This is a genomic window from Pseudovibrio sp. JE062, assembly GCF_000156235.1.
Lineage (GTDB): Bacteria > Pseudomonadota > Alphaproteobacteria > Rhizobiales > Stappiaceae > Pseudovibrio.
This window is the reverse complement of record NZ_DS996805.1, coordinates 817,583-932,925: the sequence shown is the minus strand read 5'-3', so window position 1 is coordinate 932,925 and position 115,343 is coordinate 817,583. Positions and strand designations below refer to the sequence as shown.

Here is a 115,343-nt window from a genome sequence, read left to right as displayed (position 1 = left end):
GCCGCCGATGAAATCACCATGACCTACAGCCACGTGGACCGCATCATTGTGGGCGGAGTCATGCCGGTGAACACGGAAGTCGTGCTGGAAGCAGACTACGGCAAGAAGCTGGGTGTTTCCTACTTCCTGGAACGCCGCGAAATCGGCTTCATCAACGTGGGTGGCCCGGCCGTCATCATCGTTGATGGTGAAAGCTATGAAGTCGCACAGGAAGAAGCGCTTTACGTCGGCATGGGCGCTAAAGACGTCTCCTTTAAGAGCGTCGATAAGCAGAACCCGGCCAAGCTTTACTACAACTGCGCTCCGGCGCACAAAACCTACCCGAACAAGAAGGTGACACTGGCAGAAGCTTCTCCGGTCACTTTGGGTGATGCTGAAAACTGCAATGAGCGCACCATCAACAAGTACTTCGTGCCGGATGTACTGCCAACCTGCCAGCTGCTCATGGGCATGACCAAACTGCATCAGGGTTCCATCTGGAACACCATGCCAGCGCACACCCATGATCGTCGTATGGAAGTGTATTTCTACTTCAACATGAACGACGACGCTGCCGTTGTGCACCTGATGGGGGAACCGCAGGAAACCCGCCATCTGTTCGTTCACAATGAGCAGGCCGTGATCTCACCAAGCTGGTCCATCCATAGCGGTGTTGGCACCCAGTCCTACACCTTCATCTGGGGCATGACCGGTGAAAATCAGGAGTTCACCGACATGGATCACATCGCGGTTCCTGACCTGAAATAGTCATCAGTAGATCCGATGAAAACCAATGAGCCTCGCTTCGAAAGAAGTGGGGCTTTTTGCTGTGTGGGCAGGCGAGGGACCACATATCCCCAAAAACTCAGAGTGATAAAACAGGCGCAAATTGTCTCAGTGGTACATCTGAGAGCTGCCGCCAGCGTTATCTGCAGACCGAAATCTGATCTGCAATAAATCCATATAACCTCTGATATTTTTGCCAATCCAATTGAACGTGCAGAGCACCCATGCATTCAGTATGCCTGAAATGAGCTGGAATAATTCCAGAAAATGACTCACGCAAACGTTTGCGCAAACGGTTGCGTAACTCATGCGCGCCTGTTAACGTCTCTTCAATCGAGACAACGCGGAGGACTTGCTGCCATGAAGAAGGGCGTACTTTTAAACGCTCCGGTCTCTAGCATTATCTCTCATATGGGTCATGGGGATGGTCTTTGTGTTGGAGATGCCGGGCTCCCAATTTCTAAGGATGTTGAGCGCATCGACCTTGCAATTACAAAGGGCCTGCCGGGCATGCTGGAAACAGCAAGCGCGATCACAGCTGAAATGCAGGTGGAGCGGGTTGTTATTGCTGAAGAGCTGATCGAACAACAGCCAGCCTATCATTTGCGTTTGCGCTCACTGATTGCCGAAATCGCAAAATGTCAGGGCACCAACGTAGAGACCACAACTGTCTCTCATGAGGAATTTAAGGCATTAACGGGCAAATGCCGGGCCGTGGTGCGCACGGGAGAATGCACACCCTACGCCAATGTGATTTTCTATTCAGGCGTGACGTTCTGAGGAAAGTCTACAAAACCATTCGGGCTTTGGGAGAGGACACCCAGTGACAACCCTTCTTCAACTTCAGGGAATTGAAAAATCCTTCTCCGGGATCAACGTGCTCAAATCCGTTGATCTGACCATCCGTGCCGGGCGTGTTGTGGCTCTGGCCGGTGAAAACGGAGCCGGTAAATCAACCCTGATGAAAATCATATCGGGCATCTATCAGCGCGATGCGGGTAAAGTGGTCTACAAGGGCAAGGAAGTAGAGTTCACCACCGCGCGTCAGTCCATGGATGCCGGAATTGGCATTATCCACCAAGAACTTAATCTGCTTCCTGAACTCTCCGTCGCAGAGAACATCTATCTGGGCCGCGAACCGACCAAACTGGGCAAGATCCAGTGGGATGTGATTGAACGGGAAAGCAAAAAATACCTCGCACAGCTGAAGCAGGATATTGATCCCAAAACCCCATTGGGCAGGCTTTCCATCGCGCAGCAGCAAATGGTTGAGATCGCAAAAGCGCTCTCACTGAATGCTGAAGTGATCATCATGGATGAGCCAACCGATGCGCTCACCGATATTGAGACAGCAATCTTGTTCGAAGTTGTCGACGAGTTGCGTGCACAAGGCAAAGGCCTCGTCTTCATCTCACACCGTTTGGGCGAAATCTTCCAGATGTGCGACGACATTGCCATCCTGCGTGACGGTGAGATGGTCCATCAGGGCCCGGTTTCTGAAATCACCGAGGACGACCTGATCCGCCACATGGTGGGCCGTGAACTTTCTGATCAGTATCCATTCGTGCCAGCTGTTCCGGGCGATGTCCGCATTGAAGTTGAAAAGCTCACCGCACACGGCGCCAAGGAAATCTCCTTCACAGCCCATGCTGGTGAAGTCGTTGGTTTTGCAGGCCTCGTTGGGGCAGGGCGAACCGAACTGGCAAAGGCTATCTTTGGCGCCAACCCAATCAAAAGCGGTGCAGTCAAAATCGACGGCAAAGAGATCCGCCTCAGATCTCCGCAGGACGGTGTGAAAGCACAGATCGGTTACGTCACCGAAGACCGCAAGCAGGAAGGCCTCGTGCAGTCTCAGGAGCTGGGCACCAACATGTCCCTCACAGGACTGGACCGTTTCTGTAACGCGTTCGGTTTCGTCAACAAAGCCTCCGAAGCGGTCACCATCAGCGAGTACATCGAAGCCTTCGCCATCAAGACCAGAGATGCAAACACCATCATCTCCAACCTGTCCGGTGGCAACCAGCAGAAGGTCTCCATCGCCAAATCACTGGTGCCGGAGCCAAAGGTTCTCATCCTCGATGAACCAACACGCGGGGTGGATGTTGGCGCAAAACGCGAAATCTACACGCTGATCAACAAGCTGAAGGCAGAGGGCCTTTGCATCCTGCTGATCTCCTCCGACATGCCAGAGCTTCTGGGCATCTCTGATCGCATCCTCGTCTTGTCCAGTGGCAAGCTGACCGGATCGTTCGACAGAGACGAAGCCACTCAAGAAAACATTATGCGCTGCGCCGTTGCTGGCCAAACAAACGGGTAAAACAGATGAAGCTCAACGACTTTATCAGTGAAAATAAGTCTCTGATTGGCCTGATTATCCTGATGGCCGCAGTGTCCTTCGCCAACGCCAACTTCCTCGGCGTTGACAACATGCTCAACATCCTGCGTCAAACCTCGATCAACGCCGTCATCGCCATGGGCATGACCTTCGTGATCCTGACAGCAGGCATCGATCTGGCGGTCGGCTCCATTCTGGCCTTTGCGGGCGCCATCTGCGCAAGCCTTATCGGTATGGATACACCACTTGTCATCGCGCTGTTCATCACCATCATGGTGGGTGCAGGCCTCGGTGCCACCAGCGGTGTGATCATCAGCTACTTCAACGTCCAGCCATTCATCGCAACTCTGGTCGGCATGACCATGATCCGCGGTGCAACGCTGGTCTACACACAAGGTCGCCCAATCTCTACCGGCTACTTTGATGTGGCTGAAAGCTTCTACCAGTTCGGTGGTGGTTACATCTTCGGCATTCCGAACCCGGTGATCCTGATGGTCGTCATCTTCGCGATCTGCTGGTTCATCCTTAGTCAGACCCGTTTCGGCCGTTACGTTTATGCCATTGGCGGCAATGAGAACGTGGCGCGCCTGTCTGGCATCAACGTCAAAAAAGTCAAAATTCTTGTCTACGCCCTCAGCGGTGCGCTCGCAGCACTGGCAGGCATCATCCTGACAGCACGTCTTGAATCTGCACAGCCAACAGCTGGTCTTGGTTACGAGCTCGACGCGATTGCAGCCGTGGTTCTTGGTGGCACCAGCCTCGCTGGCGGCAAAGGCCGGATCTTCGGCACCATTATTGGTGCCCTTATCATCGGTGTGTTGAATAACGCACTGAATATTATGGATGTTTCATCCTACTACCAGATGATCGCAAAAGGTGCGGTTATCCTTCTGGCGGTTGTCGTCGACAGCCGTGGCAAATCAAACGCGTGAGCAAACAAACTGAACCTCGGGAGGTTTCTATGAAAAAACTAGTGAGTTTGGCAGCAGGTGCTGCTCTTCTTCTCGGCTCCACAGCAGTTTCCATGGCACAGGACACATTGGCTCTGGTCGTGTCCACACTGAACAATCCGTTCTTTGTGACCCTGAAAGAAGGTGCAGAAGCTCGCGCAAATGAGCTTGGCTACAAAATCGTTGTTCTCGACAGCCAGAACGATCCAGCTAAAGAGCTGGCAAACGTGGAAGACGTTCTCAGCAAAAACGTTGCTTTGCTGATGATCAACCCAACTGACTCTGACGCAGTTTCCAGCTCCATCCGCGCTGCAAACCGCAAGGACGTTCCGGTTGTTACTCTCGACCGTGGCGCAGCACGCGGCAAAGTGGTTTCCCACGTTGCGTCTGACAACATCCTCGGCGGTGAAATGGCTGGTGAGCTGATCGTTGAAACCCTGCGCGGCAGCGGCAAAATTGTTGAGCTGGAAGGTGTTCCAGGTACTTCTGCAGCACGTGACCGTGGCACAGGCTTCAAAAAAGCAATGCACGGCGCATCCGGCATCGAACTGGTTGCAGTTCAGCCAGCTGACTTTGACCGCACTAAAGGCCTGAACGTGATGGAAAACATCCTGCAGGCACAGCCAGAAATCGATGCAGTGTTCGCACACAACGATGAAATGGCTCTGGGCGCAATCAAGGCAATTGAAGCTGCTAACCGCGACATCATCGTCGTTGGCTTCGACGGCACCGATGACGGCGTAAAAGCTGTTGAAGAAGGCGCAATGCTGGCAACTGTTGCTCAGCAGGCTGGCATGATCGGTTCCATCGGCGTAGACACTGCGGATAAAGTCCTTAAAGGTGAAAAAGTCGACGCGTACACTCCAGTTGCGCTGAAACTTGTAACCAAGTAAGTGCAAGTAATCTGAATAAAATCGGGTTTGGCGTAAGCGCCAGACCCGACTCTTTAAACCGGAGCGGAAATGGTCAGTATCAAGGATGTTGCACAGGCTGCGGGGGTCTCCGCATCTACAGTGTCTCACGTGATCAACGAGACACGCTATGTTGCTCCCCTGACCAAGCAAAAAGTGGAGGAAGCCATCCAGTCCCTTGGTTTCCAGCCAAGTATGATGGCCCGCGCGCTCAAGGTTAAACGAACTAACATCATCGGCATGTTGGTCTCCAGCAGCTCCAACCCATTCTTCGCAGACGTTGTTCGCGGTGTGGAAGAGGGCTGCTACCAACACAATTTCAGTCTCATCCTGTGTAACTCAGGGCATCAGTCCGACAGGCAGCTGGCAAATCTCAACACATTGCTTCAGCGCCGCATTGATGCCCTCATGGTGATGACCACCAAAACAGATCCGGCTCTTTACGAGCAGCTCAGCAAACTGGGCAAACTGCCAAAAGCCATTCTGGATTCCGCCCCGCACCCAAACGCCTGCACCCTGCAGGATGACTCCGTTTTGGGTGGCAGACTGGCAACAGAACACCTGATCAAACGCGGCCTGACCAAAATCGGCTGCCTCATGGGCCCACAGGATCACCCGCGCTCTATTGAACGTTACAAAGGCTACAAAACCGCCATGGAAGCAGCGGGCTTGCCCGTGGAAGAAAAGTGGCAATCTGCCGGTCTTCTCACCGCATCCGGCGGTTATGAAGGCATGAAGCAAATTCTGGAAGCGGACAGCCAGCCAGAAGCCATCTTCGCCTTCAACGACCTCATGGCCATGGGCGCCTACCGGGCCATTCAGGAGCGCGGTTTGCGCATTCCTGAAGACATCTCCGTCATCGGATACGATGACGTGGAGTATGCCTCCTACATGGCGCCAACGCTAACCACCATCAAACAGCCCAGCTTCGAGCTCGGGCTAAGCGCTGCAGAAGCGCTGATCAATCATCTGGAAGAGAAGACAGAGATGCCACCCGTGATCAAACTGGTGCCAGAACTCGTCGTCCGCAGCTCCGTTATTAACTAGGAATAACTCATGTCCATCGCCATTGTCGGTTCCATCAATGTTGATATCACAACCCGTTCTGATCGCTTGCCTCAGCCGGGCGAAACGCTGCATGGACACAGCTACGCCATCAACCTGGGCGGCAAGGGCTGCAATCAGGCCGTTGCCGCATCAAAACTAGGTGGCGACGCAAAGCTCGTAGGTCGCATCGGCAAGGATGGCTTCGGTGACATCGCAGCCCAGCATCTGGCTGAAATGGGCGTTTCAACCGAGCATGTGCATCTGGATGAAACCCACGGCACCGGCATCGCAGTCATCGGCGTAGACGCAAACTCTGAAAACAGCATCATCGTCATTGGCGGCGCAAATCTGGCCGTTGATGAAAGTGATCTGGAACGCTCTGCAGAAGTGCTGGAAACCGCTAAGATTATGCTCATGCAGCTGGAAATCCCGGTCGAAACCTGCCTGAGCGCGGCAAAGAAAGTTCGCGCCTCTGGCGGTAAGGTGATCTTTGATCCAGCTCCGGCACCTGTTCATGGCCTGCCGGAAGGCTTCCTGCAAAACGTGGATGTTGTGACGCCAAACGAGACTGAAACTGAAATCCTCACCGGCTTCCGCCCAACCAACGCAGAAGAAGCAGCCCATGCAGCGAACCTGCTACGCGAACAGGGCGTTGCTGCTGCCGTTGTGAAACTGGGTGCACGCGGCGTCTACTTCAAGGATGAGACAAGCGAAGGGTTTGTGGAGCCGTTCAAGGTAAATGCAATCGACACAGTGGCAGCCGGAGATTGCTTCAACGGCGGTCTGGCCTATGCACTGGCAGGCGGTAAAACTCTGGCAGAAGCTGTCCGCTTCGCTGCGGCTTGCGGCGCACTCTCCACCACCAAACACGGCGCAGCCACATCTGCACCAACACTGGCTGAAGTTGACGCCCTGATGGGCGCTTAAGGCTGATCAATAAAAGCAAAGTTGGGGTTGGCAGCCTTTTCGCAACCCCAACTGATACTGCATGCGGCTTATCATCGGATAAGAACAGGCCGCAAAATAATGCTTAGCCGCGACCGCGATAAGTCGGCACGCCTTGTTCTGGAATCCAGACACCTTTTGGCTCTTCACCGGTCTGGTAGAACACATCAATCGGAATACCACCACGCGGATACCAATAACCGCCAATGCGCAGCCAGATCGGGTTCAGCGTGTCCACCAGACGTTTGCCGATGGATACAGTGCAGTCTTCGTGGAACGCACCGTGGTTGCGGAAGGATGTCAGGAACAGTTTCAGAGACTTGCTCTCAACCAGCCACTGGTCCGGCACATAATCAATCACCAGATGCGCAAAGTCAGGCTGGTTGGTGATCGGGCACAGGGAGGTGAACTCCGGCGCAGTAAAGCGGATCGCATAAGGTGTACCCTGTTGAGGGTTCGGAACCTTTTCCAGAACAGCTTCTTCAGGGGACTGCGGCTGAACAGTGTCACCGCCCAGCATAGTCAGATTTTTATAGATATCGTCTTTGCTCATTGCTCTCTCGAACTCATTTGTCGGTTCAAAGGATTATTGCGTTAAACGCCGCGCTTGTTGCCCCACAGCAGCACATGCAGCTGCGGCAGAATGCGTGGCTTGAACCATTGATCGGAAACAGTTTTGTCCACCAGCCAGTGCATACGGTCCATGATGCCGTCCATATCAATCTGGGCGTCATCATCCTCAGGCGGAGGAGGGGTATGGTTGCCCGGCTGCAGGTACATCGGCAGATAAGGGTAGCGCTCGCTTACCTCTTTGGCCCAGTCGTAGTCCACATCATCAAACACCACCACTTTGATCACACAGGTGGCAGTGTTGAGTGCAGCATCCAGACAAGCGTCGAACTTGTCCCAGTTCACGACCTCACCAGAAGAAGGTGGCTTAGGGCTCAGCACCAGCGTATCCAGATCCGCAAACCAGTCCCGCGCAACAGACCCTTGCGTCTCAATCGCGAACTTGTAGCCTTTGGCTTTGCCAAGCGCGATTAGCTTTGAGAAGTCCTGAATGGCAGGATTGCCGCCGGAAAGGGAAACGGTGATCGGCTGCCCACAGGAAAGCTCCTCAACCTTCTTCCAAACGTCCTCACTGTCCATCTGGTCCCAGGTATGACGATAGGCACTGTCCACCGCATGCAAGGTGTCACACCAGCTGCACCGGTAGTCACAGCCACCAGCCCGCACAAAAACGGTCGGCTCGCCAATCAACGCGCCTTCGCCCTGAATGGTTGGCCCAAAGATCTCGCTGATACTGAGTTTGCTCATGGTCGGTATTCCGCCCACGTTTTTGGAGTTTCACTCACACGGACCGCGCAGGTCTCCGTCCAGTGGCCTTTACAGAACTCATAAATGGTCTTGGCCAGAAACTCGGAAGTCACCTGATCATGTCCGAACACCTCGTTCAGGTGCCGGTGGTCCAGCTCATCATCAATGAAACGCTTGAGCGGTTTCAGCTCAGTAAAGTCCACCACGAAGCCGTATTCATTGAGAAACTCGCTGGCGAGCTCAACCACCACAATGTAGTTGTGCCCATGCAGACGCGCGCAAGGATGTCCCTCCGGCATTTCGCAGAGTTGGTGCGAAGCCGAGAAGTGAAATTCCTTTGTGATTTTGTACATTATGGTTCCGCTCGTTCCACCGCGGATTTCCAGTAGTCTGGATCCGCGTATTCCGTTGGGTCCTCAACACCCGCAATGTCAAAGGCTTCGCGCCGTTCAACACAGGTGCCGCACCGCCCGCAGTGTTTCTCTCCGCCTTTGTAGCAAGACCACGTGTCCTCAAACGGAACGTTGATCCGGGCACCTTCTGCAACGATGGCACCTTTGGAAATTTCTACAAATGGCGTGTAAAGGCTCACATTGGCATAGCCGTCCAAAGCCAGCTTCTGCATGCTTTCAAAGCTTTTGATAAAGCCAGGGCGACAGTCCGGATAGATGAAGTGATCACCCCCGTGCACCGCCGCAGCCACAGCATCGGCCTGCTGCGCAGCCGCAATGCCAAAGCCGATGGACAGCATGATTGCGTTTCGGTTGGGAACCACAGTGACCTTCATGTTCTCTTCGGCATAGTGCCCGTCAGGAACATCAACATCATCTGTAAGAGCGGAGCCGCTCAAATGCGCTCCAATCTGGCTCATGTCCAGAATATGATGCGGCACGCCCAGCTGTTTTGCAGCATGCGCCGCATAATCCAGCTCTTTCTTGTGCCGCTGACCATAGTCAAAAGAGACGAGGCCGAGCAATTCGTGTTCACGCGCAACCTTGTAGGCAAGCGTGACCGAATCCAATCCGCCGGAGCTGATTACGATAGTCTTCATAAGGTTTAGTCCTTGTTTTCGCTGTTGCCGGGTAGGCTGCGACCGGCACTCATTGCTGAGCAAGCCGGTACCTAGCAGACTAAATGGGCAAGGAAAAGGACTATTTCGCACTCTGCATATATCTCATGGATAACCTGCTGAGTATAAATGTAAATAACACTTCAGGGTTGTGGTGGCGTGCTTCTGCGACCTCATTCAAAGGCCGCAAAAGCAGTGCGTGTCTACGCTGCCAGCGTCAGCAGTTTAACTTCCAGCTGCACCAGAACAGGCCTCAGGACATTGACGTCATTATCCAAACCGAATGGATGTCGGCGGTACAATTTGATCGCCTTGTCCCCATCCAGACGCGCCAGCAAAGGCCGCACAATGCGCAAAGCTTCTTCGCGTGCCTTCTTGCGTTCCTCAAGCGACTTCTTTTTATCGCCGATGATCTGCGCTTGAGCCCGCAGATCACCAGGTATGATCGGCTTGGTAACGCACGCAGCGAACCGCTTCAAAGTGCTGGTATCAACGATATTCTCACCTGCGTCCTGCTTGCCAGCCACACCGGTGATAAAACCACCTTCAGCAAAGGTCTTTGCAGTCTCCATGCGGGCAATGGCCTTCTCGGTGGCTTTCACAACGTCCTTGGCGATGTCTTCCCTGAAGCCGGTCAGCTCACCGCGCATGGCATCATACATACCTTTCAGCTCGTTCAGCCGGCCCATGTTCTCTTCATAGGATGAGTTCACCGCGCATTCCTGTTCCAGCAGTTTCACTTCCGCCAGCAGATCCTTGAAACGGGTCGGGTCATAGTTGGCAGTATCAATGCGTGGGAAACCTTTTAAAGCAGCCTTGGCACCTTTCCAGCTCTTGGCCTTCGCCGTGAGCATCTCCAGCTCATTCTTCATAGGACCAGACGTTTCATTAAACTTGCCTTTGGCGAGCTTTCGGTCAATCTCCAGTTGAACACCTTCTTTATAGTCCGCCTCGATCTTAGCGAAGAACTCATCCTGGTCAGGTGTGGTGTGAGGTCCATCTGTTTCTTCTGCAAATATATGAGCGCGGGCTTTGAGCTCCTCCAGATACTTGTCAGCCTTTACTTTGACTTCATTCACCTGAGAAATTGCTTCTTTCAGGTCTTCAACGGTCGCAGCGTTATGGGCCGTAACTTTGGCTTGTTTCAGCTCCATTTCCAGCTGACCGTGATAGACCTTCTCCTGCTTGGGCTGCAAAAGACGCTTGAACTTTTTGGCAAGCTCAGGACGGGCTGCACCCAGCTTGGCGAGCAGTGGTGGAATCTGCTTGAAAATCTTTTCGATCGGTTCAAGCTTCATGTCAAAGACTGTTCTGAAACCAACAGCCTCATCAAGCTGTCTCAACAGAGGCTGCAGCCGTGCGCCATCCAGCTTGCTGCACCGGCCTAAAGCCTTGTTGATGTTCATCTCCGGTGCCTGCTCGCGCAAAAGACGAACATCTTCTTCAAGGTTCATCTTGGCTTCAACGTAGTAGATCGCCTTCTTACCTGACTTGGTGTCAGCCACCTTATCAAGAATCTTCTGAGTGCGTGTCTGAAGGTCATCATATCCAGTTGGGTTGGTGTTGATGCCTTCCAGAATGTCTTCCGTCTTGATGAACTCCTCAAGGGCAATGGATTCCATACCGGTGACGCCAGAAGAGCGCAACTCGTCCAAAAATTCCAAGGACTCCAAAAGCTTGTTGATCGTTGCACGAGGAACGGCTTTCACATCCTTACCACCGGGGCGCTTCGGAATCTGAGCCATCACATCTTTGTCCAGCCCTGCAGTATCAACGGCACGAGCACGCGCTTCAGACTTACTCTCTTTGGTCACTACCTGATGGTCAGCGTCGAACACAACAAACTTTTCAAGCTGCTTTCGATAGTCCTGAGTACGCGAGTCCAGATTTTTGCTCGCCCATTCGTCTTGCTTGATCCACCGTTCACGGCGTTCAGCCTTCGCACTCAAACTGGCGATAGCGCGCTTGGTGGCAGTAAGATCGCGTGAGCTGTCACTTTGGTAATCACGAAGTTCGTCAAGGGTGTCTGAAGCTGCGGTTGTAGGCCCTGCCGTAGTCATACTCTCGCACAGGGTTTCAATATACTTGGCTGATTTGCTCAGGTCAGGAATAGCTTTTTTGTAAGCGTTCGCATCGGATAAAACTTCAGTCCAGCGAGGATCATCTGCACGTGAAATGACATCCTGATACTGGTTCATTTCAAAAAGCAAACCATTACCCAGGCCGGAGTAACCGGCATCCTGCAGCTCAAAGATAATTTCCTTGATCTTCTTGATATCCTGAGCGATCAGGACCTGCTCTTCGCTGATGACATAGGTCGCTGGATGGATTTGCGCGTCCATCAGCAGTTTTTTCATGTCTTTGAGCTTGTTGTCCACTTCATCAAGTGTCACTTCGCAAGCAGCAAAGTTGTACACGTTGCTTTGGGTATGCGCTTTGTCTAAAAGCAGCCCCACCAACTCGTTGGCATTTGTGAAAGCTTGTTTCTCATCTTCAAGGCCGGAAAGCAGGCGCACGTCCAGGAAAAGCTGTTCTTTTCTCAGTTTCAAGGCGGCGATTTGCTCGGAGATTACCTGGCTGTATCCGGGTTCAGGTGCATCTGGCATATCAATCGCTTCAAGAGGATTATCCTCCAGCAACTTCAGCTCATCCTGAAGCTCATACAACCGCTCGCTGTCGTAAAAGAACATCGTTTGGGCTGCGTCGCGGCGGGCTTCTTTTTCTGCCTGAACACGATCATGTTCACTCATGCGCGCAGTGGCTTCTGCAAGCTCAGTCCGTTCTCGTTCCCGTTCCGCTTCATAAAGTACGGTGAAAGCCTGTTCCATACTGGGAACCGTTTGACCGAGCAGCTTATACATCTGCTGAAGCCAGGTTTCCTCCGTCGGGGTCGTTTGGGTTTCAGTCGTTATAACAGTGGTTTCAGTCGGTGTACTGGTGGTTTCTGGTTCAGGCATCGGAGTTTCACTCAGCTATCGTATGTGAGACATCAAACAGGAAAACCCACGTTCAGACGCATCCGACATCTCCGCGGGGCTCCACTCCAACAAACATCGCGCACACGCGCACCAGACCGTTATGACGGACCTTCATGAAATATGCGTTGTGATAAATGGTTCGGTTTTCTCTTATTATTGATCTATTTTCGACCGTCTCGGCACGCCAAAAGTAACCCCACTCAGATCGCAGGATTTTCATGGGCCAAGACCGTGTAATCTGTTCTCAAACTTCGCCGTATGCGAAAAGGAGAATGCCGCGTGAAAGCCATGGTCCTGACCGAGATCGGAAAACCGCTCACCCTGCAGCAGCGCGATGCTCCACCCACACCGCAAGTTGGCGAAATCCTCGTTGAGATAGAAGCCTGCGCCGTATGCCGGACGGACCTGCATGTGGTTGAAGGTGATCTCAAACACCCCAAGCTCCCGCTGATCCCCGGCCACGAAATCGTCGGCAGAGTGAAAGCCTGTGGGGCAGGTGTCAGTGATCTGAAACCGGGAGTGAGAGTAGGCATTCCGTGGCTCGGGCACACCTGTGGCTGCTGCTCGTTCTGTCAGAACCATCAGGAAAACCTTTGCGATCATCCGATCTTCACCGGCTACACCCGAGACGGAGGCTTTGCCACGCACACCATTGCTGATCGTCATTATGCATTTGAACTGGATGAGGACGCCGACCCGGTCGCGCTCGCACCTTTGTTATGTGCCGGACTGATCGGCTGGAGATCACTGAAGAAAGCAGGCGAGGGCAGAAAGATCGGCATCTACGGCTTTGGTGCCGCCGCCCACATCATCGCGCAAATCTGCATCTGGCAGGGCCGGGAGGTCTACGCCTTTACCAGAAGCGGTGACACACAAGCGCAGGATTTCGCCCGGGAACTGGGCGCCACATGGGCCGGAAGTTCTGAAGAGGACCCACCCACAAAGCTGGACGCCGCCATCATCTTCGCCCCGGTCGGAGCGCTCGTTCCAGCGGCACTCAAAGCGCTGCGTAAAGGTGGACGCATCGTCTGTGGTGGCATTCACATGAGCGACATCCCGCAAATGCCATACTCATTGCTATGGGAAGAACGCGAAGTTGTCTCTGTTGCCAACCTCACCAGAGACGATGCACTGGAGTTCTTTCCCATCGCCAAACAAGCAGGCGTGAAAACCCACTGCATTCCTTACAGGTTGGAGGACGCCAACACGGCTCTGGAAGATCTGCGCCTCGGCAGGTTATCCGGTGCAGCTGTCCTCATTCCATGAGCACTAGACTGCACCAGTCTCGTCAGGTTCGGTTAGGCCTTGTGCCCACCCGCATATCCGCTGCGTTTGGCAGGTGACCAACCTTTCAGTGAGCCTTCTGCTGGCTTGAAAATCTCCACCAGAAGTGGGTAGCACGGCGTCTTGTCATCGGAATGACTGCTGCCACAGTCCCCACCCGGGCAGGTGGAAAGCGCACCCAACAGGTCGATCTCGGCAAAGAACTCGATGAAGTCTCCCGGACGCACCGGGCTCGCCTTCATGAAATACTGGTGCGTGTCACGGGTGAAGCCGGTGCACATGAACACGTTCATCACATCATGCACATGCGGCTCAGCCCCATCCAGTGACAACCCGCGCGCATCGGCCAGAGCGCGGGTCAGATTGGAATGGCAACAATGGTTATAATCCACGTGCTTGAGCATGTGGTTGGTATAAGGATCACAGCGCGTACCAATCACATCATGAACGCCAGCGCCATCCTCATCCCAGCCATACCAGTCCAGCGTATCCTGCGTGATCGTCGCCATCGGGCGTAGATAAGGCATGTTGCTCCAAAGGCGGTCACCGGTGGAAAGGTGAGAGGCATGCAGTTGGCGTGTTTTGCCGCTGAAGAAGCGCTCGTTCAGGTCATTGGCGTTCCAGAGGTTCAGATCTCCCACCTGCGGACCTTCAACACTCACAATGCGGAAAAAATGCCCGGCTGGCACATGGAAATGCCCCCCATCACGCGGTGGCACAACAACCTCATCCACCTTTTCCAGGCTCTCCTTAGCCTGCTGATAAAGCTCGGCATCAAAAGCAGGCAGGTGGTCCACCTCGTAACAGACAATCGGATTTTTTGACCGGCGGTCATCAGAAGGGGCAGGAATATCTGTAGAGATTGAGCGGGAGGCGAGTTTTGTCATAAGCCAATGTCCTAAAAACCAGTAGGAATTATTGGTCTGATTGAACCCTCCGGAGCTCAATTAATATATTGATTTAATTTCATTGATCCCTTCAGTCCTAAACCTTTCGAAGGGGGCAGGCGCCACAAAAAAAGATAGCTGCACCGGCAGACAGTGCAGCTATCCTCTAGGATGGCCAAGGTTACTTGGCCGGGGCGAACTTTCCAGAATACTGATTGAGGCGCTCAAACAGAAATCTGAAAAGCTTTCTAAAACCAAGGCCGGAGCGCATCTGAAACTCCTCGTAATGGAATTGGCGTAACGGGTACTTCAGCGCTTTCAGATCGCGCATCAGGGTCTTGCGCATCACTTCCGGGCCACAGAACGCGATCGGCATCACATCGAAGTAACTACCCTGCAGAATTTTCAGTAACCGCCCGTCGATGTACTCACCCATGTCCGACTCAAACCACTGAATGTGCAGATTGGGCAGACGATTTTGCAGCTCTTCCAGTTCTTCCTCAAACGGGCTCTCGAGTCGGTTGCGCACGCCGTAGTAAAGGTAGATCTGGCCGGTTTCTTCACCTGTCAGCGTCTGCGCCCAGGCAAGGAAGGGAGTGATACCCACACCACCAGCAATCCAGATCTGATCCCGGTTTGATGCCATCTTACGGAACCCGCCATAGCCTTTGCTGAGCTGCGCTTTGGTGCCAACCTGAAGCTGGTGAACACGGGAGGTGTAATCGCCCAGCGCGGAGATACAGAACCGGATCTTGCCATCTTCGCGCGGTGCTGAGGCAATTGTGTAAGGGTGCACTTCGCCCATGCCAGCCTGATCAAAAGAAACGTAGGCAAACTGTCCGGCATCGTGAGAAATCGGCTTGCCTTCCGGCTTCAGGGTCACACTGGTGATGCGCCCGTAAATCTGCACGTCTTCCACCTCATAGGTCTTGGTGCGACCGACCATGCCTTTGTAGGTCAGGTAAGCGAAGGACGCGATACCGGCAAAACAGAAGCCAGCCACATAAAGTCCAACCGGATCACTCCACGAAAATACATTCGGGATCATCAGGTAGTGCGCGGCAGCAAGGGCAAAGAAGATGCCGATCAAACGGTGAGTCCAGCGCCAGATGTTATAGGGAATAAACGTCGCCAGAGAACCAAGCCCAAGGATCAGAATGCCGTAAAAGCCAATCTCACCCAGCTCTTTGGCCAATCCATCCGTCTCACCACCCTTGGAAATCGCATCTGCATCAATGCTGTCATGAAGAAAAGCAGCAGCAATTGCCAGAATGGCCAGCCATTTGTGCAGCACATAGACCCGATCGAGCGGCCCAAACACAGCCTCAACACCTTTCATGCGTGTGGCCATCACCTGCAAAAGCCCCATGAAAATCAGGGAGACCATGCCAAGGTACTGGCTCAGCAAAACACCATACTCAACCTGTCCGCCAAACTGAGAGAAGATCATCAGGGGAGGCAGGATACTGGCAAAGATGAAGAAGAGGCCAAAGGGTTTCATTCGGGTACGCTCGATCTGAATTGACGATGCGCACTCAGAAGAAACGAGCTATGAAAGATGACTGATATCGTTGGGGGACATCACGCACCTTTCATAGCCCAAAAACTCCGCCGTTGTTTGTAAACGCAGCCTCGGAGTAGGTTTCTTTCTGAGTGCATCCCCTAAAATCACTAGGAAGCTGAAACCTACCTGAAGTTTGCGACACTACTTTTTCAGCTTGAGCACAAAACGTGCTCCGCCAAGGCGTTCACTCTTGCCAAGGGAAATCTCGATCCCATTGCGACGACACAGAGTTTGCGTAATAGAAAGGCCAAGACCGGCCCCGGAGCTGGATTGCCCCGGCATGCGGAAGAACCGCTCAAACACCTTCTCACGATAGTCTTCAGGAACGCCCGGTCCACTGTCTTCCACGCTCAGCTGAATATGGTCTTCAGTGCGGTCCAGCACCACAATCACTTGCCCGTCACTTGGCGTATGGCGGATGGCATTGCCGATCAGGTTGTTCAGCACAGCCGCCAGATCTTCAGGATCGACCACTGCCTCCACATGTTCAGACTGAAGCAGCTGAAGCTCCACGTTCTTGTCATGGGCGGCATGAGCCTGCTGGGCCAGACTTTCCTGAAGCACCGGCAGCAGATCCTGTTCTTTCAGCTCTTTTACGTCCTGTCCTGCGCGAGCATGCTCCAGTAGCTTGGCCGCCAGATGGGTGGCGCGGTCAACACCCTCAATGATGTTGTCAAAACGCAGCTTGGTCGGTTCATCCAGCTTGTCCCGCTCAATCACCTGACACTGTGCTTTCACCACCGTCAGCGGTGTTCGGATCTCATGGGCCGCATCATCAATGAACCGCTGTTCACGGGCCAGATACTCTTCAATCCGGTCAAACAGCATGTTCAGGGAATCCACAATCGGCACAAGCTCATCCGCTTGCTTCTCTGTGGTGATTTTGCCAAGGTTCTCCGGCTCACGTTCCGCCAGAGTTTCGGAGAGTGCGGTGAGGGGGCGTAGACCCCGTTTGACGATAAACACCGTCGCAATAATGGAAAAAACCAGCACCAGTGCCAGCGGAATGGAAACGGTGGCCACCGTCTGATCTGCAAGCTCAAGAGCCTCATCAAACACGACGCCGATAATGTACTGCTTGTCGGTCTTTAGTCCCGGAAAACTCCAGACCACCCAGCTGTCACCATCGTACTCGATTTCCTGCCCACCGGGCCTCAGGTACTTGGGCAACTCTACTTTGTCGGATGACCTGTAAATGTCGTTGCCATCCCCATCGCGGATGATCACGAAGTAATCATTCAGTTCATGATGATCATCCAGAAGATTGGGAGAAATGGCGTCCCCCTCCAGCTGCGCAATCGCGCTGACAAGCTGAAAGGCCTGCGCATCATGGGTCTCGTAAAGCTCTTCCTCTGTCAAATTATAGACAATGGCAGAAAAGACGCCCCAGACCACAAACAAAAGCGGGATCAGAAAGACGAGGATGCGACTGCGGATGGAGGAAAGTTTCATGCCGGTATGTCCTCATCAACGATATAACCCACACCGCGGATGGTCCGGATCAGCTTGGACGTGGTTTTGCGGCGGATCTGCGAGACATAAACCTCAAGCACATTGCTTTCCGCATTCTCTTCCCAGCCATAAAGCTTTTCCATGAGATCAGACTTGGAAACCACACGGCCCCGCCGCTCCAAAAGGATGGTCAGCAGGCGGAAGGCAAGGGGCTGCAGCACCACCTCAGCCCCGTTGTAGCAGGCTTTCTTCTGGTCCAGATCCAGCGTCAACGCACCATGCTGCAACAACATACGCGTACGCCCCACAGAACGGCGCACCAGTGCACGGCAGCGGGCCAGCAGCTCTTCCATGTCAAAAGGCTTGGTCAGATAATCATCGGCACCCAGATTGAGGCCATCAATGCGGTTTTTGGTGGTCTCCCGCGCAGACAGGATCAAAATCGGCACGTCTGCCTTGTCATCGCGCACAGCGCGCAAAAACTCCAATCCATCCTGACCGGGCAATCCCAGATCCAGAATAACTAGGTCGAACTTTCCGGTTCTCAGAGCGTCTTCTGCCAAAAGACCATCATCGACCCAGTCAACTATAAATTCATGACGTTCCAGAAACGCTTTGATTGCGTCGGCGATCAGCCGCTCATCCTCAACCAGCAATACGCGCATGTGTTCCTTCCAGCACGGTAATGTGCACCCTGTAATTGCCTCAACTCTTTCACATCTACAAAAAACATGAAACTGAATTGTGCCTGAAGAAACCGCATAGGCTGTTACAATGCCAAGGCAAATGGAGAAGTGCCGCTGAGCAGACTTGAGTTAGACGCTAAACACTCAAAGCCGCCTGCGCGCACAACACCTCCCGTATAAACCGGTCAATGCTCCGCGGCGGGTGTCCGCACATCTGCTCTACCGTGTCCGTGGTAAAATCACCCCAGCCAGTGCGATAGGCCTGCGCATAATCCCGCGAGATCCCGGCGATCCATTCATCCCACCCAGCACCAACGATACCCTCATAAACATCCTGCGGTGAAACCGGAACATAAGAAATGGAGCGGCTCAGCTCAGCACTTAACGCCTGCGCCACATCAAAGTAGGAGAGGCTTTGAGGGCCCGTCACTTCATAGATGTTCCCATCAAACTGATCACTGAGCACACATTGTGCCGCACATTCGGCCACATCGCGGGTATCAACCATCCCCATCTGAGCGTCTCCCGTTCCAAAGAAGAAACTGTCTTGCTCGGATATGGTTTGCGCGGCCAGAAACATGTTTTGCATGAAAAGGTTAGGGCGCAGGATCACATAGTCCAGACCAGAACTGATGATCTCCTGTTCTGTTTGCCCGTGAAGCACAGTGTTGGCCGTCGGTCCATCAGGAGCCGCTTTGATTGCCGAAACACGCACCACCTTGCGCACACCGCAGTCCTTGGCAACCCGCAACGCATTGGATGCCTGTTGTGCTGCATCTGGATTGGCCGAGGTGATCAGCACCAGCGTATCTAAACCCGCCATCGCCTCGCCAAGCGAAGCCTGATCCATAAAGTCACCATAATAGGCCTGCGCGCCCAGCGAGGTGACCAACCGTTCATTCTCAGCATTGCGAATGAGCGCCCGCACGTCCCATGGCGTGGGCCGCAACACTCTGAGCAGATGTGTGCCTATGGTGCCATTGGCGCCTGTGACTAAAACGCTGTTGCTCATGACGATGCCTCCGTCCAAACGGCCAGTTCATTGCCATTGGGGTCAGCAAAGTGAAAGCGCTGCCCACCGGGGAAGGAATAGATCTCTTGTAAGATCTTTCCGCCAGCCTCGCGTACCGTTGCCAAAGTGCCAGCAAGATCCTTTGCATAGAGCACCACAAGCACACCGGGCGCTTGAACCGGAGTGCCGCTTTCGCCATTAAACCCGCCTTCAACACCAGCACCTGAAAAGCTGATGTAGTTCGGCCCCCAATCCTCAAAGAGCCAGCCAAACACCGAACCATAAAAGCTCTTGGTCTCCTCATTCTTGAGCAGAGGAAACTCAATGTAATTGATGGATTTATCCTGATGTTCCATCTCATAAGTCCTTTCATCCTGTGAGTGGACCTATTCTATTATTCTTGGTTATTTGGTAGTATCGCTTCAATTGGAAAGCATATTTTCAAATATGGGAATATAATGCAGGATCTGAACGCCATCGCCATCTTTGCAGAAGTTGCCAAGGCAGGCAGCTTTTCTGCCGCTGCAAAGAACTTGCACGTGCCTCTTTCTACGGTCAGTCGCAAAGTCTCAGAGCTGGAAGCGCAGCTTGGCACCAAACTGCTGGAACGCACCACGCGCCGCATGCGCCTGACCGAGATTGGCGAGCAGTTCTACAAAACCTGCCTGCCGGGTCTGGAGGCTTTCAGGGCTGCTGACAGAGTGGTCGAACAGCGCCAGTCGGCGTTATCCGGCGACCTCAAAGTGACGATCCCGCCCAATTTGGCCGAAGCACTCTTCATTCCCGTCATCGGCCAGTTCCGCCTGCAATACCCTGAAGTCCGGGTGCAGATGATTGTTTCAGAACGCAATCTCGATTTCATTGAGGATGATGTGGATCTGTCGTTCCGTGTTGGTCCCAAACCGGATTCTGGCCTGACCCTCACCAAACTGGCCACCTACTGCCATGTGCTGGTGGCATCACCTACCTACATCGCTGAGCACGGCGTGCCGGATCATCCCGATAAGCTGCCGGAACACGCGCTGATCGGGTTCGGCTTCTGGCAAAAGCCTGAAGTATCCTGGAGCCTGAGCCGCAAGAATGACGAACGGGTTATCAGGTTCACACCGCAAATCGGCATCAACGATTACGCAGCCATGCAATCTGCTATCAAGGCAGGTTTGGGCATAGGGGAGCTGCCGTCCATCCTCTGTCAGGACGCCTTGGCAAAACGCGCTTTGGTGGAAGTTCTGCCGGACTGGACATTCCCGGAAATTGACCTACACGCCATGCACACCGGTAAAGAAAACCAGTCCCGCATCGCACGGTTGTTTCTGGAGGCCTGTATCAACAGGATCCGGCCCCAACTCCGGCAGTTCTCTTAGGAGCAATCCCTAGTAAGAGCCGTAACGCACCAGTTGGCTGAAGGCTTCGACAATTTCGTCAACGCTGTCGTCGACTGGTTTTTCGAAGGTATCAATCACAAGCCGGTGTTTCTTCCATGGCTCATAGCGTCGCCGCTTCACCGCATCCCAGGTGGGCAAAGTCATGGCGGAAATGTCGTTGGGCCGGTTCTCCACGCGCTTCTTGTGTTCTGCCTCATCAGAGCAGATCACCTCGATGTTCATGGCTTTCACTCTGGCGCCCAGTGCAGCTTCCATCCAGATGTTGCGAGTGATCTCAATCGGGTTCACCGCGTCTGCAATCACGTTACTGCCAAGGAGCAGATTGTCTTTGGCAATGGCCGCAGCCACCACATACCCAGCGTCTTCCGCAGGTGAAATGGCGAGAACCGAGGTCTTGAGCGCAGCCTCAATGGAATCGATACGAAGATGAACAGCCTGCAGGCGAGGTGCCAGAGCCTTTGCCAGTGTTGTCTTTCCAACGCCCGGCAGCCCTGAAAATACGAATAAGATAGCCATGGCAGGCTCTTAACAGCGTAAGGTTTCACGAGGCTTTCCTCACAACCCCTGTGCGGATTGGCCTCAGGCGATCCCGCGCACCTCCATCGGTGTCTTGCCCGTCCAGCTCTGAAACGCCCGGAAAAACGAGCCTGTATCCTTGTATCCCAGCAGATAGGAGATCTCCGGAATACTCAGATCACTGCGCACCAGATAGTGCTGGGAAAGCTCAGAGCGGGTCTCGCTCAGGATATCCTGAAAGCTCTTGCCTTCTTCCTTCAGCTTGCGCTGCAACGTCCGCTTGCTGGCATTCAGGCGCTGGCTGATCACTTCAATGGTGTTCTGACCCGCAGGCAGACTTTCCAGCAGGGCGTTCTTCACACGGCGGGACATTTCATCGGAAGCACCTGAGCTTTTCAGCTTCTGGCGCAAGCCATCCTCAAACGTATCCCACATGCCTTCCATCTGTGTGATCAGCGGGCGGGTCGCGTCCTCCAGTGAAAGGGTAATGTGCGCCACGGGAGCAGGGGTGGCTTTCACGCCGCACTCCGCCTCAACCGCAGACCAGTCCAGCTTACCTACCGGACCGCCCACACTCAGCGGCACAATCGGCTCGCCAGTAAAGGTGCGGCTGCAATTGGTGAAATAGATAATCTCAAACTGCGCCAGAATTTCAGGAAATGGCTCGCTCGGATCGCTGGAGGTGAACAGGATGGAGACCGTACTGTCCGTCCGCTCCACCTCCAATCGGATAGGCGCAATCAGCGGTTTGAACAGCGCCAGACGCTTCACGCCTTCCTCAATGTTGGGGCTGCAGGAAAACGCAAACAGGTGCGGCACAAACGAGCCTTGCTTGACCGTGCTGCCCAGCTTTACTGCAAGATCATTGCCGCCATACTCCTGATAAAGAGCCTCCCAAAGTGCGAAATACTGCGCCTGCGTGATGCCCTTGGCCGTCGGGCCAAGCTGCTCAATGGAAACGCCGGCACGACGCATCACCCGGTCCACAGGCAGATCAAGATATTGGATCACTTGCGCCATCATGGCAGCGCCAGGGTAAAGGTGTGCGTGTTTCGTCATGTTCGGCTCGGTCTTATTGATTGTTGCCACTCTTTCATCTCGAAATTTTGCTAGCTAGGCCAGTGCTAAATTCAATAGTGGCGCGAAATGGCAGTACTTTGGCGTGATTTGGCACTATTTTGGCGTGATCCGCTAATGAAAGCCAGCAGAGCCGATGCTAGGGATTAATACCGATCATTCGTTTCAGGCGTAAAAAGCAGAAAAAGCGCACGCGCACATAACACTGCCCCATTCAAAAGTGCCTGAGATTATTGCTGAACCCAGCCAACCGCTACGGATCAAAAAAGGAAATTTTTTGATGGCAATTTCTTTAAAACTCAATGGCCAGACTCATAGTGTTGAAGCCGAACCGGGCACCCCGCTTCTGTGGGTGATCCGCGACGAACTCAAGCTCACCGGCACAAAATTCGGGTGTGGTGTTGCCTCCTGCGGGGCGTGCACCGTTCACATGGATGGCGAACCGGTTCGCTCCTGCCAAACCTTTATTGAAGATGTTGAAGACGCAGAGATCACCACAATCGAGGGCCTGAAGTCCACCCCGGCTCAGGCAGTTCAGCAGGCCTGGACGGAACTTGATGTGGTTCAGTGCGGTTACTGCCAGTCCGGCCAGATCATGTCCGCCGTTGGTCTTCTCAGCGAAAACGCCAAGCCAACACTGGAAGAAATTGACGATTACATGGATGGCAACGCCTGTCGCTGCGCTACTTACCAGCGCATCCGTGCTGCCATCGTTCGTGCATCAGAAATCATGGAGGCTTGATATGAGCGTTTTGACCTCTCGTCGTGGCTTCCTCAAAGGCGCAGCAGCGTCTACCGCAGCCGTTCTCGTCATCGGTGTTGCACCATCCGGCGCCATGGCCGCTGGCAGTGCAGCTGACACCACCATGCTCAACCCGTTCGTGAAGATTGCAGCTGACGGTACCGTCACCGCCATCGTCAAGCACTTCGAAAAAGGGCAGGGACCGGCAACCGGCCTCACCACCCTGATTGCCGAAGAGCTGGGCGTCAGCATGGATGCGATTGAGTATGAGTTCGCGCCGTCCAACCCGAAGCTTTACAACAACACCGCATTTGGTCCTATTCAGGGCACTGGCGGCTCCACCGCCATGTTCAACAGCTTCCAGCAGTACCGCAAAGCGGGCGCTGCAGCCCGTGAAGTTCTGCTTCAGGCCGCTTCTCATGCGTGGGATGTGCCGGTCGCACAGCTCAAGCTGGAAGATGGCGTGATCTCTGGGGCAGGCAACAAAGCGCCAATTGGCGAGTTCGTTGCAGCCGCAAGCACGCTGACAGCCCCTGAAGAACCACGCCTGAAAGATCCATCCGAGTTCAAGCTGATCGGCAACGCCAATGTCCGGCGCAAGGATACGCCGCCAAAGATCAACGGCACCGCCATGTACGCCATGGACATGCAGCTCGACAATCAGATGGTCGTGGTCATCAAGCGCCCAACCCGCCGCGGTGGTACGGTCGCTTCCTTTGATGACAGCGCAGCCAAGGACGTCAAAGGCTTCATCCGCGCAGCCACTCTGCCAAACAAGGCAGGTGTAGCGGTTTATGCTGAAAACACATGGGCAGCTCTGCAGGCCCGCGAAGCACTCGACGTCACCTTCGACAACGCCGCCGCTGAACGCCGCAGTTCTGAAGATGTCTATAAAGAGCTGATGGCCGCAGTAAACACGGCGCCGGAATACAACCTGACCAAAAATGATCAGGCTGAAATTGCCGGTGCCATCGATAAAGCCGACAAGGTGGTGGAAGAGACCTTCTACTTCCCACTTCTGGCTCATGCTCCAATGGAACCGCTGACCTGTACCATTGAAGCGACAGAAGAGGGCGGCGTGATCCTGCATGATGGCGCGCAGATGCCAACGTCTCCGCATGCAGCTCTGGCCCAGATCTTCCAGCTGCCAATGGAAAAAGTGCAGATCAAAACCATGTTTGCAGGTGGCTCCTTCGGTCGCCGCGCAACACCAACGGTTGATTATCAGGTGGAAGCCGCACTGGCCTTCGTCATGACCGATCGCACCCGTCCGGTGAAACTGGTCTGGTCTCGCGAAGATGACATCACCGGTGGCTACTACCGCCCGGCCTTCGCACACAAAGTCCGCGTTGGTCTGGATGCTGACGGCAACATCGTCGGCTGGGATCACCGCGTCGCAGGCCAATCCATCTCCAAAGGCACACCGTTTGAGGCGTTCTCCGTTCATGATGGTGTAGATCACCTCTCTGTAGAGGGTGTCACACCAACGCCGTACTCCATCCCAGGCATGTTCGCCGGTCTGACAGACATCAAACCTGCAACAACCGTGCTCTGGTGGCGCTCAGTGGGCCACACCCACACCGCCTATGTGATGGAAAGCATGATGGACGCTGCAGCCGTTGCCGCTGGCCGTGATCCAGTCGAGTTCCGCCTCGCACATCTGGCTGGCGACACGGCAGACCAAAAACGCCTGACCGGTGTTCTGAAACTGGCTGCTGAAAAAGCGGGCTGGGGCAAGGCAGCAGATGGACGCGCTCAGGGCGTCGCAGTCCACAAGTCCTTTAACAGCTATGTCGCAGAAGTGGTCGAGATTTCCGGTGACACTGAAAACGGCGTGAAGATCGAAAAAGTCACCTGCGCTGTCGATTGTGGCATCCCGGTCAACCCGGACGTGATCAAGGCACAGATGGAAGGTGGCATCGGCTACGGCCTCGGCCACGCCATGCGCGATGAGATTACGCTGGAGGACGGAGAAGTTATCCAACAAAACTTCCCGGACTACGAGCCACTCCGCATCGGAGATATCGGTGAGATCGAAACGCACATTGTTCTCTCTATTGAGGCCCCAACCGGCGTCGGTGAACCGGGTACACCACCATCCGCTCCGGCACTGGCAAATGCCATCGCCGCAAAGGGCCCACGTGTGACCGAGTTACCAATGAACAAGGCTGGCGTCACCTTCGCGTAAAGCTTAAACAATCAGGAAAGGCGGGCTCAAAGTGTTTGGGCCCGCTTTTGCATTTCAGCGCAGAAAAAACGTAAAAAACGCAGATCAACGCAAGTTGCGCACATAGCAACGCAAACGCCAGCCTGATCATTCTTCACCTCACAAAATCAAAAATGTGAGCTGCGCATCTGTTGATCCAGTTTCTTGAAATAAATCAGTGCCCTTTCATTTTGTGAGAAATGATTCCACCCAACCCATGAAACCTCTTCAGCTCACATTGTGAACCATCAATTGTCCCAGTTTGAAAGCTGACCGCGCTCCATGTTCCCCTTAAACGCGTGGGGCAATGCTCCCGATTTCTGTCCTTAACATCGTAATGGACAAGGCTTTTGGGAGCTGCGCAATGGACTTTGAACAACAGGCCTGCAAAGGCCTCTATCTGGCGCCAAATACGGGCGATAATGCCGGTGGTTTCGCTTTTGTCGTCAGTAAGATAGCTTTGCGCAAAGTGAAACTTCCCAAACGCATCTCGCTAAAAGACGCACTCACCAACAAAGCTTATTCAGGTTCATTCATCTACTGCCCGGATCCATTGGACTGCGATCATAAAAAAGATCAGCAGCAAACATTGGTTTCCGGTTTGCATGAATACCTTGAAGCCATACGCGTCCCACGCGGTTTCATGTGGCTGCCCAGAGCCTCCACATCGCTCCCTATTCCAGAAGACGACCAGCACCAACGCCCAGCGTTTTTCTCCATCAACACCACTGGTACCGAGACAACAAGCAGCCTCTCTTACCCGCTCGCCCCAAACCTCACCATCGAGTTCTACTCCGCCGCCTATATCAAGGTCTCCGAGGATGAAGAGAACTTGCAGCTCTCAGAAGCCGCCATTCAGTTGGGGGGATATCTAAGCCCCGACACAGGGTCCGTAAGCAAGGCCGACATCCGCTGCTCCGGTCCGGATCGCGGGGCCATCGTCTTTGATGCTGATTTTGATCGCGATGCGCTGCACGACCAATGGAACTTTGGATTCCAATGGGTTGCAAGCGATCCCAACACAAAAACCGGAGTCAATGGCCAGCGCTTTGCCTTGGGAACAGGCGACAACGGCGCGCGCGAGCCACTGCCCATGCGGCTGGTGGTGGACGTCACCGATGCGTTGAATATCTATCCCACCCATAACCGCAGCGATCCCAACCGCTGCGCTTTCTACTTCCGCCCGGAAGCAGAAACGGGCCACGGTCCAGCCCTCAACAGCTTCTACCGAACCACCTATGGCACCACTGTTGCCTTGATAGCCATCACCGGGGATAGCTTTGAAAGCACAGGCAATCCGGCAGGTATTATCCTCACACCCAGCTATGAAGATCCTTCGACACTTCATAGCTTTATCGCCAGTCCGCTCGGAGATTTCCTCATCTGCGCCCCAGCTGGAGAGGGAACAACCAAGGCCCGCATCATGTGCGGCCTTGGCGGAACCGAGTTTCTGGAGGTACCGGGGAATGATGAAGGCCTTGCATCTGGTGCTCGGCTGCGTTTCATCCCAAACCAGCCCGCTTATGCCCCCGTCTTCCCCTTGCCCAAATCCTCCCCAACAGGCCGCCCAGCCCCCAAAGGGGCTCCTTTGAAGGGAAACTACAAAACGTCCTATGTGGAGATCTTTCCAGCTGGGGCTGATGCAGAGAGTACAGGGGATCCAATCACATACGTCGCCCAGCCCCATGGCAGCGCGCTACATGGATACGATGATAAAATATGGCAGGAAAACAAAAGCTTGCTGGGCACTGTCAGCCCAGCCTACACCTTGCCTCAGGATGATACGCAAGCGTTCCCCATGTTCCCGTATAGCGGTACGGATGAGGGCGATCCCACGTATTCTCAATGCGATGTGGCACTCTTTGAAAAGAGCATCATTGCCCCCACACGGCGAAAGGTGATCGCCGAACTTACCAACGGCCAATCCAACACCAACGCATCTGAGGTGCAAGACACAGAAGCTGAAGCCACTTTAACGACCCCGCTCGGCGTTATTGCAACGCTGCAATCACCAACAGATGCAAACCACTGGAAAGAGGTCAAACTCGCCCAGATCAAAACACCGACAAGTTCTGAGTTCGCCTTTAAAGAGCTCTCTCCAAAGCTGATAGAAGCCTTTCAAACCAATCAGCTTTTTTTGGTTGCAGCAAATCCGTCAGAGTTGGGAGAGGCGGGGACAACGTTCCTCAACACCCTCAACATCGAAGACTGGCAGATCGAAGCTGATGTCGGCAACTCTCCTGACTTTGGCGACTACGCCAACATACTGATCATTAAAGGCATTCGCGGATCGCTCTACGATCCAAAGGGTGATCCCAAAGACAACCTGATCTCCAACCCGCAAAAATGGACCCAAAAGGAAACCTTCGCCGCCCCAACCACAAACCGAGACGCTACAGCTAACCCGGCCCAGCTGGTCAACGTCTCCTCCTGGCTGCAGGACTACTTCAAAGCCGCACAGGATAATCCCGCGACGGAGTACTTCGAAGACTTCAACCAACTTGCTGCTGATCCCAACTGGACCGGCGTACTTATGCTACGCGCGCGTATCAAATCACTGCCTGAGCAGCTCGCTGGTATCGTCGCTGGTGTGCGAGATCCGGCAAAGTTTTATGCCCACCATCTCGCCATCCGCATCAATCAGATCAAAGCTGGGATAAACGGTGAAAAGATCGCAATAAAGAAGCAAAGCTCGGTGTTTGGCTTGATTTACTATGAGGACCCAGACCTCTTGGTGCCAAAGGGGGCGGCAAGTCCGGAGCCAGTTGTTCCCTCAGCAACACGCACCTACGATTTCATCCTGCTCTCGCTGAAAGTGCTCTTTGAGAACTCCGCCATCAAAAAGTTCTCCTCCTTCGCTCAGCTCTCCCTGAACAAGGTCTTCGGCAGTGAGGTCATCAGCTCGCATCCGATTATCCCCGCAGGCAAAGCCAAGCCCAAGGGCAGCCAGTACAAATCCCTGATCATGAAAGCCAGCTATCAGGACAACAACGGCCACCCATCCTACACCATGGCTGCCCCGCAGCCTTACCTCTTCAAAGTCGACAACAATATCCTCCAGCAAACCGAGTTCACTTCCGCCAGAATGAACACCATCACTGGTCACGATAAGGAGCAGGAAACCCAAACCGAACCACTTATCCGCTTCGCATTTACTGGTTTTCTCGATTTTGCAATCCTGAAAGCGGATAAAGATCAAATGGTTGACCTGTTCTCCTATGGAACGGAGAAGGGGCAGATATCAACGCAAACAGGTCTCGGCTTTGGCAATCTGGCCCTTCAAATGAGCTTTGCACAAACCAATCCCTATGAAAGCCAAAAGATCATCTGGGGCAGTGATCAGCTGACCTTCGACACCAAGAACAGCACCCCGCGCAGCGGCAGTCTGGTCGATACTATGCCCTTGCAATTGAAAGGTTTTGTCAGTTCAACCAGTTCAGACAAAACGCCCGCCTCTCTTGGCTATCTGGACGTGATCACCAACGCAAACCAGCAAGGCCTCTCAAAAGACTGGAACGCTTTGCAGTTCGAAGTCAGCCTCGGTACCGCAGGCGACCTTGCAGGCAAACTGGGCCTTTCCGCAGACTTCCTGCTCGCATGGTCTCCAGACTCCACTGGCGAAACCTACAAATCCCAGAGCGCCATTCATATGCCGGGCTCTTCCAACGGTGCGTCGCTCATCAGTCTGCAGAACGTTCTGTCCATGTCCTATGGCCCAATCCAGCTGCTCTATACGAGCAAACCCAAGGAGCATGAGAGCGATACGAACAAGCAATATATGTTTGTTCTCAATGAGATCGCCCTGAAGTTCCTCGGCCTCGCCAAGATCCCACCAAGCGGTGCCACGTCCTTCTATCTGTTCTCTGAGGCCGATGAGAACAGAAAGAGCTCTGAGGAGACCACAGGTCTGGCCTGGTACGCGGTCTACAACAACGAGCCACCCGAAAACTGCAAAACACCCGCAAAGAAGTAGCCTGAAACGTCAATCATCAGTGGTGCAGGAAGATGAACGAGCACAGCCCAATCGAACCCTTCGAGCCCACCGTCCTGCCGCAGGACGAAGCCCTGTCTTCCGATCTCACCAGCCTGATCCAGCAGTTCATGTCCGCTGCCGATGACCTGAACACTTCATTCTCCAGCAGTATCATCGCTAAACTCACAGGAGTTCTGAAGGGCAAGAAGCTACGGTATTTCGTTTGGCAGGATGAGAGATCCGGCAGTGTTGCAAACACAATCAACATGCTCCGCTCAATGATTTCTCTTGGATTTCAAGTAGATGTAGAGCTGATTTACAACAGCGCCCAGAAAACACTGCTGCAAGAACTGGCCGAGCTACTCCCCGGTTTTGACCCGGTAGCCCGCGCCCCATACACATTAAACGGCATCACAATCACATTCTTCGCCTATGAAGAAACAACCGTCGGCGAGATCACCCATCGCCAGGTGCGCGGCCTGAAAAGCAAAATGCCTCTCTGCCTGTGCGGCGGCGGTGACATTCCCAACATCGACAACACAAGCATCGCAACAGCCGTAAAGTGCGATTACTTCGTCCTGCTGCAACCCTATCTCTGGTCAGCAGAAAACAGCGCAAGCAACTCCAAAATCATCCTTCCGGGTCTGAAACGCTCCATAAATCTGGATGACCAGCTCGTCCTGCAAGGCGATCAGTTCGCCTATCGCAGCTTCAAACAGGATCTGTCTGCCAAACCCAATTGGACAGCGCTTCAGAAAATCCCGAATGCCAACAAAAAGGCGCTAAGTGCTGCTCAGAACATCACAAATGCCATTGGGAAGTCAGCACAAAGCGGCATTGAGTTTTTCCCGGTCGCAAGCCTGCCCAGCTCCTCAAGAGACAAAACCTCTCTGGTAGGCAGTGCAGAAGGGATCGCGCTCGAGCTGATCGCCGCTGCAACTCTGCTGCAAAAGCAAAAGGCATTTTCCAAAAAGCCAGTTGTCATCGCCATTCTGGATGATCTCTCCAGCTCCACATGGCAAACACTGGAGCACTATTTCCCAGAAAAAAACGCGTCTAATCAAAGCACAACGAGCGGTCAGGATGAGCTGACAAAGAATGTGAGTGCTTACTGCAAAGCGCAGCAACTTTTCCGAAATACCTCAGGCTCAGGCATCGGGATCTACTTGAACAAGGATCTATCCGGAGCGGCTGGTAAAGCGTTCCTGAGCAAGCTGAAGCCCGGCTCAACTGTCGTCACCACACTACAAGGCTTGCCGCCGGAGGCGATCAATCATTTGTATGCCGTAGCCACCTTGCCCGGCGTTCTGCAGGGCACCAAGACCTCCAACCTCGCGGTAAATCTGGGCAAGCCATTCTTCAAGCTGACGGATTTCACAGTAAACCCATACCCCAGCACATTTGGAAACGGCAGCGGAAAGGCAGCCAGCAGCACATCACCAACAACCGCAGCGCTGCTCGATATTTCCAAGAACCAGATTGCGCTGGGTCTTTCTGCGTTTCAGGAGGGCTTCAAGGCCTCAATGCCGCCAAACGAGCTCGCCCAATCGATCTCCGAGATCACCACACAGGTCAGATCCGGAAAAGGCGAGTATTTCGAATACTATAACGGTCTCAAGCAATACTTTACCGCGCCGCAAAACGATAAACTCCTGCAAGCTCTAGGCTTTCTTGCTGCAAGATTTGCTCTCGTCAAAATGACAGAGAGCATCTTCTCCGATCTGAGCCGGCTAAAAGAAACTCTTCAGGAGGCTATGAAGGACGGCAAGCTATCGCTCATCCCTGACGTTTTGAAAGATGGCCTATTTCACCAGTTCCTCACGAGCATTCTAAGGGGCGGCACTCTCAATATAGGCTCTGCAAAAGATCCGGTCTCCATCAAGTCTGTCTATAGGGCGAAGAAGCTCAGCCAAATCATCGTTAAGGGCAAAACCTCTGATTTTCTCGGCACAGAACTCACTGTCACGCTCACTGTCTCCAATGTAGGCCGCGCCACGAAGAAAAACGGACAGAATTACAAGGTCCGCTTGGAAGTTGACCTGCAAAAACTCTCGCTGCCCGGTGTGGAATGGTTCGCGCTGGAAAATACAGGCTTATTCGCGGAGTTCTCAAGCAACGGCGCAAGACTGACGGGCGGCGTGCAAACCTCTGTAGAACTTGGCGAAACGCTGGTGCCGTTCCAGATGAACTTCCCAAGCTCGGCCAGCAACAAAATGGTGGTGCAGGGGGCATTCGCCAATGAAGCAGCACCATCACTGAATGCGGTATTCACTCTCATCGGCGGCATGAACTTCGCCAACTCAATCCCATCAGAACTCGCTGATCTGAACGAGCTAAACATCGACGGACTGCGGTTCAATTACGATTCAACCAAGAAGACCATCGAGAGTTTCCAGATCTCTCTGAAAGATAACAAGGAATGGGACTTGTTTGGCGGGCTGAGCATCAAAGACCTGAGCTTTGATGTGACAGCACAGCAGCCGACAGGAAGTCGAAAGGTCAGCTGGGTCACCTCGACAAAAGCAGTAATCGGCACGAGTGACAACCCACCAACGCTTAATGTTTCCGCGACCTATCCGCAAACAACAGTCACTGCAACGCTGAACCCGGATGGGCCAAACTTACCGGTCGACGATCTCGTCGATGCATTGCTGCCAAAAGGCTATCACCTCAACGTGGGCGCTGATATCGCGAACCTGTCTCTGGAGTACACTCCAGGACAGAGTAAAAACAACAGCACATACGCTGTACAAGCTGGGGTGGATCTGGAAGGCTGGACGATCTCCTTGGCCCCGGCAAGCTTTGAGCTGAAGGACATCTACATCGATGTCAAAGGCATCGGAAGCAACTCCACTGGCACCATAAAAGCCTCCACAATGCTGTTTGAGGGGCTACCGCGTGTAAAGGCGGAGCCTGTGAATGTCTCAGCAACCTTCGACACACAAAACCATCTCTGGACCTTTACAGGAGAGCAGGGCGACACACCGATAAAGGTCAGCCAGATCATTGCAGCCTATCTCGGCAGTGGCTGGGCAACCGACAAGTTCGATCTGGATGTTACAGGCCTGAATGTTACGTTCTCAACGGGTAGCGGAAAAACCGCTTCCAGCTACGAGTTTGGCGGCACAGTCGACTTTTCAAATAAAGGCAAGAAAAAAGTCAGCTGGCTGCCTGAAAACGTCACTTTCACCGCAAAGATCGGCAACTCTGGTGGCAACGAGCTGTGGCTACCCACCAACAACGCCCGCATTCCCGTGTTGATCGAACAGGATGAGATTGTTTTTCTGGAATCGGATCACTCACTTCCTCGCTTCGAAAAATCCTCCAACGACAACCAGTATGCCTTGCTGACCGCTGATATTGTCTGGAATAAAATCGGCCTGACAGCCTTCTATCAATACGGAAAAAAGAAGTCCGCCTTTGGCATTCAGTGGGGTGCTTTGAGTGCTGAGGTCAACGAGCAACAGATCGCCAAGATTAAGTTCACGGAGGCAACCACTCTTGGTGGCATTATTGAAACCTTTGTCGAATGGATGACAGGCGCCAGATTTGGCCTTGCCGCACCGTTTGATTTGCTCAACGATGTGAAACTCTCCGACCTTGAACTCACCTGGGATCTCAAGAACGAAACGGTGAGTTTCGGGATTGATATCGGTCCCATCGATTTACTGATCGCCTCAGTCAATAAGATTGACGTCAGCTACAACAAAACAACTGGGGTATCTGTTTGTGTGGGGGGACATTTTCCATGGCCGGAAAACGGAGAAGAAGCAACCAGTCTAAAGCCTTGGCGCGCCGATAAACCCTCAACAACCCCAAGCCCTGGTGGAGCAGGAAACAAGTATCTGGACCTGAGGCTCCTGGCAGGTGGTCAGCATGTGAATGTCAAAGGGCTGCAGCAGGTCAATACGGTGCAGCAAGCCGTTGATATTCTTAGCTGCCTTCCTGAACCATCAGCGGACAAAATCCCAAGCATTGGCTTCGACGGAAACATCAACTGGCTGTTCGCCACGGATTTTGGTGTTTTGCGTATCGACTCCAGTAAAGAACTTGGACAGGAGCATTGGGGAGAGTTGGAGAAGAGCGGTGCCCAGTATGCGTTCACGCTGCAAGTCGTTCTGACGGACCCCAGTCTCTACGCCTTGCGTATCGCGTGCAGCGGCAAAGCAGCCAAAGTGTTCTCTGGCCTCGACTTTCAGGTGATCTACAAGAAGGTCTCAGAAGGGCTTGGCAAGTTCTCTGCCTCTATCCAACTGCCGGAGATTATGCGCCGCATTGATGTGGGAGCCGTCACAATCACGCTGCCTACGTTCGGTATTGAGGTCTATACCAATGGAGACTTCCAAATCGATGTGGGCTTTCCATGGAACAACAACTTCTCCCAATCCTTTTCCGTTGAAGCCATCGTGCTTCCGGGCATCCCTGTTAAGGGCGGTGGCGGGTTCTATTTCGGTAAGCTACCTGCTGCTTCCGTGAAGGGCCTACCTGTATCGAAGTATGGCTTCTTCAATCCCAATCTGGTATTCGGGTTTGGGGCGCAACTGGGGCTCGGAAAGTCCTTCGAAATGGGCATCCTGAAAGCAGGTTTCAGCCTCACTGCTTTTGGCATCTTGCAAGGCATTCTGGCCAAATGGAATGCGTATCATAACAAACACACCGACAGCAGCAACGCCTTGTCCTTGCAGGGGGAATACTTCTTCTCGCTCACCGGCACCTTTGGCATCATCGGAAAACTCTATGGTTCCATTGATTTCGCCATCATCAAAGCCTCTGTAAACATCAGGATCGAAGTCAGCGCCCAGATCAAGCTTGCGTCCTATGAACCAATTCCGATCACCATCGCAGCAAAAGTGGACGTCAGTGCCTCTGCAAGCATCGATCTTGGTCTGTTCACTATCAAAGTAAGCTTCAGTTTCTCCGCCCATGTGCACACCACCTTCACATTGGGTGCGCTCCAGGATCCGAAACATGCACCTTGGCTGGATCACTCAGAAAGTCATGAAGGTCTGTTGGCGTCACCATTGGCAGAGCGTCTGGCTCTTTACAGCCGCGTCCCGATGCTGCCAGCAGGGTATGAAGCGGAGCCCATAGAGTTCAACTGGGGTAATCTAAGGGCGGCCTCAGATCCATCAAAGAACCGCTTGGAGATCCATTTGGGCTATGGCTTGACACTGGCCAAAGATGAAAACTGGTCGCCAGCAGCGCAAGGACGCCCGCCACAACTGCCGTGTTACGTGGCGAACCTGTTCATTGAAGCTCCTGAACCCGCAAAGCCGCAGGGCACCGAGCTCTTTGAGAAAGCCTCTGTAGGGCAGCCGGACACCGCCTTTGAAGCTCTGGCAAAGATGACCACGCGGTGGCTGATCGCGGCGACGATGGGTGATGAAGAGGTGACGGCTAAAGAAGTCGATCGTCACTCCATCAGCGCGGTTGAGATTAACTCTATTTTGGACACTCTGAGCACTCTGGAAACCTCACCTGATGCGCTCACCGAAAGCGATATCTCGCAGTTCCTTCAGCAACAGTTCCAGCTGGATATTGCAGTGCCAGCAAGGAAGGGTGAGGCACAGGCCACTTACTTCCCGATGGTGCCGGACCTCAGCCTCGCGTTGAAAGTGGGAGATCAAACCACGCTCTCCTACAGCTTTGGCGAGTTCAACAAAATCAGCTCCAACTATCTGCAGGACTTAACAAATTACTTTAACCAGTTAGCCGTTCAAGTGGAAAAAGAAAGCGGCAAAACCTCTTCTGAAACTACATCGAAAAACGCACAAACATCAATTGCATCATATATTTATCAGAATTACTTCATGCTGATCATGAAGCAGATGATGCAAAGCCTTCTGGATGGTCTGCGCGACTTCAACTATCCGCTTGTTTCAGGCGAAACACCAAATGGCATCGTGGCTTGGGTGATTAAAAATGGCGGAACTGGCTATACCCTGGCGGATCTTTTCAAGACCAACGGAGCCCACCCGCTGACTAGCAATATTGATCTTACAATCCCAACCGCATCACTGGTGGTGCCTGCAGGCAAAACCCTCAAGCAGCTTGCTGAGAAGAACCAGCTCAACGCGACGGTCAAAGTCGCCGACCTCATCTGCAAGAACAAAGGAGTTGCTGGTCTTCTGCAAAATGGTACTAAGATCACCTACACAGCATCTGATGGCACCAAAACTACCCACATAACGTCAGGCAGTGAAACCTTCTGTTCAGTTGCCAAGGCTCTGGGTGTTTCACTGGAAGAACTAAGCACCAACAGCTCAATCCCCACCCAGCAAAACCTGCTCGTGGCTGGCACAACATTGCAACTGCCTCAGTTCAAACATAAGACAGGCGAAACAGATACGCTCTCTTCAGTTGCGCAGAAGTTTGAGACAAAGGCAGAAGCGCTTGCTCTGTCTGCGAATGGAAACATCACGGACCTGTTTGTTGTGCCTTCCAGCGGCTCTTCAAACGGCCTCAGCATCGCGCATCTGCCGCAGTTCTGTGTGGGTGAACTCATCAAGGAGGTGCAGCGCACGGGCGGTATAACCCATCTGTCCGGTATGGCCTCTCGCTACTATTTCCACGGCATGCGCCTGCCCACAAAAGACATCACACCGCTGACAGAAGGTATGTGGGTTCAAAAGGATAAGGTCGGAAAGCTCACGTTGCCTGAAGAAGCTGGCCTGTTTGCACTTTCTGGGCAGCAGATTCCCATCCCAACACCGCTCACCACCTCTTTCTCCATGCTGCTAGGCAAGCCCAAAGATGCCGATTGGATCACACTCGGTAACGATACAAACCCGCTGCCATATCCGGTGGTGGTGCCGAAGGATGACGAGAAGTCCAGCAAAGACTATGAGCGCATTGAAGCGATTATCAAATGCGGTGCAAAAGGGTATCTGCCAGCAGGGCCCTGCCAACTTTCACTGCTTGCAAGCGTCAACCAGCAGCCAAGCGCATTCCCGATCCCGCATTACATCAACTGGCAGAGCGCAAAGTCCATCCCGGTTCCATCAAGCTCAAGCACACCGAAATCCAACTCGCAGTACCTCCGCCTTTGGACACTTTCAGGAGCTTTGACGGCACTGGGTGCAATGGATGGTGAAGCGCTACCACCGCACATGATCGTTGAGCAGGCCGCTCAGGATGCCGCCACCGGCAAAACCATCAAAACACCACTGGTAAACTTTGGCTGGACGTCAACCGTCGAGTTCTCAATCAAAAAGCTGCCTCAACAGCACAAGAAAACGAGCAATGAGACCACAGGAGCATCAGATAGTGCTCTGAAAACCACCTATGAGCTGAACGGTGTCAGCTCATCCGGCTCTGTGGTGCTGGAGCGCATGCTGCAATCACTGCCTGAAGACCACAGCTTCGCCTCCATCACCCTAGGCTACACCAAAGGCTCGCAAAGCAGCGGAACCCATTTTGTAGGTGAGGGCGGGAGCAACGTCACTTTCGGCATCTCGCAGACGAACTTGTCTACCGTCACAAATCCGGGTGGTGAGCTTTTCCTTCATGAAAGCAGCCAAATTACAGGTCCAACGCTGCTCAATACGCCGATGAACCTTGTGAAGCTGCTGTGGGAAGCAGGTATCACCAACTCAGGTGGGTTCTACCTCTACTACACCGCTGATGATGGACAATCAGGCCTTCCCTCAAGCATCTTCAACGAAAAGGGCGAGGCCACGCTCACGCTCGTTATCATTCACGAGGACCAACAGCTCCTGCATCCTTACATCAACGGCCTTGCAACAGCGCAGCCGCTGGCAAGTTCTGAGGCATCACTGACAGCTTCGGCTAAAGGTGAGTTGGTGGAGCACACCGTGCAACAGGGCGATACACTAGCAAGCATCGCACGGCTCTATCACTCCAACCTCAACTCACTCATCGCGAATACTTTGTCGCCGGAAGGTGCTGAGATCGAGCTGGCTAAAGGCAAAACAATCCTCATAGAGCAGGGCACCTACATGGTTCCGCAAAGCACCAGTGCGCCCGGAGCCTCCTTTGCCAGCATTGCCCTGCGCTTTGGCACGACGGTCGATAAACTCAAGCAAATCAATCCGGGCCTGAAAGACGAAAACCTGCCCGCAGGCACGCCTTTGCGGTTGCCTGCAGTTGAACTGACCATTGCCGCAAAAACCCTCAGTAACGACCTGATCAAACTGACGGGCCTGAAGAAAATCGCAGGGTACTTCAGCACCGAGCCAATTGTGATTGCCACCAGCAATGCGGCACAGGAAGGCCTTCTGGAAACAGGTCAGACACTTACCACCCGTGCAGGCCCACTGTCCTTTCAGCCGGGCGAACACCCCGGAGTTCAGTCCCTCAACGCAAAGCGAGCCAAACCGCAGCCGATCCCATCAAGCGGCACCGGCACAGATTACGCCAAGGCTCTGCTCCTCAACAACTACAGTCTGCTGGCCTATCAGGTGACAGAAAATCAGGACTTCAAATCGAGCAATATGGGGCTGCCCATCGGCGCTTCTGGTAAGTCCACATCACCTGATGAAAACAAAGTCAGGTATGTGCTGGAAGCATCAGCTGGCGATGCAGAACAGTATCATGGAGCTATTTCTTATCTGGGTCTTGTGAAAGACAATGGAAAGGACAAGCCCCTCAATCCTTACATAGCAAATGGCAGACTGCTGCAAACCAAACTTGGCTGGAACGACTATTACGGCAACACCATCCTTTCCACTCTGGATGATTACGCCGATCCAGCCGGAAAGCTCAGCAACAAGCCCGCTCTACAAGGATACACCGACCAGATCATCCCGCTCTCCCAATGGCCTTCCACATCCGCCAGTTGGACTGTTGCTATGAGCAAAGATCCTGAAAAGACCTTTACGCTCTTGGTCTCTTTCAGCTTCGATACCAGCCCCTTCCTTCCGCAAAAGGGTCAGAACCCTTCCATTGCACAGCAACGTGCACGTTCAGCTCTGGTCATCGTGGAAGACATGCTGGCTCAGTTTGAAGACCCCAACGGGTTTGCTGTGGAGGTCGACACGTCACTGGTGAGCGATACCTACGCGCTAACAGCTGGTGAATTGAAACAGCTCATAGGCTGGTGGCAGCACATTCAAAAGTTCCTTCAAAAACACAGTGCTGCGGGAGGGAACGAAACAGACCCAAAATTCACCATTCCATCCCTGAAACTTCCAGTCACAATAGCGCTTGCGGATGTCCGTACTGATCAGGTCTTCGAGCTGGTGACAAAGCTCATCTTCAAACGCACTCATGGCATCGCGGTTGGAGACTATGCTGCGGACCCGCTGGCGCGTTCAGTGGCTAACACAATCGCCATTAAAACCAATGTCTCCGCGCCCAAACGGTCTGATACAGAGCCGAAGAAACCCAAACCGGATATCCTTGCAGAGTTTGCAGAATGCGTTGCAAAAGCCATTCAGGGACCGGATTTTCAGATGATGGTCGCGTCCGGCATCAACCGTTACGCCCCATCTGCGGGGCTATCGTCTAACGCCACATGGGCGGTCAGAGTAGGGCGTCAGGACGGTGATCCAATCTCGTTCCGGATCACAGATGAATGCCAGCCCGAACTCTACGCGCCATTACCAGTCAGCAACACACTGATCTCCCGAAGTGCCTCCGTCTATCCATACACCAGCCTTGATGACTTCGACCCTCAAACGGGTAAGTTCACGGGTACGCCAGTCAAAAGCACATTCTCCAACGTGGAAATGGATGTGTGGCTCAAGCAATACTTCGAGTTTTTCGATGGTCTGCTCTCGCCAAAGTATTCATCCTCCATCCTGTTCATCGACCATCATCTGCAGTCGCAGGCAGCAAAAGATGGAACGCCGAAAACCACCGGCTTTATGGAGCAACTGGCAGATCAGAAAGAAAGCCTTGCCGGGATCACGGCTAACATGCTCGCACCGATCTATCAGGATGGGGCGAGTACCCGCTTAGCCTCAGCGCAGGAAACCTTCCGCCAGTCACTGCTGAATGAGCTCTCCAACCTCTACACCACACAAGCAGCCATCTCCTTTGGTGTCGATGTGACTGCTAGCATTCCACTGCTAGGAAACGAGGAAACACCGCAGCTTTACGGCAACATAAGCCACAACAGTATCGAAAATTGCTTGCCGCAAACTGAGGAAAAATCAAGCCCTGCAACCAGCAAGACACACTCCAGCTTGATCTCCATGACCTCGCCAAAACTGAAGCTTCAGCAGGACGAGGAACAGCCACTCACATTCCTGCTGGAGGCCTCAGAGAAACTGGGTGAGACCACAGAGTGTCTCTGTCTGGATCTTTGCTACAAGGTCACGGCTCTGGAACACCAGATCAGCCCAGTTAAAAACATCGAGGGCTATAAGGCCTCTAGCTGGTTGTCGCCAATCACAGCCGAAGACACGCCGGTGCTGGAAAAGTCTCTGGGTTCCTTCAAACTGCCAATCCTGCTGCGCAGCTTCCCCGAAACTCCGAGGATGGTCTCCCAAGCTGGCCCGGCCTTTGATAAGACGGCCACGCAGCTGAGCAAAATCACCCGATGGGATTATGAATACACCTACGGCCTGAACTTCCACTATTTGCAGGACAAAGCCCATGGCCAGATTGAGTTCAACATCAAGGATAAACCTGCAAATGAACTCGCAGGCTTCCTTGATGCCTTCGCTGAGCTCGCCCAGTTCATTTCCGTTGCAAATAATCTCTCCGCCATTCTGGACCAATACGTGCCCGTCATCAGCGCGGCAAAGCAGGACGACGCGGCTATAGAAGATGCTGCCAGTGTCCTATCTGCGATCATCAAGATCAACGAGGACATCATAGAGGCAGCCTCAGCGGCCGGAAGCCTGAGTATGCTGACAACCTCGGCAACAAAGGAAGGGTCTGAGAGCTATAAGTTCAGCATTCTGGAGGAAAATCAGGCCTACACCTTAAACAACGAAGACACAGCAGATCGATGGGTGGTCAAACTCATTTTGGAAGACTGCAACAATCTTAAAGGCCTCACCGGAGAGCCCGCCGTCGAAATCCCCGAGTGGACCAGCCATCTGGCCTCAAAAGCCTGCGAAAAGGGCAAGAAAACCTACACCTACTATTACACGCAGGAGAAAAAGAAGAAGATCACGTACCTGAAGCAGGACATCGCGCAGTCGATCAGTGATCGGCAGGTGATCCTACCGGGGATGCAGGTGCTGGCCCGACAGGATGCCATCGCTTCCATGTATATGACCCGAAACAACAACATCTTCGGCAAGATCAATGAGGGCTTTGTCTTCAGAACGCCGACAGCCACCTTCAAAACCCCGTTCCACCCAACTCTCTCCAGCTATCAGCCGCTTAACATCGCGTGGCTGGATGAACCGAAGGGAGAGCCAGGCAAATGCAGCCTGACAGAGCATCTGAACAATCTGTTCTGCAAGCTGTTCAAGAATGAGTTTGTCGGGGACGTCACTCTCCAGCTCAACATCGGCTATGCCTATCACCTGGCTGAGGGACTGACTGAAGAGCCGATTGATCTGCCAATCGCACTCCTGCCACCAACCCCGATCACCATAACCACGAAAGGCAAGCCCAAGGGAGACATCATCAAGAACCTTGCGAAATCCATCACAGACTGGGCAGCGATGCACAAGCCGTCCTGCAACAATGCCAGACTGAACTTCGCACTCAACATCATGTCCAACCTGACGGAAAACCCGATGCCCTTGCTCAACCTGCAGGATCTCTACCTCTGCACCGATGACATCGAACCGCCACTCCCGTCCTATGAAGGGCAGTTTGAAGAGGCTAGATGAAGCCGGGGAAGGCCATGCGATGGGAGGAGGCGTGCACCATGCTCGCAAGGGTGATGATGTCAAACACGGGCCGATTGACTTTCGCTTGCAGTTGATGCGCATACGGCGGCAGGTCAGTGCATTCCAAAACGATCGCACCAATCTCCGGAGAGCGCTCCACCATGCTTTCTGCCGCAGCCAACAGCTCACTCGTCACTTTGCCCAAATCCATCTGCGTACGCTCACCGTGCAGGATCACAGAGGAGAACTCCGGGGCTTCATCCAGACCTTGCACTACAATTGGCACGTCAGAGGCACCAACACCTTCCAGATGCTTGTCTGTCAAAGAAGACGCCGAGGCCGTGATGACGCCAACAGGAGCTTTGGTCATGTGATAGGCCAGCGGCACCTGAATGAGAGACGACACAAACACAGGGATGGAAACGGCTTCAGCAATCTCCTTTTGAAAGATCGCCAGAAACCCGCAGGAGCCGGTGATTGCGTGCACGCCCTGATCCTCTAACCGCTTTGCCGCGCTGATAATCGGCTCCAGCAGCTCAGGAGAGGGATCAGCCAGCAGCTTTTGCACGGTCAGACCATGAAGGATTTCGTAGGTCGTCGTAAACGGCAGGCTGGAGGGGTTCTTGATGTGTCCCGGAGGCTTCGGGAAATAGCTCTCTAGAGAAAGAACGCCTATTGAAACGCCGCAGATGTTTTGGCCGCCACTATGAATGGTCATGGTTTTTCCTTCAGTAGCGCGTCACGCGATAAGGTGACATGTCGATGTTTGGAGTAAGTCCGGCAACAAGGTCTGCAACCAGACGGCCGGTTTTTGGGGCCATCATCAGGCCATAATGGCTGTGTCCAAAGGCGCCGATAAGGTTTTGAAAACCATCGATCTGCCCAATGCATGGCAAACTGTCTGGCAGGCTGGGCCGTTGACCGGACCATGTGCTGATTTGTGATGTGTTCAGATCAGCAGCAGCTTGCTCGCCAGGGCAACCAAGCATCCAGCCGTTTCTGATTAATCGGCGCATCCAGCCCGGCAAACTCAGCCGTTCCCGCAACTCGGATGGCCTCTTCCATGGATGAGGCGACGAATTTCATGTCCATGTCCATCACGGAATGGCTTAGAGAAACGCCAGGATTATCGAATGAAACGTGATACCCGCGTTCCGCTTCCATTGGAATCTTGATCCCAAGAGGCTTCAAAAGCTCCGCAGACCAAACTCCCATGGAAAGCACAAGCTTGGGCGTGGAATGCTCACCTTGCTCAGTCACATAGGTCCAGTTACCGTCTTCCTTGGGGCTTATCTTGACCACTTTGGCCCGCTCAATGGTTCCGCCCATGGCCAAAAGCTTTTCTGCAAGTACTTCGCCGATCTTGCCGGGAGAAACGGCCCGCGCTTGTCCTTTGATCAAAACCGCAGCCTCAAAGTCGTTGGTGAGGGCTGGTTCCAGCTCACGCAGTTCAGAGGCGCCAATCTGCTCAATCTCCGCCCCAACAGCCTTGCGCATGGCATAATCAGGCGACGACAGATTAACCTGAGAAGCATCGCGGAAGGCATGCACATACCAGCTGTCTTGCAGCAGATGCTCATGGCCGGTGCCCGCCAGATGATGCCGGTAGAGTTCAACACAGTCATGATTGAGCGCATACATGGCATCGCTGATGGGCTGAATGCGCTCCTGCCGTCCCTCATAAAGAAACCGCAGCCCCCAGGTTGCCACTCGGGGCAGATAGCTGGGTTTGATGCTCACCGGTCCTTGTGGGTCCAGCAACCAGCCCGGCACCTTCTTCCAGATCCCCGGCATGGATTGAGGCACCACAGACCATGGCGAGATGATGCCCGCATTCCCCGCAGAGGTGGCCTGACCGGGAGCGTCCCGGTCAACCATATGCACGCGAAAGCCTTTTTCAGCCAGCGACAATGCAGAGCAGATTCCGACGAGGCCGGCACCCAGAACAGTTACATCAGAGGCTGTCATTGCGTAGCTTCCTGCAAGGTGCGCTGGCTGGCGAATTGCTGGATCAGCACAGGCGCGATCACCAGAAGGGAGGCCATATCAGAGCCCAGGCTCGGCGCTACCAGCATCAGACCACCAATCGCCATCAGAACACGCCAGATGCCATTAAGGGGCGCAATGAAGTAACCTGAAACCGCTGTGGCAATGGCAAACACACCCAGCGCACAGGTCAGCGTCACCTGTAGGAACGACATCAACGTGAAGTACTCTGGTAGCACGATGAGCATGGTCGGCGCATAGACAAACACCATCGGCACCATCAGCTTGCCCAGCCCCAGCGTAAACGCATTCACGCCGGTCCGGAACGGATTAGCGCCCGCAATCCCCGCCGCTGCATAGGCCGAGGCACACACTGGTGGGGTGATCTCCGAGATAACGCCGTAATAGAGCACGAACATATGGGTGGCGAGGGCAGGTACGCCCAGTTGTGCCAGCGCAGGCTGCGCCACAGCCACCAGCATGATGTAAAGCGCTGTTGTTGGCAGGCCAGCCCCCATCAGGATACAGGCAATGGCAATCAGCACCAGAGACAGGAACTGCTGAATGGAAGACTGCTCAAACACCTCAAGAGAGGTCCAGTCCAGCAGGGGAGCCAGAGAAGCCGCCATGTCAGCAGCCCCATTGGTGACCATGAAGCCCAGACGGAACCCAACGCCGGTGGTGTTGATCACACCAACCACAATACCAACCGCCGCAGAAGCAGCGCCAACGGCCAAGGCATACTGAACCCCTACGTGGCAGCTGTCGAACAGGTCTTTGAAGCTCTGCCGCTCATTGCGATGCAGACATCCCAGCAGGGTCAGAGCACCCAAAACACCAGCCATGGTTGGAGAAAACCCTTCACCGGAGTAAGGCGAGGCCTTCCAAAAGATAAACCCAAGCAGCATCAACGGCACAGCCAGAGAAAGCGGCTTGTCGATGGCGCAAAAGCCCACCACGATACACAGCGAGATACCGATAAATGCTGCCATGTTGGGTGAGTAACCTGAGAACAGCACCACCAGAAGCCCGATCAACGGCAGAACCGTGAACCACCCCTCACGCCAGACCTGCACAAACTGCGGGATCTGATCCTTAGGATAAGCTTCCAGCCCAAGGCGTTTTGCAGTGAAGTGCACGATGGAAATGACGCCGATATAGTGCATCAGGGCGGGGACAATCGCAGCAATCACGATGGTGGTGTAAGGAACTTCCAGATACTCCGCCATCAGAAAGCTCGCAGCGCCCATAATCGGAGGTGTGATCTGCCCGCCCGCACTGGCCGCCGCTTCCACACCACCCGCAAAGTGGCCCGGATAGCCCAGCTTTTTCATGTTTGGGATGGTGAGAGAGCCGGTAGAGACCGTGTTGGCAATGGAAGAGCCCGAAATCGTACCGAAGAAGGCGGAGGAAACAACGGAAACCTTCGCCGGACCGCCGGTATAACGGCCAGCAAGGATCATGGCGTTGTCGACAAAGAACTGCCCCAGCCCCATGCGCTGCGCCACCACACCAAACAGAACGAAGTGGAACACAACAGTGGAGACGACCCAGAGCGTCACCCCAAAGATGCCTTCAAACGGGAAGTACATGTTGTTGACGAACTGACGCCAATCCACGCCCGGATGTTTCAGGATCTGGATAGGAATGTAAGGCCCGAGCAGTGCGTAGCCAATGAACACCAAAATGATCAGCGGCAACACAATGCCGATGGTCCGCCGTGCAATCTCCAGCACCGACAGGATTATGATCGTTCCGAAGAAGATGTCTGGCCCGGCAGGATTGCCCTGTCGCAAAGCCTGCTCAGACACATTGAAGCCAAACAAGTCAAATCCGCGCCAGCTGAACCACAGATAGAGCGATCCCATCATGGCCAGAACCATGATCACCCAATCAAACAGCGGCACATTGCCAAAGCTCAGAAACTTGCCAGGCGTATTGGCATAGGCCCCATCTGTTTTGAGAAACGGAAAGGCGAGGAAGATAAAGAAGTAGAGCCCGGCAAGGTGAATGCCCATGTGAACGTAGTCAACCGGCGTGCCAAACCCCGCAGTCCAGAAGTGGTAGAGCGCATACGCAATGGTCGCCCAGTAAACCACTTTGGTCAGGAAAGGTCCGTTGTCACGGGTGTGCAGAGCCGTGTCGTACTTTTTCTCCAGCTCTTCCAGAGCCTTGTTATCAAGGTGCGATTGCAGGGGCATGAAACCCTCCGGGATATGGGGATGTGTCATGCGGTGGCACATGGCAGGCAGCACTCAACTGCTCCAAAGCAAAAGGCGCGCATCAAAACCATAGGAAGACCCACCGGTGGCAAAAAACAACAGCGGAAGAGAGCTCCCGCTGCTGCTCAGAGTATTGCTGCTGTTAATCGAGCAGACCAACTTCCTTGTAGAAGCGCTCAGCGCCCGGATGCAGCGGCACACCAATGCCATCAATGCCGTCCAGAGCGGTCTTCATGGTGATCACTTTGCCCTTTGGATGACCGTTATCCAGCAGCTTGCGCGCTGTCTTGGACCATAGCGCCTTGGTGATCTCGTAGACCAGCTCCTCATCAATATTGGCATTGGTCACAAACATGCCGCTCACTGCCACCGTGTTGGTGTCATGCGTCACGCCCGGATAGGTGCCTGCCGGAATGGTGGATGGAATGTAGTAGGGTACAGTCTTGTTGGCCTGCGCGACCTCTTCATCGGTAAAGGAATAAAGATCCATGCCCTTGGTGTTGTCCAACTGGATCATCGCTGCAACCGGAGTACCCGCTGCATAGAAATAAGCATCCAGCTGACCATCTGCCGTCCGTTCTGCACTTTGTGCATTGTTCAGTTCGGCTTCATCAATGTTGTCGCGGTTAACGCCGTGGTCCGCAAGGATCAGCTCAACAGCAATCTGAGTGCCAGACCCAGCCTGCGCAATGCCAACACGTTTGCCCTTCAGGTCAGCAAGACTTGCCAGCTCACCACCTTTTGGCAGCACAAGATGCAGATCTTCAGGATAAAGGTTTGCAATCACGCGCAGGTCCGGCTTGGCATTGCCCTCATATTTGCCACTGCCGTGATAAGCAAAGTGCAGGGTCGCAGCACCCGTCAGACCAGCTTCCATCTGACCAGCCTGAATTGCATTCACATTGTGCGCGGATGCGTTGGTGGACTGAGCAATCGCCACCAGATTTGGCACACCGCAGTTGCCGCCCTGATCACACGGACGCGAACCCGGTGGGTTGGAAATAGCGTTGGCAATGATGCCGCCAATCGGGAAGTAGGTGCCGCCTGCGCCACCAGTGCCGATGCGGAAAAACTTGATGTCCTGCGCAACCGCAGCACCACTCATCATTGTGCAGGCCAGTGCTACGCCCGCGAACTTACTGAAAAATCCCATGATATCCCCCCTCTAACAAATGTAGATGTTCCCAAATAAAGATGATCCGTATTTCTGATTATTTGTGTCATGGTGGGGTAGCCTTATGCATAAAAGCAAATTCGAAATATTATGGTTATGATAGATTTTGTTTATGTATTGAGGGGCGCATGAATCTGCAGCAGTTGGCGGTTTTCCGCGAGATTATGAAAACAGGCTCCGTCAGCCATGCCGCGCGCAATCTGCACCGCACCCAGCCCGCAGTGAGCGCCTCGCTCAAAGCGCTGGAAGATGATCTGGATATGCCGCTGTTCATCCGCGAAGGCCGGCGACTGATTCCTGTGCCCGAAGCTCACTATCTACTCTCGGAAGCCTCAGGCATTCTCGACCGCCTCAAGACAGTTGAGCAGAACCTCGGCAATATGCGTGATCAGGTGCAGGGCTCATTGGGTATCGTCGCCATGCCGGGTCCATCCTCTTATCTGCTGCCGGAGTTCATCAGCCAGTTCACAGCAGACAAACCGCAGGTGAAAGTCACCCTCGCAACCCGCAGCTCACCGCAGATCCTTAACCTCATCGCCGCCCAAAGTTTTCAGGTTGGCTTCTGCGATGCCGCTGTCGGCTCAGAGCAGGAAAAGCTGTTCCACAACACCACAATCCCGTGTACCTGCGTCTGCGCCGTTCCCAAATCATCTCCATTGGCAGAGAAAAAAGTCATTCAGGCCAAGGATCTGGACGGCATGCCCATGGGTGTGCTGCAGCCAAGCCATTCCACTTATGAAGCCACAAAGGCAGCGTTTCAGGCGCAGGGCGCACGCCTCAACATCCGCATCGACACCCAATACTTCTTGCCACTCTTCCATTTTGTCGAGGCAGGACAGATCTGCTCCATCGTCGATGTGCTCAGCGCCGTCAGCTACCAGCGCAGCCGGGGAGATGCCTCAAAGATCGTCTTCCTGCCGTTTGAGCCCGCAGTCCCGTTCGGATACTCGATCGTGGTGCCACATCAGCGCCCACTCTCACGCCTTGCCAGCTCCTTTGTCAGTTCCTGGCAAAGCTGGGTAGAAGAGACCATCGCTCAGCCCATCAAGTAGCCGAGAAATCACCCAGTTAGCGCTCGGACAAGGAAGACAGCTGCAAATCATTCTAAGCTGCAGAAAACTGGAATTTCCGCTGGAAGGGTGTAATGGACGAGATCTGCCAGAATGAAGAAGAGAGCACGGAGCGGGTCTACCGCCAGCCAGTCTCTCCATGGGCACTAGAAAATCTGCCAGGCGATCCCATGATGTGGATCCTGATTGTCAGCGAAATCCTCGTATTCGGCGGTGCGCTTTGGGCGTTCGCGGGCAATGAACTGCTCAATGTCGAGATTTATCGCGAGGCCCGTACCCACCTGAATGTGCCTCTGGCGACACTCAACACCATCATCCTGCTCACCTCTGGCCTGTTCGCAGCCATTGCAGTTCGCTTTGGCAAGGTCAAAGAGGTGGCAAAGGCACGACTGTCCTTGCTAGGTGCAGGGGCTTTGGGTGTCGTGTTCATGGCACTCAAGATCTATGAGTATAAAGAAAAGCTCGCCCTCGGCCTCAATGTCGAGACCAACACATTCTATACGCTCTACTATCTGGTCACGGGGTTCCACTTGGCCCACGTCATCTTCGGCCTGATCATCCTTGGCATTATTGCGTTGTGGCCCACGGAGGACAATCTGGAATCCGGCACAGCCTTCTGGCACATGGTGGATCTGATCTGGGTGATCATCTTCCCAATCTTCTATCTCATGGGGCAGGGAGTGTAGTCATGCAGAACGAGAAAACCACATCCCGCAGTGTTCCCATGAATGACCTCTTCAAAGCATGGGTCGTGCTGGTCGCACTCACAGTGCTGGGATATGCCCTGAGCCTGATCAACAGCGACCTGCTGGTTTATGTTGGCCCACTTATCATCGCAGCCCTGATCCTGTTCAAAGCTCGCATTATCCTGACCCAGTATCTGGGCCTGAACAGATGCCCCGCATGGCTTTCCATGCTCTCCAGCATGATCGTTGCTATCACAGTAATCTGCGCCGGGCTGCTCACCTTTGTTTCAGCTGGCCTGATGCAATAGAGCGTATCTCCGAAAAGTGGGAACCGGTTTTCGGATAAAGATACGCATAAATAAGAGCTCATAGGCATATAAAAAAGAAAACCCTCACGGCCTGAGCGGGCAGCGAGGGTTTCTTTCAAAGCCTCTCTCCAAACCGTGGGTTCTGGTTCTAGGAAAGAGAGAGGCCTCGGGGGTAATCGTTAGCTCGGCAGGAACTCCTTGCCCCAGCCGGTGCCCGCAATGCGGCGCTCGATCATGTCGCTCACCTGCTCATCACTGTAACCAACGCTGGTCAGCACTTCGCGGGTGGAGTTGCCGTAAGCCTCTGTGCTTGGCAATGCCTTGATCGCTGCTTCTTCCGGACGGATGGAGTAGTGATCAATCAGCGTCACACGGTGCCCGCTTGGATGGTCTTCATAGGTGGAGAACGCATAGCTGCCGCGGTCAATACCAACAGTGCCATCGGCGGTGCGTGTGTAAGAATCACGCAAATGTTCGATGCCAAGTGGCTGGGCCGCTGCAATATCCGCTGCTCTCAGTTTCTCACACCAGCTCTCTGCGGTGTCCTGTGCAAAGGCAACGCGGAGGAACTCAGCGGTATCATTGGCTTCATCAACACCAGCAAGACCTTCCACACCTGCCAGCATGGCAAGCTCATGCTCTTCAGCATCCATGAACAGCCAGCCATCAGAGGCTTTGTAGAAGTGAGAAAGCGCGTGGTTGCCAAGTGCATCACGGCCAGAGGCTTCGTCAAACGCCGCGCGACCTTCATAATCAAACGCAAACTTCACCTGCGCCAGATTGGTCACTGCAGACAGAGACGTGCGGGCACGGGAGGTCTCACCGGTCTTGTGCTTGTGATAAAGCGCCAGCGCCATACCCAGACCAGCTGCAAAGCCACAGTTCACGTCCAGCGTACCAAGGTGTGCGTGCTCTTCTGGTGTATCCGGACCACCAAAACGGCTCATGATACCGCTGTTCGCCTGAATGATGTCATCATAACCAATGTAATTGGTCTTTGGACCCGGCTTAGGGCCACCCAGACAGTCAAGGCGGCAGAACAGAACGCCCGGATTGATCGCCTGCAGGCTGTCATGATCCAGCCCAAGCGGCTTCATCTGACGGTCCGGCGCGTTGATCACAACAAGGTCTACCGACTTCACGAGACGCTCAAACGCTTCACGGCCTTCGCCCGTGGTGATGTCCACCAGCGCGCTCTTCTTGCCGATGTTGGTCTGGAAGGTGAAGAGCGTACCGATGAGCGGGTCATAAAGCGGTGTCACAGGATCCAGCTTTACCACCTCAGCACCAAAACGGCCAAGGAACGCAGTGGAATGCGGGCCTGCAATCACGTTGGTCAGGTCCAGAATGCGCAGGTCTTTCAACCAACCAGCTTTATCAGCAGACTGTGCGGAAGGAGCTGGCAGATTATCATTGTTGCCAACGGCTTTCAGCGCAGCAAGCGCCTCATCATAGCTCACGTTCTCACGGGCTTTTGGGGTGAGGAGATAATCAGCAATCTCTTCAAACCAAACGACTGGACCTGGCTGTTTCATCACGCCGAATTCCGGATCGTTCACTTCCACGATCAGACCGGAGGTATTGGTGTGCTCGCTGTTCACCCATTCCTGAGTGGTGCGATGTGGTGCACCTGGAATCTGGCCTTCACCAAAGATCACGCCCCATTCCTCTGAGGTCTTGGTCAGGAACACCTTCTTCATCTTGGCTGAGATGATATCCGCCCACTTCTTCGGCAGCGGATAAACGCCAATGGAGGTTTCACCATCCCACTCTTTGATTGGCAGGTGCAGGTCGTTCACCTCAGGCAGGCCTTCCGCCAGCAGCTCCTCATAGATGCCAAGCGCCTGCAGACAGCGGCGGGCATGGTTTCTGTGAGACGGGCAAACCGCATAGAAGTAACGGCCATCCGCACACTCATAGGTGCGGTAGAACGGATCGAGATACTCCTGCAGATCCTCATAGGACAGGTCCATCTCGATGTTGTTGTCGCGGCGATGGGAAATTTCGTGCTCGCGCATGGTCATATAGCGCTCTGGCATGCCTTCAATCACAACAGAGTTGTAAGAAAGGCCTTCCATCAGAGCAGCAGCAATCGGCACCTCAATGGTGTCACCACGGCCAGTCTTTTCGCGGGCAAGCAGTGCCATAACCACAGAGCTCGCGGCCATAGTGGTGGCGTAGGAAGAACCGAGCGGGAGCGGGGAGAAGCTAGGGTTCAGCCCCATCAGTACACGGTTGAAGCCCATATCGGTAAACGCACCGGATGTGGCTGCGACAATCGCTTCAGTTGCTTTCCATTCACGGCGCAGTTCGTCATTGCTGGCAAAACCTGGCACAGAAAGGGTCACCAGTTCAGGGCGCTCAGCACGCAGCGCAGCAAAATCAACGCCAAGTGCTTTCATTTTGCCTGGACGGAAACTTTCAACCACTACATCAGCGTTGGCGATCAGCTCAAACGCCTGCTGCAAACCATCCTCAGACTTCAGGTCCAGCCGGATGCATTTCTTATTGCGGTTCAAATCGCATTAGCTGGATGATCCCATTGTGGCCCCTGAGGCGGATCAACGTGAATAACGGTTGCGCCCATATCCGCAAGGATCATGGCAACAGCCGGACCTGCAATTTGCTGACCGAAGTCGACAACTCTGACACCTTCAAGGGGAAGTCTTTTTTCCATGCAACATCATCCTCAGAAACCGTCCATCAACGGATCTCAGTTTATTCCAGACATAATTCGTCTTTTATTTCAGATTGTTATGAGTGAAATGGTTCGCAGCTGCGGGTCATTTCATTGAAAAAACAATAGGCAGGCACATACGTAGAAACCAGCAATTTAAATTTCGGTGCAGACATAAAATTATTTGTAGCTCGACTAATTCTGAACTGATTGCACGGGTCTCTGAAGGGCTGGTGGAAGATGAATTTCCTTCCACCATTCCCGAAAATTGATCTTTGGATTGAAATAGACTGCTACCGGCAAAAAGGCTGCTTAGCCTTCATGTATTTCGTTCAAAATCCAGTTTCTGAAAGCAACCGCATGGGGGTGCTCAAGACTGTTATTGGAGTAAACGAGGTAAAACGCTTCTTCTGTCGGAACCTTTTGTTCCAACGGCGCAACCAACTGTCCGGACTTGATTGCATTTTCCACAAGGCTGGTTCTCCCCAACGCAACGCCTTCTCCCAGAGCCGCCATTTCCAATGCAGTTACAAGGGTATCAAACTGATAGCTCTGGCCCAACTCCAGATCACTATGCTTGGTCTGCTTCAGCCAGTAGCCCCAACCTTCCTGATAGCCGATCACATGCAAAATCGTGTGGCCTGGCAGATCCTTAGGTGAAGTGAGTGGCCCGTTCTCCTCCAGGTAGCACGGGCTGCAGACTGGAAACAGCTCATCCCGTGTCAGCCGATCACACTGCAGGGACGGCCACTTGCCCCGGCCATACCGCACTTCCATATCGCAATCGCCAGAGCTTTCCTTGTTGTCCAGCCAGATGTTGGAGGTGATGCGCAGATTGATCTTAGGATGCAAACGGCGGAACTCCTTCATGCGCGGTGCAAGCCAGCGCATGAAGAACACCATGTTGATCTTCACTGTCAGCAGATTGTTTTGCCCCTGACCGAAGATTTCTTCGGTCGCCGCCTTCAAGCGCTCAACGGACTCATGAACCGCAGGAAGATAAGCAGCCCCGGCGTCTGTCAACTCCAACCCACGTGGCAGACGCTTAAACAATACACACCCCAGCTGACACTCCAGTCCCTTGATCTGGTGACTGATCGCAGCCTGCGTAAGGTTGAGCTCGGTTGAGGCATGCGTGAAGCTCAAATGTCGCGCGGACGCTTCAAATGCCCTGAGCCAATTGAGCGGGGGTAAATTCTTCTTCATTTGGTTCTCCCATTCGTATGGGTAGAATTCCATATTCTACGTAAAACTATTCATAAATATTTTTATATCATTGGGTCTTTTTTTGTTGATTGATAACAATTTAACCCTCCGGCAAAAATTCAAGCTTCAATCAGGACAGCAAAAATAAAGCTTGAGGGGGACAAATGTATAATAACAGCAATACTGGAAGAAGGACGGGGGAGGGCCTGTTTACAGGTGTTAATCCTGTTATGGCCGTCGGGTCTACTGTACTCGTTGTTGCGTTTGTTTTGTTTACTGTAATGGTTCCTGAGACCGCTAGCTCAATTTACAATTCAGCTAAAGGTTTCATCGCAAATAATCTATCATGGTACTATATCGGTCTGGTCAGCTTTTTCCTGTTCCTAGCCTTTGCAATGACCATGAGCCGCTATGGCAACATCCGCTTGGGGAAGGATGACGAGAAGCCGGAATACAGCTTCTTTTCTTGGTTTTCGATGCTTTTTGGAGCAGGCATCGGCATCGGTATCCTGTTCTGGAGTATCGCAGAACCAATTTACCACTTCCAAAGTAATCCGTTCATTGCAGAAGGGCAGGAGAGTTCCGTAGAGGCAGCCCAGATTGCAATGCGTATTAGTATTTTCCACTGGGGATTGCACGGTTGGGCGCTGTTTGCACTCTCTGGTCTGGGTCTCGCTTATTTCCACTATCGCAAGGGCCTGCCGCTGTCCGTTCGTTCAGGGCTCTACCCGATTTTTGGTGATAAGATTTATGGCCCAATCGGTCATGCTGCTGACCTGCTTGCAGTTTTCGGCACTGTCTTCGGTATTGCAACATCTCTTGGTTTGGGAGCCCAGCAGATGAATACCGGCCTGAACTACCTGTTCGGCTTTGAAGTCAGCATCATGAACAATATCATCATCATTGTGATTGTTTCCGTACTGGCAACCATGTCCGTGCTGAGTGGCGTGAACAAGGGTATTAAGATCCTGAGTGAGTTCAACATGCACCTGACAATGGTCATGCTTGTTTTCTTCCTCATCTTTGGCCCAACCGTTTACGTTCTCGGGTCTTTCGCAACCAACCTGGGTGATTACCTGACGAACGCCATTCCGCTTGGCTTCTGGGTGGAAACCGATCCAAATAACAGCTGGCAGGGTGGCTGGACCATCTTCTACTGGGGCTGGTGGATTGCATGGGCACCATTCGTTGGCATCTTCATTGCCCGCATCTCCAGAGGCCGCACCGTAAAAGAGTTCCTGCTCGGCGTTCTTCTGGCACCAACACTGCTCTCCACTTTCTGGATCACAACTTTCGGCAACACCGCAATGTTCCTTGAACTGTTCGGCGTTGGCGGCGTGACAGAGGCAGTGAATGCAGACATGACCTCGGCTCTGTACAAAACAATCGAGCTGTTGGATCTCGGCTCAACGCTCACCATCCTTGGTGCAGCTATGTGTACCGTCCTGTTGGTGACCTACTTCGTCACCTCTGCAGACTCCGCAACACTCGTCATCTGCACCATCCTGTCCATGGGTGATGAGAACCCTGCAAACCGCTACCGCATCTTCTGGGGCCTTTCCATTGGCGCAGTTTCCGCGGTGCTGTTGTTCGCAGGTGGCCTGCGAGCCCTGCAGACAGCCTCGATCGTCGCAGCTCTTCCGTACTCCTTCGTGTTGATCCTCACCACGTGGGGCCTGCTGAAGTCACTGCACCTTGAGGTCTCTGAAATCATCTCCACCGTCGATGATGAAGAGCATTCCTACTCCGCAGACGGCGCAGCCTCCGCTGCAACTCCGGCAGAGTAAGAAGCTCGCCCCCTAAGTCATCTGGGATGTTCCCGGCATCCCAGATGACCACCACAACTAAAGGTTCATTCTAATGACATCTCAGATCATTCTGCCGCGCATCATGCAAGTTGGTGCGGGAGCCAGCCTCCAATTGCCTGCAGTTCTGGCAAAAATCGGCTGCAAAAAGCCTCTCATCGTCACAGACCCAATGATGGTTCAGCTGGGATACTCCGAATCTATTCAGGACAGCCTCAAGGCTGAGGGCATCGAAAGCGATGTTTTTGCTGATACCCTGCCTGAACCAACCGTTGCCTCCATCCTTCCGGGTGTGGAAAAGGCAACAGCTGACAGTTATGACTGCATCGTGGCCCTCGGCGGTGGCAGCCCGATCGACAGTGCAAAGGCAATTTCGATTCTGGCAAAGTTCGGCGGCGAAATGCGGGACTATCGTTTCCCAAGAGACGTCACGGAGCAGGGTCTGCCAGTTATCGCAGTGCCAACCACAGCCGGTACCGGTACAGAAGTGACCCGCTTCACCATCATCACCGATGAAGAGCGCGGCGAGAAGATGCTGTGCGTTGGCATCGGCTTCATGCCTGTTGCAGCGCTGGTGGACTACAAACTCACCATGAGCCTGCCACCACGCATCACCGCAGACACCGGCATCGATGCCATGACCCACGCGTTGGAAGCCTACGTCAGCAAGAAGGCAAATCCATACAGCGACAGTCAGGCTCTGGCAGCGCTCAAGCTGATCGGCCCGAACCTGCGTGAGGTCTACCATAACGGCAAAAACGAAAAGGCCCGTGAGGAAATGATGCTCGGCTCAACATTGGCCGGTGTCGCATTCTCCGCCGCTTCTGTTGCACTCGTTCATGGCATGAGCCGCCCGATTGGCGCGTTCTTCCATGTGCCGCATGGCCTCTCCAACGCCATGCTGCTGCCAGATGTAACTGCATTCTCAATTCCAGCAGCACCTGAACGCTACGCACAAGCGGCTCGTGCTCTTGGTTTCGCTTCTGAGCAGGATGATGATGCCATGGCAAACCGCAAGCTCCTGATCGAGCTGCGCGCACTCAATGATGAGCTCTCCGTTCCAACACCGGAAGAGTTTGGCATTGAACGTCAGGTCTTCATGGATCGTTGTGAGACTATGGCAGAGCAGGCGCTGGCCTCTGGGTCTCCGGGCAACAACCCGATCACCCCAACCATTGCGGAAATGGTCGAAATCTATCAGGGCTTATGGGATGCCCGTGGCTCTGACAGCGAGTCAGTTGCAGCTGAATAAGCTGAAATTCCCGCTCTCCCGAAAGGCCAGCTCACGACCAATGCCGTGAGCTGGCTTTTTTGTTGGATAAATAGGTTAGGGAGTGGGCTAGTCGCCCAGCTCCAGCACAAAACGGGCGCAGAAATCACCTTCCCACCACATCGGGAAGTTGGTGCCCCACTTGTTGTTGTAGATGTTAAACCGCAGACCCTCACCATAAGCCGGTGCCTGATGCTGGAACGGCATAAACGGCAGCTCAGCAGGTGCCACAAGCGGCGTATCCAGCGGTGCAATGCGGATCTCCTGACCGGCATCAGCTTTCGCGCCAAAGATCGCCTGCAGCTGACCACCGCTCATATCCGGCACGTCATGGGCATCCACCCAGAAACCGGTCTTGTTGAACTGCCAGCTCTTGGCGCCATCCGGTGCAAACCGCAGGAAACCAGCCTCCGGCATCCGGTTGGCAATCTTGCCGTAAAGCCGAAGCGTAATCTCCAGCTTGTCGCTTTCCCCATTCAGCACCAGCTGAATGTTATGGATCGCGCCGGGAATGTCAGAGGCCATCACATAAGACAGAATGGCCCGGTCATCTGCAATCGCCAGCCCTTCAAACATCGGGCGATGGCTCTTGGAAACAGCTGTCGCTGCCTTATTCAGCCCCGGCTTGATGTGATCCAGAATGGCCCACTCTTCCTCATGGGTGAGGTAGGCATCCATATGCGCCTTCACATCCGCCGCATTATAGGTCTCATGGGCAAATGAGATCAGATTGTCATCCAGCCCAAACAGCTCTTTGCCATTTGGTGATTTAAGGTGCTTGATCGCGCCGCTGTCCCGGTCAATCTTGATGGACCAACCGCCAAACTCAGCTTCGCTGTCGATCTCAAACGGGCCCACATGCGGCAGCGGACAGCAGATTTCAGAAAGCGCCGCTTTGGCAACAGCCTGATCATCCGCATCAAGAGCTGTAACCGCATCATCACAATAAGCGCGCTGCTCCTGCCAGGAGGCTTCTGCATATTGGAAGCGCGGATCGTTCTCCCGCGCCGCTTCAAAGTCATCCCGGTTCCACGCCTGCTCATCGCGCAAGTATGTTTTGATATCCACTCCGCACGTATGCTCAGCCACCATGGAAAGCTTGCGGCCAAAGGAAAGGCGGGACGGCGTGATTTTATCTTCAGTGAAACGATCATAAACCCGCTGCAAAGCACGATATCGCGCGGACTTTACTGGATCCGTCGCAGAACCATGGATCCAGCTGTCGCCAATCTCCTGCGTCACAATCGGGAAGCTCTCGCGATGTGGCCACAGCACCTCAGCAAACTCATCCAGTGTTGCTGCCTTGATCCGATAATCCGGATACTGCCGCTCCATGGCGCGGTAGACGTTTACGGTCTGGCCGGTGTTCTGCGGGCCAATATTGTCTTCCGTATGCGCAAAGCTCAGGCCATCCGCCACACCCGGAATGAACTGCGTCGCACCATAGGAGTTCTGATAGAGCACCAGAATCTCTTCACCTGTTGGCGCCTGCCAGCGGAACACCTCCGGCAGCTTCGGCGTTGGAGAGGCGGTGTTCACACCAAGATGCAGGAACTTGATGCCCGCTTTCGCCATCAACGGCACGATGCCCAAAGTGTGACCTGGAACATCCGTCATCTTGGCTGCAACAGTCTGCACCCCAAACCGCTCATCCAGCTCTTTGGAATAGGAAAGCCCCGCCTCAAACAGCGCCGGAGACATCAACTCAGAATGCGTGGTGAACGGCAGGCCATGCCAGCGGATCAGGCCCTTATCAATAGCAGCTTCCAGTCGTTTGACGTCGTCTGCACCAGCCTCATTCAGATAGTCCCAGATCAACCATGCACCGGTGGTCCAGCGAAACTTGGGATCGTGCGGATTTTCAAAGTAGAAATGCTCTGCCGTATCAAGTGCCTGTGGCAGGAAGTACTTGTGATAGCGCTGGCGAACCTTCTCTGCATGATCAGTGAAACCGATATCCAGATGGGTTTTGAAAATCAGGTGAATAGTATTGGGGACATATTTCTTTGCTTATTTATGAGCCCACAGTACCGCGCACAATCAGGCGGGTCTGCAGTGTCTCGATCATGGCAGGGGCATTGGGGTCTTTCAGGCGCCGCAAAATCAGGCGCACAAGCGCACGCACACGGTCTTCCAGATCAATCTTCACGGTGGTGAGGTTGTAGCTCAGCCATCCGGACTGAGCGATGTCATCGAAGCCGACCACTTTCACATCTTCCGGCACCCGCAGGCCCAGCTTGAAGCGAAGTGCATCAATCACCCCGAAGGCGCCAACGTCGTTGGCTGAAAAGATGCCGTCAACACCTTCACCAACCTGAAACAGATCAAGCGTGGAGGCGAGGGCGCTCTCATAGGTATAATCGCCTTGCAGCACCAGCGGTTCAGGCAGGCCGCGCTCGTTCATCACGCATTTGAAGGCGCGCTCACGCTCTGTGTTTGCAAGCGAGGTTGTCGTGCCGCCCAGATAGGCAAATCGTTTGCAGCCATAGGCTTGCATCAAAGCAACCGCCTGATCGATCCCGTTTTTCTGATCCACGATCAACCGATCAAACACAGAAGTGGACTTCGGCTGGTTCGGCAGGCTGCCGTCTTCAGAATAGCTCACATAGATCGGTACCGCACGGCCAAGAGAATGGGCAAGGGTGTCCGGTGTCACGTTCTCCGCAAAGGCGATGATGCTGTCCAGATTGAAGCCCTTCATATAGGTCAGCAACCGCTCATCCATGCTCTGATCAGTACGGGTCTTGAAGAGCAGTGTCGCAAACCCTTCTGCCTGAAGGGCAGTGGTCAGCGCATCAATCTCCTGTGATTCCCAGGGGCTGCACACATCCGGCACGATCACGCCCACCAGATGCGAGCGCCGTGTCACCAGAGCGCGGGCCGCCATGTCCGGCGTGTAGCCCACATCCTTCGCGATTTTGAGAATCAGTTCGCGCTTTTCCTTTTTCAAAGAGGCATGCGGATTGAAGGCGCGTGAAACAGCGACTCGCGAAACGCCGGCAAGCTTGGCAACTGTATCTGCCGTAGCGCGTTCCGGGCGTTTGACCTCTTGGATGCTTGATTGATCAGACACTCAAAATTACTCGATAAGTGAAAACGTGTTCACTATTAATGCCGTATCTAACCCTAGGATGTCAATCGAACAATCTTTATGCACGACGAAAATATGACAGTTTTGTGCCGTTTATATAATATATCTGCTCTCAGGCATTTTCAGAATCCTCTTGATTTTTTCAATAGTATTGACGGATAGTGAAAACGTGTTCATTCTAATTTCACTGATCGATTTCTCGTGATTAGTGACAAGGCACACCAACACAGGATGCCCTGGGGGGATTTTTTAGATGAGTAAATTGCGTAGTTATGCATTGGGTCTTGCAGCTGCCACAGCGCTTGCTGGGCCAGCGATGGCAACCGACGTAACCATCACTTGCCGTTGTGTGGAAGGCGGCGTGAACAGTGCAGCCGCTGTCTGGCTGAAAACAAGCGTCATTCCTGGCTTCGAAAAGATGATGAAAGCCACCGGCAAGGACGTAACAGTGAACTTCAAGGAGTTCGCAGGCAAAGATGAGCAGCTGACCCAGCAGCTCGCATTGGACTTCTCAACCGGGGCAGGTGCAGACGTTTCCTCGTTTGATGGCTTCCTCATTCCAAACTTCGTGGACGCAGGTCTTCTGAAGCCACTGGAAGATGTTGCAGGCGCAGAAGTGAACACTTGGGAAGGGTGGTCCCACATTTCTGAGGGCTCCAAGGAGCTGATGTCCTACGGCGGTAAAGCCTACGGCATCGCACTGGGCACCGACAGCCGCATGATCTTCGTGCGCAAAGACATCTTCGCGCAGGCCGGTCTTGATGCAGATACATGGCAGCCAACGTCATGGGAAGACGTTCTGGATGCCGCGCGTACCATCAAAAAGGCGATGCCAAAGTCCGCGCCACTTCAGCTGAATGCTGGTGTGTCCATGGGTGAAGCAACCACCATGCAGGGCTACTGGATGGCAATCCTCGGCACCGGCGAAGGCATGCTGGATGAGAGCGGCAAGTGGATCGTGTCTTCACAAGGCATTCTGGATACGCTGAACCTGTACAAGACCATTTATGTTGACGAAAAGCTTGGCGACAAACGCGCGCAGCTGCTCGGCGATGGCCGCAACCGCACCTTTGCGAACTTCCGTGATGGCAAAACAGCCATGTTGGTGGAAGGCGACTGGTTCTATCGCTCAGTCACCAAGCCGGGCGCAGAGTTTGAGGTCAAAGACCGTGACGTCAATATGACATGGAAGAAGATGCCAGCTCAGGAACCGGGCAAAGGCTTCCGCGGTCAGGACTTCGTGACCATGTCTGGTGGTACTGGTTTTGTGATCAATCCAAACACCAAAGCTCCTAAAGAGTCCTGGGCACTTCTGTCCTACATGAACTCCAAAGAGCAGCTGGATGCCTTCCAGGCGATCAACCCACGCGTTCGTATCCGTGATGATGTCTGGATTCCAAACTCTGACTTCCTGACAGAGACCTCACAGACACTTCTGCCTCTGACCACAGCGCGTCCAAACAACGCTCACTACAACAAAGTCTCTGTTGCAGTTCAGCGTATGACCGAAGCGGTTGTTTCTGGTGAACAGACACCTGAAGAAGCAATGGCACAGTACAAGTCTGACGTGACCGCCATCGTTGGCGAAGAAAACACAGTCAGCAAGCTGTAATCAGCCGAAAAAAGGACAACAGAGCATCCATCGCTCTGTTGTATCCGGGAGGGCGCGCTCCTGCGCCCTCTGATCTTCCAATAAGAAGAATGTTTCCCTCCCGGGAAGGTGTAATTTGAAGAACTTCTCATTGTTGTCTGCGCGCGCGGGAGCGCTGTTTTTCTCCCCTGCAGCAGCCCTTGTCGGAGCGTTTGTGATTGTCCCGTTTTTCTGGGTCATCTTTGTCTCCTTCACCAACAGAACTCTGCTCGGAAAAACGGCTCTCAATCCTGAATTCGTCGGGTTTGATAACTACATAGCCCTGTTCAACATGAGCACGTTCTTCACCCGTGGTCAGTTCGGCTTCTCTCTCATCCTGACCATCCAGTTCGTGCTGCTCTCCGCTCTTGTCGGTCAGGCACTGCTCGGCATGGTGCTCGCATGGCTGCTCCAGTCCACGCCTAAATATGTGAAGGTCTTCTCAGAATCTGCCGTTATCGTTGCATGGATCCTGCCCGAAGTGGTCATCGGCTTTGCATGGTTCGCCTTCCTTGATTATGACAATGGCACGCTCAATATGCTGGTCACGTCGCTGGGGCTGGAACCCGGAGACTGGCTGCTGGAAAATCCGTTCTGGGTGATCGTCTTCTTCAACACCTGGCGCGGTGCAGCGTTCTCCATGATGCTGTTCAACTCCGCGTTCTCCTCCATTCCGCCAAGCTATTTCCAGGCCGCAGACGTTGCAGGCGCAACCTCCTTCCAGAAGTTCAAGGACATCGCGCTGCCGCTGATCAAAGGCCATGTGGTCACTGATCTGATCCTTATCACTATGTGGACCTTCAACGTGTTCACGCCGTTCCTGCTCACCAACGGTGGCCCGTCCTACCGCACAGAGCTGCTCTCCATCTACACCTACCGCGTGGCCTTCAAGGACTTCGAGTTCGGGAAAGGCGCTGCTGTGGGCGTGGTGATCATGCTGATCAATCTGGCCTTCGCGCTTGTTTATCTGCGCATCGCCAAGCAGAAGAACAAAGGAACAGCATAATGACACTCTCATTCCATCAAATGCTGTCCCGCATCAGCTTCTCTGTTCTCACCGCCATCATCGGCATCGCATTTGCCTTGCCACTGCTGTGGTTCCTGTTCGCACCATTCAATGCGCGTGCAGAGCTTGGTCTTGAGATCCCGGCGGTCTTCACGCTGCAGAATTTCTACACGGTGTTTGAAAACAAGTTCGCCATGCGCGGACTGCTGAACTCTTTCATTCAGAGTGTGGGCGGCGTGGTTCTTGTCGGCATCTCCGCAACACTGGCCGCGTACGCGCTGTCTCGTTCTGACGTGCCGGGCAAAAAGAGCATCACCTACATCCTGCTGCTGTTCTCCTCCGTGGTGTCCGGCAGTGCGGCCATGGTGCCGATCTTCCTGATCATCTCCAGCCTCGGCCTGATCGATACCCACATCGCCGTCATTCTGGTGTTTGCTGGTGGTCTGCTGCCAACCGCCATGTTCATCCTGCGCGATTTCATCGATGGTATCCCGAAATCCTACGAGGAAAGCGCCATGGTCGCCGGAGCCTCCTCCATGCAGGCCTTCCGTGATGTGGCCTTGCCAGTCATCCGTCCGGGCATCGTGGTTGTGGTGGTCTGGGCCTTTGTGAACATCTGGGGCAGCTTCCTGATCCCGTTCATCCTGCTGCGCTCTGACGAGCTGATGCCAGCCTCTGTGGCCATCTACTCCTTCTACTCAGAAGCAGGCACCCCAATCGTCACGCTGCTTGCAGCTTATGCACTGATCTACTCGTTCCCGGTCATCTCTCTCTATCTGTTCGTAAACTGGAAGTTCGGTTTCCGGTTCTTTGGCGGCATCAAGGCATAATCGAAAGAATAAAAATGGCTTCTATTTCATTCCAAAACGTCACCAAATCTTTCGGCGACTTCAATGCTGTCTCAAACGCGACTTTTGAGATCAACGATGGCGAGTTCATCTGCCTGCTCGGCCCATCCGGTTGCGGCAAAACCACCAGCCTGCGCATGATCGCCGGTCTGGAAACCCCAACCTCAGGCCGCATCTACATTGGCGACAGAGACGTCACAGCCTTGCATCCACGTGATCGTAAGATCTCCATGGTGTTTCAGGACTACGCCCTTTATCCGCACATGAACATCTCCGACAACATCTCGTACCCACTCAAGGTGCGCGGTGAGAACGAGGCAACACGTGGTGAGCGCGCACAGGAAGTGGCTGATGTGCTGAAAATCGGCCATTTGCTGGACCGCCTGCCAGCCCAAATCTCCGGTGGTCAGCAGCAGCGTACCTCTCTGGCGCGCGCACTGGTCAACCCAAGCCAGGTCTACCTGTTTGACGAGCCACTCTCCAACCTGGATGCCAAACTGCGTCTGGAGGCCCGCGGCTTCCTACATCACCTGCAGCACAGCATGGGCATGACCTCCGTCTACGTGACTCACGATCAGGCTGAAGCCATGGCGCTGGCAACCCGTGTGGCCGTGATGGATCAAGGTCGCATCGTGCAGTTTGCCACCCCGATGGAGATTTACCGCAAACCAGCAACCACCTTCGTGGCAAACTTCGTCGGCAACCCGCCCATGAACCTGCTGCCAGTGGAAGCAATGGTTTCTGACAATGTGCTCAAAGTCCGCGCAGACGGGCTGGAAGTCGCGGATATCCCGATGCAGCGCTCCTTCGCAGAAGCCGTCGCAGCCAACCCGAAAATTACCATGGGTGTGCGTCCAGAACACCTGCGCGCAACCGCAGAAGCGGAAAACGTGGTGCGCGGCAAACTGTTTGCCAACGAGAACATGGGTGCTGAAAAGCTCGTCACCATCGAACGCCCAGATGCGGCCCGCTTCACCGCGCGCATCTTCACCGATGACGACATCATTCTGACCGAAGACGTGGCGCTTGGCTTCTTAAGCAAGCACATCACCCTGTTTGATGCAGACGGAAACAGACTGGCGCTTGATGATGAGTGAAACGCTGGACCACCTCAAGCTCCACAAGCACATCATGAAGGCGGATCAGGCAGCTGATCCGTACTTCTATCTGGAATTTGAGGTGCCCGAAGGCACGACACGCTTTGAAGTGTCACTGGAATATCCCAAGGCTGAAGATTGCATCATTGATCTTGGATGCCTTGACCCTGACATTACGCCGTTTCCGGCAAGCTCAGGGTTTCGTGGCTGGAGCGGGGGCGCCCGCGACAGCTTCTTTATTGCGCTGGATGACGCCACACCAGGTTATGTGCATGGCAAGATAGAGCCGGGCACCTGGCAAATCATCTTGGGCCTCTACAAACTGCCGGAAACCGGCGCGGATGTAGACCTCACCATTTCCTTTGATCAGACACCCAGAAAGATTGCACCACAGCCCGTCACGCCAAATCCGGTGCGACAAGGGGCAGGGTGGTACAAGGGAGATCTGCACTGCCATACATTCCATTCCGATGCACGCGGCGGACCTGAGCTGCTCCATGCAGCCGCAAAACAGGCGGGATTGGATTTTCTGGCAGTTGCAGATCACAACACCACCACCCAGCGCAGATACTTCCATCCGCACTCCTCTGAGGATCTGGTGTTCGTGCGCGGCATGGAAGTCACCACCGCTGTTGGCCACGCCAATGTGTTCGGCATGGATGACTGGCTCGACTTCCGCATGACCCAGCCAGACCACGCTCATATCGTTGCCAAAGCGGCCCATGATCGTGGTGGTCTGTTCTCCATCAATCATGACAAACCGCCTATCGACTGGACCTATGAGCTGCCGGAAACCGACTGCATGGAAGTCTGGCAATCTGCATGGCTCATGTACAACTGGGTCTCTCTGGCCCGCTACCAAAAACGCCTGAGCGATGGCCACCACATCTCGCTGATTGGTGGCAGTGACTTCCATCAACCAGACAGGCTACTGCCGGAAGGCCCGCTGGTGCTGGCCCGCCCAACGACAGTGCTCTGGCTGGAAGAACTCAGCGAACAAGCCGTTCTGGATGCCATGAAAGCTGGCCTTGGTTACGTGACAGAAGGACCAGATGGCCCGCATCTGTCTCTCACCTCCGGCTTAGCCCGTATGGGTGAGGAAGTTTTGGCAGACACAGCAAGCTTCTCCGTTCATGTGGAAGGCGCTAACGGTGATCTGCTGCGTTGGATAGATGCAAGCGGGTGCCGTCAGGAAGTGCCAATTTCTGGCGACACAGTGCAGCTCTCCTTCAATGAGCCGGTAACTGGTTTCCTGCGCGCGGAGATCGTCGCGAGGGCGAACTATCAGGATTTACTCGACGAATTTCTGGGAGCCTTCAAAGGCAAGAAACTTCCTCTGGGATTGTCTGAGGAAGAGATACGGGAACAGCCCATCATCCGGGCTCTTTCCAATCCAATATATATAAAAACCGAATAGGACTGCACGGCATGTTGATTGGGAATGCACCGTGTTCATGGGGAATTTGCTACCCGACTGGCAACGCATACACGCCAGATGAATATTTAGATCAGGTCGCAAGCGCAGGTTACCGAGGGACCGAGCTCGGGCCATTGGGATACTTGCCCAAGGACGCAGACCAGCTGAAGGCCATGCTGGCAAAGCGTAATCTGACCCTGATCGGTGCCACCCACGTGCATACGTTCTCTAAAAAAGAGACCAGCGATAAGTTCCATGCAGATATGAAGGCACAGGGCGAGCTTCTGGCATCACTGGGCGCCAAGCACCTTGTGGTGATGGACGAAAGCAACGTCTATCCATCCGGCCAACTGGGCATGATCACACTTGATGCGCGTCAGCAGATGTATGCAGACCTCGCTAAGGCTCATTCGATGCTGGCAGAAACCTACGGCATCGCGCTGAGTTTCCACCCACATATTGGCACATGCATTGAGCTGGAAGCGCAGATCGACGACCTGCTCAAAAACACGCCGCTCAACCTGTGTCTCGACACCGGCCACCACGCGTTCTGGGATCAGGATCCTCTGGCTTACATGCAGCGTGTCTGGGATCGTATCGACTACATGCACCTGAAGAACGTGGACCCAAACGTGTGCGCCCGCGTTCTTTCCGGCGAAATCAGCGTTCAGGAGTCTCTGGCCGCAGGTGCCATGTGCCCGCTTGCAGAAGGGGCCGTTGAAATTGCGGCGGTCATGGATTTCCTACGGGCAAAGGATTTCCGGGGACCAGTGGTTGTCGAACAGGACGTTGCAGAGGATGCAACCGAAACACCGCTGGAACTCGCTCGCCGCAATTACTCCTACATCGCTGCAATGAGCCAAGCCTAAGGAAAACAACAATGTCACTGTCCGTTGGAATTATCGGGCTGGGCGAAGTCGCTCAGCTGATGCACCTGCCGTTGTTGGCTGACGATCAACGCTTCACCATTGCTGCCATCAGCGATGTTTCTCAGGAGCTGATGGAGTATGTGGGCCAGCGCTACAACGTCGAGAAACGCTACCCAGCCGCTTCTGATCTGATCGCCGATCCATCACTGGATGCGGTATTCATCCTGACGCCTGATCATCTGCATGCTGACCTGCTGACTGAAGCCATGAAAGCTGGCAAGCACGTTTTCATAGAAAAGCCGGTCTGCCTCAACAAACATCAGATCCCGGCTTTGCTGGAAGAGCAGAAGCAGTGCAGCAGCGTTGTGTTTGTCGGCTACATGCGTCGTTACTCCCGCAGCTTCTTGGCGCTGAAAGAGCGCATGCCAGATCTGGAAAACATCCGTCATGTTCGCATCCGCGACATCATCCGCGAAGCGCCATACTTCACTCGCCAGACGCGACCAGTGGTCCGAGGCAAGGACGTGCCGCAAGAGGTGATTGCGGACGGCCAGACACGGACCTCAGCCATGCTTCGCGAAATAATGGGAGAGGCGGCCACGAAAGATCAGCTCCGCGCCTATCAGGTGCTCACAGGCCTGTCCTCCCACAGCTTCTCCGCCATGCGTGAGTTGCTCGGCCTGCCAAAGTCCGTCAGCTACGCCAAGCAGCACGGCGGCGAGACCGTCATGGTCCTGTTTGACTACGGTCACTTCACAGCAATGTACGAAGCGATCATTTCCGACATTGCTGAATTTGATGCAGGTATCGAAGTGCTCACCCAGAACGAGCGGTACCACGCCACCTACGACACACCGTACATCCGTAACCTGCCGACACAACTCAGTATCACCCGCTCAACAGATGAGCAGACCACCACAGAGGTGATAGGCCCATCCTATGAGGATCCATTCCGGATTGAGCTGGATGCTTTCTACAACGCAGTCACCGACGGAGCGTCTTACAAAACAACGCTAACCGACGCAGCAAACGACTTGAACCTTTTTGCCGAGGTTGGGCGAAAATTCTAACATGTAGATTGAATATATAATTCACTATATCAATGAGTTACATGGCATTCCTGATTCAATTTATCAGGAATGTCGGCTCTTATCCGGGGCAATGCGTTCACATTTCAACGCAAACCAACGCAAAGTCATTTTTCTATCAGTGTCTGATGTAAAGCCTGCTCTGATTTGCGTATTTAAATTTCACCTCAAATACAGATTCACACTGGATCTAAACTTACCTTAACTTAATCAAGTATCAGCAACGCATTTTTCAGCGAAAGACTTGAATTTTCCCATATCCGAGGTGCAGCAACGCATAATTATGCGCAGCGCGACTAGAGTGTGAAACAGCAGTTTCCCCGAACTTCGGAGTTTCCAAATGCCTGAGAATGATCTCCCTCAAGAGCACGAAAACTGGGCACATGAAGTCCTGAAAGCAATCAAAGTTGGATACAATGTCGAGTTTGATGTGCCCGAAGACGAGCAGGTATCAGACAGCGAAAACGGGCACGACAAAACAGCTGCCTCCGAAGCGCAGGAAACTCCACCAGAAGCTGCTGCAGAGCAGCCCGATCCAAAAGATCTTGCCGCACAAAAAGCACTCCACCAAAAAGAATTATCTAAAACAAGCAGGCACTTAAAAGCACTTGCTAAAGCTGTACATATAGCAGGCAGACGCAGTGACGTGTTCATTGAGGACGTCACGAAAAAAGTCCTTGATGATGCCAAGCAGCTGGCAGAAGCCAACATCAGGCAAGCCAATGAGATCATGAACAAGCCGGACAAAAAAGGCTTCGTCGATCTCGATAAAATGCAGGCCTTCATGGATCGCGGAGAAGAGTACCTCCGGATCATGCAGACCAACTTCAAGGAAGGTCAGGAGATCAGCGTTGAAGGCATGAAGGGATTATCTGCTGAACTGCAGAAGAAAGCAGATGACCTGCACAAGCAGCGTACACCGGCAGAAGCCTGGGGTGTCGATCTAACAAGGCTGGACGATGTCCATGAGCAAACCTGTGACCGCTTAACAGAGCTGAACAAAGCACTGAATGGCGGCAGCGTCGCAACCGCGAAGCAGAATATGCTCGCTGCCTCCAGCAATCTTGCAATCCTCCGAGAAGTGCTGGCCAAAGCGCAAACGCAGGTGGAAGAAGCAAAAAAAGACGTCGAAGACAGGGTTCAGGCGACGGAAACTGCAACATCAGAGCTCAGTGCGCGCAAAACTGAAATCGAACATGATCCCAAAGTGCTGGCTAACTTTGAAAAAGAGCATGACGCTGTAATAGCAGACTGTAAGCAGGCGTCTGCTTCTGCATCTGCTGGCAAGGGCGTTGAGGCTGTCAAAGCCATAGAAAGCGCTGAGACTCACTTCAGTACGCTCCAGCAGGTTATGCTCCAAAGCCTGGCATCTGCACCTGAAACCTCTCAGGATGAAGGCGGCAACCAAAGTGAAGTGAAGGTGCTTTTGGGTGATGCAATTGAGCTGACCAGAAAAGCGGATGAACTGCTCACTCAGGAAGACCTCATCAAGGGAAGCAACGGCCTGCTGCCGCAGTTTAAAGACGCAGATAAGTCTACTCGTGCCGCCATTGCAGAAGCGCAAAATGATCTGCTTACAGGAGATGTCACAGCGGCTGAAACCAAGCTCATACGCGCCCAACATAATCTGTCTGCCATGCGCGGTCTCACCATAGAGGCCCAGTCTGCCATTGATATTGCAGCAGAACAGCTTTCTCTCTTGCAAAGACAAGTGGCACCCATGATTGCCCGCCGTCAGGAGTATGTAAAACTCGCTGAGACTGATGACAGAAACATTCGGTATCTGGAGAAATTTGATCTGGTCGTCGGTGAGGTGGAAAATCACATCAGTCAGGCGGACACTGCCATCGCAAAGGAAAACCTGAGCGAAGCCAATCAGGAAATCGCCTATGGGCAGGCAGCCGTGCCCGAGCTGCAGAGAGAAGTGAAGAAACTTCAATACCTTAATACGGTCAAATCTGCTGCCACCAAGGAAGAAAACGCAGAGCTGTTCGCCCAGACACTGGACAAGCTGCGCGAAGATATCGCCTACTTCAATGATCGCGATGACGTCTTTAAGGATAAAGAAGAAGAAGCAATTTTCGATAATCTATACGAAAGAGCTGCCGGCTACGCCAATCAGGCCGAAATCCTCTTCAAACGCAAGAAATTTGAGGAAGCTGATGATGCGATCGACAACTCCAACATCGCCCTGAGCGGCCTCGAAATAGCCTACGAAAGAGGCGTTCAAACCGCAGCAAAAGTTGAGCAGCTTAAGCTGGAGGTAAAAGAGGCAGCTGATAAGGTCCAATCCTTTGAAAACGTTGCCAAAGCCATCGTAAACGATGAGCTCCGTGGGGAGTTCCTCAGCTACAAAATGGTGGCCACAGACTACGTAAACGAAGCGCTGGATTACATCAATCAAGGCCGCATCACCGATGCTTTGAGTGCGCTTGCCGACCTGAAGCAAGCCATGACCAACCTCAACGGCTTCCTCACCAACCCACCACAACCAATGCAGGCAGAAGGCACAGAGCTAGATGAATCTGAATGGGTAATCATCGAGGACAACCCCACCGAAGAGCAACTGGCGAAAAAGCAAGATCACGAAGATCTTGTGTTGTTTGCCAGTGAGTTGAAGCTGCTGCTTGATGAGATCAAGCAGATGAAAACAGCGGTTAAGGAAGGGCATAAAGTTTGGGAACGCTTCTGCACAGGCGACTACCTGCAACGCTTCCAGACTGCCTTCGAACAAGCCAATTCCAGCCTCAGCGACGCGACCGACTGGACACTCAACGCAGGCAAGATGACAACGCCCGGTCCGAAAATGAGAGAAAACCAAGAACTCTTCCTCACCAGCGCAAGAGAACCTCTCTCAGAAGCCAAAAAAGCCTACCGGGAAATGCAAAACGCCTTCGATGTCAGCAAGCAAATCATGACATCCGAGCTCTCCGGCCTCTCAGCAGGCGCTAAATACTACCAGGATGTTATCGAAGACATTTACAAAATCCACGAGAGCGTACGTGGATGGGATGTCGATCTCACCACCTTCGATGCTGCCTACCTTGCAGCGATGGATAACATTGCTGAACTTAAGGTTGCTATTGAAAATCAAGATCTTGTGACGAGTCGAGAGTGCCTGGATAAAGCCGAAACACATCGTCAGGATTTCCGCAAGAGCGCAGATCTTGCTCTGCTTCAAAGGGAAATCGAACACAACGCATTCGTGATTTTATACGCAGATGTTCAATCCGATTATATGAACTCGTCCAATCAAAGAGGAAATGTAGCAAACTTCCCTGATCTGAAGAAACTCTTTGATGGTTTAGAGGCTGATATTCTTATTAGATTCAAGACAGTCGATGAACTTGTTAAATCACAGGCCGGAAAAGCTGCGACAGCTGAACTCTTGATAATCAGGGAGGTCAACAACAAGCTGATAGATGTTCTTGCCGATGCAGGTATCGCGCTGGCTAACGCAGAACTGGATGACATCGCTCAAGGTCTTGCTGAGACGACTGTTTTCCAGATGCGAAGGTCTAAAATTTTGGAGGATGCCGACAAGCTGGCCAAAGTTGCCCCCGCATCCTACGAAAAATGGCTTCCTTTCTGTAGGGGGGAATATGAGGACATATTCAACCAGTATTATGAAGGCTTAAAGCAAAGCGTAGAAGAGTTACACAAGATCCCCCAAGGCGTGGAACGCGCGGATATCGAAGCGGTCACTGAAAACATGAGGGCGCTGCTAAAGGATGCTCGGAATTACTACAGCTCAATGGAGGGGATCCGCAATGTCAGTGAGCAGTTTGTCAATTCTCAACTGAAGGGCCTGAGCAAATGGGCCGACTTGCATGAGAAGCGCATCGATAACTTGAGCCTCAGCCTTGATAAATATGCAGATTGGGGCCTGGACTTTGCCGATTTCGACACAAGCTACAATGAAGCAAAGGGGTTGATTGAGCAAATGAGAGGGGCTCTTCAAAGAAGAGATCACGTCGAAGCTCGGGACCTCAACGTTTTGGTAGGCACCGCAGTAAAAGCGGTTGAAGACGAGCAGGAACATTACGCTGGCTTGTTTGAAGATGCGAAAGCTAGCTTTGCAGAAGGATTTGAACTCTACCGACAGCAGATTGCAGAGACTGTGAAGCGGCGCCCGGAACTGGAGAACATCAAACATCTTGCCGCAGATTTTGATGACTGTGAGCGTTCAGCAGTTCAGGCAATTGAGCGTGCACTTGATCTTATAAATCTGGGCGATCGTTTCGGACCTGATAAGGAAAGCGCATACATTCTGCGGCAGCAGGATCGCCTGCTTGAACTCCTGCAGGAGGCTGTCCCTCTATCTAAGGATCCTGAAAAACTTGGCACAGCAGTCAAGCAGAACAAGGAAAAACTGGCCGAGTTTGAGGCCATGAAAGAAGACATCAAGGATGGCATGGACAAGGAAGTCTTCGCGGCCATGCAAGTGCGGGGCGAAGAACACGCCGAAGCAGCACAGCAGTTGATGGACAAGGGAGACTACGAAAAAGCTGAGTTTGAGTTGTTTGCTCTCCGGGTCATCAATGATGCACTGCAGACAAGGCATGATTCCGGCGTAGCGATCGCAGATCAAGTTCCTGAGCTTGAACAGGAAGTTGAGGATGTGACGACTGACCTCGCAGATATGGAAAAACTGCGCGATACCATCAAAAATGAAGAGGATGCCGCAAACTACGGCAAGTATCATTCCATCGGTATTCGGACTGCTTTGGAAGCGAAAGATTTCCTTCTCAAAGGCGAAATCAGACGCGCTCAGGCCTCACTGAATGCGCTGCAATACTTCCTCGATAAGATGGAGGAAATTCTCGACAAACAAGGCGCAAAAGGACCGAAGCGCAAGTCCGGAAAGAAAAAGTCTGGCCCTGAAAACGAAGCGGCTAACTCAGGTGAAGTACCCGTCAAGCCATCAGAAGAGCTGGAGTTGGAGCGCGAGAACAGCTTTGATCCGACCGATGATGAAGAGCGTAAAGACAAGCTTGAGGAAGCCATTGCGATTACTGACGGTCTTCTGGAGACAGCCAAAGCCAATGTGAAGGATATACTCGATGTCTCCGAGGTTGAGTATTACGGCCTGATCCTTCAAAAAGCAGAGGAGCATGCAGCCGCTGCGAAGGACCATCTCGAAAACAACAAGCTCGACGAAGGCGAAGAAAGCATTGAGTTGCTTAAGATGGCCTTGGACACACTACAGGACGCTCACAAGGTAGGTGTGGCGACATCGAAACAAGCGCCGGACTATCAGAAAGAGATTGATGAAATCGGTCAGACACTCATCCTGCTCAATCTCAAACGCAATACAATTGGCGATGCGAGTGAACAGAACGAGTTCGATACTGTCCGTAATGCAGCAAGTGCCTCAGTGTACCAGATTATCCGCATGCTGAACGAAAAGAACATCCGCAAAGTCAAATACGAAATGGACACTCTGCGGTCTCACGTAGGCAACCTGGAAAAAATCCTAGGCCGCCACGTCTCCAGACGCCAGAAACTGAAGGACATGCTGAAGCGGAAGAAGAAGTAAGCTGGATTGAGTTAGAAATGCAGCCTGATCCTAATAATTATCAGGCTGCTCAACTCTGGCCTCAGCGGTCAAACAATCCAGATCTGGCGAAGTCAAACTTCGCAGAAACGCCTCTAGATCCTTTCTCTCGATACTCGTCAGCTTCAGCGGACGTATTCGAGGATCCTGTCCGGGCAGGTCTGAACCGCCTTGATCGTAAAACCTGATGACCTCGGTCAGTGTACTGAAATGCCCATCATGCATGTAAGGTGGGGTGACAGTGAGGTTGCGCAGAGTAGGGGTGCGGAACTTCCAGCGGTCGGATGGGACTTCTGTGACTTCATAACGTCCCAGATCCGCCTCCCGCTTTGCACTGACGGAGAGTACTTTGGAAAAGTCCATTTGATGCATTACGCCCGGAGCAACCTGTACAGGGATACTTCGAGGTGGGTTTTGCCGTTTGTTTTCTCGCATTTGGCCATAGCCAGTGTCGTGAAACTGATCATCGGTGAAAAGCGCGTGGTCATCCTCAACCAAATGACAACTGCTGCAGCCGCCTTTGCCTGTAAAGATCTCGTAGCCACGTTTTGCAGCATCAGAAACAGCCGCCTCGTTTCCTCCAAAGTGCCATTGGTCGAAGGGGCTGTTTCCAGCCATCACAGATCGCTGGTAGGCTCCGAGAGCCATACCGATGCGGTCGAGAGAAGCATGCGCGCCAAAGGCGTCATCAAACAACGGCTTATACTCAGGCAAATCGTTTAAAAGCGAGACCACATGACCAGCCGATGGGTTCGCCATTTCATTGCGTGCCGTAAGAGGGCCGATGAACTGGGTTTCCAGCGAAGGATCGCGCCCATCATGGAAGAGGGCGCTAAGATACCCCACGTTGAGAATACTGGGCGAGTTTCGCTTGATGCTGCGACCTTCAACGCCGATCGCCGTGCTCAGTTCCCAGTTGGTGAAACCTTGCTCCGGTACATGGCACATGGCGCAGGACATGGTGCGGTTGATGGATAACCGTCGGTCAAAAAACAACTTCCGGCCCAGCTCAATCTTCGCGCGCGTGGGTGGATTGTCTGCCGGATGAGGAATGGGAGGAAGTCCGAGCGGAGTGGAGAGAGACCGTTGTAAAGCGGCCTCAGACCAGCTTTCCGGATCAACCTCACAGCTTGTTTGCGCGGCAACACTTCCTGATGAAATAAGAAAACCAAGCATGATGCATGAAAATGAGAAGCGCCGCATCAGGACCTGCTTTCTTCCATCAAAAGAGTCTCAACATCCGTGATCAACAGACGCGGATCTATCGTTCCCAATCCATAAACGTTACGGATATTCCCTTGGCGATCAACCAGATACATCCGCAGCAAATGATTGATCACATCCTGATCGTTAGAACGGTCAACCACCTGACCATATCCATCCAGAATAGGCTGCAAGGCTTCCATGCCGGACGTCGTCAGCACATGCCAGGGGAGCTTTTGCTCCGCAATTTCATCAATCTGCATGGGGTAGGCGAAGGAGTTGATCGCCTCCACTGTGTCGCGAGAGGGATCAAAGCTGATAGTCAGCAGCTGAACATCTTCGCGAAGGCTTGGGAGCTTCTCGCTGGTCTCATAAATCTCAAAGAGCGTCGACATGGCAATTGGGCAGCCGTTAACATCGCCGCACATGAGATAAACGAAACTCACCAGACTAATCTTGCCACCCGTGAGATCGCTCAGGTTCTTGGATGCCCCGTGAATATCGAGTACCTGCCCATCAGGTGCAGCTTTGAATGTGTTCAGGCGATAAGAGCCCGGTGCAGGTGGTTCAAACTGGAATTCTTCACTGGCACTGAAGGCTGCTGCGAAGGGGCGTGAGGCAGCCGCCTGACTAGTCACCATCGCATACCAAAGCACAGGCACAACTGCAGCAAGACAACTCACTGCAAGGATTTTCTTGAGTAAACGCATATCACCGACCAGCTTAATGAAACAAGCACGGGACAGCGATCAAACCGCCCCGTGCTGCACCGGATTTAGCTTGAGTAAAGCTCTGAGCTGCCGAAACGCATGATGTGTGCACGCCCAAGGCCTAGCTTGTAAAAGTCGATGTTGAAGTCTTCGACGAGCTCTTTGCCATCCCAGCTAAAGGCCCGCAGATACTGCACGTCATCATCACCTTTTTTGTCCCAGTTGGCGAGCAAAGAGGAGGTGAAGTAAACGCGTTTGCCGTCCCAGCTCTGGCTGACCATATTGACCTGCCGGTCGATGGTTTTCTCGTAAATCTGGAAAGGCTTATGCGGGTCGGAAATGTCAAAGAGACGGGTCTTGCCATCCATGAAACTGTTGACCCAAAGTGTCTGGTCATCCGCTGCGATGGAAATGTCGACTGGCAAGGGAATGTCTGCCGGATTGCCAATGTCAGCCACATCCTTGGCCTGCCACTCGCCATCCTCGTCCTCGTAGATCAGCCAGAGTTTGGAGGTCAATGCTGTGGTTGAGAAGGCATAGTTCGCGTTCGGTCCCCACGGGAAACGGATCTCCAATGGAGCTCCCGGCACATTGAATACTTTGCGTGGCTGGCGTGTATGCAAGTCCCACTGCACGATCGTGTTCCCGAACCGCTTCATGGCATCTGCATCCTGCAGCATTTGGCCAAAGTCCATCATGTAGTTGGACCAGCCAGTGAAAGAGGAGGTCAGCATGACGTTCTTGCGGATCAGCGCGCGGATGTCATAACCAAACCCATCGGCAACAGCATCCCCAATGGCAACGGCTCCTTGCATGTTTGCCGTCGTCGGCATCCAGTAGGTCGCCACATAGTCGCCAGCATCGTTGTACTCTACCAGTGCCGTACGTCCGCCATGATCATCATCATTGGAAAGTCCAGTGATCATCATGCTGCCGGGCAGGGCGAAGAAAGTATGCGGACCAACAACACCGCCAGAATCCTTGACGAACGTCTCAATGGTTTTGTGCAGGGTCGGTTTTGAAGGATCAGTATGCACATCGAAGATAAAGATGCGGTTGGTGTCCAGCCCACCTGTCCAGAAGTAACGTCGGTCCGCTGAAAAACCTCCGTGATGCGCTTCATTGCGCCCGCCAACGGACAGGCTGTTGATCACCTGACCACGCGTTGGCGAGTCTGGGCGCAGGTCAACGGTGACCAGTTTATCTTGCTCATCGCCCATGCCTTCCACGCCCAGTGTCCAGACATAAACGAACTCTTCCTGCCCCGTAATCTTAGGCATGTATGGAGACTGGCAGGTCTCATCCGCAAAGGCTCTGAATGGAGCCGTCATGGCTGCAGAAGCTGCAACCAACGCAACAAATTCCCGTCTATTCATAATATCCTCCCCAAAATCAATAAATGAGTATTCCGTTGTGCCTCCGGTTAGTTTGCAAGAGCCTCTGAATGCACTCTTTCTGCATCTACAATTGAACAATGTTGTATCGCTGCCGCCGCCCGGATGTTCTCTTCCATCAAAATCGGCAGAATACGGCTGTGAAGGTGCGTTTTGATCCGATTTGTCGGGCCTACAACACCCATACTGAAGATGGAGCCAAGCCGGTCCACATTGATTGGAACGGCAACACTGGTAACACCTTCCTCGATCTCACCATCGCACAGCGCATAGCCAGAGCGCCGGACTAGCTCCAACTCCGTCGCGATTTGGGAGGCGTCTGTCAGCGTGTTTGCGGTAAACCTGAGTGGCTCGCCAACCAGTAACTCCTCGCGTAGCTCCGGCAATATAAAAGCAGCAATGGCTTTGGCAGAGGAGCACGCATGGGCTGGCCTGATGCCAAGGCCCGGATAGATGTAGGGGATCGCTGGATCGCTCGGTGTCTCAATATGAATGAGATCAACACGGCCTCCGCGATAACGGGCCAGAAAGGCTGTCTCACCAATATCGATGACCAGCCGGTGTATCATAGCCATCACAGCTTTGATAACATGAGAATCCGATTTGCCGGTCAAGGCGATTTTGACAAAGCGGATGCCAAGAACATACCGCTTGCCATCCTCCACTTCATCCAGAAAACCACAGTCCAGCAGGGACGAGAGATTCCGATAAATCGTTGCTCGTGGCAGCTTCGTCATCTGCGCAAGATCATTCGCACTGACAGGCTTGGCAGACCCCGCGACAGATTCCAGAAGCTGTATCAATCGTTCCTGCATAGAAATCTCACAATTCGGACGCTTTGAGCGTAATCTGAGAAAACTTTTTACAGCAACCCATAAGAAATAATGGGTCCAGTTCGCCCGAGTTGAATGAGTTGAAAACGGAGTTCATGTGAAACGATGTTTCACTTGCGCGTGGCTTCAACGGGCAGATAAGCTGGAAAAACCTGTAGAGCTAGCCTGTAAGCGTGGGGAGTAATCTGCATGTCATTTCGCTCAGCGATTAAATCCAGAATTGCGGAATACATTACAAGTGAAACCAAATTACGTAGAAAACGTGAGGCTTTTGAGAAGCAGCGAAAACGGCTGGGCCGTCCTCATGAGGTTCATTACTTCCATCATGTCTCTGACCCATACTCACATTTGACCCTTCAAAAGCTATCAGGGCTCCAACAGAATTATGCGGTCAAGCTGACGTTCCACCTCATCTCAGGCCCTCCTGCTTGGGCAACACCAGATCGGGCAGGCTTGGATGCATATGCGCTCAAGGATGCTAACCAGCTCGCAGCGCATCTGGGATTATCTGGAGCCTCTCAGCAAAAGCCCTGTGCTAAACGTGTGGCCCAAGCTGAAGATGCTATGGCAGCTCACCTTAAGGCGGGTATGGATATTGCGAAGCTGCAGGAGATCAGTAATGCGTTGTGGTCAAACAACGAAATTGCACCGGTCTCTGAAGTGAATGTAGAAGCTGCAAAGGCGCAGGGAGACGCCTTGCTTGATAACCTTGGCCACTACCTCGGCGCCACATTCTACTATGGAGGAGAATGGTACTGGGGCGTTGATCGGCTCCATTATCTGGAAGATCGCCTGCATCAACTCAGCTTAGGACCAGCGCCTTCTAGCGATCGGAGAGACGGACTGGATCAAGGTGTGAGCGATGCCAGGGTTTCCTGCAATGAAATCGATCTCTTCTTATCCTTCCGAAGCCCATATTCATATCTTGCCTTCAACAGAACATGCGAACTCAGCGATCGGTTGGGCGTCAAACTCAACATCCGCCCCGTACTGCCCATGGTCATGCGCGGCCTGCCAGTACCACCGGCCAAGCGAAAGTACATTCTCATGGATGCTGCTCGTGAAGCCCGCTATCACGGCATCCCGTTCGGTCGAATTTGCGATCCGTTAGGACGCCCGATCGAACGTGGCTACTCTCTGCTGCAGTATGCGGAAGAAGAGGGATGCCTCAGAAAATATTGCAGTGCCTTCATGACAAGTGTTTGGTCCAAAGGAGTTGATGCAGGCACAGACAACGGACTGGCGAAGATTATTGAAGCAGCTGGACTGGATTGGAGCAAAGCTCGAACCATTGTCGACAACGATGACTGGCGTGTGCAGATAGAAAAGAACCGGGAAGATCTGACAGCTCTCGGTCTCTGGGGCGTGCCGAGCTATCGTGTCGGCACCACCGCAATCTGGGGGCAAGATCGCCTTTGGGCGGTCGAGGCCGCTCTGCAGCACACCACGACACCCATCACTAGCTAATTGACTTAGCTGAGGTAATCCTTGAACGCATTGATGCGCACGGCTAGATCACGTGGATTTGCAGAGTGTTGGCTCAACTTTGCAAGCAGCTCCACAATCTTCTCGCAGCGTGCGCGCAGTGCTTGGTCTTCTGCAGTAAGCTCGTAGCCATCAAGTTTCTCATTTTCCTGCAAAGCTGAAACAGCATGTTCAGTCCGGGCAATCGCCTGGGCCAGAACCTTATCCAGGATAACCTGCGCGCGACCTTCAAACTCTTCCTGATCAGTCATGTTGGAAAGGTGAGGGCACATGAAGGTGATGTCCTCAGCAATAGCGCTCTTCATGGCAAATGAAACACGCTTCAGGGCTTTGGAAACCACCGGAGGCATGCGCCCCACAGAGATATCATATCCCGCCATCAACAGTGAGTTCGGCAGGTTTTCAGAGTACTGCATCAACGCAAGATAAAAGAAACCTGAGCACTGGAACAAATCAATCGCAGCACCTTGCACCGCATCGCTTTTCTCGCTCTCACCGTTCAGCAAGACAGTCAGCTCACTCAGCGCATTAAAGCGCTCTTCAATAAGCTTCCGCGCATCATCCAACCCATTCGCAAACGCTTTGGGAGACCCACTTGCCGTCGGCAAAAGTGGGCTGGAAGTATCAAAAAGATCAGCCAGCGTCCTGGCAGCGATTTCGATTTGTTCAGACAAGGTGCGTTTCCTGATCATAAGAGCCGAGCATGCCGCTTCCTACCCTACGATCAACGGCTGATGCAATGTGCAACATCGCACAGGTGCTCAGGTTTGCTGAGTAACGCATTGATAAAACGATGCTCCAAAAAAGAAAACGCCTCCATGATCATTCTCAGGAAGATCGTGGAGGCGTCCTTCAAAATTTAAAGCTTACGGAACTATCACTTATAATAGCCATACCCATAGGATGCTTGATGCTTGTTGAGCCGTGCTTTGCTGACGTCAAAGTTGTTCAACACCACACCAAGCGTCTTACCCGGTGTCTGATCAAGCAACTCCTTCGCCTGCTCAACAAGCCCACCATCCGTATGGTTCCACGAAGCAACCAGAACAGTGCCGTCAACTACATGAGACAGTACGCGGCTATCAATGAGGGGAATGACGGGTGGGCTATCAATCACAATGAGATCAAAACTCTTACGAGCACCTTCCAAAAGCGTTTTCATCGCTTGAGAGGACAGAAGCTCGGCAGTTTCCCAAAGTTCACGATGATTTGGAGCAGGAAGAGCGTAGAAGTTTGACCCTTCTTCGTGCTTGACGGCATCTGCAATAGTTACTTTGCCTGTCAGCACATCAGCCAGATTCTTCTCGCTTGAATCTCCCTGAGTTTCGGAGGTCAGCTGTCTGCGCATATCTGCATCAATAAACAGCACTCGTTCTCCAGCTTTGGCCGCGTAGTGAGCCAGATTGCGAGAGATCGTAGACTTTCCTTCACCCGGGATCGCTGAGGTGATTAGCAGTGTCTTAATAGGCTCGTCCATCCTCGCAAACTTTACGGAGGATCGCAGAGCGCGAATTGACTCAGCGTAGTGGCTCAAAGGATTTTCAGATGCAAATTGCGCAACCTCAGACCGCGTGGCGTCATCACTGCCGGCAGTTTTTGATCTCACCAAACCTTTGCCAAACAACAAGCCGAAGAAAGATCTGAGTGTTGAAGTCGACGCATAACCATCAATCAGCGGTACCTGAGAGTAGAGAGGAAGGCCGAGACGACGTTCGACATCTCTTTTAGATTTCAGTGTGTTGTCAAACTGCTCGATTAGAAGGGCAAGAGCGGTTCCCAGAATGAGGCCTACAACGGCAGAGACCAGCAGGAAAAGCTTCTTGTTCGGGAAGCTTGCAATACTTGGAACCTCAGCCGGGCTGAGCACGCGGCTGCTGACAGAGTTCATTTTCTCGAACTCTTGGGTTTCCTTCAGGCGTGCAAGGAAGGATTCATAGAGCGTTCTGTTGGCATGGGCTTCACGGATCAACTCACGCAGGTAAACCTGAGCATGGTTTTCTGAGTTGGTGACATCACGCAGTTGCTCAAGACTGTCGGAAATGGAAGCTTCACGTCGTTTAGCAACAGCCAGCTCATTCTGCGCCGTATCAACGATACGCTGGAGCTCTTTCTCGATCTGATCCCTAAGGTCTTTTAGCTGTGAGCGGACGCTGACTACAGATGGATGCTTATGGCTGTATTTCACCGTGAGCGCGGCTTCCTTCCGTTCAACTTCAGAAGCTTTTGCGCGTAGTTGCGTAATAACGGCGGACTGAGCAGCATCGGCAAAGGAAGAGGTAGAACCGCCACGCACCAACACTTTATCAATCTGATCAACTCGCGCCTGAGCTTCAGCAGTTTTTGTTCGGGCAAAGACGAGTTGCTGGTTCAATGCCGCGATCTGCTTTTCGTTGATAGTGCCGCCACCAGCTACCTGAAGGTTGAACTCGTTTCTGAACTGTTCAACAGCCTGCTCAGAGCTGCGAACCTTTACACCCAGCTCGGACAAACGAATGCTAAGCCATTCACTGGCCTGACGAATGGCATCGTATTTGGTGGCAAGACGATCCGCTAGATAAGCCTCAGCAAACGCGTTAGCAAGCTGGGCAGCCATCTCAGGAGAATGCGCCCGGTAGGAAAGATCAACCACGGTCGTATTACGGTTCAAAGTCACGTGAAGCCCATCAAGCACTCGCTGCTCAAGACTGACCGTAGCTGGCGGCTCACCTGTCACTTTCGTAAAGACTTCCGACAACAAAGAAGGCTTTGATTGAAAGGCTGGAGAGTTTTCAAGATCGTTTTCTGCAATCACACGTTTGGCAACTGCATTCGATCCGATAATCTCGATCTGGCTTTGCAGCAACTTGTTATCAGAGCCAAAGCCGCTCAGAACAGCTTTTACGTCAACCACATTAGATGCGCGCGTTTCGATGTAAACGGAGGTCACAGCCGTATATTTAGGCGCTGCAAGAAACGCAAAGGTGAGGCCGAGCACCGTCACAAAACCGGTAACACCAAGGATCAGTGACCAATACTTGCGTACATACTGAAAGGCCAGGCGAAGATTGATAATATCTTCTGTCGGGGCATTCGATGCCAGGGAGTTCTGCATGACTCTCAATACTCTACTTTTGCGGTTATCCCTATCAGATGCCGGTCGTAGCTGTTGTCAGCTTCAGATGACTTGCGTGTTTCAAAGTCATAGTAGGCACCGAATTTCAGGTTGCGATTGATAAGATGTTTTGCTTCCAGTCGCGCACGGAAGGTGTTATCGCGGCGATCTGAGCCGGCGTAATCTTCGCGTTTGAAGGAAAGAAGCGGTGAAAGGATGAGGTTGCGACGAAGTTCGTAATCCAATGACAGCCTGGCATTCGAAGTGAGCTTGCTAACCTGTCCATCAAGTGAGCTTTCTTCGACGGCTTGTCGCCCTTTGACTTTTACAACCAAAAGCGGAGAGGGCATCCATTGCATGTCTACATTGAAGGAGTAGGTGGAGATATCTCCGCGGCTACCCAGCTGATAATTTTGATGGAGATACCCAATACCTGCAGCACCATGGAAGTTGCCGCGTTTATCAACTTCCAGCCCTGCCAGAACCTCAAAGCCGCTTGAATCTCGATTATCTTCCCCAGAAGCTTTCCAATTGCGTGCGTTGTATTCCGCACTCACAAAGGTACTCAGTCCAGGCGAGAGAGCGTAGTTCACTTTGCCAATCAGACTATATCGCGTGCCATCGCGCGTATCCTGATCGATGGTGCTGCCGTCTCTTGCTTCAACGTCATGATAGTTAAAGTGACTAACAGTTCCTCCGCCGATGAACCTTAGACGATTGAAAACTTTGGATATACGAGCCGTCGCAGAGTAAGCTTCCCGTCGAGTGCCGTGTTTGGCATCCGAAGCCGTATCGGCTTCGCCCAGTTCATACTGTCTTGCTTCCATGCCAGCGCCCAGATCCAATGTAAAGTCTCTGAGAACTTCCAATCTCGCACCTGTAGAGACGCGGCCAGACAAGGTGGAGGCGTTCGGTTTTGAAAAAGCATGCTTTTTCTGACCGGATAGGTTTACACGAAACCGATGACGAGAAATCTCTGAGCTAATGGAGAGCGAGGGCGCAAATAGACCAACCATGCTGCTATCCGCAGAACTTCTGGTCTTATAGAGATTGCTGTCAAAATAGAGGCCGGAGGTGAGGGAGGGCATAAAAATCCAGTTGGCGTGCCGAATGCCCTTGGCGTTGTATTCTGGATGAGACTTTAGGCCGTATCCTCCGGCGTTTTGCAGCAAAGCCTCCGAAAGATCCGAAGCGGTTGCCGCCTCGAAAGCAGAACCGGCCATGCAAGTTGCCAAAATGAACTTTAAGCTGCGCATTGGGAGAAACTCATTTTCCGTGACTGTTTCAAACTCTGTGTCAAAAGGGAGGAACGCAGTCTTGACTGTCGTGCTCAGGAAATTTCATGCAAGAGATGTGCTGAGGGGCTTGAGAACTTCGAAAATGGTTTGCTGCCATCTACACAAAAGTGCAGTGGCAGCATCTCTCGGTTTTCAAGCAGCTCTCAGCTTCAGCTCATACGTTGAAGCCTAGTCCTTTTGCTGCACTGAGAGTTGGCTTCCCCGAAACTCTGGCATGGTTGCGTGCCCCGCTGCGCTGATGCCTTCGCGCTTTAAAACGATGACCATAGTCATGAAGATGATTTTCATATCGAGCCAGAAGCTCTTGTTCTCCACGTACCAGACATCCAGTTCAAAGCGAGAATCCCAGTCGATGCTGTTACGTCCATTCACTTGAGCCCAGCCGGTGATGCCTGGCTTCACAAAATGACGCATCATCTGACGCTTGGAATAATGCTTCAGAAAACCAGCATGCTGTGGGCGGGGACCAACAACAGACATCTCACCTTTGAGAACATTCAGGAAACCTGGCAACTCATCGACACTTGTCGCACGCAAAATGCGTCCAAATGTTGTGAGACGTTGATCGTCTGGCAGAAGATTTCCATGTGCATCGCGCGCATCGGACATGCTGCGAAACTTGTAGATCTGGAACACGTCGCCGTTCAGCCCAGCACGGTCTTGCTTGAAGATAATGGGGCTTCCTAGTCTTGTGCGCACCAAAATAGCTGCGATAATCATCAGAGGTGATACAAGCAGCAAGACAGCAAAACTAAAGACTATATCGAATATTCTAATCATGGTGCATTTCAACTACTGTCACTCACGGCGCGAATTACTTCGCTCCGTCATGGTCTCAATTTGAGCAAGCCCCTAACACCCTCAGAAGAGCCATCTCACGAACAGGTTGCGAACTAACGCAACAGAAATCCTATATGGCAGTTGTATTGATTAGATTTTTCATAGAAATCTCACCAATGCCAATCTGATTTCAGTTGGGCTAGGTATTTGATTCCAAGTAATAAAGTCAATGAAATAAATATAGATAGTCACACAACTTAATTTATAAAACTACATATAATAGTTTAACTATCTTAATTTAGGATTATATGAATATTTTAACTAATATATACTTTAATGAAAGGGCGTAGTGTTTCATCAAAATTCACTAAAATTCTTGATATCTATTATTGGCTGATTTCTGCCAATAATAGCTTTGACAAATTTGATTTCTCAATTTGATTTCAGAGGGGAGGACTACGCAATTGAAGTTTTGATTGGTGTATAGTTATATGTAGTTAACTTAATATGGTATGATTGATTGTATTTATCGACGTGTAATTGAATATAATTATAATGAAATAGTAATGGCAATTTATTAAGTTAGATATCAATTCCAATAATCCTCATAATACTTATTGTTTTTGCTTTATTGGATTGACTTGCTTGTGTGTGTCGAAATATTACCCTTCAGGTTGCTCTGAATGTTAGATGATCACTGGGGTAAGTGAGTAAAAGTTTAAACTAAAGGCAACAATAGCGGAGGCTGTTCACCAGTCTCATTTGGATCATGTCTCATTGCTGTGAGAGAGGCCGTTGGCTTGAGAGAGTGCGGTATTATAGCAATTGAGTTCGATCACCATATCTAGTTTACTTGATCGACCAAGACACATGCGAATACTTCTTGTTGCTAATAGTAGCTTTAAACTAATCAACTTCCGGCGTTCTTTACTTCAACAACTACAGCGAGAAGGGCATGAGCTTATCGCTGCCACTCCGCGGGATGAGTACACGCCTGAATTTCAAAAAATGGGAGTGACCTATGTTGAGCTTCCTATGGATGCCACAGGGACTTCTGTTGTTGCAGAGCTGAAGTTGTTGCTGCGGATTTTTGAAATTACAAGAAAGCATAAGCCTGATGCTGCGCTTGGCTTCACGATTAAGCCGAACATCTATGGCGCAATGTCTTCTCGTTTGCTTGGTGTGCCCTTCATTCCCAATATTACAGGAATGGGTAGTGTTTTCGATCGTGATGACTTGTTCGCGCGTCTGATCAAGACGCTTTACAAAACCGCCTTCCGGCGCTGCCCTCGTGTTTTTCTTCAAAACCCTGAGGACTTGGCTTACTTCGTGAGAAGCGGCCTCATTACAAAACAACAAGCATGCCTGTTACCCGGTTCTGGGGTAGATCTCACAAACTTTCAGATCACAGCATTGCCTGGCACTGGCAGCCAAAGAACGTTCACTCTTGTCGCTAGAATGTTGAAAGAAAAGGGGGTCTTGGAGTTTGTTGAAGCTGCACGTGCGCTAGCTCCAAATTTTCCCGATGCACGTTTCGTCCTGCTAGGTCCGTCAGGTTCCGGAAAGGCAGGCGGACTAGATGAAGCTGACATAAAGAGGCTAACAGCCGATGGCGTAGTTGAGTATCGCGGGCCGGTTAAAGATGTGCGGCCTGTTGTGGCAGACGCTGATTGTGTGGTGCTGCCCTCCTATTATCGGGAAGGCACTCCTAGGTCATTGCTTGAAGCTGCTGCAATGGGACGCCCGATCATCACCACAACCATGCCGGGATGTAAGGATGTGGTCGATGAGGGACAAAACGGTTTTCTTTGTAAGCCAAGAAGCGGCCAATCAGTCGAAACCGCCATGCGGCAATTTCTTCTGATGAGTGAAGCCGCCGTGAATGAAATGGGCACGGCCTCACGAAGAAAAGCTGAGCAAACGTTCGATGAGCGGATCGTTATCAATCACTACACCTCGGTTCTGCAGCAAGCGTCATAAGGCAGCCTGAACTGTACAGGGTCAGATCACATAGAAAACTCGTAGAGTTACTCTTCACAGAATGCGCTGATCGCACGTTCGATGATCACTTCAGTGAAGAAGGATGGGACAAAAGAAAAGGGAAATAGTGTGAAGCAAAAATGGCTCAATGGCTTAACAAGTCTCTTTATCCTCGGTCTCTTGCAGGGCTGCGCTTCAGGTGAGTTTGCAGAGCAGGAAGCGCAAAACCAGATAACTTCCGACCGTATCTTTTCTCAGCCTGAAGCTTACCGCCTTGGCCCAAGTGACAAGCTCCGCGTTATGGTGTTCGGAGAGCCCGACCTGTCAGGTGAGTTTGTGGTTGATGATCAGGGCAAACTCGATCTGCCACTCATCGGCGACATTTCGGCCAACAACAGCAGCGTGAAAGAGCTAGAGAGTCGCATCGTAGCTGCCCTTAAGGATGGGTATCTCAAAGAGCCGCGCGTGAGCTTGGAAGTGTTGAGTTCCCGTCCGTTCTTTATTCAGGGTGAGGTGGCTCGTCCGGGCGAATACTCCTACAAAAACGGACTAACCCTGCAAGATGCAATTGCTGTTGCTGGCGGCTACTCCTATCGCGCAAATACATCGAGTATTTTCATCCGTCCGGTGGGAAGCAATTACGAGGTCCCTGTAAAGCTAACGGGTGCCCGCCTTTACCTGCGTCCGGGTGACAGCATCCGCATTCCAGAGAGATACTTCTAGTTTCGTGCAAGCTTCAATGAACTATCAGAAAAGCCGTAAAGGGATGCATCTATGATTTCGCGTCTGCTCAGACATGCTGCTGGCATTAAAGTACTCGTTCTTAAAGGAACTGAGGCACTGGCAGGCGCGGCCATGACGATCTATCTGGCGCGTATTCTTGGGCCCACAGAGTTTGGCGTGTTCGCCTTTGGTTTGGCAACAATCATGTTATTAGCGATTCCGATCAAGAATGGCGCTTCAACATTGATCACCAAACACGTGGCGATCGCTCGGGAAGAGAATGGGGCAGAACAAGCCTCGCCACTTTTGAAGACAGGCATACGCCTATCACTGATCTACGCATCTGCAATCATCATGGCCCTTTGGGGTGTCATGATGATCAGCGATAGCGAGAATGTGTTTATTGCGAGTGTTGCGGTTTTTTCTTTGGTACTGCCATTCCTATGTGTGACAGGCCTGATGGAAGGTGTTTTACGCGGCAGTTTTCGCCCAAATGCGGCTATCCTTGTCGGCACTGTTCTCGTGCCGCTCTTGGTGCTCGGTGTCGCGTTTCTTTTAACAGAGCAAATGCGCGCTGAGGGATGGGCCTACGCTGTATATCTTTACATCGGAGCCGGTGCAGCAATTACTATTTTGAGCATCACACTCGCATGGCCTTACCTTCGCACCCTGTTCTCTCAACACGATGGTTCATCAATGAATGGCACCGAATGGCTCAGCCTTGTTGCGCCATTCGCCATTGTGACTGGACTTTTGATCTTCAACCGGCAAATAGACACCATCCTTCTGGGAACACTTGCTGGCGAAAAAGAAGCCGGTATCTACCGCATAGCAGCTCAAGCCTCAGTGCTCGTCACATTTGGAATGCAGGCTATTGGTCATCTGTATGCGCCATATCTTGCAACGGCAGATAAAGCTGCAGCATCATCCAAAATCTCAGGTTATCTGCGCAAAAGCGTGTTGTTCTCAGTCGCATTTGGTGGACTTGCATTGATCACGCTGGCGCTATGGGGGGATGAGGTCATCAGGTTATTGGCAGGCCCTGAGTATCTGGAAGCCTACCCGGTCATGCTCGTCCTATGCACCGCTAATCTTGCCGTCGCTGTAAATGGTGCAACCATGCAGGCGCTTTACATGCAGGGGCATCAGAAACGAACGGCTTGGATCTTCTTTGCTGCCGGTGTCCTATCAGTTATCGCAAATGCTTCACTGATCCCGTACCTGGGCATCAACGGTGCTGCAATCGCCACATCAACTGCCATCGTCACGTGGTCCCTCGGGCTCCGTTGGTTAGCCTGTGATGTCTGGCAACTATCCTTTCTTACACTTTCACCACGCCTTCAGGAGCAAAAATCATGAAGTTACAAAACTTCCTCCCAACCGGACATTTCTGGGACAACGCTCTGTCAATTCTAAATGCACGCAAGCGTTTGGGATATTTTCCAAATCCACGTAATCCGCGCAGCTTCAACGAGCACATCCTTGCACAGAAATGGGCGTTCAAAGGTGATCTGTCATTGGCAAGTCGGGTAACCGATAAAGCCGAAGTAAAAAACTGGCTGGCTGAAATCGGTATGGAGCATTTGATTGTTCCAACTCTGGGTGTCTTCGAAAATACGTGGGAAATAGACGCATTCCACTTTGCAGGAGAACTGATTGCCAAGTCCACTCATGGAAGCGGTAAAGCAGTGATCCGGACTGCTCAAAATGGCAGAGCGTTCTCCATGGAAGATATGGAAGTCTTTCGCACGTGGTTCACCGAAGATTACTACAAGCGAAGCCGCGAGCCGAACTACAAAGGATTGCGCAAACGCATTATTGTAGAGCCTGTACTGCGTGATGAGACAGGTGGTCTCCCCAAAGACTATAAGTTCTTCTGCGCTGATGGGGAACCATTCGTGATCCAGGTCGATCATGGCCGTCACACGCGTCATACCCGTCAGCTCTATGATGCCAATTGGAAGCTGCTTCCATACTCAACCATTTACGAACGTGATCCAGCTCCAATGCCGAGACCTGCTTTGTTAGATGAAGCGCTGGCAACTGCTCGCCAGCTGTCAAAAGGTTTCGGATTTGTCCGTGTTGATTTTTACTTCATTCCATCAGGTCTCAAACTAGGTGAAATGACGTTCTTTCCTGAAAATGGAGCAGGGCGGTTCTGTCCGGCAGAGGGTGATCTGCAAATGGGCCAGCAGTTCGTGAAAGCGAGCCAAACTGGAGACATGCATACAGGATCATTTGAGCTAAGGGCCTAGTACCTATGTGGCCGTATGTCATCATCAGTGGGGTTGTTTACTCTGGCAGCATTCTCTCAGTTCTTGACAGGCGTACGTCTGTCCTGAGCTGGACTGTGCTTGCATCCTTTGCCATCGCACTAAGTGCCTTCATCGGTTTTCGTTTTGAAGTTGGAAAAGACTGGATCCAGTACAACTACATCTTCAAGCTGATAACCGAGCTGCCTTTTGTCGAAGCGATGGACTTCACTGATGTTGGCTACAGTTTTATAAACTGGCTTGCCTTTCAATTAGGCTTTGGCATCTCAGCGGTCTTTTTCTTTTGCGCGGTCGTCCTTGTTGTCGGGTTGATGATGTTCGCTGCGCTAACACCCTATCCCTGGCTGGCCATGGCCATTGCGATGCCTCATATCGTAACGATTATGGCCATGGATCACATTCGGCAAACGACGACGCTCGGCTTCATCTTGATTGGTCTTGCTCTTCTGGCTCGTGACCGGGTTTGGGCGTTTATGGGTTGCATCGTGTTAGGCGCTCTGTTCCATCGCACTGGCATCATGTGTCTCGTTTTTGGATTGTTTCTTGTCCAAAAAAATCGGTTACTTCTTTATCCAGCCGTGCTTGGCATCAGCGCTATCCTCATGAAGTTCCTGCTGGCAGATCAGATAGGGGTCTATTTCCTGCGCTATGTCGAAACTTCAGCAGGCTCTAGAGGGGCGTTGATCCGGCTGCTTCTGAATGCTCTGCCGGCGGTAGGTTTCCTGATCTATGGAAAGTACGCAAATCTTCCCGAAAAACTGGATAAAGTGATGCGCGCCATGGCATGGGCTGCTGTGATATCACTTTTGGTGCTGCCACTGCTCCCCTCTGCCGTCATCATTGATCGCATTGGTAAGTACTTCCTCCCGGTTCAAATTCTGTTCTTCCCACTCCTCGTATCTCTGCTCCACGGATATGCACTTCGCTTTATCGCGACATCACTGCTGTGCGCCTATTTGTTCCTCACGCAGTTTTATTGGCTCTATACAAGTGAACTCGCGGACTACTGGGTGCCTTATAAAATGACACAGTTTTAAGGACGGCTCCGAAACCAGCAAATAACCCGGCCCCAACCTGCAAAATCTATTGCTTCGCAGGTGAGGTGATATAGATTTCCTCAAAACACTTTGAGCTGATGCTCGGGTTTGGGGAGGATGTTTTTATGCTGGATGCGGCTGTTAAGGCTCTGACGGAGGATCAGCTGGAGGAACTTATCAAAGTTCGCCATACGCTGCATATGTCGCCGGAAGCCTCTGGGGAAGAAGAGCAGACGGCGCGGTTTGTGGTGGAGCAACTGAAGCAGATTGGTGCGGACCGTGTTGTGAGTGGGATTGGCGGCTTTGGTGTCATTGCCGAATATCAAGGGGCTACAGACGGGCCAACGGTGATGATCCGGTGTGAGCTGGATGGTCTGCCGATTGAGGAAATCTCTGAGGTTCCCTATCGCTCGCAAGTTCCGGGTAGGGGGCATCTATGCGGTCATGATGGGCATATGGTGATGGTACTGGGCGTCGCGCATATGCTGGCAAAACATCCGCCGCACAAGGGCCGTGTACTGCTCATGTTCCAGCCTGCGGAAGAAACCGGGGCAGGTGCGCCAGCCGTCATTGCGGATCCAAAGTTCGCAGAGTTTCGCCCCGATTTTGCATTCTCATTACATAACCTGCCGGGCCGCCCGATGGGCGAGGTGAGCATATGCCGTGAATATGCCAACTGTGCATCTCGCGGCATGCAAATCAATCTGCGTGGCAAGAGTTCTCACGCGGCAGCTCCGGAAGATGGCCTGTCTCCAGTTACTGCAATGGCAACACTCATGGGAGAGTTGGCTGAACTGGGTGCTGGCGGAGAGATGAATGATCAGTTTGCGCTCAGCACCTTAACCCATGCCCGTTTGGGAGAGCCGACGTTTGGCATTGCGCCGGGCTTTGGCGAGCTGCGCGTCACGCTGCGCTCCATCAGTGATGCTTTAATGGATGATATGGTCGCGCGGGCAGAACAAGCTGTTGCCAATGCAACGAAAGATCTGGAAGTCTCCATTTCCTGGCACGATATCTTCCTGGCTTGCGTCAACCATCTGGAGAGCCGGGATCACATCATCAAAGCGGCTAAGTACAATGGTGCAGCACTGAAGGAACTGGACTATCCAATGCGATGGTCAGAAGATTTTGGTCGGTTCGGATTGGATGGAGCCAAATCAGCCATGTTCTTTTTAGGTTCAGGCGAAAACCAACCTCAGCTGCATAATCCGGACTATGACTTCCCGGATGAGCTGATCCCAATCGGAACAACAATGTTCACCACATTGATCGACCAGCTGCTTGGGCTAAATGATTGATCATTAAAACTCATGTCCGCCGAGATTGAGCGCGGCGGGCATGAAAATTCATATCAGTGGCGCGGTGACAAGTGCAGTCCCGCAATGGTGCACCGCACGGAACCTCCAGCCAGTTCCAATGTTGGAATAGCTAGCGGCAGCAATGTCGCAGAAGCTGAGATCCGCTCTCGTTGTTCTTCCATCAGTACATCATAAGCTGTCTGCGAAAGCGCAAGCAATGGACCGTCCTTGCCCATCAGCTCGATTGCATTGCCGGCAAAGGAGGACACCTGCGCATTGCTCAGCTCAATCACGTCCCGTCCAGTCGATTGTAGACGAGAGACCACTTCGGCACGCCGTGCAGTGTCCGTGATCATCTCGGTGCCGATCAGCGCAAAGTTGGTTCCAACGCACATCAAAACATTGGTGTGGTAGATGGAGGTGCCTTTGTCGTCTTCCGCCGCGAACACCATTGGCTCGAAGTTGAAGTGCGTACAAAAGCGCTCCAGTGCAATCGGGTTGGTCCGGTCACTTGCAACCGCATAGGCCACACGGTCGATATGATCGAGCACCATGGCACCGGTACCTTCCAGATAAAGACCATCCTGCTCAAGGCCGGAGTAATCAATCACATCCTGAACGCGGTAGTTGCTCTTGAGCATCTCAAGAATATCCTGCCGACGCTCCAAACGGCGGTTTTCTGCCTTCATCGGGAAGATGGCCACATGACCGCCCGCGTGGGTAGAAAACCAGTTGTTCGGGAAAACGCAATCCGGGAGCCCCGGATTGTCGCCCTCAAACACATGCACCCGAACCCCATGAGCTTCCAACTGCGCAATCATGTCAGAGTGCTCATCGTAAGCCTGCTTGGCATGATCCGCATCTGTCGTGATCTCAGCCTGAAAGGCATTGTCTACAGCAGTTTCAGCGTTGACTGAGAAGTGATGGGGCCGAACCATCACAACGGCACCAGGGGCCTGAACTGAGGTCCGGTTCATGCAGTCTCTCCACCTTCAGGATTGGCGCGCATCACCATTCCAAAGAGGTCGCGGGGATCATCCGGGTCTGCCAGCATGTCCAGATCATGATAGAGGCCAGTGCCTTCCAGCTGATCGCGAACATAACGCAGTGCGGAGAAGTCCTCTGTTGCAAAGCCAACACCATCGAACAAAGTAATCTGACGGTCGCTGGTGCGGCCTTCTGCCTGTCCGGTGATGACCTTCCACATTTCAGTAACCGGGAAGTCTTCAGGCATCTGCTGAATTTCACCTTCAACGCGGGTCTGTGGTGGGTACTCAACAAACACGTCAGAGCGAGAGAGGATGCCGCTGGCAAGCTCGGTTTTGCCTGGGCAGTCGCCACCAATCGCGTTGATGTGCACACCGGTACCGACCATGTTGTCGGAAAGAACGGTCGCGTTCTGCTTGTCAGCCGTACAAGTGGTGATGATCTGCGCGCCAAGAGCAGCTTCTTCCGGGCTCTTACATGGCTGCAAGGTCAAACCACGACCTTCCAGATTACGCATCAGCTTTTCTGTCGCCTTTGGATCAATGTCGTAAAGGCGCAAGGTTTTGATGTCGCAGATTTCCTTCATAGCCAGCGCCTGGAACTCGGACTGAGCCCCGTTGCCGATCATGGCCATGGTGTGGGCATCCTTTGGAGCCAGATGCTTGGCCACAACGGCAGAAGTCGCCGCAGTGCGTAGCGCGGTCAGCACAGTCATCTCAGTCAGCAACACCGGGTAGCCGGTGTAAACATCAGCCAGAAGACCAAAGGCAGTCACAGTCTGCAGACCTTCCTTGGTGTTCTTTGGGTGGCCGTTCACATACTTGAAGCCGTAGGTCACGCCATCAGAGGTCGGCATCAGTTCAATAACGCCTTCCTTGGAGTGGGAGGCCACGCGAGGGGTCTTGTCAAACAGCTCCCAGCGACGGAAGTCCTCTTCCACATACTCGGCAATGCCGGAGAGCATGGTTTCAACGCCAATGCGGTGAACCAGTTTCATCATGTTGTCGACGCTGACGAATGGAACGAATGCACGTTCTGACGGGGCAGGGGCTGACATGAGCTTTCCTCAAGTAATTACAGTTTCCCTAGTATCAACTGTACAAATTGCAAAAAACATATCAATCTTGCTAAGTATGCAAGATAGTTTTTGACAGATTGGTATGTGATTTTTATATTATTGTTAAACCCATGGGTTGAGGCGGGGCATGAAGCAAAACCAGATTGCGAAACACATATATGACGACCTTGACAGGCAACTGATCGGCCTGTTGCGACAGGACGGGCGTGCTCCGGTATCAAAACTCTCTCAGATTATGGGAGTCTCAAGGGCGACCGTGCAGGCACGTATGGATCGCCTTCTGGAGACGGGGGCACTTCTTGGGTTTACCGCCCGAGTGCGCGAAGATTATGACAGCGGCGAAATCAGAGCGGTCATGATGATCGAGGTGATGGGGCGCAACACCTCACAAGTTATTCAAAAGCTTCGCGGTTTGCCAGAGCTTCAGGTGCTGCACACCACAAGTGGAAAGTGGGATCTGGTTACAGACATACGTGTCGAAAACCTCTCAGAGTTCGACCGTGTGCTGCGTGAGGTGCGCCTGATTGAAGGCGTCATGAACAGCGAAACCAGCATCCTCCTCTCAAGTGTCTAAATCACCCCTTCCTGCAGCAAGGCCTTGATGAACCATTCCACCGCCTGTCTGTGAGACTGGGATTTGCGAGAGGCCACATAGAATTCTGAGGTCCACGTCAAGTTAGGGTGCTCCAGCAAGCGCATATTGCCGGTTTCAACCCACTGTGTTGCATAATGGTCCGGTAGAACGCCCAGAAACTTCCCGCTCAAGATAAGCGCAGCGGCAGCTTCCATGTTGGTCACTATTGCCTTTGGCTCAGGTGTTTTGGCATCACGCGCAACAATCATATCATAGGAGCGCTGGCACACGGCGTGATTGCTCAGGATCTCCGGTGAGATCTCATCCTTGCCCGCGTCAAACAGCTCATGCTCGCGACCACAATAAAGAAAGTGGTTCTCGCTGCAGACCTTGATGTACTCCAGCTCATCCCGCTTTCGTTTAAAGGGCGCCAACGCAATATGCAGGCTACCGGTGATCAGGCCTTCTTTCAGATCATTGGGAGAGGCAACAACGATCTCCAGATTGACGTCGTTTTCTTTTGAAAAGAACCGCTGCAATGCAGGCACAAGCGGAAAGCCCGGCAAGCTGATCACCGTATCCACGATGCCAATGCGCAACTGTCCGGTGATGGTGCCGCGCAGCTCCAGAAGCTCCGCATCAAAGTCCTCAACCATCCGGATGATCTCGCAGGCTTTTTCATAGGCGATCTTGCCGCGCTCGGTCAGTTGAAAACCACTGCGCCCGCGCTCACACACGCGATATCCCAGCGCAATTTCCAGATCTCGGATCCGGCAACTGATGGCGGATTGAGAGATCCCCAGCCGGAACTGAGCCTCTGAAAAACCACCACATTCCACAACAGCACAAAATGCTTCCAGGAGATTGTTTCTGAGAAGTTTCATCTAATGTTCTTTCTGTTCTCAGATAATTTAATTACATTGATATATTTCATGTAAACATAACTTATTTGATATTTTTTCTCAGTTCAACATCGAGTGTGCTGGTGGCGAGGAAGGAAGAGCGAGTTCTGTGGGAGGATCAAATGAGCTCAATTCTTAAGTCGCTAAAAGCAATGACTGCTGCAATGGTTCTGAGTGCTGCACCGCTCAGCGCCCATGCGGAAGACTGGAAGTTCGCTATTGAGGAAATTCCAGGTTCCATCATGGATGCCTACGCGCAGGAGTTCAAAAAACGCATTGAAGCCAAGACCAACGGGGATGTGACCATCACAATCTTCCCGATGGGCACACTTGGCACGCCAACGGACACGGTTGAACAGGCAACGGACGGGCTGATCCAGTTCACCAACGTCTCTATCGGTAATCTGGGCACCATCGTCCCGGAAAGTCAGATTTTCCTGCTGCCTTATCTGTTCCCCTCTGATGCCAAGGCAGTCTCTGACATTCTGAACAACTCCAAGACCATTTATGATGATCTGAACGATGATTTCCGCAAACGTGGTCTGGAAGTGTTGACCATGTACTCCGAAGGGCCGCAGGTCTGGACGACGAACAAGGAAATCAGAAACCCGGATGATTTCTCCAATTTCAAGATGCGTGTGATGGTCTCTCCAATCCTGCTGGAGACCTACAAAAACATGGGCGCCAGCCCAACACCGCTGCCATTTGGCGAAGTGTTTGGTGCATTGCAGCTCGGTGCCGTTGATGGACAGGTCAACCCGGTCCCAACCATCGAGGAAATGAAGTTCTATGAAGTGACCGATTACCTCATCTGGGCAGGTGAGCAGGAGCTGGTCACCACAGTTGTTGCCGGCACTGATTGGTTTGACACACTCTCACCAGATCGGCAGAAACTGGTTCGGGAAACCATGGCCAGCATGTCCGGGTTTATCGATGGTGTCGTTACAGACTTCAACCAGAAGCGCCTCGATATCATCAAGTCCAGCAAGCCGGATATCAATCTCGTTGTTCTGTCAGAAGAAGAGCGTGATGTTTTCCGGGCCCGCAGCGAAGCAACTGAAAGCGCGTATGTGGAAGCAGCCGGAGATCGCGGCAAAGTTCTGCTCGACGCTCTGAGAACTGAGATCGCGTCAACTCATCAATAAAGGAATACCCACACTCCAGCGAATAGCATGGGGTGTGGGCTCACTGGAGGAGGGAACCGATGGAACCCCGTTCTGTCCCCTTTAAGCTCCTCGGGAAAGTTGACGGCATAATCTGCAAGATTGAGGTCTTCATCCTCAGTTGGGGCATCATCGCCATGGCTGTAAACACCATCGCGAATGTGTTCGGGCGCTATGTCTTTCATCAGTCGATCTACTTTTCAGAGGAACTCAACGAGTTCTTGATCGTCATCATCACGTTCATGGGACTGGGCTATGCCACGCGAAAGGGCATCCACATTCGCATGTCTGCCATCTACGACGCATTGCCAAAAAAGATGCGTAAGATCCTGATGATCCTGATCACGATCATGACTGCAACAATGATGGCCATCCTCACATGGTACGCCGTTGAATATGTTGCCAAAGTCGCTAGCCGCGGCCGGGTCACACCAGCGCTGCAAGTGCCGCTTTATCTCACCTACATCTGGGTGGTGATCGGCCTCGCTTTGGCAACCCTGCAATATCTCCTGACAGCCCTACGCAACCTCAATCTGGCTGAGGAGGAGATCTACGTCTCCTATCTGGAAGTGGACAGCTACGAAGACCCGGAAACAGCCGCTGCTGTGGCGCGCTTCGTGGAAAAAGAAGAGGGGGCTGCAAAATGACAGAACTCATGCTCACGGTCATGATCGCCCTGCTGCTCTTCGGCTTTCCCATGAAGATGCCGCTGATCTCGGCGGCGTTCATCGGCTTTCTGATCTACTTTCCAAACTTCAGTCCGCAAATCCTGATCCAGCAGATGATCGGCGGCGTCAAGCCATCCGCCTTGGTCGCCGTGCCCATGTTCATTCTGGCAGCAGATGTTATCACACGAGGTCATTCAGCCGATCGCCTGATTGATGTGGTGATGCGGTTCATGGGGCACATCAAAGGCGGTCTGGCCATCTCAGTCACCAGCGCCTGCGCATTGTTCGGCGCAGTTTGCGGCTCAACACAAGCCACCGTGGTGGCAGTTGGTGGCGCCATGCGTCCGCGTATGCTTAAGTCCGGCTATTCAGACAGCTTCACCATCGGCCTCATCGTTAATGCCGCTGATCTGGCCTACCTGATCCCGCCATCCATTGGCATGATCATTTACGGCGTTGTGTCGGGCACTTCGATCTCCCAACTCTTCATCGCGGGGATCGTACCTGGGCTGATCATCGTGGCGTTCTTCTCCGCCTATTGCATGTGGCATGCCTATAAGCACGACATTCCGGTGCTGGAACGCTCTGATTGGGGCGAGCGACTGACAGCAGTCAGACGTGCCGTCTGGCCCATGGGCTTCCCGGTCATCATCGTAGGTGGCATCTACGGCGGTGTCTTCTCACCAACTGAAGCTGCGGCCATCTGCGTGCTCTATGCGGTTGTTCTGGAAGCGTTGATCTTCAGATCCATCCGCCTGCGAGACCTGCCGGATATTGCTCTTTCAACGGGCGCAATCACCTCTGTGGTGTTCATCCTGATTGCGGCAGGCGCGGCGTTCTCATGGACCCTGTCTTTTGCGCAGGTGCCACAAACCATCATCAGCTCCCTGGGCCTCAACGAAGCCGGTCCAATGCTCACACTGACAGCGATCATTCTGGCCTTCTTCATCGGCTGTATGTTTGTCGATTCAATCGTGGTGATTTTGATCCTGGTGCCAATCTTCGCACCGCTCATCAAGTCCACGGGGCTGGATCCGGTTCTGGTCGGTGTTCTCATCACACTGCAGGTCGCCATTGGGGCAGCCACACCACCATTCGGCTGCAACCTGTTCACGGCCATCGCTGTGTTCCGCAGACCGTTCGTGGATGTTGTACGCGGCGTACCGCCATTCCTGCTGATCCTGCTGCTGACCACAGCGCTGGTGATGGCGTTCCCACAAATTGCGTTGTTCCTCCCGGAACTCGCCTACAGATAATCAAGTAACGGAGAAAAATATGTCTGAACATGGATATGCGTCCGGGCGTTTGAACCTGCCATTTGTCGGCATCTCAACCTTTGGTAAAAAAGAATACGTATGGGATTGGGATGCCATTGATGCAGACGTAGCAGTCCTCGGCGCACCATTTGATTTCGGAGCCCAGTGGCGCTCCGGTGCTCGTTTTGGCCCACGTGCTGTGCGCGAAGCATCCACGCTGTTTTCCTTCGGTCACGCAGGGGCTTACGACCATGAAGATGATGCAACCTATCTGGGCGGAGATGTTCGTATCGTTGATATCGGAGATGCAGACATCATTCATACGAAAACCGAAGAAAGCCACGCAAATATTCAGGTCGGTGTGAAGAAAATCCTGGATGCAGGCGCGCTGCCTGTGGTGATTGGCGGAGACCACTCCATCAACATCCCATGTATTCGCGCGTTTGAGGAAGATTGCGCCAAGAACGGCCCAATCCACGTCATTCAGATCGATGCACACCTCGATTTTGTGGATGAACGCCATGGCGTCACTGAAGGCCACGGCAACCCGATGCGCCGCGCGATTGAGAAAGACTACGTCTCCGGCATGACTCAGCTCGGCATCCGCAACGTATCCTCAACCGCCAAAGAAGGCTACGACGATGCCCGAGCAAGGGGCTCTGACATCCTGTCCGTCCGTCAGGTGCGTGAACTGGGGCCGGAAGCAGTGCTCAGCCGCATTCCGGAAGGTGCACGTTATTACGTGACCATCGATATCGACGCCTTCTGCCCATCCATCGCATCCGGCACAGGCACCCCTAGCCATGGTGGTTTCCAGTACTATGACGTTCTGGAAATCCTGCAGGGCCTCAGTAAACGCGGCGATGTGGTTGGCATGGACCTGGTGGAAGTAGCCCCAGCATACGACCCATCAGATTCAACCCAAATCCTCGCCGCCCAGCTCCTCCTCAATTTCATCGGCTTCATCTTCCATAACAAGAAAAGCTGATTGAGCTGAAAGTGCTTAAAACCAAAAGAAATCCCGGGTCTCAGCCCGGGATTTTCATTTTGAGGAGTTGGAGTTGAGAACCGTTGATCAGCTCCGCGGTTTTAGGTTCTCCGGGTCATAAAGCGGTGCGTAGCCGATGCCGACCACTTCAACTGGATACACCTCGTCGAAGTAAGAAACCTCAAGCTTGCGGCCTTCCTCGCAGTACTCTTTGGGCAGGTAGGCCAGGGCGATGTTTTTGCCGATGCTCGGGCCATAGGCGATGGACGTTGTGTAGGAACGCCGTCCCAACTCATCCATCAAGGTTTCCCCCGTCTCTGGATGCATCACGGGCAGATTGCCAACCGGGAAGCGGGCGACACCGTCCTTGTCGATATTGTTGGTCATCACCAAAGTGCAGAGCATTGCTGGCTGAGCCTCACGGGCACGATACGCAATATGCTTCTCCTTGCCCCGGAAATCAGCAGCCTTCACCTTCGGACGGGCCAGATCAGCCTCAAACAGATTGTACTGTGTATGCAGATCAGCGTTTTGCAGGCGCAGGGACTTTTCAAGACGGCGCGAGTTTGCGTAGGTCTCAACACCAACCGCGATCACTCCAATCTCACGAAGTGCATCCCATACCGCAAGCCCATCCTCATAGCGCATATGCAGCTCCCAGCCTTGCTCCCCCACATAGGAGATGCGGAAGGCTGAAACCGTTTTGCCTGCAATGGTAATCTCGCGGATCGCTGCAAACGGGAAGTTCTCCACGCTCAAAGCGTCGGGATCATCAACTACCTTCTGCAGGTTCTCACGAGCATTTGGGCCCCAGATGCCAATAGTGGTGTAGTCCTCAGTCACATCGGTGATGGTCACATCCCAGCCGTTGTCATCCGCAACGCGCTGCATATAAACAAGATCTCGCGGCCCTGCATCAGCGCCATTCACCAGTCGGCAGCGATCTTCCATGCGGAATACCGTAAAGTCCGCACGCACATTGCCATCGTCATCCAGCATATGGGTGTAAATGCCTTTGCCGATGTTGTTGTCACCGCCAATCTTAGCAGCACACAACCACTCCATAAGCGTGACATGGTCCGGACCGGAAATATCCGTGATGTGGAAGTGCGAGAGGTTGATGATTCCGCAATCCTCACTCATCTCCAGGTGCTCAGCATTGGAAACCCGCCAGAAATGCCGGTTGTCCCATTCATTCTCGCGTTCAGGCACTCGGTTGCCATGCTTGACTAGTAAGTGCTCGTTGGCCGCATACCCGTGCGCGCGCTCCCAGCCACCCAGTTCCATGAAGTATCCGCCCAGCTCTACCTCACGCTCATAAAACGGCGAGCGCCGAATACCGCGCGCATTGGCAAACGGCTCACGCGGGTGAACCGGTGGATTGTAGATCTTCTTCGCTGTTTCCCAGCAACGATCATGAATGTACTGCTCGTTCAGCTGAAACTCGTTAAACCGGGAAAAATCAACGGAGTTATGGTCGATATGGGTCTTGCCATGGGTCATCCAGTCGGCAATCAGCTTGCCCATGCCCGGACCGTCCTTGATCCAGATGCCCACCGCATACCAAAGCCCGCGCAGCTTGCGGCTTTCACCTATGGATGGGCCGCCATCAATGGACGTTTGCAATAGACCGTTGAAAGAATGGCTTTCGTTGAATCCCAGCTCTGCCAGAACCGGTGTCAGCTCCATAGCTTTCTCAAGCGGTTCAATCACGTCTTCGAGCACCAGATCCCGCTGAGACGGGGACAGGCGGGCCTGATCTTTCTCAAGGATCTCACGTGGGTGAACAAGGCGAGGGTTTTCTTCGTAATAGTATCCCCACTCGATCTGACCGCCCTCAGTGCTCTTCGGGTCGCCCGTATCGCGCATATAGGCTGAGTTGCCCTGATCTCTCAAAAGCGGCATGCCGATCTCAGCGCCGGTGCCTTCAAACTCGTTGTAAGGACCAAAAAAGGTGAGGGGGTGATCCACCGGCATCACGGGCAGGTCTTCACCCGCCATCTCCGCAATCAGGCGGCCCCATAGCCCTGCACACACCACCACGTGATCCGCATGGATCGTGCCGCGCTCTGTCACCACGCCAGTGATACGGCCATCTTCTGTCACCAATTCCAGCGCGGAGGTGTTTGCGAAAATCTTGAGATTGCCGCTGTCAACGCCCTGATCAATCAGCTTGCCCGCAACGGTCTGTGAGCGTGGTACCACAAGGCCAGCATCCGGATCCCACATGGCACCCTGGATTTGATCCTCTTCCAGAAGCGGAAATTTTTCTTTTGCTTCTGCTGCGCTGATGATCTTCACATTGGTGCCAAACGCCTTGCCGGAATCCACGCGCCGCTTCAGCTCCGCCATGCGTTCATCATCACCCACACGGGCCACTTCCAAACCACCGATTCGTGCGTAGTGGCCCATCTTCTCGTAAAAATCCATGGAATACATGGTGGTCCAGCAGGTCAGCAGATCGTGGCTGGTGGCATAGCAAAAGTCAGAGGCGTGCGCTGTGGAGCCGATATCTGTCGGAATGCCAGACTTGTCGATACCGACAATGTCGTTCCAGCCGTTCTCAATGAGGTGATGAATGACCGAGGCTCCAACAATGCCGCCAGCGCCAACAATCACAACTTTCGCTTTGCTTGGAAATGCGGACATGATCTCGATCCTTTACTTCAGTGGAGCACTCGCTGGTGTGGGGGAGCGTTTGACAAGGGGCTTTATGAGGTGAAGACGACGGTGCTGTTGTCGTTGAGCATGACGCGGCCTTCCAGATGGTATTTGACCGCTCGGGCCAGCACGCGCGATTCAATATCACGGCCCGTTGCCACGAAATCCTCGGCTGTCATGCCGTGGTTCACACGCTCAGTTTCCTGCTCGATGATCGGCCCTTCATCCAGATCCGGTGTCACGTAATGTGCCGTCGCGCCGATCAGCTTCACCCCGCGGTCATGCGCCTGATGGTAGGGCTTTGCGCCTTTGAAGCTTGGCAGGAATGAGTGGTGAATGTTGATGATCATGCCGAAGAACTTGCTCGACATCTCATCGGTCAGCACCTGCATGTAACGCGCCAGCACCACAAGCTCGGCATTGGTGCTTTCAATTAGTTCCGACAGCTTGGCTTCCTGCTCAAGCTTGTTCTGCTTGGTGATCGGCCAGTGGTGGAACGGAATGCCTTCGTGATCTGCAACGCCCTGACTGTCCGCATGGTTGGAAACGATTGCCACAACCTCCGCATCCAGCCAGCCCACTTTGATCTGATAGAGCAGATGCAGCAGCGCATGATCAAATCTGGAGACCATGATGATGATCTTGGGCCGCCGCGAGAAATCTTCCACTTTCAGCCGCATCTTGAAGCGATCAACGGCAGGCGACATAGCCAGCTCCAGCGCGGCTTTGTCGATGTTTTCAGGCACACGCACGGCAACGCGCAGGAAAAACTGGTTGGTCTTGCGATCGCAGAATTGGTTCGCTTCAACAATATTCGCGCCGCGCGACGCCAAAGCAGAGGTCACTGTCGAAACAATGCCCGGCTGATCAACACAGGTGAAGCGGAGGATGAAGGTGGTCTCACTCACTGGAATTGTCTCTCCCAATCAAATTCCCAAATGAAACAAGGCGTTTTGCAGCGACCTTGGCATCATCAAACCATCAATTTGGCGAGATTTGCCGCCCGGAAATAGGAGATTTGCGTCACAATGGGATTACCCAGACGACATTTGCCGCCCCCAACACTCCCGAGCTCACGCCTGATCAATTTTCACGGCAAAGCAAATTCATTGCATAGCCAATCAGACTCAAATTAAGTATAAATACTGCATGACTTAGATGCGTTTGCTGCATCTCTTCTCATTGGCAGGTCCACGATCAAACAGGCCACCAACGGGAAAGGGAATGACAAGTGCAGATCAAGTCGAGATGGTCAGAGCAACAGGATATTTGTGCCACTGAAGACAGGTTGAAACTGACCGGGATCGCATGGACCCGGAGCGCAAAAGCCAATGGAGACATAGGCAGAGACCGCTCCGCATTTTGGGAGAGCATCTTGTATGACACAAGCGACCTCGCAACCGACCACCGCGCTTCGCAAACCTGTTGCCAGGCAGGAGAAAACCCGCTTGTCCGTGGGCTTCATCCTCGCCAAACGCTTCACACTCTGCGCCTTTGCCAACTTTGTGGATGTGCTGCGCCTTGCCGCTGATGAAGGTGATCGCAGCCGCCCGATCCTGTGCAACTGGACCGTTCTCTCCGACACCATGGACCCGATCCCATCAAGCAGTGGTATCTCCGTGCATCCAAAGGAGCGGCTGGGTGACCCGCGCAGGTTCAACTATATCGTTGTCGTTGGTGGTCTTATTGAAGACGGCACAGACCTGAGTGCCGGCTATCAGAACTTCTTGCAGGAAGCCGCTGCTGCCGGTGTCCCGCTCGTGGGCGTTTGTACTGGCGCATTCCTTCTGCACCGCGCCGGATTGCTGGATGGATACCGCAGCTGCGTCAGCTGGTTCAGCCATTCCGACTTCAAAGAACAGTTCGACGGACTTGATCCGGTCACTGATCAGATCTTCGTGGTCGACAGAGATCGCCTCACATGCGCAGGCGGCGTCAGCTCCGCCCATCTGGCGGCCTATCTGGTGGACAAACATGTAGGCACGGCACATGCCAACAAAAGCCTGCACATCATGATCATCGATGATGCCCATCAGGCTGAAAAGCCCCAACCCGGCATTCCGCTGGATCTGAAAACCCAGAACCCCATCGTGCAACGTGCGCTGCATATCATGCAGCAGAACATTGACGCCCCGATCTCCATTCAGGAAATCGCGCAGCGCATGGGCAAGAGCAAACGGCAGATTGAGCGCTACTTCCGCCTGTCCTTGGAAACCTCACCGCAAGTTGCGTTCCTCAACATCCGGCTGGACCTTGCCCGCCATCTCGTTCTCACCAGCCAGAAGTCCGTCGCCCAAATTGCGGTCGACTGCGGGTTCTGCGATTCATCCCACCTCAGCCGCATGTTCCGCCGCCGGTATGGCTGCACGCCGCAGGTCTTGCGCGGCCTGCCAGCCCCTCAGGAACAGGTCGCCTGACGCAAAATTGCCGCCGAGGCCTGAACCTCAGCGGCATCTTCATTCGCAATAACAGTCAGTTCTATCGAGGCTCGCTCGCCAAACCGCGCCAAATCGCAACGCACATGATAAGCAGCACGATTGTGAACGGCAGACCGGTTGAAATCACCATGGATTGCAGCGATTTGAGACCGCCAGCAGAAAGCAGCAGCACAATCGCGATCAGGCCTTCAAACAGACACCAGAACACGCGCTGTGGCGCAGGCGCATCCACTTTACCGCCAGCTGCGATGGTGTCGATCACCAGAGAGCCGGAGTCGGAGGAGGTGACGAAGAACACGATCACCAGAACGATACCGACAAAGCTTGTGATGGTTGCCCATGGCATAGCGTCCAGCATAGTGAACAGCTGAACCGGCAGAGCGGCCTGCTGAACGGCTGTGTAACCGTCATTGACGATCTGGCTAATGGCAGCGCCGCCAAAGATGGACATCCAGAGCACACACACCAGAGATGGGATCAGCAGCACGCTGACAAGGAACTCACGAACTGTACGCCCACGGCTCACACGTGCGATGAACATGCCCACAAATGGCGACCAGGAGATCCACCAGGCCCAGTAGAACGAAGTCCAGCCTTGCATGAAGTTTACATCTTCACGACCCACTGGACTGGAAAGGGCAGGCAGATACTGCAGGTAAGCGCCGAGGTAGTTCAGCACATCCGGCAGCAGGATCATGCTTGGGCCAGCGATAACCACGAACATGACCAGTAGAACGGCAAGGCCCATGTTGATCTCAGAAAGCAGCTTCACACCCGCTTCCAGGCCGCGCACAACAGAAACCAGAGCAACTGCGGTGATGCCGGTAATCAGAATAACCTGCCAAGTGCTGTCAATCGGCATGCCAAACAGCTTGTTAAAGCCAGAGTTTGCCTGCACAGCACCAAGGCCAAGAGAGGTTGCCAGACCGAACAAGGTCGCGAAAACTGCCAGAATATCAATGATGTGACCCGGCCAACCCCACACACGTTCACCGAAGATTGGATAGAACGCAGAACGGATGGTGAGAGGCAGGCCTCGGTTATAGCTGAAGAATGCAAGGCTCAAACCAACCACAGCGTAGATCGCCCATGGGTGAAGACCCCAGTGGAAGATGGAAGCCGCCATACCAAGACGGATTGCTTCTTCCTGCGTTGCTGCTGCACCAAGTGGCGCCCAGTCAGTGCGCACGCCATCTGCACCAACGGTGGTGCCGCCAAGGGCGGAGGAGAAGTGGCTGATTGGCTCAGAAACGCCGTAGAACATCAGGCCGATGCCCATACCAGCAGCAAACAGCATGGAAAACCAGCTCATGTAGCTGAATTCAGGTGTCGCTTCCTTACCGCCAAGGCGGATCTTGCCATAAGGGCTGACCACGAGAACCAGACACAGAATAACGAAGATGTCGGCAGAGCCGATGAAGAACCAGTCAAAGCCTTTGGTCACTGTCGAAAACAGCAGGCTGAAAACGGAGTTTGCCTGTTCTGGCAAAAAGAGGGTGTAAGCAACAAAAGCAACAACAGTCAGCGCTGAGATCGCAAATACCGGATTGTGAATGTCAAAGCCGATTGGCCCAAGTTTTCCTTCAATATTGTCTTGGCCAAGACTGTAATCCGAGTCTGCCAGTTCGTCCGATGGACTATCTAAAACCCCCGCCGGGGGGCGGTCGGAGTTGTGTAAATCAGTCATGCAGCTTCTCCTGTGTTGGACCTTCTATTTTGTGGTCAGGAGAGATCCTTTGGCTGGACCTTTCTTATCGTTCTTGTTGATCGGATACCCGTTTTTTATGTTTGTTTTCAATGGTTGGGGGAGCGTCTGACACTAAAGTTCAACTTCAATGTCAGAAAGTGGTGTCGTGCAACAGATCAGAATCTTGCCCTGATCAATCTCTCGTTTGCGAATGCCACCGCCATGCTGCATGTCGGTTTCACCCGAAACGAGCTGAGATTTACATGTCCCGCAAATACCGCGCTGACAGGATGCCATTGGCAAGATGCCAGCCTCGCGGGCAGCAGAAAGGATCGTCATACCCGGACCGCACTCCACCACATGGCCGGTCTTGGTAAAGCTGACGCGGTAGGTCTGATCGCTGATTTCTGGCGCAGCAACTTGCTCTTCAAACGTGCCGGCCGTTTCAGCGCCAAAGTCGAAGCTTTCTTCATGGTAGTTGGCCATGTCGAAGCCGGCTTCCAGAAGCATGTTCTGCACACCTTCCATAAAGCGGGCGGGGCCACAGCACAGGATCTTCCTGTCCTTGAAGTCCGGTGACATCAACGAAAGCATCTGCAGGCTCAAACGTCCTTCAAAGCCGCTCCAGCTGTTATGGCCGGATGTGGTGCTGCACGTGAAAGACAGCTTGAAAGCCGGATTTTGCGCTGCCAACAACTCCAGTTCATCTTTAAAGATGATATCTGCCGGAGTGCGTGCTGCATGAATAAAATGCAGATCAGTCGGCGCACAAAGATCACAGGCCGTGCGTGTCATGGACATCATCGGTGTGATGCCACTGCCAGCCGAAATGAACAGCAGTTTCTCTTCCTGCGTCGCATCCGTGGTGAAGTCGCCAGCCGGGCCGGTCACATTCACTTCCTTGCCCGGCACCATGTTGTCGAGCAGCCAGTTGGATCCCGGACCACCCGGCACGCGTTTGACTGTGATTTCAATACGGTAAGGCCGAGCTGCACTGGCTGAAATCGTATAGCTGCGCATGATCATGCCTTCGACAGGAAGTTCAAAGGTCATGTGCTGGCCGGGATAAAACCTGAAAACACGGGGCTCGCGCGCAGAAAACAGGAATGTCTTCACATCATGCGTTTCCTGCCGAACCTGTCGGCAGACCAGAACATCATCCACCTCCGGATCCCACATGGGGATCCGGGTTGCTTCGGTGAAGTGCTCTTCATCGTAGTCCGTGACGGTCTTCAGATCATCAAAGGTAACATTCTGGGTCATGCATCCGCCATTTCAATTGTATCGGCAGGCATGTGCGCTTTGTGGCGCTCAATGTACCATTCACACAGCGCTTCTACATGAGGCTCCGTGTACTCAGAATATGGGCCTTGCTCATAGGCCGGGTCTTCACTGCCCAGCTGTGCCAACCGCACAAGATCCGCATCCTGCTGGTTGGTCATCATCCAGACCTGCTTCAGATTGTCGAGGTTGTAATCCTCACCCTCAATCGCATCCTTATGCACCAGCCACGTGGTCCGCACCAATGTCCGATCTGGCGACAACGGGAAGGATGCAAACGTCACGATGTGATCGCTCATAAAATGATGCCACGAGTTAGGGTTATGCCAGAAGCTCAGGCCACCCAGCTTGGCGTCTTTGAAATCACCAAGCAGCTTTTTACAGGCAATCTTGGTGTCCAGCGTGTGAGACTCACCTTCACCCATCAAAGGCAGGCGAATACAGCGGAAACTGGTGGTGTTGGAAAGCTTGTCCACTTCAGCAGACGGCAACCCCGCAGCCTCCCAGCGCTTATGCTCGCTCTCGAGCAGAGACAGGTACTTGTTAACGTCCGCAGTGCGCCGCTCATCCATCTCATCAGGGGAGAAGCCAAAGCCGAACTCGGAAAGCGGCACGGTCAGCTGCGGATGCGTACCTTCGCAGTGATAGCATTCGCGGTTATTCTCAAGCGTCAGCTTCCAATTGCCTTCCTCCACCAGATCAGCGGTGTAAGCCACCTTGCAGTTGGCAATATCATGAGGCGCAATATACCGCTCCATGGTCTGTGCCATCTCTTCGATGTCTTCAGGCGGGTTCTTGGCAAGGCAGATGAAGAGAAGGCCAGCAATGGAGCGAACATGTACGGTCTTCAAACCATGGCAGGTCTTGTCAAAGTCCTTGCCCATATGCTCAGCCAGAATGAGTTCACCATCCTCATTGTACGTCCATCCATGATAGCGACACACGATGTTGCCGATGGTCGCTTCAGGCTCATCAATGAGCTTCGCACCGCGATGTCGGCAGATATTGTGAAAACCACGGATCTCCATGTCATCACCGCGCAAAAGCAGAACAGATGTCTTGCCAATCTCTACGGTGATGCAATCACCTGGTTCGGGAAGTTGAGGTTCAACAGCTACGAAAATCCAGTGCTTGCGAAAAAACACTTCCATGTCCAGATCAAGAATGTCGGGAGCACTGTAGAAGGGGGCTCTGAGGCTTTTGCCCTTTTCGCGGTGAGCTATAAGATCTTTGATATAAGACGGAACGCTCATGTTCAGATACCTCGGCTAAAAATGGTGCCTGGGGAGTTGACCGGTGCAGGTTGCTGAGATGATCAGGTTGGATGCCTGATCGCGACAAACGAGTGAGTTGAGGGGCGAATCTGACTCCAGGGAAAACGAGCACAGATTCCTTTTGGGATTTAGATGCTTGGGGCATCTGGTTAAAGTGACAAGTGAAAGGCGTCGGGAGACTTTATTATAGCTCTGCCGAACCTGAGGGGGATAATGATCAGCGACCATCATTGGCTCAGCACAGAAGAGCCTTTGGTCTGCTTGCAATCTGGAAGACTTGAGCGGAGCACAAGCCCTGAAAAATGCTGACTGATACACTTTAAGCCTCCCTCTTATAGTGCGGCAGCTCTCCTAATTTTCAGGTGCCGTATCTTTGCGTCACACACCCGAAAATCGAGAGTAATCAGGAAATCTAGTTCGAATTAATCTCACACTGGCAGGAAGTTTGAGGCATTTTGCCAGTAAAAATGCGACGCCTGAACACTGTGATTGGTGTAATCATGACAAGCGCTCAACTGCACGCAGCAACGCCTTGCCAATTCAGCGGATGCTGATGCTGCCCATGTCGCAATACTTCTGCCAGAATCTGTAGGGCGTCGTCAGTCACTCAAGGGGAACGCCATAAAAAATGCGGCCCTAAAGGCCGCATTCAAACTCTTTTGTCGCAACGGAAAGCAGCCCCATCACATGGGGCACAAACGATCGCCAGACATCCAGCCGAAACTGGTTCTGCTCCTCCCGCGTCAGGATCACCTGCACACTATCAAAAACAGTCCGCACCCCACACCCAACCGTCAGCTCCCTCAAGTTACGGGGACACGACGTGGATAACAGCTCCTCAGCTTCTGGTCCCGAAATCCGGATACTCACTTCACGGCTGGAAACCTCCGTCAGACTATGAACAGCATCTGTATAAACTGCTGCCAGAGGTTCTGTGATCCTCACCCGCTCATCCATCGGGCAGGTCATCATCCATTCATCCGGACCCAACTTGAGAGCGGTCACGTTACCGGAGCGAACCATCTCGCTGATGGAGGAAGGCAGCTCAAATCCGAGGGCTTTTGACATAGCAACGGTGTTTTCGCGTTTACAACGCAAACTAAAACGGCCCATCGCTGGCAGAGTTTCGACAGTGGTGTTGAAAGCCATTTGTGCCGCTCCTTTAAAGATTTATCCGCTCGCCATCAGGATCGTAAAACACGGTCCCGGTAACGGTTGCACGATGGATTTGTCCCGGCATCGGAATGTCAATCGACTTTCCATCCCGCTCAAAACCACCTTCAATCAAGGCCATAGCAATGGATCGCCCCAAAGCTTCACTCCAGTAGGAAGATGTCACATGTCCCAACATCTTAGCTGGAATGGAGGTATCTCCAGCCTCCACAATCTGTGCGCCTTCTTCCAGCACAACACTCGGGTCTTCCGTCAAAAGCCCAACCAGCTGCTTGCGATTTGTCAGCAACATATCAGGCCGCGTCAAAGACCGCTTGCCGACAAAATCCGGCTTCTTCTTACCAATCGCCCAGGTCAGCCCAGCATCGGCAGGAGTTACGGTGCCATCGGTGTCCTGACCGACGATGATGTAACCCTTTTCTGCGCGCAAAACATGCATGGTTTCAGTGCCATAGACACACATGTCATATTTTTTACCTTCCTGATAAAGCATCTCCCAAAGTGCCCGGCCATGCTCAGATGGAACGTTCACCTCAAAACCCAGCTCCCCGGTAAAGCTCACCCGGAACAGCCGCGCCTCAAACCCGCCAACAGTGCACTCCCGGAGCGTCATGTGCGGAAACGCTTCGGCAGAAAGGTCGGTGCCTTTGACAAATGGTTCCAACACCTTACGGGCGTTTGGACCATTGAGCGCAATGGTGGACCACTGCTCAGTTGTTGACGTCAACCACACATCCAGATCCGGCCATTCAGTCTGCAAAAAGTGCTCCATCATGGTCAAAACCCGCGCAGCACCGCCAGTTGTCGTCGTCACATGGAACCGATCCTGACTTATCCTCCCGATCACACCATCATCGCGGATGAATCCATCTTCACCCAGCAACAAACCATAACGGCACCGACCCGGCGCCAGCTTGGTCCACGGGTTGGTGTACATCCGGTTCATAAACTCGGCTGCATCCGGCCCAACCACCTCGATCTTGCCGAGAGTAGAAGCATCGAACATGCCCACGGAAGCACGTGTTTCTCTGCATTCGCGCGCAACAGCCGCGTGTATATCTTCGCCAGCCTTTGGATAGTACCAGGCACGGCGCCAGAGCGAGACTGGCTCAAAAACAGCACCGTTTTCCTCCGCCCAACTGTCTATGTTGGTCTTGCGCGTCACCTCAAACAGCTCATCCTTGTGATAACCCGCAAAGGTGCCAAAGGTGGTCGGCGTGTAAGGCGGACGGAAGGTTGTCAAACCAACCTTGGGGGCAGGGCGTCCCAGCTCGTCAGCTGCAATCTTCAGCCCGTTCATGTTGGACATCTTGCCCTGATCAGTCGCCATGCCATTGGTTGTAAAGCGCTTTACGTGCTCAATGGAGAGCATACCTTCACGCACGGCAAGACGAATATCCTTTGCTGTCACGTCATTCTGGAAGTCTACAAATGCCCGGCGAGCCAACTTATCATCGTTGCTTGGTAATTCTTCCATCACGGTGCCAGACCCGGCACGGTTTCCATCCACATCAACCGAAATGGTTTTCGCAGTCTGCCCCAAAGACGCCAGTGCTTGCTCTGCTGCATGCACACCATCATCAAACGCAGCCTGTTGGCTCCATAAACCGCGACCACCACCCGCAATATGGCAGCGCTCCGTCTTCTCACCGGGAAGGAAAACCTCGTTCTCCTCATCCCAATGCAGGCTGCCCTTGGTGTGAGAGAACAAATGCAGCGACGGCGTCCAGCCGCCACTCATCAATACTGTGTCGCAGGAAACAAATGTAATATCAGTGACTTTATCGTCACCGGTTACCCTGCCAACCTGAACGCTAGAAACGCGCTTCTTACCTGCAACACTCGTAACTGTGTGACCTGTCTTGACAGTTATGCCCCGCGCTTGCGCCTCAGAAAGCAGATGATCGCCAATGGAAGAACGCACATCAACCAGAGCAGCGATCGTCACACCCGCATCAGCCAAATCAAACGCTGCATACCAGGCAGAGTCGTGCGAAGTCATAACAACAGCCGCAGTGCCAACCTTCACCCCATAGCGGTTGAGGTAAGTCTGCGCAGCACTCGCCATCATCACGCCCGGGCGATCATTGCCATCAAACACCAAAGGCCGCTCAAGCGCCCCTTGCGCCAGAATGACTTCGTTCGCCCGAATACGCCACATCCGCTCTCGCGGTGCACCTGCTGGCGGGGATGCCAGATGGTCCGTCAGCTTCTCCGCCACGCCCACCATGTTCTCATGATAGTACCCAATCGCCACAGACCGTGCCATGATGCGTACATTCGGAAGCGCACTAAGCTCTTCAATACATTCAGAAAGCCACGCTTCAACAGGCTTACCATCAATGCTCGCAGGTGCTTCAGAAAGCAGAGAACCACCCAGCTCCCGGTTCTCATCTACCAGCACCACATCCGTGCCATTGCGCGCTGCAGTGAGCGCAGCAGCAAGCCCAGCAGGACCGGCGCCGACAATCAGTAACTCGGCGTACAAATAGCGCGAAGCATAGGTGTCTGCATCCGGCTCACTTGGTGAAACACCCAAACCAGCAGAGGCACGAATGACCGGCTCGTAAACCTTGTCCCAAAAGCTCTTCGGCCACATGAAGGTCTTGTAGTAAAAGCCTGCCGCAAAAAGCTTATGTAGCTTGTCGTTGATCGCGCCAACGTCAAAGGACAGGCTCGGCCACTTGTTCTGGCTAACCGTGGTTAGTCCCTCATAGATCTCCTGAACCGTGGCGCGCGTATTCGGCTCAAACCGCCCAGCACCTCCGCGAGACGTCCCGATTAGAGCATTGGGCTCTTCGGATCCCGCAGTCACCGGTCCACGAGGGCGATGATACTTGAACGAACGCCCCATAAGATGCACGCCATTCGCCAGCAGGGCAGAAGCGACCGTATCGCCCTCAAACCCTTCATAGGAAACGCCATCAAAGGTGAAGCGAATGCGCTTGTCGCGATTGATGCGACCTTTGCCCTCAACTCTCAAGTTGCTCATTGCTCTCTTCACCTTCTTCAGAACCAGTCGGACGAGGCTGCCCAATCTCATAGGTCGCGATAAACTTGTCGCTCACGGTGTTGCGCAACGCATTGAAATAACGCCCACATCCGTGCGTATGGCGCCATTGCTCAGCGTGGTCACCGCGTACATTGGAGCGAATGAACAAGTAGTCCCGCCACTCAGCATCACTCTGCTCAGCAGGGTTTAGTGGACGAGCGATATGCGCCTGTCCTGCATACTCAAACTCAAGCTCGGGTAGTTTTTCCTTGCAAAAAGGACAGTGAATTAAAAGCATCGGCTGCCTCCTTAATGCGCAACAGCAGCAGCGGCTGCTTCGTCAATCAGACGTCCGGTTTCAAAACGCTCAAGCGTAAATGGTGCGTTGATCGGGTGCGGTTCATCTTGTGCGATCGTATGCGCAAACACATGCGCAGAGCCCGGTGTTGCTTTGAAACCACCCGTGCCCCAGCCACAGTTGAGGTAAAGCCCTTGCACCGGCGTCTTGCCAAGGATTGGAGAACGATCCGGCGTTACATCAACGACACCGCCCCATTTGCGCAGCATTCGCATGCGCCGGAAGATCGGGAACACCTCACAAATCGCCGCCAGCGTATGTTCAATCAGCGGAAGCCCGCCGCGTTGGGAGTAAGACACATATTGGTCAGTCCCGGATCCAATCACCAGCTCACCCTTATCAGACTGGCTGATGTATGCGTGCACGGTGTTGGACATAACCACTTGAGGGAAGATTGGCTTTACGGGTTCTGAGACAAGCGCCTGCAAGGGATAGCTTTCCAGTGGAAGGCGAACCCCAGCCGTATCCATCACAACAGATGTGCCACCTGCTGCTGACACAGCAATCTTCTTTGCTTTCACAAAACCACGTGCCGTTTGCAAACCAGTCACGGCTCCATCAGGGCCGCGCTCAACGGAAAGAACCGGGCAGTTCTGAATGATATCAACACCACGCGCTGCTGCTGCACGCGCATAACCCCAAGCCACCGCATCATGCCGCGCTGTGCCACCACGCTGCTGGAAGGCTGCTCCCATCACCGGGTAACGTGCGTTCGGCGAGATGTTGAGCGGCGGACACTTCTCTTTTGCCTGCTCAGGTGTGAGCCACACATTGTCGACACCGTTCAGGCGGTTGGCATGGATATGCCGCTTAAAGCTCTGCACATCATGAACATTATGCGCCAGCATCATCACGCCGCGCTGCGAAAACATGACGTTGTAATTGAGGTCCTGACTAAGACCATCCCACAGATCAACCGCATGGTCGTATAGACGCGCGCTTTCGTCATAAAGGTAGTTGGAGCGGATGATGGTGGTGTTACGGCCTGTATTGCCGCCGCCGAGCCATCCCTTGTCAATCACCGCCACATTGGTGATGTCATGTTCCTTGGCCAGATAATAGGCTGCACCAAGACCATGGCCACCGGCACCTACGATGATGACGTCATACTCACTCTTAAGCTCAGCATCAGGCCATTGCGGCTTAACATTCTTATAGCCCGTAAGCGCGCCCTTCAGGAGCGATACTGCGGAAAATTTTGACAAGGCTACCTCCTTGGAATTCAAGCAAGTTTGCCCACTAAGTAAAATCGTGTATGGTACCCTTGCGAAGAATTTGGAGTATTTTTTGCGCAAGGGGTGCAGATGGCAAATACCGTTAGTCCTTCACGGAAATCTCGACCTGCACTCAATGTTGGCTTCATTCTTGCCAACCGTTTCACGCTCTCTGCCTTCGCTAGCTTCATTGATGTCCTGCGCCTTTCAGCCGATGAAGGGGACAGCAGTCGTCCAATCCTTTGTAACTGGAGCGTAATTGCGCCCGACATGAAACCCATCCGCGCCAGTTGCGGCGTGCGCATTCATCCTGATACCGGTTTGGCTGACCCATCCAGTTTTGATTATCTGGTTGTTGTCGGCGGCCTGATTGAACACATCGAGCGACTGGATCGTCGCTATGTAGACTACCTGCAAAGCGCTGTGGCTAAGAATGTTCCGTTGATCGGCCTATGTACCGGCAGCTTCATCCTGCACCGGGCTGGCCTCATGAATGGATATAAATGCTGCGTCAGCTGGTTCCACCGCACTGATTTTCTGGAACAGTTTGATGGGTTGGAGCCAGTCTCGGACCGGATCTTCGTAGTGGATCGGAATAGGATCTCCTGTTCTGGCGGAACAAGCGCTGTTCATGTGGCGGCCTATCTGGTGGAGCGACATGTCGGCCTGCGCCAGGCGCGCAAAAGCCTGAACATCCTCATGGTTGATGAAGCGCAGGATGACAGCAAAGCCCAGCCGTTCTTGCCCACCTCGCTGAAAGCTAAGGATAATCTGGTTCAGCGTGCAGTCCTCATGATGCAGCAGGAGACAGAAAACCTGCGCAGCATCGAGCAGCTCTGCAAAATGCTGGGAGTAGGGCGCCGCAGTCTGGAGATGAAGTTCAAATCGGATTTGGGTAAGTCACCCGCCGAAGCCCTCAGTCACATTCGCATAGAGGAAGCCAAGCGCTTGCTGGATGAAACAGATGCCACCATAACAGACGTAGCAATTCGCTCCGGCTTCTTCGATGCATCCCACTTCAACAAGGTCTTCCAAAAACACACCGGCCAAACCGCCAGCACCTATCGCAAATCCCTGATTGATTAGCTGCGCAGTTTCTTAATCCCAAAACCAACCAGCCCAAACACAGTCGCCCAGAAAGCAACTGAGAGTACAGTTGCCCACACAAGCAGCAGTGCTGACATGTCGCCTAATGGGATACCAGAGGACCAACTGACAACGGTGAAGGGCAGCAGGAGAACATTCGCAAATAAAGGCGAAACCTGCAAACCAACAAAAAAGCCCAGAGGGACAACGACAATCCCGAAGATAGCTCCAACAATGATGAAAATGTTTGTCATGATCCAACCAGAAGCGCAAAACTAAGGCAATTCTCAAGCTGCCTTCTAACTTAGGGGCTCTCAGTAAACAAGAAAACCGTAAGCCGGTCGGTTCCTTAAGATGCCCTCACCGAAAACGGTACCTGCAAAATAAAGTTGTGTCTAAAATATAGTCACGACCAAAAAACGCATAAATAATAATCAAAAATACTCACTTATGAGCAGTGCCTGATAAAATCCGTGCGCTCAAAGAAATGTAAAATAATCAAATATTACAAAGCATTATTGATTTTTCTCAACTCCTCGAAATGCTCTGGCACAGGATTTGCTGAATTCATGCTGACCTAAACGTTTTGTGGTCGCCGAGCACTCTGGAACAACCAGTGGTGCCGTCACTCATACAATTGGAGTTGGGAATGGTTCGTTTCAGCAAAAAAGTGATTTCAGCAGCAGGTGCATCTCTTTTGGCATCTACAATCATCAGCGGAGCAGCGAAGGCCGAAGATACCATCAAGGTTGGCGTCCTTCACTCACTTTCAGGTACCATGGCCATCTCAGAAACCACACTCAAAGACGTCATGCTCATGCTCATTGAAGAGCAGAATGAGAAGGGTGGTCTTCTTGGCAAAAAGCTGGAACCCGTTGTTGTCGATCCTGCTTCCAACTGGCCTTTGTTTGCGGAAAAAGCACGTGAACTGCTGGAAGTACATAAGGTCTCAGCGGTATTCGGCAACTGGACTTCGGTCTCCCGTAAATCTGTTTTGCCAGTCTTTGAAGAGCTGAATGGTATCCTTTTCTATCCAGTGCAATATGAGGGCGAGGAAAGCCAGAGGAACGTCTTTTACACCGGTGCGGCCCCAAACCAGCAAGCCATCCCAGCAGTTGATTATCTGCTTGAAAACGAAGAAGTGGAGCGCTGGATTCTGGTGGGAACTGATTATGTCTACCCGCGCACGACTAACAAAATTCTAGAAGCCTACTTGAAGTCCAAAGGTGTGTCTGAAGAAGATATCATGATCAACTATACTCCGTTTGGTCATGGGGATTGGCAGACGATTGTTGCTGATATCAAAGCCTTCGGTTCAGCTGGTAAGAAAACTGCCGTTGTGTCCACCATCAACGGCGATGCGAACGTGCCATTCTATAAGGAGCTGGGCAACCAGGGCATCTCCGCAGAAGATATCCCGGTCGTGGCCTTCTCCATTGGTGAAGAGGAACTGGCTGGTCTGGATACTGCGCCACTCGTTGGTCACCTGGCTGCATGGAACTATTTCCAGTCTGTTGATACAGAGATCAACGGTGAGTTCATCGAAACATGGCAGGCCTATACGGGTGATGATGAACGTGTCACCAACGATCCA

The 115,343-nt window shown here is 53.0% G+C and carries 85 protein-coding genes (2 of these 85 running past the window's edge); 41 read left to right on the top strand and 44 right to left on the bottom strand.

The genetic code is table 11. The features are described from left to right. The 7 genes from kduI to rbsK all read left to right on the top strand — a co-directional run. Positions 1 to 747: the 3' portion of a 5-dehydro-4-deoxy-D-glucuronate isomerase gene (gene kduI / locus PJE062_RS03880; protein WP_008546953.1), read on the top strand. It extends 90 nt beyond the left edge of the window; only the last 747 of its 837 coding nucleotides appear in the window; its start codon lies beyond the left edge, outside the window; it ends in the stop codon at positions 745 to 747. Between the two features lie 378 nt (positions 748 to 1,125). Further along, on the top strand, positions 1,126 to 1,545 hold the full coding sequence (gene rbsD, locus PJE062_RS03875) for a D-ribose pyranase (protein WP_008546674.1): 420 nt from the start codon (positions 1,126 to 1,128) through the stop codon (positions 1,543 to 1,545). Positions 1,546 to 1,588: 43 nt separating this feature from the next. Next, entirely contained in the window at positions 1,589 to 3,082 is a 1,494-nt protein-coding gene (locus PJE062_RS03870) for a sugar ABC transporter ATP-binding protein (protein WP_008547234.1), read from the top strand. A gap of 5 nt (positions 3,083 to 3,087) precedes the next feature. Next, positions 3,088 to 4,032, top strand: coding sequence for a ribose ABC transporter permease (gene rbsC, locus PJE062_RS03865; protein WP_008546773.1), 945 nt, complete (start codon positions 3,088 to 3,090; stop codon positions 4,030 to 4,032). Between the two features lie 29 nt (positions 4,033 to 4,061). Then, complete coding sequence (gene rbsB / locus PJE062_RS03860) at positions 4,062 to 4,943, top strand: ribose ABC transporter substrate-binding protein RbsB (protein ID WP_008546486.1); 882 nt, start codon at positions 4,062 to 4,064, stop codon at positions 4,941 to 4,943. 69 nt (positions 4,944 to 5,012) lie between these two features. Beyond that, the gene (locus PJE062_RS03855; protein WP_008546929.1) at positions 5,013 to 6,008 is read left to right on the top strand and encodes a LacI family DNA-binding transcriptional regulator; all 996 of its coding nucleotides are present in this window, start codon (positions 5,013 to 5,015) and stop codon (positions 6,006 to 6,008) included. 9 nt (positions 6,009 to 6,017) lie between these two features. Continuing rightward, a complete protein-coding gene (gene rbsK / locus PJE062_RS03850; protein ID WP_008546827.1) occupies positions 6,018 to 6,935 on the top strand; it encodes a ribokinase in 918 nt (305 codons plus the stop codon). A 103-nt stretch (positions 6,936 to 7,038) separates the two neighbouring features. On the opposite strand, the gene queF is transcribed toward rbsK, so the two are convergent. The 5 genes from queF to PJE062_RS03825 all read right to left on the bottom strand — a co-directional run bounded on the left by queF (position 7,039) and on the right by PJE062_RS03825 (position 12,296). Then, on the bottom strand, positions 7,039 to 7,506 hold the full coding sequence (gene queF, locus PJE062_RS03845) for a preQ(1) synthase (RefSeq protein WP_008547062.1): 468 nt from the start codon (positions 7,504 to 7,506) through the stop codon (positions 7,039 to 7,041). Positions 7,507 to 7,547: 41 nt separating this feature from the next. After that, positions 7,548 to 8,270: a 7-carboxy-7-deazaguanine synthase QueE gene (queE, locus tag PJE062_RS03840; protein ID WP_037035892.1), complete on the bottom strand. Its 723-nt coding sequence runs from the start codon at positions 8,268 to 8,270 to the stop codon at positions 7,548 to 7,550. After that, entirely contained in the window at positions 8,267 to 8,623 is a 357-nt protein-coding gene (gene queD / locus PJE062_RS03835) for a 6-carboxytetrahydropterin synthase QueD (RefSeq protein WP_008547248.1), read from the bottom strand. Before queD ends, queE begins: the two co-directional genes overlap by 4 nt. Next, on the bottom strand, positions 8,623 to 9,321 hold the full coding sequence (gene queC, locus PJE062_RS03830; protein ID WP_008546997.1) for a 7-cyano-7-deazaguanine synthase QueC: 699 nt from the start codon (positions 9,319 to 9,321) through the stop codon (positions 8,623 to 8,625). Before queC ends, queD begins: the two co-directional genes overlap by 1 nt. A 221-nt stretch (positions 9,322 to 9,542) precedes the next feature. Beyond that, positions 9,543 to 12,296 carry a hypothetical protein gene (locus PJE062_RS03825; RefSeq protein WP_008547094.1) on the bottom strand — a complete coding sequence of 918 codons (2,754 nt, stop codon included), beginning with the start codon at positions 12,294 to 12,296 and terminating at the stop codon, positions 9,543 to 9,545. A 300-nt stretch (positions 12,297 to 12,596) separates the two neighbouring features. Here PJE062_RS03825 and PJE062_RS03820 point away from each other — a divergent pair, with 300 nt between their 5' ends. Beyond that, positions 12,597 to 13,583 carry a zinc-dependent alcohol dehydrogenase family protein gene (locus PJE062_RS03820; RefSeq protein WP_008546570.1) on the top strand — a complete coding sequence of 329 codons (987 nt, stop codon included), beginning with the start codon at positions 12,597 to 12,599 and terminating at the stop codon, positions 13,581 to 13,583. Between the two features lie 32 nt (positions 13,584 to 13,615). Here the strand turns inward: PJE062_RS03820 and PJE062_RS03815 are convergent, their stop codons facing one another. The 6 genes from PJE062_RS03815 to PJE062_RS03790 all read right to left on the bottom strand — a co-directional run bounded on the left by PJE062_RS03815 (position 13,616) and on the right by PJE062_RS03790 (position 19,558). After that, a complete protein-coding gene (locus tag PJE062_RS03815; protein WP_008547154.1) occupies positions 13,616 to 14,488 on the bottom strand; it encodes a DUF1989 domain-containing protein in 873 nt (290 codons plus the stop codon). A gap of 181 nt (positions 14,489 to 14,669) precedes the next feature. After that, positions 14,670 to 15,989 carry a ferric reductase-like transmembrane domain-containing protein gene (locus PJE062_RS03810; RefSeq protein ID WP_008547151.1) on the bottom strand — a complete coding sequence of 440 codons (1,320 nt, stop codon included), beginning with the start codon at positions 15,987 to 15,989 and terminating at the stop codon, positions 14,670 to 14,672. Positions 15,990 to 16,193: 204 nt separating this feature from the next. Further along, on the bottom strand, positions 16,194 to 17,504 hold the full coding sequence (locus tag PJE062_RS03805) for an ATP-binding protein (protein WP_008547217.1): 1,311 nt from the start codon (positions 17,502 to 17,504) through the stop codon (positions 16,194 to 16,196). Next, entirely contained in the window at positions 17,501 to 18,169 is a 669-nt protein-coding gene (locus PJE062_RS03800) for a response regulator transcription factor (protein ID WP_008546697.1), read from the bottom strand. Before PJE062_RS03800 ends, PJE062_RS03805 begins: the two co-directional genes overlap by 4 nt. A gap of 157 nt (positions 18,170 to 18,326) precedes the next feature. Next, positions 18,327 to 19,202, bottom strand: coding sequence for an SDR family oxidoreductase (locus tag PJE062_RS03795; RefSeq protein WP_008546936.1), 876 nt, complete (start codon positions 19,200 to 19,202; stop codon positions 18,327 to 18,329). Next, positions 19,199 to 19,558, bottom strand: coding sequence for a VOC family protein (locus PJE062_RS03790; RefSeq protein ID WP_008546851.1), 360 nt, complete (start codon positions 19,556 to 19,558; stop codon positions 19,199 to 19,201). Before PJE062_RS03790 ends, PJE062_RS03795 begins: the two co-directional genes overlap by 4 nt. 102 nt (positions 19,559 to 19,660) lie before the next feature. On the opposite strand from PJE062_RS03790, the gene PJE062_RS03785 reads away from it, so the two are divergent. Next, the gene (locus PJE062_RS03785) at positions 19,661 to 20,566 is read left to right on the top strand and encodes a LysR family transcriptional regulator (RefSeq protein WP_008547218.1); all 906 of its coding nucleotides are present in this window, start codon (positions 19,661 to 19,663) and stop codon (positions 20,564 to 20,566) included. Positions 20,567 to 20,575: 9 nt separating this feature from the next. Here the strand turns inward: PJE062_RS03785 and PJE062_RS03780 are convergent, their stop codons facing one another. Both PJE062_RS03780 and PJE062_RS03775 read right to left on the bottom strand, forming a co-directional pair. Further along, on the bottom strand, positions 20,576 to 21,103 hold the full coding sequence (locus PJE062_RS03780; RefSeq protein ID WP_008546518.1) for an AAA family ATPase: 528 nt from the start codon (positions 21,101 to 21,103) through the stop codon (positions 20,576 to 20,578). A 63-nt stretch (positions 21,104 to 21,166) separates the two neighbouring features. Beyond that, entirely contained in the window at positions 21,167 to 22,192 is a 1,026-nt protein-coding gene (locus tag PJE062_RS03775; protein ID WP_008546752.1) for an AraC family transcriptional regulator, read from the bottom strand. A gap of 268 nt (positions 22,193 to 22,460) precedes the next feature. Here PJE062_RS03775 and PJE062_RS03770 point away from each other — a divergent pair, with 268 nt between their 5' ends. The 4 genes from PJE062_RS03770 (at position 22,461) to PJE062_RS03755 (ending at position 40,857) form a co-directional block, all read left to right on the top strand. After that, positions 22,461 to 22,922, top strand: a complete 462-nt coding sequence (locus PJE062_RS03770; protein ID WP_008546695.1) for a (2Fe-2S)-binding protein — start codon at positions 22,461 to 22,463, stop codon at positions 22,920 to 22,922. 1 nt (position 22,923) lies between these two features. Beyond that, complete coding sequence (locus PJE062_RS03765; protein ID WP_008546841.1) at positions 22,924 to 25,110, top strand: xanthine dehydrogenase family protein molybdopterin-binding subunit; 2,187 nt, start codon at positions 22,924 to 22,926, stop codon at positions 25,108 to 25,110. Positions 25,111 to 25,492: 382 nt separating this feature from the next. Next, complete coding sequence (locus tag PJE062_RS03760; RefSeq protein WP_008547230.1) at positions 25,493 to 29,101, top strand: hypothetical protein; 3,609 nt, start codon at positions 25,493 to 25,495, stop codon at positions 29,099 to 29,101. A 32-nt stretch (positions 29,102 to 29,133) separates the two neighbouring features. Beyond that, entirely contained in the window at positions 29,134 to 40,857 is an 11,724-nt protein-coding gene (locus PJE062_RS03755) for a LysM peptidoglycan-binding domain-containing protein (RefSeq protein ID WP_008547055.1), read from the top strand. Here the strand turns inward: PJE062_RS03755 and PJE062_RS03750 are convergent. The 5 genes from PJE062_RS03750 to PJE062_RS03735 all read right to left on the bottom strand — a co-directional run bounded on the left by PJE062_RS03750 (position 40,850) and on the right by PJE062_RS03735 (position 46,218). Continuing rightward, on the bottom strand, positions 40,850 to 41,575 hold the full coding sequence (locus tag PJE062_RS03750) for an aspartate/glutamate racemase family protein (protein WP_008546813.1): 726 nt from the start codon (positions 41,573 to 41,575) through the stop codon (positions 40,850 to 40,852). The genes PJE062_RS03755 and PJE062_RS03750 overlap by 8 nt on opposite strands. Before the next feature lie 10 nt (positions 41,576 to 41,585). Further along, a complete protein-coding gene (locus PJE062_RS26960) occupies positions 41,586 to 41,846 on the bottom strand; it encodes an FAD-binding oxidoreductase (RefSeq protein ID WP_008547250.1) in 261 nt (86 codons plus the stop codon). Further along, complete coding sequence (locus tag PJE062_RS03745) at positions 41,812 to 42,825, bottom strand: FAD-binding oxidoreductase (RefSeq protein ID WP_008546847.1); 1,014 nt, start codon at positions 42,823 to 42,825, stop codon at positions 41,812 to 41,814. The genes PJE062_RS26960 and PJE062_RS03745 overlap by 35 nt, the downstream gene beginning before the upstream one ends. Then, entirely contained in the window at positions 42,822 to 45,044 is a 2,223-nt protein-coding gene (locus PJE062_RS03740; protein ID WP_008546666.1) for a TRAP transporter permease, read from the bottom strand. Before PJE062_RS03740 ends, PJE062_RS03745 begins: the two co-directional genes overlap by 4 nt. Before the next feature lie 163 nt (positions 45,045 to 45,207). Then, a complete protein-coding gene (locus PJE062_RS03735; protein ID WP_008546398.1) occupies positions 45,208 to 46,218 on the bottom strand; it encodes a TAXI family TRAP transporter solute-binding subunit in 1,011 nt (336 codons plus the stop codon). A 149-nt stretch (positions 46,219 to 46,367) separates the two neighbouring features. On the opposite strand from PJE062_RS03735, the gene PJE062_RS03730 reads away from it, so the two are divergent. The 3 genes from PJE062_RS03730 to PJE062_RS03720 all read left to right on the top strand — a co-directional run bounded on the left by PJE062_RS03730 (position 46,368) and on the right by PJE062_RS03720 (position 48,303). Further along, positions 46,368 to 47,291, top strand: a complete 924-nt coding sequence (locus PJE062_RS03730) for a LysR family transcriptional regulator (RefSeq protein ID WP_008546538.1) — start codon at positions 46,368 to 46,370, stop codon at positions 47,289 to 47,291. 92 nt (positions 47,292 to 47,383) lie between these two features. Next, positions 47,384 to 47,995 carry a cytochrome c oxidase subunit 3 gene (locus PJE062_RS03725; protein ID WP_008546450.1) on the top strand — a complete coding sequence of 204 codons (612 nt, stop codon included), beginning with the start codon at positions 47,384 to 47,386 and terminating at the stop codon, positions 47,993 to 47,995. Positions 47,996 to 47,997: 2 nt separating this feature from the next. After that, positions 47,998 to 48,303, top strand: coding sequence for a hypothetical protein (locus PJE062_RS03720; protein ID WP_008546832.1), 306 nt, complete (start codon positions 47,998 to 48,000; stop codon positions 48,301 to 48,303). A 179-nt stretch (positions 48,304 to 48,482) separates the two neighbouring features. Here the strand turns inward: PJE062_RS03720 and PJE062_RS03715 are convergent, their stop codons facing one another. The 3 genes from PJE062_RS03715 to gcvA all read right to left on the bottom strand — a co-directional run bounded on the left by PJE062_RS03715 (position 48,483) and on the right by gcvA (position 52,186). Next, positions 48,483 to 50,822 carry a CoA transferase gene (locus PJE062_RS03715; RefSeq protein ID WP_008546234.1) on the bottom strand — a complete coding sequence of 780 codons (2,340 nt, stop codon included), beginning with the start codon at positions 50,820 to 50,822 and terminating at the stop codon, positions 48,483 to 48,485. Further along, positions 50,819 to 50,980, bottom strand: coding sequence for a CoA transferase (locus tag PJE062_RS27045; RefSeq protein ID WP_008546507.1), 162 nt, complete (start codon positions 50,978 to 50,980; stop codon positions 50,819 to 50,821). Before PJE062_RS27045 ends, PJE062_RS03715 begins: the two co-directional genes overlap by 4 nt. 312 nt (positions 50,981 to 51,292) lie before the next feature. Further along, positions 51,293 to 52,186 carry a transcriptional regulator GcvA gene (gene gcvA / locus PJE062_RS03710; protein ID WP_050773826.1) on the bottom strand — a complete coding sequence of 298 codons (894 nt, stop codon included), beginning with the start codon at positions 52,184 to 52,186 and terminating at the stop codon, positions 51,293 to 51,295. Positions 52,187 to 52,350: 164 nt separating this feature from the next. Here gcvA and PJE062_RS03705 point away from each other — a divergent pair, with 164 nt between their 5' ends. Both PJE062_RS03705 and PJE062_RS03700 read left to right on the top strand, forming a co-directional pair. Further along, positions 52,351 to 53,973: a BCCT family transporter gene (locus PJE062_RS03705; RefSeq protein ID WP_208982126.1), complete on the top strand. Its 1,623-nt coding sequence runs from the start codon at positions 52,351 to 52,353 to the stop codon at positions 53,971 to 53,973. A gap of 73 nt (positions 53,974 to 54,046) precedes the next feature. After that, positions 54,047 to 55,243 (top strand): iron-containing alcohol dehydrogenase, encoded by a 1,197-nt coding sequence (locus PJE062_RS03700; protein ID WP_008547073.1) that lies wholly within the window; start codon positions 54,047 to 54,049, stop codon positions 55,241 to 55,243. Between the two features lie 87 nt (positions 55,244 to 55,330). Here the strand turns inward: PJE062_RS03700 and PJE062_RS03695 are convergent, their stop codons facing one another. Together PJE062_RS03695 and PJE062_RS03690 are read right to left on the bottom strand one after the other, a co-directional pair. Further along, entirely contained in the window at positions 55,331 to 57,247 is a 1,917-nt protein-coding gene (locus PJE062_RS03695; protein ID WP_037035880.1) for a DUF5054 domain-containing protein, read from the bottom strand. A gap of 28 nt (positions 57,248 to 57,275) precedes the next feature. Next, positions 57,276 to 58,334 (bottom strand): LacI family DNA-binding transcriptional regulator, encoded by a 1,059-nt coding sequence (locus tag PJE062_RS03690; protein WP_008546259.1) that lies wholly within the window; start codon positions 58,332 to 58,334, stop codon positions 57,276 to 57,278. Between the two features lie 271 nt (positions 58,335 to 58,605). On the opposite strand from PJE062_RS03690, the gene PJE062_RS03685 reads away from it, so the two are divergent. The 8 genes from PJE062_RS03685 to PJE062_RS03650 all read left to right on the top strand — a co-directional run bounded on the left by PJE062_RS03685 (position 58,606) and on the right by PJE062_RS03650 (position 71,846). Continuing rightward, on the top strand, positions 58,606 to 59,964 hold the full coding sequence (locus tag PJE062_RS03685) for an extracellular solute-binding protein (protein WP_008546836.1): 1,359 nt from the start codon (positions 58,606 to 58,608) through the stop codon (positions 59,962 to 59,964). A 115-nt stretch (positions 59,965 to 60,079) separates the two neighbouring features. Beyond that, complete coding sequence (locus PJE062_RS03680; protein ID WP_008546241.1) at positions 60,080 to 60,988, top strand: carbohydrate ABC transporter permease; 909 nt, start codon at positions 60,080 to 60,082, stop codon at positions 60,986 to 60,988. Then, positions 60,988 to 61,818, top strand: a complete 831-nt coding sequence (locus tag PJE062_RS03675; protein WP_008546842.1) for a carbohydrate ABC transporter permease — start codon at positions 60,988 to 60,990, stop codon at positions 61,816 to 61,818. Before PJE062_RS03680 ends, PJE062_RS03675 begins: the two co-directional genes overlap by 1 nt. A gap of 14 nt (positions 61,819 to 61,832) precedes the next feature. Further along, entirely contained in the window at positions 61,833 to 62,933 is a 1,101-nt protein-coding gene (locus PJE062_RS03670) for an ABC transporter ATP-binding protein (protein ID WP_008546919.1), read from the top strand. Beyond that, entirely contained in the window at positions 62,896 to 64,350 is a 1,455-nt protein-coding gene (locus PJE062_RS03665) for a CehA/McbA family metallohydrolase (RefSeq protein ID WP_247643096.1), read from the top strand. The genes PJE062_RS03670 and PJE062_RS03665 overlap by 38 nt, the downstream gene beginning before the upstream one ends. A gap of 11 nt (positions 64,351 to 64,361) precedes the next feature. Further along, positions 64,362 to 65,219, top strand: a complete 858-nt coding sequence (locus PJE062_RS03660) for a sugar phosphate isomerase/epimerase (protein ID WP_208982125.1) — start codon at positions 64,362 to 64,364, stop codon at positions 65,217 to 65,219. Positions 65,220 to 65,230: 11 nt separating this feature from the next. Next, the gene (locus tag PJE062_RS03655) at positions 65,231 to 66,289 is read left to right on the top strand and encodes a Gfo/Idh/MocA family protein (protein ID WP_008547108.1); all 1,059 of its coding nucleotides are present in this window, start codon (positions 65,231 to 65,233) and stop codon (positions 66,287 to 66,289) included. A 358-nt stretch (positions 66,290 to 66,647) separates the two neighbouring features. Further along, entirely contained in the window at positions 66,648 to 71,846 is a 5,199-nt protein-coding gene (locus tag PJE062_RS03650; RefSeq protein WP_008546983.1) for a hypothetical protein, read from the top strand. 30 nt (positions 71,847 to 71,876) lie between these two features. Here PJE062_RS03650 and PJE062_RS03645 read toward each other — a convergent pair whose 3' ends face one another. From PJE062_RS03645 to PJE062_RS03630, 4 genes are all read right to left on the bottom strand, one after another. Continuing rightward, a complete protein-coding gene (locus tag PJE062_RS03645) occupies positions 71,877 to 73,067 on the bottom strand; it encodes a cytochrome-c peroxidase (protein ID WP_008546467.1) in 1,191 nt (396 codons plus the stop codon). Next, positions 73,067 to 73,777: an SCO family protein gene (locus tag PJE062_RS03640; RefSeq protein ID WP_008546885.1), complete on the bottom strand. Its 711-nt coding sequence runs from the start codon at positions 73,775 to 73,777 to the stop codon at positions 73,067 to 73,069. Before PJE062_RS03640 ends, PJE062_RS03645 begins: the two co-directional genes overlap by 1 nt. Positions 73,778 to 73,842: 65 nt before the next feature. After that, positions 73,843 to 75,153 (bottom strand): selenium-binding protein SBP56-related protein, encoded by a 1,311-nt coding sequence (locus PJE062_RS03635; protein ID WP_008547254.1) that lies wholly within the window; start codon positions 75,151 to 75,153, stop codon positions 73,843 to 73,845. Between the two features lie 47 nt (positions 75,154 to 75,200). Continuing rightward, complete coding sequence (locus tag PJE062_RS03630; protein WP_008546618.1) at positions 75,201 to 75,986, bottom strand: IclR family transcriptional regulator; 786 nt, start codon at positions 75,984 to 75,986, stop codon at positions 75,201 to 75,203. A 207-nt stretch (positions 75,987 to 76,193) separates the two neighbouring features. Here PJE062_RS03630 and PJE062_RS03625 point away from each other — a divergent pair, with 207 nt between their 5' ends. Continuing rightward, the gene (locus tag PJE062_RS03625) at positions 76,194 to 77,471 is read left to right on the top strand and encodes a DsbA family protein (protein WP_008546287.1); all 1,278 of its coding nucleotides are present in this window, start codon (positions 76,194 to 76,196) and stop codon (positions 77,469 to 77,471) included. A 5-nt stretch (positions 77,472 to 77,476) separates the two neighbouring features. Here PJE062_RS03625 and PJE062_RS03620 read toward each other — a convergent pair whose 3' ends face one another. The 4 genes from PJE062_RS03620 to PJE062_RS03605 form a co-directional block, all read right to left on the bottom strand. Further along, a complete protein-coding gene (locus tag PJE062_RS03620) occupies positions 77,477 to 78,163 on the bottom strand; it encodes a hypothetical protein (RefSeq protein WP_157039035.1) in 687 nt (228 codons plus the stop codon). A 203-nt stretch (positions 78,164 to 78,366) separates the two neighbouring features. Beyond that, complete coding sequence (locus PJE062_RS03615) at positions 78,367 to 80,580, bottom strand: polysaccharide biosynthesis tyrosine autokinase (RefSeq protein WP_008547288.1); 2,214 nt, start codon at positions 80,578 to 80,580, stop codon at positions 78,367 to 78,369. Positions 80,581 to 80,585: 5 nt separating this feature from the next. Then, positions 80,586 to 81,803 carry an outer membrane beta-barrel protein gene (locus PJE062_RS03610; protein ID WP_208982124.1) on the bottom strand — a complete coding sequence of 406 codons (1,218 nt, stop codon included), beginning with the start codon at positions 81,801 to 81,803 and terminating at the stop codon, positions 80,586 to 80,588. Positions 81,804 to 82,046: 243 nt separating this feature from the next. Next, the gene (locus tag PJE062_RS03605) at positions 82,047 to 82,658 is read right to left on the bottom strand and encodes a sugar transferase (protein ID WP_008546424.1); all 612 of its coding nucleotides are present in this window, start codon (positions 82,656 to 82,658) and stop codon (positions 82,047 to 82,049) included. An 870-nt stretch (positions 82,659 to 83,528) separates the two neighbouring features. Here PJE062_RS03605 and PJE062_RS03600 point away from each other — a divergent pair. From PJE062_RS03600 to PJE062_RS03575, 6 genes are all read left to right on the top strand, one after another. Further along, complete coding sequence (locus PJE062_RS03600) at positions 83,529 to 84,638, top strand: glycosyltransferase family 4 protein (RefSeq protein WP_037035877.1); 1,110 nt, start codon at positions 83,529 to 83,531, stop codon at positions 84,636 to 84,638. Between the two features lie 129 nt (positions 84,639 to 84,767). After that, positions 84,768 to 85,361: a polysaccharide biosynthesis/export family protein gene (locus tag PJE062_RS03595; RefSeq protein ID WP_208982123.1), complete on the top strand. Its 594-nt coding sequence runs from the start codon at positions 84,768 to 84,770 to the stop codon at positions 85,359 to 85,361. Between the two features lie 51 nt (positions 85,362 to 85,412). Further along, a complete protein-coding gene (locus tag PJE062_RS03590; protein WP_008546377.1) occupies positions 85,413 to 86,720 on the top strand; it encodes an oligosaccharide flippase family protein in 1,308 nt (435 codons plus the stop codon). Further along, positions 86,717 to 87,616 carry an ATP-grasp fold amidoligase family protein gene (locus PJE062_RS03585; protein WP_008547045.1) on the top strand — a complete coding sequence of 300 codons (900 nt, stop codon included), beginning with the start codon at positions 86,717 to 86,719 and terminating at the stop codon, positions 87,614 to 87,616. Before PJE062_RS03590 ends, PJE062_RS03585 begins: the two co-directional genes overlap by 4 nt. Positions 87,617 to 87,711: 95 nt before the next feature. Beyond that, positions 87,712 to 88,671: an EpsG family protein gene (locus PJE062_RS03580; protein ID WP_208982122.1), complete on the top strand. Its 960-nt coding sequence runs from the start codon at positions 87,712 to 87,714 to the stop codon at positions 88,669 to 88,671. A gap of 125 nt (positions 88,672 to 88,796) precedes the next feature. Continuing rightward, a complete protein-coding gene (locus PJE062_RS03575) occupies positions 88,797 to 89,969 on the top strand; it encodes an amidohydrolase (RefSeq protein WP_008546446.1) in 1,173 nt (390 codons plus the stop codon). Positions 89,970 to 90,022: 53 nt separating this feature from the next. On the opposite strand, the gene ctlX is transcribed toward PJE062_RS03575, so the two are convergent. Together ctlX and PJE062_RS03565 are read right to left on the bottom strand one after the other, a co-directional pair. Next, the gene (gene ctlX / locus PJE062_RS03570; RefSeq protein ID WP_008546741.1) at positions 90,023 to 90,946 is read right to left on the bottom strand and encodes a citrulline utilization hydrolase CtlX; all 924 of its coding nucleotides are present in this window, start codon (positions 90,944 to 90,946) and stop codon (positions 90,023 to 90,025) included. After that, entirely contained in the window at positions 90,943 to 92,013 is a 1,071-nt protein-coding gene (locus tag PJE062_RS03565; RefSeq protein WP_008546896.1) for an ornithine cyclodeaminase, read from the bottom strand. The genes ctlX and PJE062_RS03565 overlap by 4 nt, the downstream gene beginning before the upstream one ends. 148 nt (positions 92,014 to 92,161) lie before the next feature. Between PJE062_RS03565 and PJE062_RS03560 the strand changes: the two genes are divergently transcribed. After that, the gene (locus tag PJE062_RS03560) at positions 92,162 to 92,608 is read left to right on the top strand and encodes an Lrp/AsnC family transcriptional regulator (RefSeq protein ID WP_075697437.1); all 447 of its coding nucleotides are present in this window, start codon (positions 92,162 to 92,164) and stop codon (positions 92,606 to 92,608) included. Here PJE062_RS03560 and PJE062_RS03555 read toward each other — a convergent pair. Then, a complete protein-coding gene (locus tag PJE062_RS03555; protein WP_008547001.1) occupies positions 92,605 to 93,492 on the bottom strand; it encodes a LysR family transcriptional regulator in 888 nt (295 codons plus the stop codon). The genes PJE062_RS03560 and PJE062_RS03555 overlap by 4 nt on opposite strands. Positions 93,493 to 93,632: 140 nt before the next feature. On the opposite strand from PJE062_RS03555, the gene dctP reads away from it, so the two are divergent. Genes dctP through speB form a run of 4 tightly spaced genes read left to right on the top strand, consistent with a single transcriptional unit; the run spans position 93,633 to position 97,585 of the window. Continuing rightward, positions 93,633 to 94,655, top strand: a complete 1,023-nt coding sequence (gene dctP / locus PJE062_RS03550; RefSeq protein ID WP_008547057.1) for a TRAP transporter substrate-binding protein DctP — start codon at positions 93,633 to 93,635, stop codon at positions 94,653 to 94,655. Positions 94,656 to 94,714: 59 nt separating this feature from the next. Beyond that, a complete protein-coding gene (locus PJE062_RS03545) occupies positions 94,715 to 95,320 on the top strand; it encodes a TRAP transporter small permease (RefSeq protein ID WP_008546333.1) in 606 nt (201 codons plus the stop codon). Further along, on the top strand, positions 95,317 to 96,597 hold the full coding sequence (locus PJE062_RS03540; RefSeq protein WP_008546870.1) for a TRAP transporter large permease: 1,281 nt from the start codon (positions 95,317 to 95,319) through the stop codon (positions 96,595 to 96,597). Before PJE062_RS03545 ends, PJE062_RS03540 begins: the two co-directional genes overlap by 4 nt. A gap of 19 nt (positions 96,598 to 96,616) precedes the next feature. Further along, positions 96,617 to 97,585 (top strand): agmatinase, encoded by a 969-nt coding sequence (gene speB / locus PJE062_RS03535; protein ID WP_008546342.1) that lies wholly within the window; start codon positions 96,617 to 96,619, stop codon positions 97,583 to 97,585. Positions 97,586 to 97,672: 87 nt separating this feature from the next. On the opposite strand, the gene PJE062_RS03530 is transcribed toward speB, so the two are convergent. Then, a complete protein-coding gene (locus tag PJE062_RS03530) occupies positions 97,673 to 100,234 on the bottom strand; it encodes an FAD-dependent oxidoreductase (RefSeq protein ID WP_008546295.1) in 2,562 nt (853 codons plus the stop codon). A 62-nt stretch (positions 100,235 to 100,296) separates the two neighbouring features. Further along, positions 100,297 to 101,154, bottom strand: a complete 858-nt coding sequence (gene purU, locus PJE062_RS03525; protein WP_008546712.1) for a formyltetrahydrofolate deformylase — start codon at positions 101,152 to 101,154, stop codon at positions 100,297 to 100,299. A 471-nt stretch (positions 101,155 to 101,625) separates the two neighbouring features. Here purU and PJE062_RS03520 point away from each other — a divergent pair, with 471 nt between their 5' ends. After that, complete coding sequence (locus tag PJE062_RS03520) at positions 101,626 to 102,663, top strand: GlxA family transcriptional regulator (RefSeq protein ID WP_008547190.1); 1,038 nt, start codon at positions 101,626 to 101,628, stop codon at positions 102,661 to 102,663. Between the two features lie 61 nt (positions 102,664 to 102,724). Here PJE062_RS03520 and PJE062_RS03515 read toward each other — a convergent pair whose 3' ends face one another. The 7 genes from PJE062_RS03515 to PJE062_RS03485 all read right to left on the bottom strand — a co-directional run bounded on the left by PJE062_RS03515 (position 102,725) and on the right by PJE062_RS03485 (position 112,654). Beyond that, a complete protein-coding gene (locus PJE062_RS03515) occupies positions 102,725 to 104,371 on the bottom strand; it encodes a BCCT family transporter (protein WP_008547235.1) in 1,647 nt (548 codons plus the stop codon). Between the two features lie 132 nt (positions 104,372 to 104,503). Then, positions 104,504 to 105,634: a hybrid-cluster NAD(P)-dependent oxidoreductase gene (locus PJE062_RS03510; RefSeq protein ID WP_008546425.1), complete on the bottom strand. Its 1,131-nt coding sequence runs from the start codon at positions 105,632 to 105,634 to the stop codon at positions 104,504 to 104,506. After that, positions 105,631 to 106,905 (bottom strand): SRPBCC family protein, encoded by a 1,275-nt coding sequence (locus PJE062_RS03505; RefSeq protein ID WP_008547298.1) that lies wholly within the window; start codon positions 106,903 to 106,905, stop codon positions 105,631 to 105,633. Before PJE062_RS03505 ends, PJE062_RS03510 begins: the two co-directional genes overlap by 4 nt. Before the next feature lie 657 nt (positions 106,906 to 107,562). Beyond that, positions 107,563 to 108,075 carry a sarcosine oxidase subunit gamma gene (locus PJE062_RS03500; RefSeq protein ID WP_008547027.1) on the bottom strand — a complete coding sequence of 171 codons (513 nt, stop codon included), beginning with the start codon at positions 108,073 to 108,075 and terminating at the stop codon, positions 107,563 to 107,565. A 13-nt stretch (positions 108,076 to 108,088) separates the two neighbouring features. Then, on the bottom strand, positions 108,089 to 111,091 hold the full coding sequence (locus PJE062_RS03495; protein WP_008546937.1) for a sarcosine oxidase subunit alpha: 3,003 nt from the start codon (positions 111,089 to 111,091) through the stop codon (positions 108,089 to 108,091). Beyond that, on the bottom strand, positions 111,072 to 111,389 hold the full coding sequence (locus tag PJE062_RS03490; protein ID WP_008546356.1) for a sarcosine oxidase subunit delta: 318 nt from the start codon (positions 111,387 to 111,389) through the stop codon (positions 111,072 to 111,074). Before PJE062_RS03490 ends, PJE062_RS03495 begins: the two co-directional genes overlap by 20 nt. Before the next feature lie 11 nt (positions 111,390 to 111,400). After that, on the bottom strand, positions 111,401 to 112,654 hold the full coding sequence (locus PJE062_RS03485) for a sarcosine oxidase subunit beta family protein (RefSeq protein WP_008546351.1): 1,254 nt from the start codon (positions 112,652 to 112,654) through the stop codon (positions 111,401 to 111,403). Between the two features lie 99 nt (positions 112,655 to 112,753). On the opposite strand from PJE062_RS03485, the gene PJE062_RS03480 reads away from it, so the two are divergent. Then, a complete protein-coding gene (locus PJE062_RS03480) occupies positions 112,754 to 113,749 on the top strand; it encodes a GlxA family transcriptional regulator (RefSeq protein ID WP_008546266.1) in 996 nt (331 codons plus the stop codon). Here PJE062_RS03480 and PJE062_RS03475 read toward each other — a convergent pair. Next, on the bottom strand, positions 113,746 to 114,003 hold the full coding sequence (locus PJE062_RS03475) for a hypothetical protein (protein WP_037035871.1): 258 nt from the start codon (positions 114,001 to 114,003) through the stop codon (positions 113,746 to 113,748). The two genes, PJE062_RS03480 and PJE062_RS03475, sit on opposite strands and share 4 nt — an antisense overlap. 395 nt (positions 114,004 to 114,398) lie before the next feature. Between PJE062_RS03475 and urtA the strand changes: the two genes are divergently transcribed. Continuing rightward, positions 114,399 to 115,343, top strand: the 5' portion of a protein-coding gene (gene urtA, locus PJE062_RS03470) for an urea ABC transporter substrate-binding protein (RefSeq protein WP_008547067.1). The gene runs 354 nt beyond the window's last position; the window shows 945 of its 1,299 coding nt (coding positions 1-945); it begins with the start codon at positions 114,399 to 114,401; the stop codon falls past the right edge of the window.

Excerpts from the sequence above, each read along its gene's own strand:
- PJE062_RS03575 (WP_008546446.1), top strand. The coding sequence starts at position 88,797 with ATGCTGGATGCGGCTGTTAAGGCTCTGACGGAGGATCAGCTGGAGGAA.
- PJE062_RS03720 (WP_008546832.1), top strand. The coding sequence starts at position 47,998 with ATGCAGAACGAGAAAACCACATCCCGCAGTGTTCCCATGAATGACCTC.
- PJE062_RS03540 (WP_008546870.1), top strand. The coding sequence starts at position 95,317 with ATGACAGAACTCATGCTCACGGTCATGATCGCCCTGCTGCTCTTCGGC.
- PJE062_RS03530 (WP_008546295.1), bottom strand. The coding sequence starts at position 100,234 with ATGTCCGCATTTCCAAGCAAAGCGAAAGTTGTGATTGTTGGCGCTGGC.
- queF (WP_008547062.1), bottom strand. The coding sequence starts at position 7,506 with ATGAGCAAAGACGATATCTATAAAAATCTGACTATGCTGGGCGGTGAC.
- PJE062_RS03520 (WP_008547190.1), top strand. The coding sequence starts at position 101,626 with ATGACACAAGCGACCTCGCAACCGACCACCGCGCTTCGCAAACCTGTT.
- PJE062_RS03495 (WP_008546937.1), bottom strand. The coding sequence starts at position 111,091 with ATGAGCAACTTGAGAGTTGAGGGCAAAGGTCGCATCAATCGCGACAAG.
- PJE062_RS03510 (WP_008546425.1), bottom strand. The coding sequence starts at position 105,634 with ATGACCCAGAATGTTACCTTTGATGATCTGAAGACCGTCACGGACTAC.
- PJE062_RS03805 (WP_008547217.1), bottom strand. The coding sequence starts at position 17,504 with ATGAAACTTTCCTCCATCCGCAGTCGCATCCTCGTCTTTCTGATCCCG.
- PJE062_RS03610 (WP_208982124.1), bottom strand. The coding sequence starts at position 81,803 with ATGGCCGGTTCTGCTTTCGAGGCGGCAACCGCTTCGGATCTTTCGGAG.
- PJE062_RS03815 (WP_008547154.1), bottom strand. The coding sequence starts at position 14,488 with ATGACAAAACTCGCCTCCCGCTCAATCTCTACAGATATTCCTGCCCCT.
- PJE062_RS03475 (WP_037035871.1), bottom strand. The coding sequence starts at position 114,003 with ATGACAAACATTTTCATCATTGTTGGAGCTATCTTCGGGATTGTCGTT.
- PJE062_RS03635 (WP_008547254.1), bottom strand. The coding sequence starts at position 75,153 with ATGAATAGACGGGAATTTGTTGCGTTGGTTGCAGCTTCTGCAGCCATG.
- PJE062_RS03545 (WP_008546333.1), top strand. The coding sequence starts at position 94,715 with ATGGAACCCCGTTCTGTCCCCTTTAAGCTCCTCGGGAAAGTTGACGGC.
- queD (WP_008547248.1), bottom strand. The coding sequence starts at position 8,623 with ATGTACAAAATCACAAAGGAATTTCACTTCTCGGCTTCGCACCAACTC.
- PJE062_RS03660 (WP_208982125.1), top strand. The coding sequence starts at position 64,362 with ATGTTGATTGGGAATGCACCGTGTTCATGGGGAATTTGCTACCCGACT.
- PJE062_RS03480 (WP_008546266.1), top strand. The coding sequence starts at position 112,754 with ATGGCAAATACCGTTAGTCCTTCACGGAAATCTCGACCTGCACTCAAT.
- PJE062_RS03750 (WP_008546813.1), bottom strand. The coding sequence starts at position 41,575 with ATGACCATTCATAGTGGCGGCCAAAACATCTGCGGCGTTTCAATAGGC.
- PJE062_RS03785 (WP_008547218.1), top strand. The coding sequence starts at position 19,661 with ATGCAGGATCTGAACGCCATCGCCATCTTTGCAGAAGTTGCCAAGGCA.
- PJE062_RS03740 (WP_008546666.1), bottom strand. The coding sequence starts at position 45,044 with ATGCCCCTGCAATCGCACCTTGATAACAAGGCTCTGGAAGAGCTGGAG.
- PJE062_RS03825 (WP_008547094.1), bottom strand. The coding sequence starts at position 12,296 with ATGCCTGAACCAGAAACCACCAGTACACCGACTGAAACCACTGTTATA.
- PJE062_RS03735 (WP_008546398.1), bottom strand. The coding sequence starts at position 46,218 with ATGGGATTTTTCAGTAAGTTCGCGGGCGTAGCACTGGCCTGCACAATG.
- PJE062_RS03700 (WP_008547073.1), top strand. The coding sequence starts at position 54,047 with ATGACATCTCAGATCATTCTGCCGCGCATCATGCAAGTTGGTGCGGGA.
- PJE062_RS03615 (WP_008547288.1), bottom strand. The coding sequence starts at position 80,580 with ATGCAGAACTCCCTGGCATCGAATGCCCCGACAGAAGATATTATCAAT.
- PJE062_RS03600 (WP_037035877.1), top strand. The coding sequence starts at position 83,529 with ATGCGAATACTTCTTGTTGCTAATAGTAGCTTTAAACTAATCAACTTC.
- PJE062_RS03565 (WP_008546896.1), bottom strand. The coding sequence starts at position 92,013 with ATGTCAGCCCCTGCCCCGTCAGAACGTGCATTCGTTCCATTCGTCAGC.
- PJE062_RS03670 (WP_008546919.1), top strand. The coding sequence starts at position 61,833 with ATGGCTTCTATTTCATTCCAAAACGTCACCAAATCTTTCGGCGACTTC.
- rbsD (WP_008546674.1), top strand. The coding sequence starts at position 1,126 with ATGAAGAAGGGCGTACTTTTAAACGCTCCGGTCTCTAGCATTATCTCT.
- PJE062_RS03780 (WP_008546518.1), bottom strand. The coding sequence starts at position 21,103 with ATGGCTATCTTATTCGTATTTTCAGGGCTGCCGGGCGTTGGAAAGACA.
- PJE062_RS03605 (WP_008546424.1), bottom strand. The coding sequence starts at position 82,658 with ATGATTAGAATATTCGATATAGTCTTTAGTTTTGCTGTCTTGCTGCTT.
- PJE062_RS03590 (WP_008546377.1), top strand. The coding sequence starts at position 85,413 with ATGATTTCGCGTCTGCTCAGACATGCTGCTGGCATTAAAGTACTCGTT.
- rbsK (WP_008546827.1), top strand. The coding sequence starts at position 6,018 with ATGTCCATCGCCATTGTCGGTTCCATCAATGTTGATATCACAACCCGT.
- queE (WP_037035892.1), bottom strand. The coding sequence starts at position 8,270 with ATGAGCAAACTCAGTATCAGCGAGATCTTTGGGCCAACCATTCAGGGC.
- PJE062_RS03795 (WP_008546936.1), bottom strand. The coding sequence starts at position 19,202 with ATGAGCAACAGCGTTTTAGTCACAGGCGCCAATGGCACCATAGGCACA.
- PJE062_RS03770 (WP_008546695.1), top strand. The coding sequence starts at position 22,461 with ATGGCAATTTCTTTAAAACTCAATGGCCAGACTCATAGTGTTGAAGCC.
- PJE062_RS03555 (WP_008547001.1), bottom strand. The coding sequence starts at position 93,492 with ATGAAACTTCTCAGAAACAATCTCCTGGAAGCATTTTGTGCTGTTGTG.
- PJE062_RS03505 (WP_008547298.1), bottom strand. The coding sequence starts at position 106,905 with ATGAGCGTTCCGTCTTATATCAAAGATCTTATAGCTCACCGCGAAAAG.
- dctP (WP_008547057.1), top strand. The coding sequence starts at position 93,633 with ATGAGCTCAATTCTTAAGTCGCTAAAAGCAATGACTGCTGCAATGGTT.
- PJE062_RS03675 (WP_008546842.1), top strand. The coding sequence starts at position 60,988 with ATGACACTCTCATTCCATCAAATGCTGTCCCGCATCAGCTTCTCTGTT.
- PJE062_RS03560 (WP_075697437.1), top strand. The coding sequence starts at position 92,162 with ATGAAGCAAAACCAGATTGCGAAACACATATATGACGACCTTGACAGG.
- speB (WP_008546342.1), top strand. The coding sequence starts at position 96,617 with ATGTCTGAACATGGATATGCGTCCGGGCGTTTGAACCTGCCATTTGTC.
- PJE062_RS03665 (WP_247643096.1), top strand. The coding sequence starts at position 62,896 with ATGCAGACGGAAACAGACTGGCGCTTGATGATGAGTGAAACGCTGGAC.
- PJE062_RS03725 (WP_008546450.1), top strand. The coding sequence starts at position 47,384 with ATGGACGAGATCTGCCAGAATGAAGAAGAGAGCACGGAGCGGGTCTAC.
- PJE062_RS03650 (WP_008546983.1), top strand. The coding sequence starts at position 66,648 with ATGCCTGAGAATGATCTCCCTCAAGAGCACGAAAACTGGGCACATGAA.
- ctlX (WP_008546741.1), bottom strand. The coding sequence starts at position 90,946 with ATGAACCGGACCTCAGTTCAGGCCCCTGGTGCCGTTGTGATGGTTCGG.
- PJE062_RS03765 (WP_008546841.1), top strand. The coding sequence starts at position 22,924 with ATGAGCGTTTTGACCTCTCGTCGTGGCTTCCTCAAAGGCGCAGCAGCG.
- PJE062_RS03760 (WP_008547230.1), top strand. The coding sequence starts at position 25,493 with ATGGACTTTGAACAACAGGCCTGCAAAGGCCTCTATCTGGCGCCAAAT.
- PJE062_RS03800 (WP_008546697.1), bottom strand. The coding sequence starts at position 18,169 with ATGCGCGTATTGCTGGTTGAGGATGAGCGGCTGATCGCCGACGCAATC.
- queC (WP_008546997.1), bottom strand. The coding sequence starts at position 9,321 with ATGAAGACTATCGTAATCAGCTCCGGCGGATTGGATTCGGTCACGCTT.
- PJE062_RS03625 (WP_008546287.1), top strand. The coding sequence starts at position 76,194 with ATGTCATTTCGCTCAGCGATTAAATCCAGAATTGCGGAATACATTACA.
- PJE062_RS03810 (WP_008547151.1), bottom strand. The coding sequence starts at position 15,989 with ATGAAACCCTTTGGCCTCTTCTTCATCTTTGCCAGTATCCTGCCTCCC.
- rbsC (WP_008546773.1), top strand. The coding sequence starts at position 3,088 with ATGAAGCTCAACGACTTTATCAGTGAAAATAAGTCTCTGATTGGCCTG.
- PJE062_RS03685 (WP_008546836.1), top strand. The coding sequence starts at position 58,606 with ATGAGTAAATTGCGTAGTTATGCATTGGGTCTTGCAGCTGCCACAGCG.
- PJE062_RS03745 (WP_008546847.1), bottom strand. The coding sequence starts at position 42,825 with ATGACAGCCTCTGATGTAACTGTTCTGGGTGCCGGCCTCGTCGGAATC.
- PJE062_RS26960 (WP_008547250.1), bottom strand. The coding sequence starts at position 41,846 with ATGCTTGGTTGCCCTGGCGAGCAAGCTGCTGCTGATCTGAACACATCA.
- PJE062_RS03645 (WP_008546467.1), bottom strand. The coding sequence starts at position 73,067 with ATGCGGCGCTTCTCATTTTCATGCATCATGCTTGGTTTTCTTATTTCA.
- PJE062_RS03500 (WP_008547027.1), bottom strand. The coding sequence starts at position 108,075 with ATGGCTTTCAACACCACTGTCGAAACTCTGCCAGCGATGGGCCGTTTT.
- gcvA (WP_050773826.1), bottom strand. The coding sequence starts at position 52,186 with ATGAAGAAGAATTTACCCCCGCTCAATTGGCTCAGGGCATTTGAAGCG.
- PJE062_RS03705 (WP_208982126.1), top strand. The coding sequence starts at position 52,351 with ATGTATAATAACAGCAATACTGGAAGAAGGACGGGGGAGGGCCTGTTT.
- PJE062_RS03490 (WP_008546356.1), bottom strand. The coding sequence starts at position 111,389 with ATGCTTTTAATTCACTGTCCTTTTTGCAAGGAAAAACTACCCGAGCTT.
- PJE062_RS03755 (WP_008547055.1), top strand. The coding sequence starts at position 29,134 with ATGAACGAGCACAGCCCAATCGAACCCTTCGAGCCCACCGTCCTGCCG.
- PJE062_RS03640 (WP_008546885.1), bottom strand. The coding sequence starts at position 73,777 with ATGCGTTTACTCAAGAAAATCCTTGCAGTGAGTTGTCTTGCTGCAGTT.
- PJE062_RS03515 (WP_008547235.1), bottom strand. The coding sequence starts at position 104,371 with ATGACTGATTTACACAACTCCGACCGCCCCCCGGCGGGGGTTTTAGAT.
- PJE062_RS03790 (WP_008546851.1), bottom strand. The coding sequence starts at position 19,558 with ATGGAACATCAGGATAAATCCATCAATTACATTGAGTTTCCTCTGCTC.
- rbsB (WP_008546486.1), top strand. The coding sequence starts at position 4,062 with ATGAAAAAACTAGTGAGTTTGGCAGCAGGTGCTGCTCTTCTTCTCGGC.
- PJE062_RS03630 (WP_008546618.1), bottom strand. The coding sequence starts at position 75,986 with ATGCAGGAACGATTGATACAGCTTCTGGAATCTGTCGCGGGGTCTGCC.
- PJE062_RS27045 (WP_008546507.1), bottom strand. The coding sequence starts at position 50,980 with ATGGAAAAAAGACTTCCCCTTGAAGGTGTCAGAGTTGTCGACTTCGGT.
- PJE062_RS03585 (WP_008547045.1), top strand. The coding sequence starts at position 86,717 with ATGAAGTTACAAAACTTCCTCCCAACCGGACATTTCTGGGACAACGCT.
- PJE062_RS03855 (WP_008546929.1), top strand. The coding sequence starts at position 5,013 with ATGGTCAGTATCAAGGATGTTGCACAGGCTGCGGGGGTCTCCGCATCT.
- PJE062_RS03655 (WP_008547108.1), top strand. The coding sequence starts at position 65,231 with ATGTCACTGTCCGTTGGAATTATCGGGCTGGGCGAAGTCGCTCAGCTG.
- PJE062_RS03730 (WP_008546538.1), top strand. The coding sequence starts at position 46,368 with ATGAATCTGCAGCAGTTGGCGGTTTTCCGCGAGATTATGAAAACAGGC.